The organism is Acinetobacter sp. AOR01_HL, from assembly GCF_027855455.1.
GTDB lineage: Bacteria > Pseudomonadota > Gammaproteobacteria > Pseudomonadales > Moraxellaceae > Acinetobacter > Acinetobacter baumannii.
In genome coordinates, this window is sequence record NZ_JAKTIM010000058.1 from 57,672 (window position 1) to 148,127 (window position 90,456).

The window sequence follows — 90,456 nt, forward strand, 5'->3', positions numbered from 1 at the left end:
TGGGACATCGATATGTCTGGCGCTCGTCATACATTAATCGCTGAAGAAGCTGCTTGGTCTACTGGTAAAGATTACGAGTCTGGTAACTCAGGTCACCGTCCACGTGTTAAAGGTGGTTACTTCCCAGTTCCTCCAGTTGACTCTGCACAAGATATGCGTGCAGAAATGTGTGCAAAAATTGAAGACATCATGGGCCCAGGTCGTGTAGAAGTACACCACCACGAAGTTGCTTCTTGCCAATTAGAAATTGGTGTGAGCTTCAATACGCTTGTACGTAAAGCTGACGAAGTTCAACAGTTCAAATATGCTGTTTGGAACGTTGCACATCAATATGCAAAAACAGCTACGTTTATGCCTAAACCAATGGTAGGTGATAATGGTTCTGGTATGCACGTTCACATGTCTATCTCTAAAGATGGCAAGAACTTGTTTGCTGGTGATGAATATGCAGGCCTTTCAGAAATGGCGTTGTACTTCATCGGTGGTATCATCAAGCACGCTCGTGCATTGAATGCAATCACAAATCCATCTACAAACTCATACAAGCGTTTGGTTCCTCACTTCGAAGCACCAATTATGCTTGCTTACTCAGCGCGTAACCGTTCTGCGTCTATCCGTATTCCTTACGTTTCTAACCCTAAAGGCAAGCGTATCGAAGCTCGTTTCCCAGACCCAATGATGAACCCGTACTTAGGTTTCGCTGCGTTGTTAATGGCTGGTATCGACGGTATCCAAAACAAGATCCATCCGGGCGAAGCTGCTGACAAGAACTTGTATGATCTTCCTCCAGAAGAAGAAGCAAAAATCCCAACAGTTGCTCATAGCCTAGATATGGCTCTTGAAGCACTTCAAGCAGATCACGAATTCTTGTTAAAAGGCGGCGTGTTCACTAAAGAAATGCTTGATGCATACATCGAACTTAAAACTGAAGATGTACGTCGTCTTAATACGACTACTCACCCAGTTGAATTCGATATGTACTACAGCCTGTAATACATACTTCATAAAAAAGCCTGCTTATGCAGGCTTTTTTATTGCTTGGAATGTTGATTGAATTCTCTACGTTTTTTATCAAAAAATTGGGGTAAACTAGGTGCGAGTTTTCATGTGAGCAGATTATGCGTAAACGACAACCAGTACTTAAGCAGGAAAAGACTTTAAATCCTGAATTGAAAACATGGTTGTATGCGTCTGGTTCTCTGACACAACAACTCACTGAGCTGGGTGGTGGGAAGTTCAGCGTAAAGCCTTTCAAAGAACATTTCCAGCGTTTAACTTTTGCCGACAGTCAATGGATGAACATGCCCCATACCCACACTTCTTGGGTAAGGGAAACCTATTTATACGGCAGTGATGTAGAGCCGTGGGTGAAAGCAAAAAGTATTTTTCCCATTCAAAGTTTACAAAAAAAAGCCCGTATATTTCAGCATATTGGTTCTAAGCCAATAGGTCTTTTTTTATTTCAAAGAACAACACCACTTTGTGATCGCCGGGTTATTCGTTTACCAGAAGGCTGGACGCGACAAAGTTGCTATACTTGGCATGGATGTAAATTTATTGTTCAAGAAACATTCTTACCGGCTTTTGAAGCTTTTTTATATCAGCAGCACGACAAGGAATTACTATGACGACTGCAACAGGTACAACATGGCGTCAGCGTTTAGAAGCTTATTATTATCTATGCCGATTTGATAAGCCAATTGGTACTGAACTGGTGTTTTGGCCAACCATGTGGGCACTTTGGGTTGCATCAAAAGGAATACCGAATTTAGGTATTTTATTCGTCATGATTTTAGGCGTCATTTTTATGCGCGCTGCTGGATGTGCCATTAATGACTTTGCTGATCGTAAAGTAGATGGTCATGTAGAGCGTACAAAAACACGTCCTTTAGCAACAGGGGTTATTCGAGCAAGAGAAGCAGTATATGTATTCTTGGGTCTTGTTTTAGCAAGTGCATGTTTGTTGTTCTTTTTACCCATAGAAACTTTCTACTGGTCATTTGGAGCATTATTTTTAGCTTTCATTTATCCATTTATGAAACGCTATACCAACTTACCGCAAGTTTTTTTAGGAGCAGCATTTTCATGGTCAATTCCAATGGCCTTTACTGCGGTAGGTAAAACTCCGGATCTGACTTGCTGGCTGCTGTATTTTGGTAATTTGGCTTGGACAGTGGCTTATGACACTCAATATGCAATTACAGATCGCGAATATGATTTAAAAATTGGTGTGAAATCTACAGCTATTCTTTTTGGTCGATATGACATCCAGATTATTGCGCTTTTACAAGCAATAAGTCTTGTTTTGATTGGTACTGCGCTATATTTAGAAAATATCTTATTTCCTTGGGCCATTATTGCTTTAGTTGTAGTGGCATTCGATTTTGTATATCAAACAATTAAAACCAAAGACCGCAACCCTCAGGTATGTTTTTGGGCATTCCGTCACAATCGTTGGGTTGGATTAATCATTTTTCTAGGAATATTTTTAAATTTCATATAGTAAAAATGACCGTGAGGTTGAAAAGTGTTCTATGCAGAGCACTTTTTTTATGTCTTAATATTTGTGCATGAAAAATATGCGGAATAAATAACACATAAAAAGGATATTCTATGAAACGGTCAAAAATTGCTTTAGCTATAACATTATCAATTTCAGCATTATTTCTTACAGCATGTAATGACGATGATGATGATTACATTGGAGTAAATCCTGATAAAACGTACATCTCTGAAAAAAACTATTCTCAAGATACTTTAAGTGGTGCTGCCTCTATCAAAGTGATGACCTATAACATGGAGAATGTACAAGGAAAAACAGCTCAAGCAACGGCACTGGTCATGTTTCCTAAAGTTACTCAACCTAAGGATGGTTATCGAGTAGTAGTGTGGGAACATGGAACTGTAGGTGTAGGGGACAGTTGTGCACCAAGTAATAATACAATTAATCCACGGTTTAAGATCTTAGCCGATACATTGTTGGCGGCTGGTTATGTCGTGATTGCCCCAGATTATGAAGGATTGGGCACCCGGGGAATGCATCCATATTTGAATCTATCAAGTGAGGCTAAATCAGCATTAGCTGCTGTTAAGGCAGCGAAAGATCATTATGGTAATCAGTTAAATGGTGCATGGATGTCGATTGGGCAGTCTCAAGGTGGACATGCTTCATTAGGCACAGCGGAATTTGCTAATAATGATGCTAATTACAAAGGGGCGGTTGCAGGAGCGCCAGCTTCAAGCCTCGGATATATTATTTCTACAGTTGCACCACAAGCGATTCAAGATATTCTTAAAAAAGAGCAGGCTGGTACTGTACCTGTTGGTACGGCTGTAGAAGTATATGCTGAGCTTCTTGCATATGCCGCATATACTACCGTAGGTATTACTGCGTATGAGCCTAAATTTAATTATCGTGAAATTTTCCAACAACGTTCTCAAAGTATAGCTGAGTTCGCAGAGGGGACTACAGGTGAAAATGGTGTATGTTTAACCGATTTGCATAATAAATTTGCGGATGATATTCGAGATTTCCTGGCTACTAATGCCGGTAAAACAGTTTTAGATTATCCCGGTTTAGCTGGTAATTTCCAAGAAAACCCGACTGTGAAAAAGTTCTTGGCAGATAATCAGCCAGCTACTAAAAAAATCAATTCACCAGTCATGATTGTACAGGGTACTGCGGATATGGCTGTACCATATCCTGTTACTAATACCTTACAAGAGGGACTTAAAAAAATGGGAACTGATGTGACATTTGTACCTGTTTTAGGGGCTGCTCATACTCAAGCGATTGTATGTAGAAATGCTGAAATTTATCAATTTGTTCAATCTAAGATGCCAGCTAAAACAAATATAGTGCTTGATCCATCAGTAATAGATGCTAGTAAGAATGTTGAATGTACTGGAATAGCACAATAATTTTTATATTTAAAATATTCAAATTAAAAGGGTCTTAAAGAAGGCCCTTTTTTTGTTATATTGTTACGCATTCTGAAATCGATATTATTTGAGTTTGAAGAACTTATGAGCCAGCAATCTGTTGAAAAAAAATCTGTTCCTTGGTTATTAATGGGATTAGGTTTACTTATTCCTTTTCTGATTATTGGAATACTTTTTTTGGCTGCAAAAAGTGATGCTCAGAATAAGAAACAATATGAACAGCAGCGTTTAGAAATGGAAAAAAGAATAGCTGAGAAAGAAGCTGCCAATTCTGACAAGAAATAACAGTAGTTTTTAATAAATATCTTTTTGTAGCTGGCGTACACTCGGGATGTTTGTATAGCGTCTTACGATATAACCTGCCTCTATGAGCATTTGATCACGAAGACGATCTTCTTCTACTTTCTCAAGGTGAGTAGGGTCATCTAGCTCAATAATGGCTATTACTTCCATGTTTTCATCAAGCAAAACAAAATCAGTGACTTTACGGTTGAACTGACTACGAACCTTATAATCATTACTGGTTATTAATGCGCTAAAAGCCACTTGTGCTAGAACATGATAACTTGGGAAACTCTGTTTTAAACGTATAAACATTTGAGTTTCAAAATTAGTAATAACAGGACGGGCAAAGAACTTTTGTTTTGGAAATAAATAAGGACGTAAACAAACAAGAAGAAAAATACAGGTGCTTAAGCAACCTAAAATAATAAAAAATAAGTGACTCGATTCAAACATGTGAAGACATCATACAAATAAAAACCCACTCATAAGGAGTGGGTTTTTAGAATCTTGGCTCTCCCACCTGGGCTCGAACCAGGGACCTGCGGATTAACAGTCCGTCGCTCTACCGACTGAGCTATGGGAGAATCTGGAAAGGGATTTTAGGCAGGAAAGGGGGCGAGGTCAAGGGTTAATAATGGAATTAGTGAGAATATCTAACTGATTGGTTTAAAAATATTCGAAACATTGATTTTATTCAAAATAATAGAAAAATATTAAATGATTAGAAAAGAAAAAGCCCACAATGAATGTGGGCTTTTAGAATCTTGGCTCTCCCACCTGGGCTCGAACCAGGGACCTGCGGATTAACAGTCCGTCGCTCTACCGACTGAGCTATGGGAGATTAGTAGATGGCTCTCCAACCTGGGCTCGAACCAGGGACCTGCGGATTAACAGTCCGTCGCTCTACCGACTGAGCTATTGGAGAATCTGATGCGCATTTTATGGATGAAATCTAAAAGCGTCAATAAGAATATTAAAGAAAATGAATCGTTTGCTTGATTAATATGCTTTTGTTGTACTAAAAATAAAAAAACCACCCAAAACAGGGTGGTTTTTTATAAAGAAATAAAATTATTTCTCTACACCAGCTGGTTGGCCTGCAAGTTTTGCATTTGCATAGTCCCAGTTCACAAGGTTTTCTAAGAAAGTTGCGATGTATTTAGGACGTAAGTTACGGAAATCGATGTAGTAAGCATGTTCCCATACGTCAATTGTTAATACAGCAATTTGACCATGTGCAAGTGGAGTGTCTGCATTAGAAGTTTTAGTAATAGAAAGTTTACCGTTTACTTCATCAGCAACTAACCAAGCCCAACCTGAACCGAATTGAGTTGTTGCAGCAGCAGTAAATTCTTCTGCAAATTTTTCGTAGCTACCAAAAGCTTCGTCAATTTTAGCAGCGATTGCGCCAGTAGGCTTACCACCACCGTTTGGCTTCATGCTGTTCCAGTAGAAAGTGTGGTTCCAAACTTGAGCAGCATTGTTGAAAATACCAGCTTTAGATGCATCACCAGCAGTTGCTTTAATGATTTCTTCTAAAGTTTTACCTTCAAGGTCAGTACCTTTGATTAAGTTGTTTAAGTTAACAACATAGGTATTGTGATGTTTGTCGTGATGGTATTCTAAAGTTTCTTTACTGATATGTGGCGCTAAATCATCATAGCCATATGGAAGTGCAGGTAAAGTAATGGTTGTCATGTTCCTATTCCTTGCATTTGCTGGGTTATACAATTAAGTGGCTCTATTGTAAATGATTCTGGATGCAATAGGGCAGCCTTTTAAAGAACTATACACAATAAAGATCTAATTAATACGCATAACACAGATTGAAAAAAAGACTTAATTAAATCGGATTATTCAATTCAAAATATTCACTTTCAATAGCAAACTGTTTTGAAATTGCTTGTGCTAAACGTTGAACCCCATAACGTTCGGTTGCATGGTGACCACAGGCAAAATAATGAACGCCTAATTCTTTTGCTTCATAAAAAGTTCGTTCACTGACTTCGCCTGAAATATAAGCATCGCAATTTTGTAAAGCAGCTTTAGCAATAAAATCTTGAGCACCGCCTGTACAGAAGCCCACTTTTTGAATACTTTGTTTTTCAGCCGGTAAATGGATCACTTTAAAATCAAAACTGTTTTGTAGTTTTGCTTTAAATTCCTCTACAGAAAGCGCTTGCTCTAAATAACCAATATTACCAATTGGATGTTTCTCGGTTAGATCAAGTGGCTCTAAATTCTTCAAGTTTAGTTTTTCTGCAATAGCGATATTATTGCCCAAACTCGGATGTGCATCTAAAGGCAGATGGTAAGCGACTAATGAGATATTATTTTGAATAAGTTTTTTTATACGGTTACCTCGCATACCAGTAATTGGATATGGTTCGCCTTTCCAAAAATAACCGTGGTGTACGAGTAATAGATCGGCATTCTGAGCAATTGCTGCATCAATCGCATCTTCAGAAGCAGTCACTGCACAAAGAATACGTTTTACTTCAGTTGAACCTTCAATTTGCAGGCCATTTGGTGCGTAATCTTTAAATTCTGCTGCTTTTAAGGTTTGGTCGCACCACTGAATAATTTCATGCAAATTTGCCATGATATTTCCTGAATTGAGTAGTAAAAGTTGCTAAAGCTATAGAAACATATTTTGTTGTGTAACTAAAGCTAGACAAATCTTTTTTGACTTTTTTATGTATATCGACATATTTAATTTAAAATGCTTAACTGAAAACTCTTTTTGTTCAATATATTAATTTAATTAAAAACTTCTTTGCGTAGAGGATATGAACGTGCGCCGCACCTTTACATGGTTACCTTGGGTGTTACTTATTATTGTAATTGCCAGTTTTATTGCATGGCAAAAATACCATCAGCCGAAACCAACTGTTGCAGTTGATGGGGTGCAAATGCCAGCTGAGAAAGTTGAGCCACTGGTTGATACTTCTCGAACGGGCGGGGTGGTGTCTTATAGTGCTGCGGTAAAAGTTGCAGCACCAGCAGTAGTTAATATTTTTACGACCCAGAAAGTTAAACAAAATCATCCTTTATTAAGTGATCCGGTATTCCGTGAATTTTTTGGAAATCAGGTTCCTGAGCAACAACAGCAAAATGAAAATAGTTTAGGTTCAGGGGTTATTGTTCGCGCCGATGGTTACATTCTCACCAATAATCATGTGATTGCTCAAGCTGACCAGATTGTGGTGGCATTACATGATGGACGTCGAGCAGAAGCTACAATTGTTGGTACCGACCCTGATACGGATTTGGCGGTTATTAAAATCGATTTAGATAAATTGCCAGTATTGCCTTTTAAGCTCAGTGGTAATGAAGTTGGTGATGTTGTTTTAGCGATTGGTAACCCATTTGGCGTAGGACAAACAGTCACTCAAGGGATTATTTCAGCAACGGGTCGCTCTGATTTAGGTATTAATACCTATGAAGACTTTATTCAAACTGATGCTGCAATTAACCCAGGAAACTCAGGTGGCGCATTAATCGATGTGGCTGGTAACTTGATTGGTGTGAATACGGCGATTTTCTCACAATCGGGTGGCTCTTTAGGAATTGGCTTCGCGATTCCGGCAAAGGTTTGTCAGCAAGTATTAAACTCGATTTTAAAAGATGGTCGTGTTGTTCGTGGTTGGTTGGGTATTAGTTTACTTCCACCTACACAAGACGATGTATTGGCACCTAAGCAGCAAGTAGGTGTAGTGGTTGCTGATGTCTTAAAAAATGGTCCGGCAGATGCTGCAGGAATTAAAGTTGGCGATAAAATTGTTCAGGTGAATAATGAGCCGATCACTTCAGCTTCTCATTTAATTAATTATGTCGCTTTGCAAGCACCAAATAGCGAAATTAATGTTCTGGTTGAAAGAGAAGGTAAACAACAAAACTATGTGGTGACGGTAGGTGAGCGAAAAGCACAGAATACACAATCTCAGTATATTCCGCTTCCAAGACGTTAAAACCTAAATAAAAAAAGCCTCATTTTGAGGCTTTTTTTATTGTTGTTTATTAGGAGTGACTAAGACTTTGATGCTGATTTTTAAATTCAGCTAAAGCTTCAATTCGATATTGAATAAGCATTTCACCAATTTCAGCACCCTTAATGTTCTCCGGTAAATCTTGAACTTTAATGGAACGAACAATTTGCATGGCTTCACGCATGTATTGAGCTTGAGGATATGGACGATCTTCTAATCCTAATCTGCCTTTTGCATCACACTCACAGGCTTGTACAAAAGCTTCTACTCTTTCTGGACGACGTAAAACATCTAAGCGTTGCAATAGACGCCATAAAGTACCAGGTTTCAACGACATAATCTGATGACATTTTAAATGTTCTTTACAAACAGATAAAGCTAATTGTTTGGTTTGTGTCGGAACTCTTAAACGTTCACATAATTGGGTAACTGGCTTAATCCCGCGTTCTTCATGCATGATATGACGAGGAAGTTCCTCGGCTGGAGTGAGGGCCTTACCAAGATCATGTACTAAAACAGCGAAGCGTACATCAAGTGAATAGTTCGACTTACAAGCTTGCTGTAATGACATTAAAGTATGAATGCCGCAATCCACTTCAGGATGATATTCAGGACGTTGAGGCACACCGAATAAAGCATCAATCTCAGGGAAAAGATGCTTTAAAGCCCCACAGTCACGCAAAGTTTGGAAATAGATATCGGCATGATTTTCCATTAAAGCGCGTGAAGTTTCTTTCCAGACGCGCTCTGGTGTTAGTGCATCAAGTTCACCTGAATCCGCCATGGTTTGCATAAGTTGCAATGTCTCTGGCGCAATTTGAAAACCATATGGGAAATATCGGGCGGCAAAACGCGCGACTCGCAATACCCGTAAAGGGTCTTCAGCAAAAGCTTCTGAAACGTGGCGTAGAATTTTATTTTCTAAGTCGTTTTGGCCACCATATGGATCATATATTTTACCGTCTTGATCCATTGCAATCGCATTAATGGTTAAGTCTCGACGAATTAAGTCATCTTCTAAACTTACGGTTGTATCAGTAAAGAATTGAAACCCGTGATATCCCTGCCCAGACTTTCGTTCGGTTCGTGCAAGTGCGTATTCTTCTTTGGTTTCGGGATGAAGAAACACAGGGAAATCTTTGCCTACAGGTTGAAAACCTTGGGCGAGCATGTGTTCCGGCGTTGCACCGACCACAACATAGTCTTTTTCTTGATAGGGATGCCCAAGTAAATAATCTCGAACAGCACCGCCTACTAAATACACTTGCATGAAAAAACCTCTATTCTTCAAGCAATCATGCTACAGAATAGAGGTTTTCTCAAGTCATTAGAAAGGCTTTTCGTAAAAAGCGGTTTCTAAATTACTTTTCTTGCTGTTGAATTTCAGCAACAGTTAAAGCAGTCATATTGATAAGACGGCGAGTCGTCGCTGTCGGAGTCAAAATATGAACTGGTTTAGCAGCACCTAGCAAAATTGGACCAATTGTTACGTTGTTACCAGAAGTTGCTTTTAACAAGTTGAACGAAATATTTGCTGCATCTAGGTTCGGCATAATCAACAAGTTCGCTGAACCTTTGAAACGAGAACCAGGGAATGCAAAATGACGAATATTTTCGTCTAATGCTGCATCACCATGCATTTCACCTTCAACTTCAAGCTCTGGAGCTTGCTCAGATAAAATACGATAAACTTCACGCATTTTTTGAGCGCTTGAGTCTGTCTGGTCACTACCGAAGCTTGAATGAGAAAGTAGCGCGACGCGTGGTGTAATACCAAAGCGACGTACTTCTTCAGCCGCTAAAATAGTCATTTCAGCAAGTTGTTCAGCAGTAGGATTAGTGTTTACATAAGTATCAGCAATAAACAAGTTGCGATCTTCAAGCATTAATGCATTAAGCGTGAAGAAGTTGTTCATGCCTTCTTTAAGACCAATTACATTACGTACGAAGTCAAGGTGGATGTTGTAGCTACTGTAAGTACCACATAACATACCATCTGCTTTGCCAAACTTAACTAGAAGCGCAGCAATGAGTGTTGAACGACGGCGAGCTTCACGTTGAGCATATTCAACAGTGATGCCTTTGCGTTGCATAGTTTGATAGTAGTCTTTCCAGAACTCTTCGTATAACGGATTTTGTTCTTGATCTACAATCTCGATATTTACGCCGTGTTGTAAACGTAAGCCTAATTTTTTGATGTTTGCTTCAATGACTGCTGTACGACCAACTAAGATTGGTTTAGCTAAATCTTCATCAACTGCAATTTGAACAGCACGTAATACGCGCTCATCTTCACCTTCAGCGTATGCAATACGCTTAGGATCTGTTTTTGCTTGAGCAAAAATCGGTTTCATCAAGAATGCTGAGTTATAAACAAACTCAGAAAGTTTTTGACGATATGCAGAGAAATCTTCGATAGGACGAGTTGCAACACCTGAATCCATTGCTGCTTTAGCAACAGCAGGCGCAATTTCCAAAATCAAACGTTGATCAAGTGGGCGTGGAATTAAGTAGTCACGGCCAAATGAAGCAGATTTTTCACCATAAGTAGCTGCGTCAGCTTCTACGTGAGCCATACGTGCAATTGCGTGTACACATGCAATTTTCATATCTTCGTTAATTGTTGTAGCACCTACATCAAGTGCACCACGGAAGATATAAGGGAAACATAAAGCATTGTTTACTTGGTTCGGGTAGTCCGAACGACCAGTTGCCATGATTACATCTGGACGTACTTCATGTGCATGTTCAGGCAGAATTTCTGGATCCGGGTTTGCTAATGCAAAGATAATCGGATTTTCAGCCATTTGTTTCACCATATCTTTGGTGAGAATACCAGCAGCTGAAAGACCTAAGAACATATCCGCGCCAGCCATTACTTCATGTAATTGAGTCGCTTTAATGTCTTGTACATAACGTTTTTTCGATTCATCCAAGCCTTCACGTGAAGTTGTAAGAAGACCACGAGAATCGGCAACAATGATGTTTTCTTTATTTACGCCTAAAGCACAAAGTAAATCTAAACAAGAAAGGGCAGCAGCACCTGCACCTGAAGCAACGATTTTGATTTCTTCAATTTTCTTATTAACGATTTGTAGAGCATTTAATAATGCTGAACCTACAATAATACTTGTTCCGTGTTGGTCATCATGGAACACAGGAATTTTCATGCGTTCACGAAGTTTCTTCTCGATATAGAAACATTCAGGTGCTTTGATATCTTCAAGGTTAATACCGCCGAAAGTTGGTTCTAATGAAGCAACAATATCAACGATTTTATCTGGATCGTTTTCAGCAATTTCAATATCAAATACATCGACACCAGCGAACTTTTTGAACAGAACGCCTTTACCTTCCATTACCGGTTTAGAAGCTAATGGACCAATATTACCTAAACCAAGAACCGCAGTACCGTTACTGACAACAGCAACCAAGTTACCACGCGCTGTATATTTTGCAGCAGCTGAAGGATCACGTTCAATCTCTAAACATGGAGCAGCAACCCCTGGTGAATAAGCTAGAGCCAAATCTCGTTGGTTGACAAGTTGCTTACTTGGCGTGACGCTGATTTTCCCTGGATTTGGATATTCGTGGTAATTTAAAGCGGCCTGTTTTAAAGATTGATCGTCCATCTGAGTCTCTATTGATACAAAAAAGCAAACTAGTCAAGTTGCTCACAAAGGTTGGTAATTTATCTGCTTACTATGTACAAAATTATATCAAGTAACATAATAGGTAGACGAATGGCCAATAGCCTCATGGTGAGCTAAATGCTAAAGAATATAACACTACTTCTCTATTTCTCACAGTCAAAAACGCTCATTTTTGGAAAAACCAGCGCATGTAAAATAGACTGTTAAAACAATTATCAAATATGCGTATTTGTTTGTAGATATTGAAGAATCTGATTTGGATGAAGTGGACGGCTAAAGAAAAAGCCTTGTAAAAAATCACATTGCTGCTTTTGTAGATAAATAACTTGTTCTTCGGTTTCCACACCTTCTGCAACTAGCTTTAATCCCATGCTTTTACCCATCGCAATCATCGCATTCACAATTGCTTCTTGTTTTTGATCACCGATTTTCGAAACAAAGGCCCGGTCAATTTTTAAAACATCGATTGGGTATTCTGTTAAATAAGCTAGCGATGAATATCCAGTGCCAAAATCATCTAGTGCAATTGAAATATTACGTTCTTTAATGGAGTGCAATAGTTTTTTTACATTGTCAGTATTATCTAATAAAGCAGATTCCGTGATTTCTAGTTCTAAATTTGAACCATCAAGATGATATGTGTCTAAAACTTCGTCTAAATCACTGAGTAAAAGACCTCGATGAATTTGTTGAGCAACAATATTTACAGAAACTCGGACATCGGCGTAGCCTGCTTTTTTCCATTCTTGTAGCTGTTTGCCAACTTTATCTAAAACGACTTTACCAATATCGGAAATAAGGCTACTACGTTCAGCAAAAGGAATGAACATATTCGGCATAACTAACCCTTTTTCAGGATGCTGCCAGCGAATGAGTGCTTCAAAACCTTTAATCGATTTGTCATTTAAATTAATTTTTGGTTGGTAATACACAACAAATTCATCATTTTGAATGGCTTTACGCAACTCTTGTTCTAAGTCTGCTGTTTTATATGGGTTTGTAGTTTTATTACAGTAATAGCTGATAGTATTGCCACCTAAACGTTTTGCTTCCGACAAGGCTTGTTCGGCATGATTGTTGAGGTGATCAATTTGCCGGCCATGCTCAGGGAAACAAGCAACCCCAATAGAAGCTGTAATGAAATATTCTTGTTCATCAATATAAAAAGGCGCATTTAAAGCTTGTAATATATTTTGGCAATATTGCTCAATGTTGGGATGAATAGGTGATATTTCATAAATAATTGCAAAATCATCGCCGTTTAAGTAAGCCACTAAAATTGCATTGATATTGGTCAGTCGTAGTCGCTGTGCAAATTGTTTAAGTAACTCATCCCCACTATCATTATTTAGAAATTCATTAAATGCTCTAAATCTATCGATATTAATACGTATTAAAGCCAGATTTTTAAAACTATAAGATGGATTAACAAGATATTGATGTAATTGATTATAATAGTAAAAGCGGTTAGGAAGGTGAGTCAAACTATCATAGTTTTTTAAATAAGATAAATGCTGCTCTTGTCGCTTTTGGTCGGTTAAATCACGTGCAAAACCAATATAATTAATAATCTGGTTGTACTCATCTTTAACTGCATTAATATGAAGCCATAAATAGACACTTTTACCCGATGTAAACTTTTCATCAAATTGGCCCATATATTCGCCAGTTTTTAGAAGTTGTTGAGTAATGGAGTCGTGAAATTGTTGTTGCTGTAGCTTCTGATTTATTGTGATATTAAATAGCTGCTGGCTTAATAATTCAGATTTTGAAAAGCCAGTTAATTTCTCATAATAGGGGTTAACTTCAATATAGTTGAGTTTTTCATCTAGAATAAAAATTCCTTCAGCTGCTTGCTCAAGCACAATCGCAGAAAGTCTCAAATGTTCTTGATCTTTTTTTTCCTGATGAATATCTCTGGTCATTCCAACCATACGTAAAGCTTTATTGGTTTTAGGATCACGGCTAATGACACGTCCTACGTCATGAATCCAACGCCAAGAACCATTACGACGTAAAATGCGGAAAGTAATATTGAAGTGATCAGACTTTCCTTCCAAGTGCTCTTTTAAACGTTCATCAAATAACTTTCGGTCATTGGGATGAATGCGCTCTAAAATTGACTTGAGGTGTAAAGGAGTATTTTGAGTTTGTTTTTGTTGATCAAAAAACGTTATTTCTAATTTTTGTTTCTCAATATCCCAATCCCACGGTCGGATACCTGCTGTTTCATGTGCAAATGCTAAATTATGATGATGGCTTTCAAGCCTCTCATTCATTTTAGTGAGGTCATATGTCCTTTCCCGAACCTTTTGTTCGAGCAAATGATTATTAAATTGAAGCTGTGCTTCAATATCTTTAGATTTATTTACTTCTTGTTGGAGCTGTACACATAACTCTTCAGCCCATTGAGTATGCTGTTCTGCTACTTGAACAAGTTGTTTATTTTTAAATAATAGTTGAGAAATTTTTTGATAGTTACGCTGAGTTGCATAAGCACAAAGCAAAGTTGCGACGAAAGCTAAATTATATGCAAAGTAAAAGGGGAGTTGGGTGATTTGAGAATGAGTAAACTGTCCAATAATGAGTGGAACTGTACTTGGAATAAAGAGTAAATAAAAATATCGAGGTTGTTGAGTTAAAAATGTAAGACCAATTATGTGAGCTGAGGTAATAAATAATGCTATGAGGATATGAACATCAGAAACAGATATTAAAGTATCAGGAAGGGAAAAATGCAGAACAATGATATTTATTCCCATTAAAATTCCAGACGCCAAACAAATGCCTTGTAGCACTAAATCTGTTTTCTTAATGAAATGAATATCACGATAATGTGTTAATAGCTTTGGGACAAATAATAGACAGGTAAGCGTTAAAATAGTAAAGCCAATTGACCAAATAAAGTTTGTAATGTAAGAAGTAAAGTAACAAAAGAAAATAATAGCTGAAATTAGGCACAGTAAAATTAGGCTAACAAGATACCAGCGGATATATTGAATTGAGAGGCGAAGCTGCTCAATTTTTGTTTGATGCTGTAAATATTCTTCCTGAAGGCCAGACATAAGATTTTTCTATCCTATTTTTTTACATTTATACAGAAAGAATCTGATTTATCAGTGGAAAAAAATTTAAATTAATATTCATACCGTAAAAGTAAGTTAACTTTAATTGTTGATTTAATCAATGTTCAATAAGTTTATATGGATAAAAACCGATAATTTAAAATAGATAATGCTACAACAGGTGCAGTTTCAGTACGTAATACACGGTCCCCAATACACCAGTTCATAAATCCAGCTTGATTGGCTTGCGTAATTTCATTGTCACTTAAACCACCCTCAGGACCAATTAAGAGGGCTAGTTCAGGTTGTATCCCTGCCAATACATCTTTTTGTTCTTTTTCAGGAGCTAAAACAAATTTAGATACAGGAAGGTCAGATGAGTTTAACCATTCATGAAGAGAAATAGGTGCTAAAACTTCTGGAACTAAATTGAGTCCACATTGCTCACATGCTGCAATTGCAACAGCTTGCCAATGATCTAATTTTTTTTGATCGCGGTCGTATTTCAAACGCATTTCGCAACGTTCACTGGTCAAGAGCTGAATCTTACTGACACCAAGTTCAGTTGCTTTCTGAATGGCATAATCCATTCGGTCACCTTTACTCATGACCTGACCAAGTATGGCGTAAAAAGGAGCATTACGGTTTACAGGATTAAAATTCTCAATAGTGACAAACGCATTTTTTTTATTAATTTCGGTCAATGTCGCGAGATACTCACCACCTTGGCCATTAAATAGTATGGCTTGTTCTTGTAATTGTGCGCGTAAAACACGTACCCAATGATGGAAGACTGATTCAGTTAGTTGAATTATTGAGCCAACTGTAAGTTCAGTTTCGATAAAAAAACGATTCATTGGGTACGCCTTACAAAATTAATTTAAACCAAGGTCAACAACAAGCTGACGAGTTGGTTCGACTTGGTTCATTGAGTAGAAGTGTAAGCTTGGTGCACCACCTGCAATGAGGCGTTCGCATAGCTTAACAACAACTTCATGACCAAAAGCTTTAATACTTTCACTGTCATCGCCATAGGCTTGTAATTGCTTACGAATCCAGCGAGGAATTTCAGCACCAGTACCATCTGCAAAGCGGATTAAATTGCTTGCATTGGTAATAGGCATGATACCAGGAGCGACCGGAATGTTAATTCCAGCTTTTTCCAAACGCTCTATAAAATAAAAGTATGAGTCTGGATTAAAGAAGAATTGAGTAATTCCCGCATTGGCACCAGCTTGTACTTTTTCAATAAAACGTTGGATATCTGAGTCAAGGCTTTCGGCTTGAGGATGCATTTCTGGATAAGCCGCAACTTCAATATGAAAGTGGTCGCCTGAGTGCTCACGAATAAAACGTACTAAATCTTGAGCATAAGGAAGTTCGCCAAGACCAACCTGTCCAGATGGTAAGTCACCACGTAAAGCGACAATACGGTCAATGCCTTGAGCTTTGTATAAATCGAGTAGTTCAGCAATACGCGTCTTATCATCACCAATACAAGAAAGGTGAGGGGCAACAGGAGTGCCTTTACCATTGAAATCTTCAATAGCAGCAAGTGTGCGTTCACGAGTAGAACCACCAGCACCATAAGTAATCGAGAAAAACTCTGGATTTAATTGCTGTAATTCTTGGTGAACAATACGAAGTTTTTCAGCACCGGCATCAGTTTTTGGCGGAAAAAACTCAAAAGAAATAGGTGTACGTTTAGTCATGTCAAATCCTTGTAAACAGCGAAACATTTTTAGAAAAAAGGGCAGTCGGTTCACCGTCTGCCCTTATGTTCTTAGTATTTGTAAGCGTCAGATTTGAATGGCCCCTCAACAGCAACGCCTAAATAATCAGCTTGCTCTTGAGTTAACTGAGTGAGTACACCACCGAAACCTGCAACCATTGCAGCAGCAACTTCTTCGTCAAGTTTCTTAGGAAGAACTTCTACGCGAATTTTTGCAGCTTTTTCACTTGTAGGTAGGTCGGCAAATTTCTCTTGGAATAAGTGAATTTGACCTAAAACTTGGTTAGCAAAAGAACCGTCCATAACACGTGATGGGTGACCAGTTGCATTACCTAAGTTTACAAGGCGGCCTTCAGAAAGAAGGATAAGATAGTTGTTTTCGTCTTCTGAACGATAAACTTGGTGAACTTGTGGCTTAACTTCAACCCACTTGTAACCACGTAAATAAGCCGTGTCGATTTCTGTATCGAAGTGACCGATGTTACATACAACTGCACCAGCTTTTAAGCTGTCTAACATCGCTGCATCACACACATGGTAGTTACCGGTTGTTGTTACAACAAGGTCAGTGTTGCCAAGAAGATCGTGGTTAATGTCTTCTTTTTTACCTGTTTGTACGCCGTTTTTGTATGGAGATACAACTTCATAACCATCCATACATGCTTGCATTGCACAAATTGGGTCAACTTCAGTTACACGAACGATCATGCCTTCTTGACGTAAAGATTGAGCAGAACCTTTACCTACGTCACCGTAACCGATCACAAGCGCACGACGGCCAGATAAAAGCATATCTGTTGCACGTTTGATTGCGTCATTTAATGAGTGACGGCAACCATATTTGTTGTCATTTTTAGATTTAGTAACAGAATCATTTACGTTGATTGCAGGTACTTTTAAAGTGCCGTCTTTCCACATTTCGATAAGACGTTGAACACCTGTTGTAGTTTCTTCGGTAATACCGTGAATGCGCTCTAAAAGAGCAGGATATTTTTCATGAACAAGAGCAGTTAAGTCACCGCCATCATCCAAGATCATGTTGGCATCCCAAGGTTGGCCATTTACATTGATTTGTTGTTCAAGGCACCATACATATTCTTCTTCAGTTTCACCTTTCCAAGCAAAAACTGGAATACCGCGAGCAGCAATTGCAGCAGCAGCGTGGTCTTGAGTCGAGAAGATATTACAAGATGTCCAGCGAACTTCAGCACCTAATTCAACAAGCGTTTCAATAAGAACCGCTGTTTGAATAGTCATGTGGATACAACCAAGAATTTTTGCACCAGCAAGTGGTTTAGACGCTGCATAACGTTTACGTAAGCCGATCAAAGCTGGCATTTCTGCTTCAGCAAGTTTGATTTCTTTACGACCGTAGTCAGCAAGTGAGATGTCAGCAACTTTGTAATCTGTAAATGAAGCATTAACCGCGTTCATCAGGATCTCCTAGGAAAAAATAGTATTGATCATTCTGTTCGCGGATGCCGTTGTTGGTTAAAACGAGTGTTTAACCGATCGTCGAGCCTGGCAAAATGATCTTTAGTGCCGATCATTTGTCGCAGCATCCCTCGACTAGCGAAACATTGTACTTGGAAAAGCTTTTAGTGCCAATCCAGTTTTGTTTATTATCTGCGTAATTACGACTTTAGATCTAAATTATGGCCTTAAATATTCCCGAATCTTTGGCAACCCTCGAAGCGAACTGTGGCCTTTTTGCAGTTTGGATGGTACTTCAACATCATGGAGTACAAATTGATGTTGCTGAGCTGATTAAAGTTTGCCGCTATGACGATGAAGGAACTTATACGATTGCTTTAGCCGTTGCTTTAAAAAAGTTGGGCTTTGAGGTGTCATTTCACTCAGATCATGATCCTAACATTAGCCCAAGCGAACGCATGAGCTATAAAGAAGCAAAGATATTAAAAATACCAACTGGGCCAGCGCTGAGCTATCAAGATATTCAAACAGAGACTCAAAATGGAAAAATGGTGATTGTGTACTACGACACTTTAGAAGGGGTAGGGAATCAGTCGCTCATTTATTCTATAGATCAAAATGAAATCTGCTTTTTTGATAGTTTTGAGCCGATGTCGGCAGCAGTTTTTGAGAATCAACGTAAAGCAGAAGGTATTTGCCGTCAGGCTGTCGTAATTGGTGACCGTAATTTAAATATTCATTCGACTAAATTGAATTAAACTTAAATGAGCCAGTAAAGTGCTGGCTCATACTGAAGTTATTATTGTTGATATTCTTGAATGACTTCTAACGCAGCCCGGAAAGCTTCCTGAGTAGCAGGGGCACCGCAATATGGCAGGCTATGCAATAAAGTTTCCTGAATTTCTTCAACTGTACAACCATTGTTGAGTGCACCACGAACATGACCCTTGAGTTCTGTTGGTGATTTGAGTGCAGTTAACATTGCCAAAGTAATTAATGAGCGATATTTACGTGGCAGCACACCTTCACGTTGCCAAGTCGATCCCCATGCATGTTCATTAATCCAGTCTTGTAAAGGCTGGGTAAAGGGCACGGTATTTTCTTGGGCACGTTTTACAAAAGCTTCTCCCATCACTTCTGTGCGTACTTTTAATCCATTTTCGTAATCTTGCTTAGACATTAATTTCTCCTAAAAATAAAAGCGTCGATTGACGCTTTTATGGCTGTTTATTAATTAATGCGAATCAAAAATGATTGCAATAGTGAATTAGTGGAGGCATCAGTCACACTATTTGATGAGGATTTGATAAAGGCAGGACTTTATTTAGCTTTTCATCAAAAACATCGGTAAGCATGCTATCGAATCGAATTGCGTTGTACTGCAATAATTGTTGAGCTTCGCTTTCAGAAATAAAGCCTTCTTTTATCGCTTGCGCAATATTCTCTTCAAAAGTAAGACCCGTAAACTTGCCTTTGGATTCAGCTTTCTTAAACTTATCCCAAAGCGGTTCAATGGTTCTTAACATTTGGAACGTGTGCTCTAGACGGCCAGTGACATCATTAGGTTCAGTTGAATAGTACACATGGCGTTTGAGTTGCTCTCTAAACGGATGTTCTTCCATCATGAGTTCAGCAACTTGTTGTTTTAACTCATCGTCAGGTTTTGAAATCACACGACCTAACGGGAAGCATATCCATTTGACAAATGCTGCTGGAAGCTTGGCTGGGAAGTTGCCAAATAGTCCCCAAAATGCTTCCTGAATATTCAAAAATGCTTTTTGCAGTGCTAGTTTGGCATGAAGTTGTTCAGCTTCAGTTTTTTGTCCAGCCTCATAATATTTTAAAATTGCAGTGGCAATAAACAAGTGCGCGTGAATATCTGCCAAGCGGCCTGATAGCATTTCTTTACGCTTTAGATCTCCTGCGAGTAATCCTAGTGCCATATCGGAAACAAGTGAAAAATTGGCGCTAAAACGATTGATGGTTTTATAGTAACTTGCAGTGAATTGATCTGCTGACTGAGGCGCATCACTCGAACCACCCGTCCAACCATAAGCAAATGATCTAGCACCGCGGTTAAAGGTATAGGCTAAATGTTTAAACAACAAATCATCGAATTTTTGTACGGCATTGGCTTTGTCATCAGACTGAAGTAATTGCAATTCTTCAAAAAGATAAGGGTGACAGCGCATTGAGCCTTGACCAAAAATCATCAATGAACGGGTTAAAATGTTTGCACCTTCTACCGTAATGGCAATTGGAATCGCTTGATAGGTGAGAGCAAGGAAATTGCGTGGTCCAAGTTGAATTGCACGTCCTCCAGCAATATCCATTCCGTGATTAACCACTTTACGCATGGTTTCGGTTGCATAGTATTTTGCCATGGCAGTCATTACAGCAGGGGTTCCACCTTGGTTCAGACCGCATGTCACTAAATAACGGAATGCTTCAAGCATATAAGCATCGCTGGCAATTTCACTGCTTGCTTCTTGTACACCTTCAAATTTGCCGACAGAAATATTAAATTGCTGGCGAATTCTTGCAAATGCACCGACAGTGAGATAGCTCATTTCACCTGCGGCCGTGGCTAATGCGGGCAGTGAAATACCTCGGCCAACACCTAAGCATTCCATCAGCATGCGCCAGCCTTTACCGGCATTTTCTTGTCCGCCAATAATCCAGTCAATTGGAATGAAGACATCTTCACCTTCTACTGTCCCATTCATGAATGGAGAGCCCGGATAATGTCGTGCACCTATTTTTACGCCTGCATGATTGGCTGGAATTAAAGCGCAGGTAATCCCGTACTCAGTTTTAGTTTTATCTCCAAGTAAACCTTCGGGGTCATAAAGTTTAAATGCTAGACCGACCACTGTGGCAATTGGAGCGAGCGTAATCCAACGTTTAGAGAAATTCATGCGGAGCCCAAGAACTTGAGCACCTTCATATTCGCCATAGCAGACTACACCCGAATCTGGAATTGCACCTGCATCTGAACCTGCTTCCGGACTGGTTAAACCAAAGCATGGAATTTCTTCACCTTTAGCAAGTCCCGGTAGATATTGCTGCTTTTGCGCATCTGTACCGTAATGCATGAGTAATTCACCGGGTCCTAATGAGTTAGGAACCATACAACTCACCGCAGCAGTTAATGAACGCGAGGCAATTTTGCTCATAATGCGACTTTGAGCAAATGAGCTGAACTCTTTACCGCCAAAGGATTTTGGAATAATAAGGCCTAAGAAGCCTTTATCTTTAATGAACTGCCAAACTTCAGGAGGAAGGTCTTTTAATTGATGGTGAATTTCCCATTCATCCAGCATGCTACATAGCACTTCAACTTCATTATCGATAAAACTTTGTTCTTCTGGTGAAAGTGTAGGATAGGGATATTTTTCAAATTGCGACCAATCTGGAGCCCCCATAAATAACTCTTTTTCCCACCAGCATGTTCCTGCTTCTAAGGCTTCTTGTTCAGTGGTACTGATGCTCGGCATTGAGTTGGCCAGAGTTTTATATGCAGGTTGGGTAATTAAGTTAAACCGTAAAGGTTTAAACAAAATAATAATGCTAAGTGCAATAAGGGGAATCCCTAAAAGTAATGCCCACGGCGTTAAAATGAAAGCAGTAAGTATGGCTACAGCAATCGTAATAACACTACCAGTGACTCTATTTAGGTTAAAAAAGAAAATTGCCCATATTGCAACAAGCTGAATGACAATACTTAAAACAAAGAGTAGGAAAATCATACTTGCTCCTTGCTAGATAAGCCCTCAAGTTAGAAATAATAAAAAAGCGAGGAGAGATTTAAGGCTTAACTAGCGAATTTTTTAATGCTGTTTAAATTTGATTTTTTATGTCGCAATTGATGTATATGCTAGAGCAGGGATATATCGTGCTTTTAGGTATAAAATATTTTTGAATGAAAGTGTAATGGCTTGTTTTATCGATTTGTCAAGAAATGTTATTGATTTTCTTGTATAAATAAAAAAGCCCTCATAATCTGAAGGCCTTTTTAATACTTATGAAGTGTTAAGCTTCGATTGCTTGTACCGCAATTTTTTTCGCAGGATCTACCTTGCGACGAACTTCAGGAACAGGTTCACCATAGTATTGGCGATCAGCAAAATAGCTTGAACGAACCATTGGTGCAGACCAAATATTTCTAAAGCCAAGTTTACGGCCATGCTCTGCATAACGTTCAAATTCTTCTGGTGTTACAAAACGGTCAATTGGTGCATGCTGTTTAGAAGGCTGCAAGTATTGACCAATAGTGACATAGTCGACATCGTGAGCACGTAAGTCATCAAGCAATGCAATGACTTCTTCTTCAGTTTCACCAATACCCACCATCAAACCACATTTTGTTGGGATATCTGGGCAGTATTCTTTAAACATTTTTAATAAGTTTAAAGAGTGTTGATAATCTGAACCTGGGCGCATCGCTTTATATAGACGTGGCACAGTTTCAATGTTGTGGTTAAATACGTCTGGCGGACATTCAGTCATAATGCGTAAAGCAATATCCATACGTCCACGGAAGTCTGGTACTAAAATTTCAAGTAATGTATTTGGGCTAAGTGCGCGAGCTTCTTTAATACAGTCCACAAAGTGTTGTGCACCGCCGTCAAGCAAGTCATCACGGTCAACCGAAGTGATTACTGCGTATTTGAGCTTAAGATTGGCAATTGTCTCTGCCATGTGGCGTGGTTCATCAGGGTCCAATGCATTTGGACGACCATGCGCTACGTCACAGAAAGGGCAACGACGTGTACAAATATCACCCATGATCATGAATGTTGCTGTACCACCGCCAAAGCATTCTGGAAGGTTCGGACAAGCTGCTTCTTCACAAACGGTATGGAGTTTTTGAGCACGTAAAGTCGTTTTAATACGCTGAACTTCTTCTGGTGCCGTCATCTTGACACGAATCCAGTCAGGTTTACGCGGCACTTCAACCGTAGGTACAACTTTTACAGGAATTCTTGCGACTTTTTCTGCGCCACGAAGTTTTACACCCTGTTCAGGTTTACGGTGTTCTGACATATTTAACTTTTCCACTCGTTTATAGAGACATTGACATTGTATTATAGCGGACTTCTACAAGTAATAGCGGAAAATAACTATTCATATAATAAATGTGGCTATTCAGAAATATAGGGTTGAGAAATACATAAATTCACCGCATATTAGCCATAATTTATTATAAAATATGGTCATTCAACAGAGGAAGGAGCTTTCAATGCCACGTAAAAAAGAGGTCGTTAGTGGGAATTTCGTTAAGTACGATGCGGTAGTTCTCGGTTCTGGACCTGCAGGTGAAGGCGCGGCAATGAAGCTTGCAAAAGCTGGTAAGCGTGTTGCAATTGTAGATGTACGTGATCAACTCGGTGGTAACTGTGCACACGTAGGAACCATTCCAAGTAAAGCATTACGTCAAACAGTTTCTAGCATTATTCGCTATCAGCGTGATCCAATGTTTCAAAAAGTAGGTGAATGGAAACAGTTCACTATGAAACAGGTCTTGCGTAATGCGCACAAAGTGATTCAACAACAGGTTGATACGCATACACGCTTTTATGACCGTAACAAAATTGGTGTCTTTCACGGTCGTGCATATATTCAAGACAAAAATACAGTTTTAGTTTTTAGCCACGAAGGCATTAAAGAAACAATTATCTGTAAGCAAATCGTGATCGCGACAGGTAGTCGTCCTTATCATCCGCAAGGTCTTGATTTTGACCACCCACGTGTATTTGATTCGGACAAAATTCTTGATCTTGATTACTCAATTCAAAAAATCATTATTTACGGCGCAGGTGTTATTGGCTGTGAATATGCCTCAATCTTTATTGGTTTAGACCATAAAGTTGACTTGATCAATACTCAACAAAAACTCTTAAGTTATCTAGATGATGAAATTGCCGATGCTTTGTCTTATCACTTACGTGAACAGGGCGTGTTGATTCGTCACAATGAACAAATGGATCATCTTGAAACATTTGATGACCACGTTGTTCTACATTTACAAAGTGGTAAAAAGATTAAAGCTGATGCGATTCTTTGGTGTAATGGCCGTTCAGGTAACACAGAAGGTTTAGGTCTTGAAAATGTTGGGTTGGTACCAAATAGTCGTGGTCAACTTTCTGTAAATGATCAATATCAAACTGAAGTTGAAAACATCTATGCTGCTGGTGACGTGATTGGTTGGCCTTCACTTGCTTCGGCTGCCTATGACCAAGGGCGCTGTGCTGGTGCAAACATGAGTGGTGAAGATGCGAAGCCAGTACGTGATATCCCTACAGGTATTTATACCATTCCGGAAATCTCATCTATTGGTAAGAATGAACAGGAATTAACGGAAGAGAAAATTCCGTATGAAGTCGGTCAGGCTTCTTTCCGTCATTTAGCGCGTGCACAAATTACCGGTGATACAGTAGGTGAGTTGAAGATTCTTTTCCATCGTGACACTTTGGAAATTTTAGGTATTCACTGTTTTGGTAATAATGCTGCTGAAATTATCCACATTGGACAAGCAGTTATGCACAGCCCAAACAATACTTTGAAATATTTTGTTGAAACGACATTTAACTATCCAACCATGGCTGAAGCATACCGTGTAGCTGCACTTAATGGTATGAATCGTTTATTTTGATTTTAAATAAGTTTTTCATGAAAAAGCCCGCAAACTTGCGGGCTTTTTTATTTTTATTAGACCATATGTTTTTTATATTTTTATGACAATGTACAGAGTGATTTCAGCGTCTCATCCCTCTAGTGTGCACAAAATGCTTGATTAAAATATTCAAACAAATCAGGTGTCTGTTTCCATAAAACAATAGATAAAACCAGAAGAGCTAAGATGAGGAAAGTCACAATTGTTTTCAAAAGTACGGCATTATGCGTCATGAATAACAGCCTCCTCATTTACAAAGAAATGTACGATTACCCCTAATATACTCAATGCGATAGAACAGAGCCAAATCGCATTGTAATTACCTGTTAAATCATGGTTAACACCACCAAGCCAACCACCAAAGAAAGACCCGACTTGATGGGTGAAAAATACAATACCACTTAACATTGAAAGGTATTTAACACCAAACATATTTGCCACGATACCATTGGTGAGAGGAACCGTAGAAAGCCATAGAAGCCCCATGATAATACCGAAAGCATATACTGTATAAGTGCTTAGAGGTAACAATAAGAAAGCAATGATTGCGATGCCGCGGCTACCATAAAGTGCCATTAATAACTTAGGTTTCGAGAAACGATCTCCTAACCAGCCTGCGCCATAAGTTCCTACGATATTAAATAATCCGACTAAAGCAAGAAACACCGTACCTGTAGCGGCATCAAAGCCGTGGTCGATTAAATAACCTGGTAGGTGAACACCCAAAAAGACAACTTGGAAGCCACATACTAAAAAGCCTAAAGCTAACCACCAAAAAGGTTTATGTTTTCTAGCAATATTCAGTACTTGTTTAAAGGTGAGCTGAGGTTGGGCAATTGCTTTTGGGGTTTGGTTGCTTGGCCCTTTTAACATCCATGCTAGAGGCATAATAAGAGCGATTAATAGCGCACTTACCATTAAAGCTGACGACCATCCCACTGTCTTAAGTAAGAGAAGGGTAGAAGGCAGCATAATAAATTGGCCAAAAGAACCAGCTGCACTAGCAATACCCATTGCCATACTTCTTTTTTCTGGCGGAGTAGCTCGGCCTACTGCGCTAAGCAAAACTGTAAAAGAGGTTGCTGATAAAGCTAAACCAATAATAAGACCTAAGCTTAAATTCAAAATGAGTACACTTGAACTAAAAGCCATTAAGAGTAAGCCAAGGGTATAAAGTAATCCGCCGACTGTTACCACAACTTTACTGCCATATTTATCTGCAATTGCCCCAGTAAAAGGCTGAACTGCACCCCAGATTAGATTTTGCATGGCAATTGCTAGACTAAAAACATGCTGTCCCCAACCGAACTCATGACTCATCGGGACTAAATAAAGCCCAAAGCCATGTCGTACACCTAGTGACAAAGCCAAAATAATGGCACTTCCAATGAGCATATAAATGAGTGATTGGGAAAACTGATGGCTTGTTTTAGTCATTGTGAGTAGAAAATTATAAGAATGTGATAAATCATTGTAGAAGATATATCGAATAATATCGATATATCTATAAAATTATTTTAAGAAAAATTAAAAAGTATCTTAGAGATTTCGGATTATTATGAAAAAGGTGAAGAAGCAAAAATCATTTGTGATTTCTGCTTCTTATCAGAATTAAGCTGCTGAATTGCGTTCAAGTAGAGCTTGTTCAAAAAGTATTTTTTCTTTTTCTTTGTGCTCGGTTGTGAAGCGAATCAAAATTACACTACAGCCTGCAACCATAACCAGTCCACCTAAAATAAATAGACAAGTTTGAATATCAAGTACGCCTTTTAGTAAGAAACCAGCTGCTACTGCGCCCACATTTCCACCTGCGCCAATAATGCCTGCGACGCCGCCTAATGCATTTCGGTCAATAAAAGGGACTAGTGCATATGTTGCTCCGCAAGCCATATGGGTAAACAATGCAAAAACTGTCATGGAAATAATTGCAAGAGCTACGACGTTCATTTGAGAGAAGAGTATTAAGAATAAACCTTCACCTAAAATCATCAGTACAAGTACTTTAGTACGTCCGTCTAAACCTTTTTTAAGTGCGACTTTATCGGAAATAATACCGCCTAATGCACGTGCAAATAAGGCAAGAAGGCCAAATATACCTGCGGTTAACCCTGCTGTTTTTAAATCCATTTTGAATTGGTCAACATAGTACATTGCGGCAACATTATGGATGAAAATTTCAATACCAAAGCAAGCACCATAAGCGAGGAATAAAATCCAGACACGGTAGTTACGAGCCGCTTGCATTAAGATTGCCATGCCACCTTTTTTACCGCTACCCACCTCAATACCTTGTGCACGAACTTCTTTAAAGTTTCCTTGAGGACAGTCTTGGGTAAGTTTCCAGTAAAGAACCCCAACAATTACCATCATTACGCCTGGTACGATTAATGCAACGCGCCAACCCATAGTTTGCTCGACACCGAACATTACAATTGCACCGAGTAATAAAGGCATTAGAGCTTGTGTTGCACCACCGCCAGCATTACCCCAACCCGCAGCAGCTGCATTTGCTGTGCCTACGACATTTGGTGCAAACATGATACTGGTATGATATTGCGTAATGACAAAGCTTGCGCCAATTGCACCGATGAGTAAACGGAAGAAAAGAAAAGATTCATAGCTGTTGGCAGCGGCAACACCAAATACAGGAATACTGCCCAGTAAGAGAAGGGTGGTGTAAGTAATACGCGGACCATATTTATCACAAAGTGGTCCGACAGCAAGCCGCACTAAAATTGTAATTGCAACGGCGGCAATATTAATATTGGCAATTTGATCTTTGGTTAAGCCGAACTCACCTTTAATAACGGGCATTAATGGAGCGCAAGCAAACCATGCGAAGAAGCAGACAAAGAACGCGAGCCAAGTCATGTGGAAAGCACGCATGGCTGGGGTTGAAAAACTGAATAATTTAATTTCAGTCGCTTTTTTTGCATCTAAATTAATATTTGAAGACATACGCCGTCCCCCTGAACTGAACGAAATTTTAATTTGCACGACAAAATGAATTGTCTATTTGCATACCGATCAGAGCGGACATCTTTGGCCGTCTTGGTTTATCCATTGAATCGCCATTGATTCATCATGTCATAAATAAAGCAAAGGTCGTGCCAAAAGATAATTTTTACTAAAAGGAAAATCTTAGTTTTTAATTTTATTAGGTTAGTTGTCTAACATAAAAATGATTAGAGAAAAGGAATTAAAAGAAGAGGTGTTAATCAAAAATAAAGAAGGTTGAACTTAGTAAATATGATCCTAAAAAATGCTCATTTTTTTGGCATTTTGGTTTAAAAAGAAGCAATTTTGGTGGGATAAAAAAGCTATAAAAGCTTAAGTAAAGCTTTTATAGCTTGTGTGCTTTTGAGATTTAGAATCGGTAACCAATACCGGCATAACCTAATATTGGATTAATTTCGATATCTGCTTTTGCATTAATTAACTCACCGTACTTGGCATCATTGACTGTAATTGTTGTATCCGTTTTTAAGTGAGCATAAGACACAGAACCAACAGCATACCATTTGTCATTAAAGTCATAGGTGAAACCTAAAGTTGCTACGGGTGCAATTGCGTCGGATGCCTCAAGATCTACTTTAGGATCACCAGAGCTAGTTTTTCTTTCTAAAGCAGCACCCGATTTACCATCTTTAATATTGACAATCATATGCCCAGCATTTACTAAGTCATTTTCAATTTCAGGATTTATTTCTAATTCATTGAAATATGCATACATCACACCTAGTCCAACATAAGGTCTGAATTTATTTACGCCAGTTTTGCCAAAGTGATATTGTAATTCAAATGCTGGTGTCCAAGCTCGAGCTGATGCCGCACTCCCATGTGCTTCAAGATCGGTAATAAAAATATTATTTTCAAGTTCCATAGAACCAAGAATTCCACCAGCAGGTTTTGCAGTAGCGGAAAAAGGTGCATAAATCTTACCTTTACCTTGTAGATCGACTTTAGGCGGAATCCCTGCTTTTACTTCTAATGAAATATTATCCGTAAAAAAGTAATTTGTCATAAGACCGAGAGTAGTTACATCATCTGCTTCTAAGCCCGTATTCTCAGCTTCCCATTGACTCAAACCGCGAATTTCAGCTGTTCCACTTAACCATGCGGGAATAGTATCAGTACCTAAACCAATAACATCAATAAGTTCTTCAAGAACGACATTACTATTACTATCGGAAATATTGTCTTGAATAGTTTTTACTTTAATATCTCCGACCTTAGATTGCTCATTTTCCTTAACAGAAGTGTTAATCCTAAAAGGCTGGGCTTTTCCTGTTGGTTTGACATATAAAGGACCAGCTGAGACTGAAAAACGTTTGAAACCATCACCATCTTTTAAACTAAAATATGGGGAAGCGGCGGAAGTGACTGTTGGCAGAGCAAATAAGGCAGCTGTCATACAAAATAATGACTTTTTCATCATAAAAGGACTCCATGTCCGAGCATTTGTTTACTGATTTTTATTGAGCCCACCATAACGCGTTTTATTGAAAAAATTGTGTATTAAAAATTAATAATTGTAATTTTTTTGAAATATTTGTTTATATTTGGAAATATTTATTAATAAAAAGTACAAAATAAAAAAGAAAAGGCTACATAAAGCAGCCTTTTATTAATTTTGATTAAATTATTGATTAAAGCGTGAAAGATCTTCTTCTGGGCGAGCTGTTAATACTTCAATCCCTGTTTTAGTGACTAAAATAGTATGTTCATATTGAGCTGAAAGTTTATGGTCTTTGGTTACAACTGTCCATTTGTCACCAAGCAATTTGGTTTGCCAAACACCCGCATTTACCATAGGTTCAATAGTGAAAGTCATACCAGCTTCTAAACGCATGCCGGTACCAGCTTGGCCATAGTGCAACACTTGAGGTTCATCATGGAAAACGGTACCAATGCCATGACCACAATATTCACGCACTACGCTAAAACGCTCTGATTCGACATATTTTTGGATGGCATGTCCAATATCGCCTAAATACGAACCATCTCTAACTGTTGCCATTCCGCGATACATCGCTTCTTGAGCTACTTTACATAAACGATTTGCCAGAATAGAAGTTTCACCACCCACGATATACATCATGTTGGTATCGCCATGATAACCATCTTTAATGACGGTCACGTCGATGTTAAGGATATCGCCGTTTTTTAAGATTTTATTTTCAGAAGGAATACCATGACATACAACATGGTTAACCGAAGTACAGATAGAGTGTTGAAAAGCAGGGCGTCCTGGCGCACCACCGTAACCTACACAGGCCGGAATAGCGTGCTGTACATTTTCAATATGATTACGACAAATCGTATCAAGCTCGAGTGTGCTTACACCAGCTTTAATATGCGGCTTGATCATATCTAGAACTTCAGCCGCCAGTCGTCCTGCAATGCGCATTTTTTCAATTTCATCTGGAGTTTTGATTAATCGACGTGGAGCTGTATAAGTACTGTTCATGATCTCTAAAAACTTTTGGTAATTTACAAGCGTCTATGGTATAAATAGCCGCCCATTTTATCAAATGCTTTTCGTGAATATCTTTTACGAAGAATTTTGATAGGTGGAGTAAAAATCCGCACATATATCGTCACATTACTCTGGGTGCCCGTAAAAAGGTGGAGAATGCGGATATATGGAGGCCTAACCCAACTTTTAAGGTAAAGAAAATGGCAGATTACAACGTAAGCATGCGCGACCTTCTTCAAGCAGGTGCGCACTTTGGTCACCAAACTCGTTTCTGGAACCCAAAAATGCGTCAATACATTTTTGGCGCGCGTAACAAAATTCACATCATCAACCTTGAGCACACTGTTCCTGCGTTAAATGATGCTTTGAACTTCGCTAACCAATTAGCAAGCAAAAAGAACAAAGTTTTGTTCGTTGGTACAAAACGTGCTGCTTCTAACATCATCCGTGAACAAGCTCAACGCGCTGGTCAACCATACGTAGATCACCGTTGGTTAGGTGGTATGTTGACGAACTGGAAAACACTTCGCCAATCTATCAACCGTTTAAAAGATCTTCAAACTCAATCTCAAGACGGTACTTTTGCTAAGCTTACTAAACGTGAAGCTTTAGAACGTACTCGTGAGATGGAAAAACTTGAGCGCTCTTTAGGCGGCGTTAAAAACATGGGTGGTTTACCTGACGCATTATTTGTAATCGACGTTGATCACGAAGCGATTGCAATCAAAGAAGCGAAAAACTTAGGTATTCCTGTTATCGGTATCGTTGATACAAACTCTAACCCAGACAACGTAGATTACGTTATTCCTGGTAACGACGATGCGATCCGTGCAGTAACTTTATATGCTTCAGCTATGGCTGATGCAATTCTTGCTGGTAAAGAATACGCTCAATCTCAAGCGAACGCTCAAGCAAAAGGCGATGACGCTGCGAAAGACGCTTCTGAGGCTTAATGCGTTTTGACGCAGGCTTGTCATTTTTGCGACATGTAATGGTGGCAAATTAAGCGTCGAGAGTGCAAACGGCCCAGAGTTTCTTTGGGCCGTTTTTGTTGAACAGATTTATTTTCTACCGATTTTAGGAGATCAACATGACTGCAATTACTGCAAGCATGGTAAAAGAATTACGTGACCGTACTGGTCTTGCAATGATGGAATGCAAAAAAGCATTAACAGAAGCGAACGGTGACATCGAACTTGCTATTGATAACCTTCGTAAATCTGGTCAAGCTAAAGCTGCTAAAAAAGCTGGCAACATTGCTGCTGACGGTGCAATCACTATCGTTCAAGACGGTAATAAAGCGATCTTAGTTGAAGTAAACTGTCAAACTGACTTCGTTGCTAAAGACGAAAACTTCTCTAACTTTGCACACACAGTTGCTGCTGCTGCATTAGCTGCTGGCGAAACTGATGCTGCTAAAATTGCTGAATTAAAATTAGCTGATGGCCAATCAGTTGAAGAAGCTCGTATCGCGCTTGTTCAAAAAATCGGTGAAAACATCCAAGTTCGTCGTGCGAAAATCGTTGAAGGCGAACAATTGGCTATCTATAAACACGGTTTAAAAATCGGTGTTGTAGTTTCTTATACTGGTGATGCTGACACTGGTAAAGGTATTGCAATGCACGTTGCTGCATTCAACCCAGTAGCAGTAAATGCTGAAGCTGTTCCAGCTGACCTTATCGCTAAAGAGAAAGAAATTGCTGAAGCGAAAGCGTTAGAATCTGGTAAACCAGCGAACATCGTTGAGAAAATGGTAACTGGTTCTGTTGAGAAATACTTAAACGAAGTTGCTCTTGACCGTCAAATGTACGTTATCGACAACGAGAAAAAAGTTGCTGACGTATTAAAAGCGACTGGTACAAATGTTGCTAACTTCGTACGTTTCGAAGTTGGTGAAGGTATCGAGAAAAAAGCTGAACTTAGCTTTGCTGAAGAAGTTGCTGCTGCTCAAGCTGCTGCGAAGTAATTCGTATCTTCAAAAAAAGCCCCCTATGGGGCTTTTTTTATCTCTGTTGAAAACGGAATATAAAGATGACAAATAAAAAGAATCTAGGTATTGGCGGCATAATTGTTTTATTGATTGCTGCATATTTGGGTCTGGACTTATCTGGGCATAAAAACAATTCGACACCATCATCAAGCATACCTGCGAATCAGCGTACTGAAACGACGTTTTCAAATGATGGAGTAGATACCATAAAGGCTGCTTATGAACGTAGACAAAGTAACGTTCAAGTGCAGGGTAGTGGTCGAGTAAAAGCAATCTTAAAAGAAGATAATGATGGGTCGAGACACCAGAAATTTATTCTGATATTAAAAAATGGACTTTCAATTTTAGTAGCACATAATATTGATTTAGCACCAAAAATTGAAGATTTAAGAAAGGGTGATATTGTCGAATTTAACGGGGAATATGAATATAACGAAAAAGGTGGAGTATTACATTGGACGCATCATGATCCACAGAACCGCCATGAAAATGGTTGGTTGAAACATAATGGTCGTATTTACCAATAGAAAATAGGGTATCCATTTCCGCATAACAGCAATTTTGTTCTATGCATCTTTTTAAAACATGCTATGTTTTTTTGTAGATAAATAGATGAGATGTATATATGCACCGGGAACAGGCTGACTACTTGCATTTGCGAGAGTTGGGCGGTTTAGAATTATTAAAAGCACATTATCACCAAACACAGTTTTCAAAGCATACTCATGAAGGATATTGTATTGGTGTCATTGAAGAGGGTGCACAGTCTTTTTTTAGGACGGGTCAGCTACATGTTGCCCCTAAAGGTGACATTATTTTGGTTAATGCAGATGAAATTCACACCGGCTCATCTGCTGTCGAATCGGGCTGGCGTTACCGTGCAATCTATCCTACACCCGAAATGCTTGCTGAAGTAAGCCAAGATTTTTTTGAGCAAGGCCATGGGGCACCTTGGTTTCCGCAAGCTGTAATTCAGGACTTGGGATTATCTCAACAACTCTGTTTATTATTTGATTTATTAGAACAAAAAGACAATTTTTTGCTTAAAGAAACCATGTATTTATCGACATTGGCATGCTTAATGGTGCGTCATGGTAAGTCAAGACACACCTTTTGCGAGTTACCAGAAGCTTATTCAAAAGTATTAAAAGTTAAAGATTTGTTAGCTGATATGCCTGAAAAGAATTTTTCTTTGCAGGAATTGGCTGATATGGTCGGGTTAAGTGCATGGCATTTTTTAAGACAATTTAAAAAACATGTGGGTTTACCGCCTCATGCATGGTTAGTACAGGCGCGTTTGCAAAAAGCGAGACAATTATTAAAACAAGGCGTTCAAATTGTAATGGTTGCACAGCAATGTGGTTTTTCTGATCAAAGCCATTTTAATCGTCATTTTAAGAAGGCGATGGGTGTTACACCAACCCAATATGTGGCGAGTCTTAATCTTTAAAATTTATTTGCAGTGCTAACCGCAATTTTGTTCAAGCGAAGCTGAGCTAAATACCAGAAAATCTATAAATAATAACTGTTATAGATGTCTAGGGATGAATACTCATTTAAATCAATCTATTAGATTTTCTAAAAGCCGACCACCGCATCTTTTTTTACGAGGGGTGATAGATATATTGCCACTATCTATTTCGGTTATACCATGGGCTATTTTAGCTGGATCAATGGCAGTTCATGCGGGTTTATCATTTTATAAAGCACTAGCGATGTCAGGAATTGTGTTTGCTGGCGCTGCGCAATTAGTAAGTTTAAGCATGGTGATGGAAGGTGCATCGTTATTAACCATCTATGTCACTATTTTCTTTCTTACTGCTCAACATTTTATTTATGCTTTAACTTTAAGAAATGACATTTCTATTTTGCCTCTCTCAAAAAGATTAACTTTTGGTTTTCTGCTTACCGACGAATTATTTGCAGTAAGTGTTCCTAATGAGAAAAAAAATCCTCAATACTTATTCGGAGCAGGTCTTTGCTTTTATTTATTTTGGGTGGTTTTTAGTTTAGTGGGTATTTTATTAGCAACGGCGCTACCTAACTTATTAAATTATCATTTGGATTTTTCCATTATTGCTATTTTTGTTGCCATGATTGTTCCTATGTGTAAAGGGAAGCCTGTAATGGCAGGCATTTTAATGACTTGTGTCAGTGGTTTTGTGCTTAAATTTTTTCATATAGAAGGTGCCATTCTAATTTCTGGTTTATTGGGGATGTTTATTGCGGTAATAGTCGAAAATAAAATGGGAGAAAAATAAAATGTCATGGCTTATGATTTTAGGACTGGCAGCTATCGTATTTTTTAATCGTTATTATTTTTTGGAACCAAACGTAAAAGTTAAATTACCAGTACTTATGAATAAAATGTTGAATTATTCAGCTCCTTGTTTATTAAGTGCTATTTGTATTCCAGTAATTTTTTTTGAAAATAATGAATTAAGAGGATTTTTAGATAATCCTTACTTATACGCAACGATATTTTGTACTGTCGTGGCTTTCTATTTTAAAAAAGTGTTACCGAGCGTTCTGCTGAGCCTAGCATTTTTTTATTTTATAAATTTTCTAATAAATCATTAAGTTAAAGCTGAATCTTTTTAGGATTCAGCTTCTTCAAAATTTATTGAGCAATCAGTTTCTTTTGACGGCTTTTCCAATGAGGTAATATCTTTGCAAGATAAGCATCCATACACCAGACCGGACCAATCAAGAGAAATTGCAAATCTTTAAAGAAAGAAGGTTTTTTTCCTTCAACTTTATGTCCATAAAATTGTCCAATCCAGGCAAACACAAAAAGAGCAATATAAAATCCTACACCTACTGGTAGAACATAAATAAGCCATGCCATCACAACAAGTAGAGCAGCCATTGCTACTGCAAGTACAAGATCAAGCCGAGCATAAAAAATGAGTGTCAGTACTACGAGTAAAGCGGTGAGTAGGGCACTAAAGTGAGCAATAATTCCAATAATCGAAAATAAAATAGCTGGAACACATACCCAGTGAATTTTCTTATTTATCGGGTTTTGATGACTTTCACTATATTCATCAAACCATTCACCGATAGATTTCATAGACCTTGTTCTCCTTGTCTAATTTTGAGTCATTCTTTTTCTGTTTATATTTTATCCTCTCGTTATCGGGAGAGACAAGACAAGTTGTATATCGACATGTTTGTTAAATCAAGTAAGCCTAAAATTTAAAGTTTATTCACTTCGGCACAAAAATGAAAAACAGCACTGAAGAAAGGGGAGGATGAGCTCAAAAATTTCAGGTTATTTATTTGTGATTTTGAGAGAGTCGAATCCTCAAAAAAAACTCATTTTCATGAAGAATGGGAAAATAATAGAAAAATACTCAACTCATCTTGTCTTAAAACGCGTTAAACAACTCTTTTTAGACTAAAGTGGTACTAGGGTAGCGGAATTATTTTAAAATGGCTGTAATCGAAAAATATGCGCAAAAATCGATAAAGAATAAATCAGTGTGTTTTTGGGTTAAAAAATAATCATTTTTGTAATGAAAAAACGAATCTAGACACAAAATTTTTATAGGGTTTTTTTGCTCTTTTTATATTAAAAAAGCCACAACTTAACTGGTGGCTTTTTCATGAACTCGAGGAGTAATCGCTTATGAAGTAGGACCGTCTACACGCTCAATACTTACTTTAGCAGTACCAGCATTGGTAATACCAAGGCGTTTAGCTGCACCGTATGATAAATCAAGCACACGATTACCATGGAAAGGACCACGATCGTTTACTTTTACCACTACGCTTTTGCCATTGTCTTTGTTGGTGACACGGATATAACAGTTAAGCGGTAAGCTACGGTGAGCAGCAGTAAGTGCATTCATATCGAATGTTTCACCACTTGCAGTTTTACGGCCATGAAATTGACGACCATACCACGATGCCATGCCAGTTTGGCTAAACTTACGAACAGTATTTGAAGCTACTGTGTTAAGTTTTTCAATCACTGAAGGCTCATCTTCAGGGATTTCAATTTTAGCTGCGATAGCTTGACGACGGATTTGATCGCCAGAACGTTCAGTGATTGAAAGACTGTTAATGTTAGAGAAACGAGAATTAAAGTTTTGAGTATCTTTACTCAACACACGAGCAGCTAAATTTGCATTTGGACCATCTACATCGCTATTTAATGATGATGATTGCATCATTTCAGCGTGCAGTGGGGCCATGCTTAAACTAGCCGTCAGTGCAAGAATGTATTTCAGCGATAACTGCATTTATATAAACTCCTGAGAACATGCACTTTTTCATTTAGCCAAAGAGCTAAAAATTGAAGTGAACATGCCTAATTATTCACTTTTGCAATTGCTTGATTGGGGTGGATAATATTCATCGCTTACGGAGAGTGTCTAGTCTTTAACGAGAAATAGTTACAAAAAGGGCAAAAACTTACAGTTTTAGGTTAAAAAATAACCAAATATGTAACAAGGTATTTAAAATGTATGTATTGTGATCGATTTAACAAAAATATTTATTGACTTTTACATAAACTCATCAAAAAGCTAGCCTATCGGCTAGCTACTTCTGTACCTAACAACCATACGGCAGTCGCATACATTCGGCTTTTGTTATAAGTCGTAATTACTTGAAAGTTCGGATAGGTTAAATAGTAAATTGGACCGTTATAGTCTTGTAATTGAATAACATTTACCATATCTAAGTCATCAATTTTGACTAACGGATTTAAAGGGGAAATCCCTTGATTTTTTAGTGCACCATACGGAGTGGGCTGGGTCAAATCTTTAGCAATGATACTTTCCGGATTTGAACCTGTGTAACGAGCCATAAAACCAATAGGTTGATCGCGTTGCCAGCCTTGTTTTGCTAAGTAATTTGCGATTGAACCAATCGCATCTTCTGCAGAGTTTCGTAGGTCGATATGACCATTACCATCAAAGTCGACCCCGTACTTACTAATGTTGCTTGGCATAAACTGCGGGAAGCCAATGGCACCAGCATAAGAACCTACAATACTATTGGTTGGATAACCTTCTTTGTAAGTCCATGCAATGAGAGCAGCTAACTCATCGCCAAAATATTCAGCACGGCGTGGGTAGCCAAAAGCTAACGTTGCAAGTGCATCACGAGTAATAAACGAGCCTTTATTGGCTCCATAACCTGTTTCAACACCTAAAATGCCTAGAATAACCGCTTGAGAGACACCAAATTGTTGTTCAGCACGATTGAGAGCATCGGCATATTGGTTTTTAAAGCGGACACCACGTTGAATAGTACCTTCGACTAAAAACATAGAGCGATAGTCGTACCAAGGCTTACTTTCACCAGGGCGAGTCATAATATTTATAATGTTTGGTAAATTTTTTGCACCATTCATAGCGGCGTCAACCTGTTCACCGCTTAAGCCATAAGTGCTCATGGCTTTTTGTTTAAAATTTAAATAGTTAGGATGAGTTACAAAATCATTGGCCTGAGCAAAATGACTTGTGCTAATAAGGCCAGTACACAAGGCAAGCACTTTTAAAGTTTTATTAACAAATTGAGACAACATATCTTTTTTAAATTCCAGATTATCGATGTGTATGAATAGACATGACTAAACCAAAAGTGGCCATTAAAGTAATAATAGCGGTACCGCCATAACTCATAAAAGGTAAGGGAACACCCACTACAGGTAAAATACCACTGACCATTCCTGCGTTTACAAATACATAAACAAAAAAAGACAAACCAAACGCGCCAGCCACTAATCGGCCATAATTATGAAAGCTTTGTAAACCGATTTGAAATGTTCTAAAAATAATGGCCGAATAAAGAATTACTAATATAAGTACACCAATTAAACCGAATTCTTCTGAGTAAGCAGCAATAATAAAGTCAGTATGGCCTTCTGGTAAGAAGTGTAAATGTGATTGAGTACCTTCGAGGAAACCTTTACCTGAGAACCCACCAGAACCGATTGCTGTTTTGGACTGAATAATGTTCCAGCCTGTTCCTAAAGCATCCGCTTCTGGGTCAAGCAACGTTAATACTCGTTGACGTTGATAGTCGTGTAAAAGGAATTCCCATGCAATTGGAATCACAATAGCTGCACAAGCTGCTGCTGCACCGATCATGCGCCAAGATAGCCCACTTAAGAACAGTACAAAAATCCCACTTGCTAATACTAATAGTGATGTTCCTAGGTCAGGCTGTTCTGCAATAAGTAAAAATGGAACACCAATTAACATTAAAGACAAAATAACCTGCGAGAAGCTAGGAGGAAGAGGTTTGCGAGCTAAAAACCATGCAACCATCATTGGCATGCCAATTTTCATAAATTCGCTGGGTTGAACACTCCCGAACCCCGGAATATCGATCCAGCGCTGCGCACCCATGCGAACTTCACCAAAAACCATAACGCCAATTAAGGAAAACAGGCCAAATAAATAAAAATAAGGTGAAAAAGCTTGATAAACCTTGGGTGGAATTTGCGCTAGGCTAATCATGACCAGAAAGCCGATACCAAAGCTCATGGCCTGTTTACTGACGAGTCCCACATCTTGTGCAGATGCACTATAAAGTACCGTTAAACCTAACAATGCATTTAGGAATAAAAATAGGCATAACCAAGGGTCAATATGAAGCTGCTGCCAGCGCGAAGGTTGCATGGCAGTACTAAGGCCATCTCGAGGAGCTTGGCGTAAAAATTTATATTGTGGACTAGGAGACATGCGGCTTTAACTAAAGGTCAATCAGTGCTTGGCGCATGCTAACATAAACCTGATTTATGACAATGTATATCAATATTTTGCAATAAAAAAACCTGGCTCTCACCAGGTTTCCGATAGACTATTTTTTATTAGTTAAAGAATAGTCCATCATGATATTCAGCCATCGCTTTTAGTTCAGTGCGATTTAAACTTGGAATGAGTTTGTCGATCGCAATATGAACTGCTTTAGTTACAGCAGCAGCGCCAATATCGGCTGCTTTACGCTTAATCATGCCTAAATCTAATGTTTTATTAAAGTCAGACATAAAATGTCTCACCATAGCATCACCGAACTGTTTATATAGTTCTGCTAATGCTGCTTTATTAATATCATTACCCGCTTGAAGCTCGGCAAAATTATGCTTCAAGTTGGTAACTAGGCCAGCATCTAAAGCTACGCCAACTTTATATTGGCCTTGCGGATCTTTAAATAAGCTTTTCTCTGAAAACTCAACTGACTGTTTAACCACATCGTTTGGCGCTTTGCTGAGTAATTGCTTTAAAAGCACGGCAACTGTTGATTTGACATAACCAGCTAGTTTTTCGGCGGTATCTCTTTTTTCACTCGCTGGGAAATGTTGTACTAACTGAGTAAGTACATTTTCAATAATTTCTTCATTGAGTTGTAAAGCGATTTTGTCTCGAAGTGGATATAACGGTTCACTAGAATTTTTATTCGCAATTCCAGTCTGTATATCATTCAATAAGCCTTCAGAAGGGGTAAAACCAAAAAACGGCATGGTGTATCCTCAAATTATTCGTTTTATTGTCGTGCCAATCGAATCGGTTTTGGCATCCATGTAAGATCCGATACTCGGCAAGGATTGATATCAAGTCCACCGCGGCGAGTATAAGTTGCATAAACCATCAGCTTTTCAGGTTGCAAATTTTGCCAAATATCGGCAAAGATTTGTTCGACACATTGTTCGTGGAAACCGTTATGCTGACGGTACGAAATAATATAGGCTAAAAGACTACGATAACAAGGTTTTTTGCCCTTAAAACGAATAAAAACTGTCCCCCAATCCGGCTGGCCCGTGACTGGGCAGTTACTTCTCAAAAGATGAGAATACAGTTCAACTTCGATTTCTTCACCTGACTCATCAAGTTTTAAGAGAGTAGCATCAGGATGTTGTTCTAAACGCTCTGGCATAAGATTATCAATACAGATCTCTTGAGGTTTAGAAATCTCTAAATCATCTACTTGAAATAGGGTTAATTCAACTTTTGCACCTGCCGCAGCAGATAGATCTTTTTCAACTGTTTCAATGAATGACTGTGTAGAGTCAAACTGAGTGAAGTTAAGACTATTGAAATAAAGTTTTAATGACTTTGATTCAATCAAATTCGGTGAAGAAGCTGGCAGTGTAATTCTGCCGATAGCAACCTGTGGAATACCATGAGCATTCAACCAAGAAATTTCGAAAACGTGCCACCAATCTTTACCTTGGGTTATACCTTCGATATGAGCATATTTTTCACGAGATTGAGCACGTGCAATTGGAAATAACACATCGGGTTGATAGCTAGTTGGATATTGGGTTTCTTTACCCAATAAAGACTGTTCGACACTCATTCACGCATTCCTGAACCACGAGCAAGTAAATAATAAGCAATTCCGTAAAGTACAGCACAGCATAATGTCACAATGATTAAAGAGAACGAAACGTTCACGTCACTATGACCTAAAATGCCGAAACGGAAAGCATTTACCATATAAACAATAGGATTAATTAAAGAAAGTTTTTGCCAAAAAGGACCAAGTGCACTAATGGCATAAAACACACCACCTAAATAGGTAAGTGGAGTAAGTACAAATGTTGGAATAATAGAAATATCATCAAATGATTTTGCATAGACTGCATTAATAAAACCGCCTAAAGAAAATAAAACGGATGTAATTAATACTGTATATATAGTTACGAACCAGTTATGGATAAAAAGATCAGTAAAAAACATACTCATCGCGGTAACGATTGCACCAACCAAGACACCTCGACAAATACCACCAATAACATAGCCCCACAAAATAATATGCAGAGGTACAGGGCTCATAATCAGCTCTTCAATGCTTTTTTGAAATTTCACACTAAAGAAACTCGATGATACATTGGCATAACTGTTGGTAATGACAGCCATCATGATGAGGCCAGGTACAATAAATTGCATGTAACTTACGCCACCCATGTCACCAATACGTGAGCCAACTAAATTACCGAAAATGACAAAGTACAAACTCATGGTAATTGCAGGTGGTAATAAGGTTTGTGGCCAAATGCGTAGAAATCGGCGTACTTCTTTACGAACTAGAGTCCAGAGGGCAATTTGCAGTTGGTTAAAGTTCATTTTGCCGCTCCTTCAAGATTTTTCTCGACCATTTTGACAAATAGCTCTTCAAGACGATTCGATTTATTTCGCATGCTGCGAACACGAATACCTTGTGACTCTAAAAGTTGGAATAAATCATTTAATGTATGTGCTTTATCCATTGTTACTTCTAAAGTACTACTATCAATTAAGTTGAACTTCACACCAATAATATTGAGCTGGAGTGGGGCAATAGGTTCAGCCAAATCAAAAATAAAAGACTCTTCACTCAGCTGGTTTAAGAAACTTTTCATGCTGGTATCTTCTTTAATGACACCACGGTCAATGATGGCAATTTGACGACACAACATTTCTGCTTCTTCGAGATAATGTGTCGTTAAAATAATAGAAGTACCGTTTTCGTTCATTTCGGTCAGAAAATCCCACATAGAACGGCGTAACTCAATATCTACACCCGCAGTAGGCTCATCTAAAATAAGAAGTTTAGGCTCATGCATCATGGCACGGGCAATCATAAGACGGCGTTTCATACCACCTGACAGCATACGTGCTTGTATATTACGTTTTTCCCATAGGCCCAGTTTTTCTAAATAATGTTCTGCGCGCTTTTCTGCAATCTTTCTATGGATACCGTAATAACCAGCTTGCGTTACTAAAATATCAAATGCTTTTTCAAACTGCCCAAAGTTAAATTCCTGAGGGACAACGCCAAGCTGCTGTTTTGCTAAGGATGGATGAGTGTCGAGATTATGTCCGAAAATCTCAACTGTTCCTGAGGTCTTTTTCGTGAGGGAGCTGATAATACCAATGGTTGTTGATTTGCCGGCGCCATTTGGACCTAACAACGCATAAAATTCACCTTCAGGCACAGTGAGGTTAATACCTTTTAACGCCTGAAAACCATTACGATATGTTTTGGACAAATCTCTTAAAACCAAAGCATCAGTCATGAAATTCTCACATTATGAAAGAGGGGTATATTTTGAGCGATAATGATTAATAAACCAAGTAAAATAGTCGGAATTTTATAAAATTGAGATAAATTTATGAAGTTATTATATATAAAATGGTGCGCTCGGCGGGGATCGAACCCACGACCCCAGGCTTCGGAAACCTGTACTCTATCCAACTGAGCTACGAGCGCATGTGTGGGGCACATCATAGGAAAAAAACACTTGCAGGTAAAGCACGAAATACGTACCAAGTGAATTTAATGCTTAATTAAACAGCAGCTTGTTATGTTTTAGTTCTTTTGCTGAATGAGCTGAATTGAATAATTAATAGAGTGAAGCGTATGCGCCAGCTCATGAGGGGGAATCCTTGACTCTTGCAAACTGGTAATCCATTGCATTTGGCACATTTTCAGTTCTTGAAGATTTTTAATTTGTTCTATTTTCTGAATAAGTGGTTTGGCCATAAGCCCACAGTATTGATTCAAGCTTTGCTTCATCAATTGTTGTATTTCTTCAAAAGTAAGTTGTTCAAATGGAACTACGGGTTGGATATTTTCAATATTTGAAGAATGGCATGATGGTTCTAGAGAAACTTTAATTTCTCCAGTCAAATCAGCACTTTCATTTACATCTATAGTGCTTTTTTGTTGCACTTTTACTTCTAAACTCGTGGTAGTTGATTCTGAGAGAGCTATTTGTTCAGTAAATTCTGAATCGTTTTCGCTAATAGGGGCAATAAGCTTTAAGTCAATAAGTTGTTGAATGAGTTCTGGTGGAGCAATGCGTTTTTTAAACTCGGTATTGAGAGTTTGAAAATCTTCATGATCAATTAATAGAAGTAAACGTCTTTGTTTGGCATTTAAAGCAATATTACGTTGTTGAAGCGCGACTCTTCCCAAATTGGTTCGATAAAAACCAGCCATCATTTTTCCCCAATATAAAAATGAAGTAGCCTGTTTGATTTTTTCTATCAAACAGTACTGTTCTTAATAAAATATAAATGGAGCTAACGATAAAACTCAAAAATGACAATATGATGAAGAATTTATGAATATCATCTATTTAGGTCTTTAAAATGCACTTTCTAATGCTTTACGTAGGTAAACGTCCAGCTCGTCTTGGCGCAATAGCCATTGAATATAGTCTTTAGGGAGTTCAGCAATAGCTGTACCTTTATGCTTGCCAAAGTTAATTGTTGTGGGAATACGTGCTTCTTCAGAAACTCGGTACAACTCTTCAATGTCTTGAATATTTAAATGATAGACAATATGCATCAAGATATTGGCAGTTAAAATAATATCCGCATCGGCACGGTGAGCACCTTTGAGTAATTCACGAGCTTTGCTGCTGCCTTGAGAAATCATATAGATCAGTGCTGAAATATTATGCGCTTCTGCATCAGGCCAGGTTTTACGTGCTAAAGCTAGCGTACAAATCGGTTTGATATGAGAAACATCTACACCGCAACGTGCAATCGCGGCAATATCATAATCAATATTGTGGCCAATAATATAAGTTGTAGTGTCTGGCAATTTAAAAGTTTTATAGTGGGGCTGATTTTCTAAATCTGATTCTAATATATGGTGTACTGCCATAGCCGCGTAAGAGATAGGGGTCCCAACTTGATAAAGTTGATCAAACAATTTGCTTTTATCTAAGGTGAGCTTGCCTGCATTAATTTCAATAGGGGCATATGCAATTTCAATAGGCAAACCATTTAGTGTATGTGTTTCTGTATCTAAAATAATGGCTTGCATATCCGGCCCTTTAAACAATTACGAGTAACCAAGAATGTTAACAGTTGGCCTCGCACTTTAAAACCTGAAGTGAGGCAGAAAGTGGTGAGAACGACAATTTATATTAAAAATAGAATTTTTCAGGGATTGATTTTGTCGAATAGAACTTGCGGAAAATTAAGATTAGGCGTAATTGTTTTTAAGACATTAGAGAATGTTGATTAAAAAACTAAAGCACAACAAAAATGGAATTTAAGGGAAGATATACCAATGAAAATGAAACTATTAATGACGAGCGTTCTTAGTACGAGTTTATTTTTAGTCGCTTGTGGAGGTGGAAGTAGTGATGATGGCCCAGCTACTACTAATCCATCCGGAACTCCAACCAATAATATTCAAAATCCAGTTGTTAAAGTTGAAGCCTATACAAGTACTAACTTAGGATCAGTTGCCGCAGAAAGTAGTATTTTAACTTATAAAATGTTAGGTCAAAGTGGACAAGAAGTGCAGGCAACAAGTCTAGTGTTTACACCAAACACTCCACCACCAGTCGGCGGTTGGCCCATTGTAGTCTGGGCGCATGGCACTACGGGTGTGGCAGATGTATGTGCACCAAGTAAAGCAGCTTTAGCAGACAGTACAAAAGATTTAATTAGTAAATTATTAGCAGCAGGTTATGTTGTTGTGGCACCTGATTATGAAGGTTTGGGTACCCCAGGTATACATCCTTTTTTAAATGTTAAAAGTGAGGCTTTTTCAATTACCGATGCAGTGGTTGCAGCGCGTAACTATTTATCGCAACGTAATTTATTAACTTCGAAAAAATGGGTCACTGTAGGTCATTCTCAAGGTGGGCATGCTGCATTAGGAGCTGCACAGTATGCGAGCCGTGCACAACTAGAATATAAAGGTACAGTAGCCGTAGCGCCTGCTTCTAATTTAGGTTTTATTTTAATAGCAGGCGAGCAGTCTGTTGCGAATGCAACTCTAGATAAAAAGATCTCAATGTATGCTCAACTTGACACTTATACAGCTTTAGTCACAGCTGGTATTCGCAACACACAACCCACTTTTGATTATCCACAAGTATTTACTCCACAAATTTCAAGTATTGCCCAACAAGCGGAAACAATTTGTTCTGGACCATTAGGACAGGCCTTTGGAGCGGGTATGACTCAGTATGTTACAGAACATAATGGAACACTTGACGGTTATACCCGCACACAGCCTAACTTTATGGCTGTACCGTTAGTTAAAACATTTTTAGATAAAGATTCGCAGCCGTTACAAGTAAAAGTTACGACACCAATCATTATCTATCAGGGTTTAGCAGATTCGACAGTACCTAAAGTAGCAACGGATATCTTGATATCTAATGCCACTGTCGTAGGTACTAAAATTAATAGTTATGTGACGGGTAACTGGGATCATGGTACGGCGATGAGTAGTAATGTAGATAATATTGTTGGAAATGTTCAGACTTTACTATCAGCTCAATAGAGTTATTGATATTTAAAGACTTTTTAATATTATTGTAAGCTAAAATTAACGATGGATAAATTTAAAATATAAGCTTTAAACGAGCTTTTTAATTGATTTATAAACAATGGCTCATTTTTTATAAAACTTGAGCCATTTTTATTTAAAACTGAGCTAACTTCATTCTGTTTAATTATAAAGTTCATGCTACAATATGCCGCAATCTTAGCACGGCTTAAAAGCCCTAATTTATAGGACCCCCGCTAATGTTTGCCAATATTTCCATTTCTGAATTTGATCCAGAATTAGCTCAAGCAATTGCTTCTGAAGATGAGCGTCAAGAAGCACATATCGAGTTAATTGCATCTGAAAACTATTGCTCTCCTGCGGTAATGGAAGCGCAAGGATCAAAACTTACGAACAAATACGCAGAAGGTTATCCTGGCAAACGCTATTATGGCGGTTGCGAATTTGTAGATGTTATTGAGCAAATGGCGATTGACCGTGCTAAAGAACTTTTTGGTGCAGATTACGCAAACGTTCAACCACACGCTGGCTCACAAGCTAACTCTGCTGTTTATTTAGCACTTCTTAACCCAGGCGATACAGTTTTAGGTATGAGCTTGGCTCACGGTGGTCACTTGACTCACGGTGCAAAAGTTAGCTTCTCTGGTAAAACGTATAACGCTGTTCAGTATGGTCTAAATGCTGAAACTGGTGAGATTGATTACGAAGAAGTTGAACGTTTAGCATTGGAACACAAGCCACGTATGATCGTTGCTGGTTTCTCTGCTTATAGCCGTGTTGTAGATTGGCAACGTTTCCGTGACATCGCGGACAAAGTTGGTGCTTACCTTTTTGTTGATATGGCTCACGTTGCAGGTCTTGTTGCTGCTGGTGTATATCCAAACCCAGTTCAAATTGCTGACGTAACAACAACGACGACTCACAAAACACTTCGTGGTCCACGTTCTGGTTTAATCCTTGCGAAAGCGAATGAAGAAATCGAGAAAAAACTTCAATCAGCTGTATTCCCTGGTAACCAAGGTGGTCCATTAATGCATGCGATTGCTGCTAAAGCAATCTGCTTCAAAGAAGCAATGTCTGACGACTTTAAAGCTTACCAACAACAAGTTGTGAAAAATGCTCAAGCAATGGCTGAAGTATTCATCGCACGTGGTTATGATGTTGTTTCTGGTGGTACAGATAACCACTTATTCTTGTTATCTTTAATCAAACAAGACGTAACTGGTAAAGATGCAGATGCTTGGTTAGGTGCTGCTCACATTACTGTGAACAAAAACTCAGTTCCAAATGACCCACGTTCTCCATTTGTGACTTCTGGTATCCGTATCGGTAGTCCGGCAGTAACAACTCGTGGTTTTGGTGAAACTGAAGTCCGTGAACTTGCTGGTTGGATCGCTGACGTGATTGATAGCAAAGGTGACGAAAAAGTTATTGCTGATGTAAAAGCAAAAGTTGAAGCTGTTTGTGCAAAATTCCCTGTATATGCAAAATAATTTGTGTATATAAAAAAAGCGCCGTAAGGCGCTTTTTTTATTAACTACTCCAACCGCCCCCTAAAGCACGGATTAAATTGATGCTTGCAATGATTTGGCTGCCTTTCAGCTGAGCTGCTAATTGTTCTTGTTGCAAAATAGTGCGGTCAGAATCAATGACATCAAGATAGCTAATAGCACCTTCTCGATAACGTAAATGAGAAAGTTGATTGGCATGATGAGAAGAGGAGAGTGCTTGGTTTTGAGCCTGAATTTGCTGATCGAGAATTCTTTGATCAGATAAACCATTTTCAACTTCGCGAAATGCGTTTAGTACAGTTTGTCTATAGTTGGCGACGCTTTCCTCATAAGCCGCTCTTGCTTGAGCAACGCCTGCTTTACGTTGTCCACCATCAAATAAAGGTAACGACAAAATAGTACCGGCGACAGGTCCTAGTAAAAAAGTCCGACTCGACCATTTACCCAACTCGCTTAAACTTGAAGATTCATAACCTAAAGCTCCTGTAAGACTGAGTTTTGGGAAAAATGCTGCACGAGCAATTCCAATACGCGCATTATCTGCTGCCATTGCACGCTCTGCAGCCGCAATATCGGGTCGTCTTTCAAGTAAAGTTGACGGCAAACCGGCAGGGAGACGGATACTATTTGCAGTTAAAGGTTGAACTGCCAAGTTAAAGTCTGCTGGTGGTTTTCCTAATAAGACTGCAAGCGCATGTTCTGCACTGGCTCTGTTACGAGCAATATTTAGGGCAGTGGTTTGTGCGGTAGCAAGTTCGGTTTGTGCACGATAAACATCTAATTCACTGACCAGTCCGTTTTTAAAACGAAGCTGCATTAAATCTCGTGTTTCACCTAATAATTTGATTGTACGGTTATAAATTGCCTGTTCGGTATCAAGTTGACGTATCAGAAAATAACCTTGAGCTACATCCGCTTGTAGAGCTAAAAGTGCCGACTGATATAGTGCCTCTTGTTGCTGTAGATCCGCTGTTGCTGCGTTGACACTACTTGCTACACGACCAAATAAATCGAGCTCATATGAAACATTGGCTTGAGCTCGCCATAAGGTTTGAGCCGAAGTATGTGCATTGTCATCTAAACCGAGTGAAGCTGGAGACGGCTTTTGGCGGGTTGGCCCAAATCCGGCATCAATACTTGGTAAGCGTTCAGCTTGAGCTGCCGAACGTAGTGCACGTGAAGCCTGAATATTTGCTGCCACCGCTTTTAGGTTCTGGTTGCCTGCGATAGCTTGCTGTTCAAGTTCATTCAGTTGAGCATCATTGTAAATGCGCCACCATTCACCACGAGTTTGCTGATCGGCAGGTTGGGCAATCTTCCAGTTATTATCTTCAAGTTTGGGGTCAGATTCTTTGAATTTGACTGGCACTATAACTTTTGCAGGTTGATATTCCGGAGCTAATGAGCAGCCTGCAAGGAGCAGGCTTCCCATGAGTGAGGACAACAACCAGTTTTGTTTTGATGTAATCACCAAATGTCCTCCTTAATGATCGTGTGGGCTAGCTAACGGCGCTTCATGAACTGCCGCAGAATGCAGTTTATGTTTGCTGTTGAGGGTACGAATCAGAACGTAAAAGGCAGGGGTGAGGAATAAACCAAAGAATGTTACACCGATCATGCCGAAGAATACGGCAACACCCATCGCATGTCGCATTTCAGAACCTGCACCAGTTGAAGTAACCAGTGGCACTACACCCATAATAAATGCAATAGAGGTCATTAAAATTGGGCGTAAACGTAGACGACTTGCTTCAACGGCTGCTTTAAAGGCAGTCGCACCTTGCATTTCAAGTTCCCGCGCAAATTCGACAATCAAAATGGCATTTTTACAGGCTAGCCCGACCAGTACCATTAGACCGATTTGAGTAAAGATGTTGTTATCTCCAGCAGTCAGCCAGACACCTGTCAGAGCCGCTAAGATTCCCATTGGTACAATTAAGATAACTGCTAATGGTAGGGTTAAGCTTTCATACTGAGCAGCTAAAACCAAGAACACGAGTAATACGCTAATAGGGAATACCCAAAGTCCAGCGTTACCAGCCAAGATTTTTTGGTAAGTTAAATCTGTCCATTCAAACTTGATACCACGCGGTAGAGTTTGTGCAGCAATACGTTCAACCGCAGCTTCTGCTTGGCTAGATGAATAACCCGGTGCAGGGCCGCCGTTAATATCTGCTGATGTGTAACCGTTATAACGAACGACCATTTCAGGACCATAGGTTTGAGTTACATTCACCAATGAAGATAATGGCACCATTTGTCCGGCACTATTACGGGTTTTAAGCTGCAAAATATCTTCAGGGTTAGCACGGAAAGGCGCATCGGCTTGTGCACGAACCTGATAAACACGTCCAAAGCGGTTAAAGTCGTTAACGTACTGAGAACCTAAATAAATCTGCATAGTGTTGAAAACATCTGTCACAGCAACGCCTTGCTGTTTAGCTTTTACACGGTCCAGATCTACATTCAGTTGAGGCACGTTAATTTGATAACTTGAGAACATTGGACCAAGTTCAGGGGCTGATTGTGCTGCTTTCATAAAGTTTTGAGCAGCATCGTTCAAGGCTGAATAGCCTAAGGCACCTCGGTCTTCGAGTTGCAGTTTAAAGCCGCCCATGGTGCCTAAGCCCATCACGGGTGGTGGTGGGAAAACCGCAATATAGGCATCTTGAATAGCTGAATATTTCTGGTTGAGAGCACCTGCAATAGCATTTGCAGATAAGTCTTTAGCCTTACGTTCATCGAATGGCTTTAAGGTCACAAAGACAATACCGGCACTCGAGCTATTGGTGAAACCGTTAATTGATAGGCCGGGAAAGGCAACCGCACTTTCTACACCAGGTTGTTTAAGCGCAGTGTCACTCATTTTACGAATCACCGCTTCGGTACGATCTAATGACGCGCCGTTTGGTAGCTGCGCAAAGCTAATTAAATATTGTTTGTCCTGCGCAGGAACGAAACCACCTGGAACAATATAGGAAATACCAACGGTTAAACCTAGAAGTGCTGCATAGACACCCATTGCCGAAGCTTTATGGGAAATGACACGGCTGACACCTTGACTATAACGATCTGAAGCACGTGAAAACACACGGTTAAACAGTGCAAAGAAACGACCGAATAAACGATTCATAATACGTGTTAAGGCATCCGGTTTAGCATCATGTCCTTTCAGTAACAGCGCTGCTAAAGCAGGAGATAGGGTAAGCGAGTTAAATGCCGAAATAACCGTTGAAATGGCAATAGTCATGGCAAATTGTTTATAGAATTGCCCTGTTAAGCCTGTCATAAAGGCAAGAGGTACGAATACTGCAACAAGTGTTAAAGCAATGGCAATAATCGGTCCACTGACTTCTCGCATGGCACGGTAAGTCGCCTCCCTTGGGTTTAAGCCTGCTTCAATATTCCTCTCGACATTTTCGACGACCACAATCGCGTCATCGACGACAATACCGATGGCAAGCACCATCCCGAACAGTGATAGCGCATTGATTGAGTAACCAAAAGCGAGCATGAGCGCGAATGTACCAATAATTGAAACCGGTACGGCAAGCAATGGAATGATTGAGGCGCGCCATGTTTGTAAAAATAAAATAACAACCACAACAACCAGTGCAATTGCTTCAAGTAGGGTATGAACGACCGCTTTAATACTGGCACGTACGAATTGAGTCGGGTCATAAACAATGTCGTATTTAATTGAAGATGGGAAATCTTTTGAAAGCTCCTTCATCGTGCTACGCACTTGATCGGAAACTTGTAAAGCATTCGCACCCGGAGCTTGGAAAATTGGAATTGCGACAGCTTGTTTATTATCGAGTAATGAACGTAAGCCATATTGTGAAGCTGCGAGCTCAACACGTGCAACATCACCCAATCGGGTGACTGCACCGTCGGGAGCAGTTTTTAAAATGATATCGGCAAATTCTTGCTCAGTGGTTAAACGACCTTGAGCATTGACCGAAAGCTGTAAAGGTGAATTACTTGGTGATGCACCGATTGTACCCGCTGCAACCTGAATGTTTTGTTCACGGATTGCATTCACAATTTCAGTGGCTGTAAGGTTACGCTGTGCTACTTTTTGCGGGTCAAGCCATACACGCATCGCGTAGTCACCAGAACCAAATAATCCGACTTCACCAACCCCTTGTAAACGCGCTAAACGGTCTTTCACGTTGAGCACCGCATAGTTACGTAAGTAGGTCATGTCATAGCGATTATCTGGGGAGGTCAGATGTACCACCATAGTTAGAGTAGGTGAGCTTTTTAGTGTGGTTACACCTAAGCGCTGTACATCTTCAGGTAAACGAGGCATGGCCTGAGACACACGGTTTTGAACCAATTGTTGGGCTTTATCTGGGTCGATACCGAGCTTAAAGTTCACCGTAATGGTTAGGTTACCGTCGCTGTTTGCTTGAGATTGCATATACAGCATGTCTTCGACGCCGTTGATTGACTCTTCGAGCGGAGAAGCAACCGTTTCAGCAATCACTTTTGGGTTTGCACCCGGATATTGGGCACGTACCACCACAGATGGTGGAACAACCTCCGGATATTCAGAAATCGGTAACTGAAATACCGAAAGGAGACCAGCGAGTAAAATCAAGACTGATAGCACACCAGCAAAGATCGGCCGATCAATAAAAAACTTAGAAATATTCATATGTGATTAACCTTTTGCCGGAGTTGATGTTTTATCTGTTGGCTGAGGTTGAGGAGTAGCGTTAGCAGTGATTTGTGAATCTGGCATAGGAACGAGATGCGGTGTAACAGGGTCACCCGGACGAATTCGCTGTAAACCATTCACTACAATACGATCACCCGCTTGTAATCCGCTATTTACGATTTGCAAGCCATCTTGTTGGGCACCGAGTTTTACTTCGCGATAAGCAGTTTGATTTTTCGCATCCACTACTACGACAAAACGTTTATCTTGATCGACACCAACCGCGGTTGGACTAATCAGAATCGCTGGGCGAGGTTGGCCTCCACCTAAACGAATTCGTGCATATAGGCCCGGTAATAAAACACCGTTTGGATTGTTAAAAGTTGCGCGAACACGAATCGTACCTGAGGTTGTATTCAGGTTGTTATCGATTGAGTTGATCGTACCTTCGCGAGTAAAGCCTGTTTCATTGGCAAGTCCCATATAGACAGGTACTTGTGCTGAATTACGCTGATTACTGATATATTTCAGGTAAGTTTGTTCATCAACATCGAAAGATGCGTATAGGCGTGATACAGACACTAAACTTGTTAAAACCTGTGCGCCGTTACCTGCAGAAACTACATTACCAACGGTGACTTCAGCTCGTGAAATCCGGCCGCTGACTGGTGCAGTAATACGGGTGTATTCCAGATTTAAACGTGCAGATTGGACAGCAGCTCTAGCGGCTTGCAGGTTAGCATTGGCTGAACGTGCATCATTTTCGGCTAAATCCAGTTCTTGGCGAGAAACAGCATTACTCTGAATGAGACGTTGAATACGCGAAAGATTGCTTGCGGTATATGTTACCTGTGCTTCAGCTGAAGCAAGCTGGGCTTTTGCACGGTTCAGTTCTGCTTCAAAAGGACGAGGGTCGATTGTGAAAAGTAAATCACCTTTTTTAACGAGGCTTCCATCTTTGAAATGTACGGCAATGAGTTTTCCTGAAACTTGAGGTCGAATATCAACTTGATCAATTGCTTCTAAACGACCGGAATATTCTTGCCAATCGGTAATGGTTTTGCTTACTACTGGGGCTACATCAACAGTAGCAGCTTGTTGGGCAGCGGTTGGTGCAGCTTTTGCATCGGCATTTTCATGTAACAACATAAAACTGCCACCGGTTGCTAAAATAGCGACAAAGATGGCAGACAGTGCAAACTGTTTGCGGGAAAATGACATGAGGTGCTCCTAGTTATTTGGATACCTGTTTTCAGACTTTTAGTTATGGTCCGTATGGGAGAAACAGGGTTTATGGAATGGACGGAGCATAAAAGTTTGTCAATCACGAATAAATATATTAAATTTGATAACACTATTCGTATTTTTATAACAATTGATGTGTTTGCACTAGAAAATGCATTAATAGGAGTGTGCGTGTGGATCTATTTCATGCCATGAGAGTATTCAACAAAGTTGTTGAAACAAATAGTTTCAGTTTAGCAGCTGATAGTTTGGGTTTACCGCGTGCTTCTGTGACTACAACCATTCAGGCTTTAGAGAAGCATTTACAAGTTCGATTGCTTAATCGGACAACACGAAAAATTAGTCTCACACCGGATGGCGCCGTATATTATGATCGGACAGCCCGTATTTTAGCGGATGTTGCCGATATTGAATCTTCTTTTCATGATGCAGAGCGGGGGCCAAGAGGTCAGCTTCGTATTGATGTGCCTGTATCGATTGGACGTTTAATTTTAATTCCAAGGCTCCGCGATTTTCATGCACGCTATCCTGATATTGATTTAGTGATTGGTCTGAACGACCGACCTGTAGACTTGGTTGGAGAAGCGGTTGATTGTGCAATTCGGGTGGGTGAATTAAAAGATTCAAGCTTAATTGCGCGTCGTATCGGAACTTTCCAGTGTGCAACAGCTGCTTCACCGATTTATTTAGAAAAATATGGCGAACCTACCTCAATTGAAGATTTGCAAAAAAATCATAAAGCGATTCACTTCTTTTCAAGCCGTACCGGACGCAACTTCGATTGGGACTTTGTGGTTGATGATTTAATTAAAAGTGTGTCAGTACGTGGACGTGTTTCGGTAAATGACGGTGATGCTTATATCGACTTGGCTTTGCAAGGTTTTGGTATAATTCAAGGCCCACGTTATATGCTCACCAATCATTTAGAATCAGGTTTGTTAAAAGAGGTATTGCCTCAGTGGACGCCAGCACCGATGCCGATTTCAGCAGTTTATCTTCAAAATCGTCATTTATCGCTTAAAGTAAAAGTGTTTGTAGATTGGGTCGCTGAACTTTTTGCAGGCTGTCCATTACTTGGCGGTACAGCTTTACCTTTCGATCAGAAATGTGAATTTGCCTGTGATAAAGAAACTGGTCATGAATATACAATTCGTACTTTGGTCGAGCAGCATAATATTGCTGAAGCTTATACGCTCAAAACTTAATCTTAAAATTTGATTGATTTTTCAACATTTAATCCGTTAATACAGATCATTGCTTAGACATCTTCATAAATCCTTAACTTATGGTATAGAAATTGCTGTTATTTCAGCAGATGAGTAAGTTCGAAATACTCAAGTTTTTATCACCTTATTTGTGTTCTAAGGAGAAGCTTCAAGATGGCAAGCTTTATGAAAAAAATATTCGTTTCAACAACCTTAGTTCTGGCTGCTGTTGCGACGAATGTCCAAGCAAAGGATTGGAAGGTGATTCGTTTTGGTACTGAGTCGTCTTATGCGCCGTTTGAATATAAAACACCAGATGGCAAGTTAACTGGTTTTGATGTTGATTTGGGTAATGCTATTTGTGCAAAACTCAAAGCTAAATGTGTTTGGGTTGAAAACTCTTTTGACGGGATGATTCCCGCACTTAAAGCGAAAAAATTTGATGGCATTCTTTCATCAATGACTGTTACTGATGAACGTGCAAAACAAATTTTATTTAGTAGCAAAATCTACAACACGCCAACGCGTATGGTTGCAAAAAAAGGTTCGCCGTTATTACCAACACCTACTTCATTAAAAGGTAAACGTGTCGGTGTACAGCAGGGCACAATTCAAGAAACTTACGCTAAAACTTATTGGGCTCCAAAAGGTGTGAGTGTTGTTCCTTATCCAACTCAAGATTTGATTTACCAAGACATGATGTCTGGTCGTTTGGATGCAACTTTACAAGATGCAATCATGGTTGATGGCGCTTTCTTGAAACAACCAAAAGGCAAAAACTTCGCTTTTGCTGGTGGCAATGTGGTTGATGTCAAAACATTGGGTGTAGGTGCGGCTATCGGTTTACGTAAAGAAGATGCAGACTTGAAAGCGAATATTGACAAGGCACTCGCTGCAATCATTGCGGATGGCACATACAAGAAACTCGAGAAAAAATACTTCTCTTTTAGCATTTACTAATGATGTGAAAAATGTCGGCTGAGTGCCGACATTTTTAAATCTATTCTCATCTCATCAATATTAGATATTGTTTTTAAGGAGAAGATGAGTCATGTCTTTTTCTGGCTATGGGCCACTCCTTCTTAGCGGAACATGGATGACCATACAGCTTGCGCTGTTATCACTCTTGCTTTCTGTCATTATTGGCTTAATTGGTGCGAGTTCAAAACTCTCTAATATTAAAGCCTTACGTTATATTGCAACCGCCTATACCACGCTCATCCGTAGTGTGCCTGACTTAGTGATTATGCTGTTGTTATTTTATAGCTTGCAGTTGGGCTTAAACCAAATTACTGAAGCACTGCAAATGGACCAAATTGATATCAACCCATTTGTAGCTGGTGTGATTACTTTAGCGTTCATTTATGGTGCATATTTTACCGAGACCTTTCGTGGTGCATTTCAATCAGTTCCAAGGGGACAAATTGAAGCAGCAATGGCCTATGGGATGACGCCGTGGCAGGTTTTTCACCGTGTATTATTCCCTCAAATGATGCGTTTTGCATTGCCCGGCATTGGTAACAACTGGCAAGTTTTGATTAAGGCGACCGCACTGGTTTCCATTATTGGCCTGACTGATATTGTAAAAATTACGCAAGATGCGGGTAGAAGTACCATGCAACTGTTCTTTTTTAGCATCGTCGCTGCTGCCATTTATTTGGCAATTACCACAGTGTCGAACCTGATCTTAATATGGCTTGAACGTCATTATTCTGCTGGTGTGAGGAAGGGTCAATTATGATTGAAATCCTTCGACAATATTGGCAGTCATACCTTTGGACCGATGGCCTACAAATGACTGGTGTGGCGATGACTGCTTGGTTATTGGTGCTTTCTATTGGTATTGAGTTTGTGCTTGCTGTGCCTTTGTCACTTGCGCGAGTATCAGAAAATATCTGGTTGCGTGGTCCAGTTTGGTTGTTTACTTATATTTTTCGTGGCACACCACTGTACATCCAACTACTGATTATTTACTCGGGTATTTATAGCTTTGATTATATCCACGAGCATCAGACACTCGATGCATTCTTTCGAGAGGGCATAAATTGCACCATTTTAGCATTCGCGCTCAATACTGGTGCATATACCACTGAAATCTTCGCTGGAGCGATTCGTTCTATTCCACATGGTGAGATTGAAGCTGCCCAAGCTTTTGGTATGTCAAAATGGAAACTCTACACACGTATTATCATTCCGTCGATGTTACGCCGTGCATTGCCGTTTTACGGCAATGAAGTCATTTTAATGTTGCATGCCACAACCATTGCATTTACAGCAACAGTTCCCGACATTTTAAAAATTGCGCGTGATGTAAATGCGGCAACCTATGACACTTTCAGTGCTTTTGGAATTGCTGCGGTGTTGTATGCGGTGTTGGCTTTTATTTTGATTTGGATATTTCGTAAGTTGGAAAAACGTTGGTTGGCATTTTTAAAGCCATCGAATCATTAGGAGACATAAATGGAACAGGTTGCAAAACTAGTGATTCGCGATTTACATAAAACATTCGGCGATCATGAGGTACTTAAAGGGATATCACTTGATGCAAATGCCGGTGATGTAATTAGTATTATTGGTTCATCTGGTTCAGGTAAAAGTACCTTGCTGCGTTGTATCAACTTTTTAGAACAACCGAGCAATGGCACGATTAAGCTCAATGGTGAAAAATTACGCACGGTCTTTGATAAAAAAGGCAACTTAAAAGTGGTTGAACCAAAGCAACTACAAAAAATGCGTACCCAGCTGATGATGGTATTTCAGCACTTTAATTTATGGTCTCACATGACAGTACTGGAAAATGTCATTGAAGGGCCAATCCATGTACTTGGAGTAAAGCGTTCTGAAGCGGAAGAACGTGCGCGCAAATATCTACGTAAAGTGGGATTACCTGAAAGTGTTGAAAGTAAATATCCAGCATTTTTATCTGGTGGTCAGCAACAACGTGTAGCGATTGCTCGTGCTTTGGCTATGGAACCGGAAGTGATGTTGTTTGACGAACCAACCAGTGCGCTTGACCCAGAGTTGGTAGGTGAAGTACTAAAAGTAATGCAGGGCTTGGCTGAAGAAGGACGTACCATGATTGTAGTGACACATGAAATGGGCTTCGCGCGTCATGTATCTAATCAGGTGATTTTTTTGCATCAAGGAAAAATTGAGGAACAGGGCCATCCTGATGAAGTACTCAATAACCCGAAAAGTGAACGTTTAAAGCAATTTTTGACGGGCAGTTTAAAATAAGCTGCTGACACCGAGTATGATGAAATTTTTTAAAAAGCTTCTCAGCATACTCGGTTGCTTTTTATTATATTTTATAGATGGGTGTTTTTAGAAAACACATTAATAATCACAATGCCTGCGATCATTAAAGCTAAACCAATGCAGGCAGCTAAGTCTAAATGTTGTTTGTAAAATATCCAGCCAATTGCAGAAATTAAAATAATACCTGCGCCTGACCAAATGGCATAGGCAATCCCGATCGGAATTGTTTTGAGCGTAAGAGATAATAAATAAAAAGCAACTGCATAACCCACAACCGTAATAATAGACGGAATTGGAACAGTAAAACCTTGAGATGCTTTTAATGCTGAAGTTGCAATAACTTCACAAGCAATCGCAATTGCTAAATAAAGATAAGACATGGGAAGCTGCGCCAGAAAGGGTTTTAATCAATCTACATGAGATGTTGATATAGTTTGACCAGTTTTAACGATTGTTCAATTTTTTTGGTACAAAAGTACCAGTAAATGGAACTAAACTGATAAATTGATTTTATCACTAGCAATATGCTCTAGACCATTTCTTCATTTATTTAATAGCTGGGCAGCATAGTCATAAAAAGAGGATCAGCGATTTTAACTTGATCCTCTAAATGGTTTTAAGAAGAGAATGAGCCGATTAAATTCAGGCCTTTAAATTTCTCTAATAATTGTTCTTTGTTTTCAATATGTGCAGGGTCTTGTTTAATGCAATCGATTGGGCAAACAGCCTTACATGTTGGCGCATCGTAAAAGCCTACGCACTCCGTACAACGAAGCGGATCGATTTCATAAACTTTGCTCCCTTCAAAAATAGCTGTATTGGGGCATTCCGGTAAGCACATATCACAATTGATGCAGTCACTCGTAATTAAAAGTGCCATATTTAACTCGCTGAATAAGCCAATGTAGATGCAGTAATACTTTCTTTTGCATGCGGCAAGTTGCGTATGAGTAGGGCATAACTGATATCAACCTCTTGTGAGAGTGGAATCTCAACAAAATGCCCCGAACCTTTAGCATCTGTAATTGGGTTACCTTTTAAATCGCGCATTTCGGTTAAGTTAAAGGTGATATTGCCTTGAGGCGTCATCAGCTCAAGTGAGTCGCCCACCACAAAACGGTTTTTAACTTCAATCCGAATATAATTACCGTGACGTTCTACAACCTCTCCACAAAATTGTTGGTAGTCGAAATGTGATGATCCATCAGCATAGTTTTGATATTCGCTATGTACATGCCGTCTTAAAAAGCCTTCGGTATAACCGCGATTTGCCAACCCTTCGAGTTGGGTCATTAAGCTTGGGTCAAAAGGTTTACCTGCTAATGCATCATCAATGGCTTTTCGATAAATTTGAGCAGTACGGGCACAATAAAAATAGGATTTAGTACGGCCTTCAATTTTCAGTGAGGCGATGCCCATTTTTGTTAAACGGTCTACATGTTGTACTGCACGTAAATCTTTGGAGTTCATAAAATAGGTGCCGTGTTCATCTTCTTCGGCAGCAAACATTTCTTCATCATTACGTTGTACGAGTAAAGTTTGAACCGAGGTTGTTTCTGATTGTCCTGATGAGCAGCAAGACTTTTCTGGTGTATTTAGCTGAGTGACTGGAATTACATCGCCGTTTAAATCTTCTTGGGCTTCATGCAGTTTATAGTCCCAACGGCAAGCATTGGTACAAGCACCTTGGTTGGCATCACGTTTGTTCATATAACCAGAAAGTAGGCAACGGCCTGAGTAGGCCATGCATAGTGCGCCATGTACAAAAACTTCGAGTTCAATATCTGGGACGTGTTGCTGGATTTCTTCGATTTCTTCTAATGATAACTCACGAGATAAAATGACACGGCTTAAACCGTAATCTTTCCAAAATTTAACAGTGGCCCAATTAATAGCGTTGGCTTGAACCGACAAATGAATTTGCATATCAGGAAAATGCTCACGCACCATCATAATTAAGCCTGGGTCAGACATAATAAGAGCGTCTGGTTGCATAGCTACAATCGGCTCAAGATCACGAATAAAGTTTTTTAATTTGCTGTTATGGGGCTGAATATTCACCACAACATAAAACTTTTTACCCAAAGCATGCGCTTCATCAATTCCGATTTTTAAATTGTCATGGTCAAAAGCATTATTACGTACACGTAAGCTATAACGTGGTTGTCCTGCATATACGGCATCTGCACCATAGGCAAATGCATAGCGCATGTTTTTAAGTGAACCTGCGGGAGAGAGAAGTTCGGTTTTCATAAAATAAAAGGCATAAAAAATATATGGTTTTATTTTATTAACTCTATATTTTCGATTCAACCTACTGAATTAGTAGGGATTTGATCTATAGCTTTTTGTACAGGTAGCATATTTTTTGCTAACTCTCCTAAACGCATCAAAGCATTTAACATTTTAGGATTTAACTCAAAACAAGCTGCAATACGTAAACAATGACTAAAACGTTTATCAGCCGAGCACAAAATTCCCGGCATACATAAGATTTTTTCATCCATGGCCTGATGAAACAGTTCTAGGGTATCAATTGATTCGGGTAGCTCTAACCATAAAATAAATCCCGCTTGTGGACGACTGACTCGAGTACCGACTGGAAAATAACGACAAATATAAGATTTGATGGTGTCAATTTGTTGTTGATAGCGTTTTTTGAGCTGACGTAATGTAGATCATATCCGCCATTTTCTAAAAAAAGTCCCAACGTTTCTGTGAGTAAAGCTGGCTCGGCAACAGTGGTTGTAAATTTAAGCTGCTGCACAATATTACGGAAGCGTCCAGCTTCTAGCCAACCAATTCGATAGTCGGGTGCCACAGTTTTGGTGTAGCTGCCACAGACCAAAACCCATCCATTTTGGTCAAATGCCTTAACGTTGGGCAAAAGAGGCTCGGTGAGTTGTAATTCGGCATACATCGCATCTTCAATAACAGGAATTTGGAATTGATTAGCGAGCTCTGCTAAACGATGTCGGTTGTTTTCAGGCATGCTAAAACCAAGAGGATTATGTCCTGTTGGAATAGTTAATATGGCTTGTACGCTTTGAGATTTTAACAGTTCTTCAAGTGCATCTAGGCACATCCCTGTATGCGGCGAAGTAGGCACTTCTACAATTTTTCGTCCTAAATTCTGCAGAAGTGGATATAAGTTATGAAAAGTAGGGATCTCAAGCGCTATGCTGTCATCTGCTTGGGTGGTTGCCATAATCGCGAGACTTAAAGCCTCCATCGTGCCATGAGTGAGCACAATATCATCTGCTGAAAGAAACATACCTAACTGTAAGCTTCGCCTAGCAATTTGAGTACGTAAACGTATCGAACCGGGCGGCAAGGTATAGCTTTTAAAAATATCTGACTGTGTCCGTAAAACTTGAGCAGTTAAGCGTTTTAAGCGTTCAATTGGATAAAAATTTTCCCCAGAAGGGCAAGCTAGGGCTAAATTGACATAGTCGGGGTCCATTTGCTTTTTAACAATTTGTGCGAGAAAACAGCTAATTCCTGAAAGAGATACTTTTTCTTCACTGACATAACGCTCTTCGAGTTCTAATAAGTTTGAAGGTGCATGACAAACATAGTAGCCAGACTGGGGGCGAACAGAAATTAAACCTTGGTCTTCAAGCTTCCGATAAGCTTCTTTTACGGTGTTAATACTAACTTGATAATGTTGGGCACAGTCTCGAATTGATGGCAACCGAGAACCGACAGGTTGCCTGCCATTCTGAATTTGAAGAGTAAGGTCATCACTCACTTTTTTATATTTGTACATGTCAATTTATTAAAAAGCAAAAGCAATGGATACACTTTATAGTGATCTCATATTTATCTCAAACATTGTGATTAATTTAGTTTAATGCTTTTAATGGAGGATTTAGTTTTAAGAACTGTGTCTATTATTTTTCATATTAACTGATACTGTGACCATTAAAAATAAAACAGTAAGATCAAAAAATGGTGAGGATTTAAAGCCATATTTTAAATTATAAAATCAGTAGGAGTGGTCTATGTCTGTTGTCGCATTTAAACAAGTTGATGTTTTTACTTCACAAGCATTTAAAGGTAATCCTGTTGCAGTCATTATGGACGCCAGTACTTTAACGTCTGAGCAGATGCAAGCCATTGCGAACTGGACCAATCTTTCTGAAACCACATTTGTATTGCCAGCCACTGATTCACAAGCTGACTATCAGGTTCGAATCTTTACTCCACAAAGCGAGTTGCCGTTTGCAGGACATCCTACCATTGGTACAGCCTATGCTTTGCTTGAGGCAGGTCTAATTAAAGCGAAAGAAGGTCAGCTGGTACAGCAGTGCGCTGCTGGTTTGATGACATTGACCGTGAATGACTCAAATCATATTTCCTTTGAGTTACCTACACCTAAAATTACACCATTAGATGCACTGCAAACCGAGAAGTTGGCCCAGATTTTAAAATGTAAAATCAATACTCAATGGAATGCCGCATTGGTAGATGTCGGAGCCCGCTGGGTTGTATTGCAAGCTGTTAATGCTGAGGCTGTTTTGGCAAGTCAGCCTAATCTAAACGCTTTAAAGCAATTTAGTTTAGATATGAAAGTAACAGGCTCTACAATTTATGGATTTTATGAAGAAAGTAATGAGCAAAAGCGCATAGAAGTTCGTTCATTTGCTCCGGCATATGGAGTTAACGAAGATCCTGTTTGTGGTAGCGGTAATGGTAGTGTGGCATCTTTCATTCGTTACCATGGTATTTTGCCTGCGCAAAATGATGTGGTGCTTTCTTCTCAGGGGCAAGCTTTAGGGCGTGAAGGACAGCTTCAACTTGAATTACATCAAGATAAAATTTTAGTGGGTGGAGCTGCTGTTACTTGTATTGACGGTACGATTAAGTTGTAAAAACAGAAATAAAAAACCGAGGACTTTGCCTCGGTTTTTTAATTAGAAAAATCTTATTTTTCTACGAACGCACGTTCAATGACATAGTCGCCCATTTCACCCATACGAGGTGATTCAACTAAACCGTGTTGGTCAAGTAACGCAGCAACATCTTTCAAGAATGCAGGGCTACCACAAAGCATTGCGCGGTCAGTTTCACGGTTGAAACGTGGTAAACCAATTTTCTCAAATAAAGCGCCAGTTTCAATTGCAGTTGTTACACGGCCTTGAGTATGGAAAGGTTCACGAGTAACGGTAGGGTAGTAAACTAGTTTGTCTTTAATACCTAATTCTTCAAAGAACTCATTGTTTGGTAATTCGTTCAAGATTAGGTCTTGATAAGCTAATTCAGAAATATAACGCGTACCGTGAACTACGATTACTTTTTCAAAGCGTTCGTAAGTTTCTGGGTCACGAATAATTGACAAGAATGGAGCAAGACCAGTACCAGAAGATAATAGATACAAGTTTTTACCAGGTAAAAGGTCATCATGAACCAATGTACCTGTTGGTTTTTTAGAAACTAAAATTTCGTCGCCAACTTGTACTTTTTGCAAAATCGAAGTTAAAGGACCGTCTTGTACTTTAATCGAGAAGAATTCTAACTCTTCTTCGTAGTTCGCACTTGCAATCGAATATGCACGCATTAACGGTTTGCCATTCACTTCAAGTCCGATCATCACGAACTGACCATTTTTAAAACGTAAGCTAGCGTCGCGTGTAGTTTTAAAACTGAAAAGGGTGTCATTCCAGTGGTGCACATGAGTAATGCGTTCAACGTTAAAAGCAGCCATTAAAGGTCTCGATCACGATTAAAAGAAAACAGGTTGCTATTCTAATCTAATTTCATTCCCGATAAACTGAATATATTTAATTGTGTTTATAAGAAAAAGTGATGATGAATTCTGTCACCCTCCCAATAGTCGGGCACATGTGCTCACCTTTTCGAGAAAAATTTGGTATTCCACGTCAGCCTAATTTGGTCAATATCGAGTCTTATATCGAAATGGTAGAACCTTATAATGACTTATTAGCTTTTGAGGGAATTGAACAATTTAGTCATATTTGGCTCATCTGGCAGTTTCATGACAATAAAAATCAGGAGACTGCAATTAAGTTTCGGCCTCAAGTTCGCCCACCACGTCTAGGGGGCAATGAAAAAATAGGTGTGTTTGCAACGCGTAGTATGTATCGTCCGGCGCCTATAGGCTTATCTGTAGTACGTTTAAACAAGGTTGAAAAAGTCGGTAAATCATTAAGAGTTTATGTTACTGGCAGTGATTTATTAAATGGCACGCCAATTTTAGATATTAAGCCTTATATTCAATATTCAGATGCAATCGTTGATGCTCAAAGTGGTTATGCGCAGGCCGAACCAGAACGAAAATCGGTCTTGTGGTCTGAAAATGCATTGTCTACCCAGCAGTCTCTTTTTAAAAATAAAGAAATTAATGCACAATATCTTGATGAATTAGAACAAGTATTGTCATTAGATCCTAGACCTGCCTATCAAGAAGACCCTGAACGAGTCTATAAAATGAAATTTTCGAATTTTGATATTCATTTTAAAGTTAATGGCAATGTCATTACAGTTGTTGATATGGTGAAAGGCACATCGCTCGTGTAATAAAGCTATTTAGAACCAATGTATGTTCATCCAGAGCAAGCCAATAAATATTGTCATATGCAAAATTTGGGCAGGTATGAAAGCAAGGGCATAATGCAGTCCACCAGAAATGGCAGAGTTAATGCTCTTGGCAATTGCATGAACAGCAAAGCCACCCATGAACGCGATTAATAAAGATGTCTGAGAGTTATTTGGCTCACCTTGTACAATCACTGCTGCAATAGCGGCATGTATTTCGAACAAAGAGGCAAGTAGTGTCCCTGCGATTAAGCCTGCATTACCTAAATATAGACTTAGACCATAAACCCCTGCCTGAATGAGCGTAAGTGTCCCGGCAATAATAATCGCTTCTTTTAAGCTGAACATTCTGGTATCGAGTTCAGATGAAGTCGTACTTGGTTCTGCCTTACGTAATAAGATGAAAGCCCATACCGCTAAAAAAGCCAATGCAATGAGTGTTGGAAATATAATGAGTTTGAACCATGCCAAACTTATACCGATGACAATAATTAAGGTTTGTACCAATGTGGAAACGCATGACATTAATGCTGCACCTGCATTTGTTTTTGCATTCGCGCGACCAGAGCGTACTTCTAAGCCTAGACTCGCGATAGTGGCAGTACTTGAAACAAAACCCGAGGCTAAAGAAGAAAGTAATAAGGCATTTTTAGAGGATAAAAGCCGCTTTGCAATATGTGCGAGGGCTTGTACAAATAAAATCAACGTCAGTAACTTTAAAATCACATGTGGGTTTAGAACGGGTCCCCAAAAAGGTTTATTGGGAACTAAAGGTAAAGCAATTAGAAGTAGAGCAAGTAAAAAAATCCCGTCGCGCAATTCCGATTCGGTAATCCATTGACTGGCAATGCCGTGCATTGATTGTTTTGCCAATAAGATAATCGTCATGATCACGGCGAGTCCTGCAGCTAACGAAATATTCCAGATACAAAGTGCCCCAATGAAGTAAGTCATAATAAAGGCAAGTTCTGTGGTGACACCGGGGTCATTTGGCTGATTTTTAAGAGATACGATACTGATCGCGCCTATAAGTAGAGCGCCTACAATCCCGATTGCGGGACCAAATAAAAAACAAATTGCTCCAAGTAGGGAACTAATTGCAAAAGAACGAAAACCTGCGAAAGTTTTATATTCGTGTTTTAACTTACTTCGTTCGCGCTCCAGACCTACCAATAAGCCGCAGCCTAATGCAGCCGCAATGGTGGTAATAAACTCTTCAAAAGATACGGTTTGTAATGACATTGTCATTGGAAGATTCATAATACTTCCTCTTTGGTTTATTGTTATATGTAGATATCAGCCATTTATAAATCATGTATTCCATTTCAGTTTATGCTTTTTCTTGTATTGAGCCTAGTCTCTTTTTTAATCAAACTATCACAATAAGCATCTTTATAAATATGATCTATGACACAAAAAAATACTAAGTTGAGAATTGGATTAATTATTTGAAGTTCAAAGATATTTAAAAGCTAAACTTGGTTTTTTTAGACAGGCTAAATCTAAAACTTCTCTGATATATTATAAAAATATATTGGGGAAAACACATGAATATACATGTAGAAATAGACACACATTGGTGTCTAGAACAACTATTACAAGAAGGCCGTATCACTGAACGAGATAAGTTACTTGTACAAACCACAAATAGACAAAAAGATCAGTTGAAATGGCATCCATTACAGTGGATTGCGCATTTTAATCTAAAAGACCAGCACCATGTACAAGCACATTTAAGTTTAAACCGTCTGTGCCAATGGTTTGCAGATCGGGCGCAATTACCTTTATTTGTGATTGATCCTTTAAAGGCAGATGTGAGTGCTTTAACTCAAGTCATGTCGCAAGAGTTTGCGATCCGTAATCATATTTTAGCGGTAGAAGTCCATGCGGACCGGATTGTGATAGGAACAGACCAGCCTTTTCAAACAGACTGGCTAAATAATTTAGAGAAGAGTTTAGCACCCAAAAAAATTGAACGGGTATTTCTCAACCCCGAGCAATTACAACGTTATTTAAGAGAATATTATCAAGTCAGCCGAGCAGTAAACTCAGCTCAAAAAGATGCGGCTCATGACCGTGATAACAAAGGTGTAGAGGCGCTTTTACAACTTGGTGATAGCCAAAACCCTGATGCCAATGATCAGCATATTGTGAAATTGGTCGACTGGATATTGCAATTTGCATTTGAACAGAGCGCCAGTGACATTCACATGGAACCGCGTAAAGACAATGGCAAAGTTCGGTTCCGTATCGATGGTGTTTTACATACCATTTATAACATGCCTTCAAATACCCTGACTGCCGTGATTTCTCGGATTAAAATTTTAGGGCGGCTAAATGTAGCAGAAAAGCGTAAACCGCAAGATGGTCGATTAAAAACACGTACGCCGAAAGGACAAGAAACCGAACTACGTCTATCTACCTTACCAACAGCGTTTGGTGAAAAACTGGTTATGCGTATTTTTGATCCAGATGTGTTAGTACGTTCCTTTCAGCAATTGGGTTTTGACCAGTCTTTATTACAGCAATGGCAGCGTATTACGCAAAATAGTCACGGCATTATTTTGGTTACGGGGCCAACAGGTTCTGGTAAAACTACAACGTTATATTCTTCTTTAAAACAGCTTGCAACCGAGCAGGTCAATGTCTGTACCATTGAAGATCCGGTTGAAATGCTAGAGCCTAGTTTTAACCAAATGCAGGTCAATCATGCAATTGAACTGGGCTTTGCAGATGGTGTGCGTGCGCTTATGCGACAAGACCCAGACATTATTATGATTGGGGAAATTCGTGACCAAGATACTGCGAATATGGCCATTCAGGCTGCACTCACGGGCCATTTAGTATTATCAACTTTACACACCAATGATGCGCCGTCTAGTTTGACCCGTTTACATGATTTAGGTGTACAACCATTTTTAACAGCCGCGACTATTTTAGGTGTATTAGCGCAGCGCTTAGTGCGTAAGCTTTGCCCGCACTGCAAACAACAAACTCATATTAATGAGGAGGAATGGCAGCACCTAACATTTGACTACATTATGGAAATGCCAGAAAAAGTTTATCGGGCAGTAGGTTGTGAAGAGTGCCGGCATACGGGTTATAAAGGTCGAATCGGCATTTATGAGTTTATGCCAGTTAGTCTTGAGCTTAAGCATCTTATTAGCAGTCATGCGACATTAAATGAATTAAGAAGCCAAACTAAAAAAGAAAGTGTAGAGCCTTTAAGAATTGCAGGAGCTCGCAAAGTTATTGAAGGTTTGACCACCTTGGAAGAGGTGCTGCGGGTTGTTCCATTAAATTAAATTTTTCTTAAGATTCACCTCATCTACCGATGGTGTAATTGTTTTATTCCAAGGGTAAACCAAATAACAGAGGGTAATTTTATGAAAATGCTTAAAGTAATTTTGATGACTGCGGGTATGGCAACTGCGGGTGTGGTTGTAGCAAATACACCTGTGAATCAGGCAGCTATTGCTCCAGCGACAGTTACTACAGTGAAACAAGCTTTAGCATCAAAAGATAATACACCTGTAAAATTACATGGTCAGGTCGTAAAATCTTTAGGCGATGAAAAATATCAATTCCGCGATAAGAGCGGTAGCATTACAATTGATGTAGATGATGAGCTTTGGCAAGGACGTCCTGTTTCAGCCAATACAAATGTGACTTTAATTGGTGAAGTAGACATAGATTATAAGCCTTTAAAACGTGTAGAAATTGATGTAGATCAGGTCCAGTTCTAATAAATTAATTTCTACATTTATTCCTTTTAGCCGCATTTAAATCATGCGGCTTTGCTTTTTTTATAAAGACTTGGCAACATCCAATCAGGATATAACAGGAAAAACAGATGAGAATTTTGCTTGCAGAAGATGATCGCTCTCAAGCTGAAAGTATTCAATCATGGTTAGAATTAGACGGTTATCAAGTAGACTGGGTAGAACGTGGTGATTATGCCCTTACAGCAATTGAGCAGCATGATTATGACTGTATTTTGCTTGATCGGGGCTTGCCCCAACTGACTGGTGAAAAAGTTTTAACAACCATCCGCCACAAACAAAAAAACGTTCCCGTGATTTTTATTACCGCACGCGACAGTATTCATGACCGCGTAGAAGGGCTTGATTTAGGTGCAAATGATTATTTGGTTAAACCATTTAGCCTAGAAGAATTATCGGCTCGCATCCGCGCTCAATTACGTAAACAAACTCTGAGTCAGCAATCGATTTTAACGTGGGGTGATTTGCAACTTGATACACAAGCGAAAGTTGTATTATCTGCTGGTAAGACTATCGATTTAACAGCAAAAGAATTTCAAATATTACGTAAACTTATGGTTCATCCTGAGCATATTATTACCCGTGATCAATTAGAAGAAGCACTTTATGCATGGGGCGAGGAAATCGAGAGTAACGCAATCGAAGTTTTTATTTATCAGCTTCGAAAGAAAATCGGAAGCAGCAGTATTAAAACCATACGGGGGCTCGGCTACCGTATGGGAGACTTAAAATGAGATCAAATCGTTCATCCTTGCAGTCACAACTGGTTAAAACCACCATGTGGAGCAGTATTGTGGTGGGGCTACTGGCATTAAGTTTACTCACCATATTTTCGATTTATCACAACATGTCAGTACAAGATGAAATCATGGATGAAATTTCAGATACCTTACTGGTTTCTGACCTTTCTAAACACTCGATGAAGCAGTTTGATGAGCTGAGTGATGAGTTTGATATTCAATATGAGTTATTAGATACAGGTCAGGTGCTTACCCATTCTCATACCTATCAGCATGAACTTTTTGAAAAAGGTAATTTATCAGAAGGTTTTTCATATTTTTGGTTTGATAGCCAATTATGGCGTAGTCTGGCTGCACAACAAGAAGATTCAGAGCTACAAGTTGAAGTTTTTCAGCCTATCAGTACACGCATTGAAGAGGTATTGAAAGCACTAGCTGGATATAGCGGCCTTATGGTGCTGTTCTGGTTACTACAGTGGGTTATTGTAAGTTGGCGTACCGAGCAACAATTGGCTGCGCTGAATTTACTCTCTAAACGTATTGCTCAAAAAACTGCCTCAAACTTAGAGCCAATTCAAGAACCAGATGTTATTACAGAAATTCAGCCTGTGATTGATGCTTTAAATCAGCTACTTGCAAGGCTACAAAGGGCACTGGTTGCTGAACAGCGTTTTACTGCAGATGCTTCACATGAACTACGTTCACCTTTATCAGCCATACAAATGCGTCTTCAGGTGTTGCAACGGAAATATCAGCATATTCCAGAGCTTGATCATGATTTTGAGCGTATTCAAGAAGACGTTTCAAGAAGTACGAAAATACTGGAAAATTTATTGTTACTCGCTCGCTTGGAACCTAATGAAACAGAGCAATTAGAACTCTCTAAGAGTGTCGTTGATTTAAATCATGTATTAGCCAGAGTGATAGATACAGTAAATATTGATGCACAAGCCAAACAAATGGTAATTGAGACAAATATTCAGTCAAATGAAACCAAAACATTTGCAAATGAAGAGCTCATGTTTATTGCTTTTAGAAATTTATTTGATAACGCTATTCGTTATAGTCCGGCTTTAGGTACTATTCATGTCGAGCTAAGCCAGTACCAGCAAAAATTGAAGATCTCTATAGAAGATACTGGGAATGGTGTGGATGATGAGGTCTTAAGGCGTTTAGGACAGCGTTTTTTTCGTGTATTAGGAACAAAGCAACAAGGCTCAGGATTAGGGTTATCAATTACTAAAAAAATTATTCAACTCCATGGTGGGGAATTACATTTTATGCATGCAAGCCAAGGTGGCTTAAAAGTTGAAGTAATACTGCCTTTTAACCGTGAAATACAAAAATAGCATGGTTGCCCATGCTATCCATTTTTTGTTTTCCCACGAATATTATTGAAACGCGAGGATCGTTCTTATTTAGTTAAAATGAGACGGTTATTGCGAGTAAGGCGTAAACGATATTCCTCGCCAGCATGCATAATTCGAATTTCACGACCTAAGGCGAATAGGTTGTTAGAATGCAGCATTGGTAAGGCATGAGCTGAATCTGTATTGCGTGTAAATAAGCTAAAAGGTGCGTTCATTTGTTGTGCTCCGTGGTATATTCTTGAACGATTTAAATGATAATCATTATCGAATAGATCTGTCAATGAGATTTTAAAGATTTTATAAATTGATAAAATTTGCTTACACTTGTGAAAAATTTTAGTGAGTAGAAAAATGCCCAAACCGATTGTCGATGTTGCAATAGCTATCTTAATTCATCGTGGAAAAATATTAGTGGGATGGCGTGGTGAACAGCAGCATCAAGGTGGAAAGCATGAGTTTCCTGGTGGAAAGGTAGAGCAGGGTGAAACGCCTGAAGAAGCCTGCCGTCGTGAAATTTATGAAGAAGTCGGTATTGGTTTAAAAGATTGGCATCAATTTGATTATATTCACCATGAATATGATGACATTATTGTCAACCTTCATTTGTTCCATAGTTATGTACCTGATGAGTTATTAAATCTTATCCATCAGCCTTGGACATGGTATACACGTGAACAGCTACTTCAATTAAATTTCCCGAAAGCCAATAAAGACATTATTAAAAGATTGTATTGGCCTCATTTTATTAAAATTAGCCATACACTTACATCTGTAGAGAATAGTGATGCTTTATTGTATTGGCGTATAGAAGATGAATTTGGCCCGCGAGAAGTAGAACAATTAACGGCCTTAGATGAAGGGCAACGATCAAATTTAATTATAAATGTAGATATTTGGCATCAATTGAACTCCGAATTAAAAAAACAGATCAAGACTGTTCATTTAAAACAATCTCAGCTCATGAGTTTACATAAAGGTGACTTAGAGGTAGGAATACGTTTTATTGCTGCTTGTCACGATGCAGTTTCTTTACAACATGCTCAGCAAATTGGCTGTGATGCTGTTTTTGTTAGTCCTGTAAAAGTGACGGCTACTCATCCGGACGTTAGTGCATTAGGATGGGATCGTTTTGCTGATTTAATCGAGAAGTGCCAAATTCCCGTATTTGCTTTGGGAGGCATGAGTCCTGATGATTTAGCCACAGCACAACAACATGGTGCATATGGCTTGGCGGGTATTCGTAATTTTTAATAAGAAATAAAGCATTAAAAGCTAGAAAGCTTTCAATGCTTGTTGTGCTTCTTGAACAGTTTTTGGGTTATTGCGCTGTTGTCCAGCTTTTAAAATGACCAACCAAAGTTGTTTTTTCATGGCTTGACTCTGCGCAAAGCTTAAACCACGTCTTGCAAGAGACTCAGCGTTAGAATATTGCTGTTTATGATTTGCAGTTAATGCCAGAAATAAATAGGTCTCGGCTGCCTGTGGCGCTAAACGCTGTGCTTGAAGAGCGTAGCGCTCAGCCTCGGACCATTGTTGGTTTTTGTAAGCCTGCTCGGTTTTTTGCATTAAAGTTTTAAAAGCGGGTAACTGGCTTCCATCATCATTAAAGCGTTGCGGCTTTTTCTGCTGAGGAACAATCACTTGTAAACTTTTACGTTGAATTTCCGGATGATCATAAGGTGTAATTTTTACACCAGATGAGGACTCGGACTTCTTCTTTTCAGAAACAGGAGGTGTTTTCTCTTTTGGAGCTGAATGATCTGGTAAAGTTGTACAGCCGACCATAAGTACAGCACCAATATAAAAAACACCTTTCTTTAACATATCCTGTTTCCTGTTAACGCTTAGTTGTTATAACTACCACTTGAAATGATTCGTGTGTTATTCGACAGATCTTGTTCCATCTGGTTTTCACTTTCACGAATATAACTGTCAGTATTATCATCCTGAGGCTCAGGAATTGTGTTATCACTTTGTGGCGTATATGTTGGATCAACTTGATAATACGGTGCTCCACATGGCGTAGCACGATGTGGGACTGTATGCGCTAGCATTGGAATATACATGGCACCATCACAAGCTTGTGCCGATAAGTCACCCGATGCACGGTCAATCCATTGCCACTGTACAGAGTCTGGTTGACGTAAGTTTACTGGTGTCTGGCGTAATTGTTTCATCACATTAATCCATACTGGTAATGCACCAGATGAACCTGTTAAACCAGTTACTTTATTGTCATCTAAACCTAACCATACTACTGCAACATGATTACCTGAATAGCCGGCAAACCATGAGTCACGTGTATCGTTAGTCGTGCCTGATTTACCCGCTAATTTTAAAGCTGGAGATAAGCTGTTATAGGCTGCACGTCCTGTACCTGATGACATGACCTGTTGTAAACCATAGTTCATGATATAACCGACAGATGGATCAATGGTTTGTTGTACGTTTAGACCATAACGATCAAGTAAACGTCCATTTGCATCTACAACAGAACGAATCGCACGAGTCGGATATTTGAAACCGCCTGTAGCAAAGTTTTCATAAATACCCAGTACTTCCATTGGTGACATATTAACTGCACCAAGGAAAATAGAAGGGTAGGCCGGGATTGTCGATTCAACACCAAATTTTCTTAAATTGTTGGTAAATGTAGATAACCCAAACTCTTGACCTAAGCGCACAGCAGAAAGGTTATAAGAATTTGCTAAGGCTTCACTTAAACTCACAATTCCATGACCACCGCCGCTATAGTTCTTCGGTGTCCAGCTTTTACCGCCGTCTACTGGAACGCTAATTGGAGCGTCTTCAATCTGGCTTGCCCAGTTATAACGTCCAGATTCAATTGCGCTCAAATAAATGACAGGTTTCAATAAAGAACCGACTTGGCGTTTTGCATCTAAGGCACGGTTAAAGCCGGTAAAGTCTTGTGTTGACCCGACAGCTGCAATTAATTCGCCATTTTCAGGATGGGCAATCAGTACAGCCCCTTGCAGGTTTTTCAAGCGAGCAGGGTTGCTATTAGCTAAGCGCTCTACAGAAGCTTTAAAGGCATTTTGAACTTGTGTTTGCGCAATTGGGTCCAAGGTCGTAAAAATACGTAATCCTTGATTGGTTAAATCACTTTCCTGATATTCGGTACGTAATTGACGACGCACAATATCTAAAAAGTCAGGGAATTTTGCTGGACCTAGGCTTGGCTTGCTTAGAACATTTAAAGGGCGCGCAATTTCAGTTTCATACTCTGCTTGAGTTAAATACCCCATGACACGCATGTTATTTAATACTGTATCGCGACGATTTTTTGCCCCTTCAGGGTTTTTCCAAGGGTTATATAAAGATGGACCTTGAACCAAACCGACTAAATAAGCTTGTTGTGCAACATTAAGCTCACGTAGTGGTAAACCGAAATAAAACTGAGAGGCCAATCCATAACCATTGATTGAATAGTTACCGTTTTGACCTAAATTCACTTCATTTAAATATGCTTCTAAAATTTCATCTTTGCTGTAATGCAACTCAATAAGTAAAGCCATTAATGCTTCATTAACTTTACGTTTAAGTGTGCGTTCAGGGGTTAGATAGAAGTTTTTGACTAACTGTTGGGTGAGGGTCGAACCACCTTGGCGACGTCCTCCAGTTACATTACTTACCAAAGCACGTGCTGTACCACGAATCGAAATACCGTGGTGATGATAAAAGTTACGGTCTTCTGTAGAAATTAAAGCTTCAATAAGTGGTTTAGGAACACTATTAAGCTTAATCAAAACGCGGTCTTCATTATGTTGAGGATAAATGCCCCCAATTAATAAAGGTTCTAAACGGGCAACTCCAGTTGATGAAGGTTTTGTACTGCGAACTTCTACAACTTGGTCGTTTGCAAAACTCAATTCTAAAACCTGTTCAGGCTCTACGCTGTCGCCATAGTCGAAACCACGTGTATGGACATACATGTTGCTGCCTTGAGCAACATAGGTTCCAGACTTGTCATAATTACTTGAAGTTTTGTAACCTAGTAATTTTAATTCTTGGGTGAAATTTGCTTGAGTAATTGGCGCATTATTATAAATTTCCAAAGGTCGAGCAAACACCTTGGCCGGAATGTCCCAGCGTTGTCCTTCAAATTTTTCACGTATAATATTATCTAAACGAATCAGATAGATACTAAGAGCAATAAAAGCACCAATCACCAAAATGGAAAAAATTAGCGCGAAGAAACCGATACCACGTTCAAACTTCATATAAATGAGATAAAACCCTAAACAATGCGTTAATGATGCGATAGCTTGTCATCAATTTGCAATGATAAAACTGTGAATAAATGGAAAACTTAGATTGAATTTTACAGTATCTTGTTGTTATGTTTTTTTAAATTAATCTGGTTAATGTTATGATAGCGTAGAATCGCAGCGGAGCTTACTCATTCGTGCAAATTTCACATAAGTCCTTCAGAAACGTCGGGTTAATTGGTCGACCAGATAAATCATCAGTTGTAGAAACACTATGTTTAATTCATGACCATTTGCTAAGTTTAGGCCTAAACCCCATTTTTGATCAGGAAACTGCCGAATTAGTGCCCTATGATCATGCGCAAGTCGTTAGTCGTCACTTATTAGGTGAAGTCGCTGATCTGGTGATTGTTGTAGGTGGTGACGGTTCATTGCTTCATGCAGCCAGAGCTTTAGTGCGCTACAATACGCCTGTGATCGGGATTAACCGTGGACGTTTAGGTTTTTTAACCGATATTAAGCCTTCGGAAGCTATTTTTAAGCTTGATCAGGTTTTACAAGGTCATTTCCAACTTGATCGCCGTTTCTTGCTTGAAATGGAAGTACGTACCAATGGGGAAGTCATTTATGATGCAATTGCTTTAAATGATGTCGTACTACACTCTGGTAAGTCGGTACATATGATCGATTTTGAACTCAATATCGATGGGCAATATGTTTATCGCCAGCATAGTGATGGTTTAATTGTTTCGACACCAACCGGTTCAACTGCTTATGCTTTATCAGGTGGTGGTCCAATTTTACATCCTAGTATGGATGCTATTGCATTAGTTCCTATGCATCCCCATACATTATCTTCACGCCCAATCGTAGTTGGTGGGCAAAGTGAAATTAAAATCGTCATTCGCGAAAATCGGGTATTACCGATGGTAAGTGCAGATGGACAACATAGTGTCTCTCTCAATGTCGGTGATAGTTTGCACATCCGCAAACACCCATTTAAATTAAGTTTATTACACCCACCTGGTTATGATTTCTATATGGCTTGTCGTACCAAATTGGGTTGGAACCAAGATTTTGAATCTTTTCAAAGAGATGAATCATGAATATTGAACAAATGCTATCTGTTTTAAACCCTGAGATTGTAGAGCGTTTAAAAACAGCAGTAGAAATTGGTAAATGGCCAAATGGTGTTGCTTTAACGAAAGAACAGCGTGAAACATGTATGCAAGCTGTTATTGCTTGGGAGTTAAAGAACTTACCAGAAGAACAGCGTAGTGGTTATATTGACCGTGGTACAAAAGAAGAGGGTGAGGTTTGTGAAGATGATCATCACAAGCATGAGCCTGAATTTAAACCGATTCGTTTTGTTTAAAACTTAATAAGATAGAAAAATTATTTTTGGTTATTCCATACAGCCTTATATAGCATGTTTTTCATAAGTTATAGCATATAGGCTTTTATTACTTTTGAAGGATCAAAAGTAACCAAAAATCCTCTGTATCACTGACGATACTTCCTGTATCGCAGTGATACGGTCGACATCCATGTCGACCTTCACGATAGCATTTGTTAACTACGAATTAAGATTGCTTAAATTTCGTGTTTCCCATAATACTTTTGCTTTTTGCATCGCTTCCTCGAAATTAGAAACCACACCCATGGTATATAACGCAATACCCATGGTTTCTGTTACGGCCATTTCCCCATATTCATGATGCTGTTGCCCAAGCCAGACAGCTTTAAAGGTTGCTAAGTCTAACTCTTCTTCAATTGGGCTACGTTCAGGCGTAAGCTTTGGCAACTCATGCTCATAGAGTTCGCCATTTTTAATACCACAAATGAGTGTTTTCGCGTCTGGGTTTCGCTCGAATTCGCCGCCTTCGCCCTTAATAACTGCGCTATTTTGATAGCCTAAGCGAAGTGCACTATGCTGATGTGAAGTTCTGTAAGCAGGATGGAATATGGCTTGTAAGGTGGCTTTAGCGTTAAAAGGATTAATTAAACGGGCTAAAGTATGAATAGGTGAACGCAATCCCATGACATTTCTTAGAGATATTAATTCGCTTAAAACTGGTGAAATCACATCTAGCGGTAAGTAAGCGAAATTTTGTTCTGCCAATTGGGTACGAACTTCTTGTTCAGAATGGCAAATTTTATAATCTAAATATTCCAAAACTTGTTCGGTATAAACTCGGTTAATGGTATGTCCGGAAGCGCCATGCATTACGATTTTATAACCGTGATGAGCAAGGGTAAGAGCCGCTAATAAAAACCAAGGATAATGTTTACGCTTACCGGCATAAGATGACCAATCTAAGTCAACTTCTAAAGGTGCAAAATGAAGCTGGTCTTTTGTGGCTTGTACAAAACCTGCAAGTTCATCAATAGATTCTTCTTTAACACGTAGCAGCATTAAAAAAGCACCCAACTGAACGTCAAGAACTTCGCCTTTTAAAATCATAGTAAAAGCCTGATAGGCTTCTTCATAACTCAGTGAGCGAGATCCAGTTTTCCCCTTACCTAAAATACGGACATATTGAGCAAAGGGATGTTCAGCATCTTTATATATATTACGTTTAGTATTCATGGCAATTCAAAACAGTAAAAGTAAGGGGAGTAGGCAGCTCAAAATGAAATGTCTACAAGGACTTATCAATATGACATAAAAAACTGATGAAAAAATATCAAAAGTGTTTCTCATACTAAAGTCTTAAGGCTGCATGAGTATTTTTTGTGCGTATTAGCCAAAATTTTAATCGAATCGTGATTTAATTCGAGTAAACTTCATGTGCTTTTTTGAGCACTCATATCATAATTTTCTGTGATTCTCCTATATCTTCAGCTTTTTATTGAAAAAGTAAGAGGTTATTTCTAGCTACTCAAAGTAGTTAGAAACTTCAGGTATTCTCCTGTTTTAGAAAACAGTTTTTTGTTTTCATTGAGGTAGTAGGAAGGTTTTTGTTTCTAAAAAACCGTTTCCCTTTTGCGGTGTTCATGTGAAAGGTTAGGGCTGTGTATTCGTAAAGAATAGACGTTTCATTTTGATATTTCCAACGGACTTGGAAATATAGATTGAAGTAAAGTTATGGCTAAAAAACCGATTTATAAATCACTTTATTTTCAAGTGATTATTGCGATTATTGCGGGTGTTTTGGTAGGGCATTTCTCACCAAGTACAACGCAAATTGTTAATGGTGTTGAACAACATATTCCAGGTTTAGGTGAGCAACTCAAGCCATTAGGTGATGCTTTTATTCGTTTGATTAAAATGATCATCGCACCTGTTATTTTCTGTACAGTAGTGAGTGGTATTGCTGGTATGGAAAGCATGAAGTCAGTTGGTAAAACTGGCGGTGTTGCGTTGTTATACTTCGAGATCGTTTCAACAATCGCGCTTCTGATTGGCCTTGTGGTGATTAACATTGCAAAGCCAGGCGTAGGAATGAATGTTGATCCTGCAACTCTGGACACTTCAGGTATCCAAAAATACGTTACTTCTGGTGAGTCACAATCTACCATTGATTTCTTGATGCATATCATCCCAGATACGGTGGTTGGTGCATTTGCAAATGGTGAAATCTTACAGGTCCTTCTTTTTGCAATACTATTTGGTTTTGCGCTTCATAAGTTAGGTGATGCAGGACGCCCAGTTTTAAAGTTAATTGATCAAATTGCACACGTGTTCTTTAACATTGTGAACATGATTATGAAGCTTGCGCCAATTGGTGCATTTGGGGCAATGGCGTTTACTATCGGTAAATATGGTGTAGGTTCACTGGTACAGTTAGGCCAGCTTATTATCTGCTTCTATATTACGTGTTTACTCTTTATTTTCTTAATTTTGGGTACAATCAGCCGCATTAGTGGATTCAGTATTCTGAAAATGATTCGCCTGATTCGTGAAGAACTATTAATTGTACTTGGTACATCTTCTTCTGAATCTGTTTTGCCTCGCATGTTACGTAAACTCGAAATTGCAGGTTGTGAAAAGTCGGTTGTTGGTTTAGTTATTCCAACAGGTTATTCATTTAACCTTGATGGTACATCAATCTATTTGACTATGGCTGCAATCTTTATTGCTCAGGCAACGAATACACAGCTTGATATTCAACATCAAATTACTTTGTTGTTGGTACTTCTAATCTCATCTAAAGGTGCAGCGGGTGTAACAGGCTCTGGCTTTATTGTTATGGCAGCAACTTTATCTGCAGTAGGACATATTCCGGTAGCTGGTTTGGCATTGATTTTAGGTATTGACCGCTTCATGTCAGAAGCACGTGCTTTAACCAATCTTGTTGGTAACTCTTTGGCAACGATTGTAGTTGCAAAATGGGTGGGTGCTTTAGATAAAGATAAGCTCAATGATGCTTTAAACAACCCAGATGAAGTTGACAGAAAAATGTTGGCTCCAAAAAATCCTCAGGTTGCAGAAGGTTTAGATTAATTCGGATCTACCTATATAAAAAAAGGAAGCTTTGGCTTCCTTTTTTATTGGCTGACTGAAAAGTACAGTTTAAATGAGCAGCTAAGCCATGACAGTTGTGTAAAAAATGATTAGCATGCACAGCAATGAGATTCGATAAAACAATAAAGCCGAAGGAAAATATTATGTTGGCATATGATGCAGATTTAGAATTATTCCGTGATAATTTTAAACGTTTTATGAATGAGCATATTGCTCCACATTATGACCAATGGGAACGTGAAGGAATTATGCCGCGTTCAGTTTGGTCTCAACTGGGCGAAAATGGCTTTTTATGTGTGGATGTTCCAGAAGAATATGGTGGTTATGGCGTCCCGACGTATTATTCATTAATGTTAGTTGAAGAATCGGCTCGTGCTGGTTTTTGTGCATTATCAACAGCGATTTCTTGTCACTCTGAGATTGCAGCGCCTTATATTTTACATATTGGGACCGAAGAACAAAAACAATACTGGTTACCGAAAATGGTAACAGGTGAAGTAGTCGGAGCAATTGGTATGACAGAACCGGGTGCCGGTTCGGACTTACAGTCAATGCGTACCAGTGCCATTTTGCAAGATGACCATTATTTGCTAAATGGTTCTAAAACGTTTATTTCAAATGGACAACATGCTGACCTTGTAGTGCTTGCAGTAAAAACCGATCCTCAAGCGCGTGCGAAAGGTGTATCTTTATTATTGGTGGATACTCACCTAGAAGGTTTCAAAAAAGGAACTAACCTCGACAAAATCGGATTGCATTCTCAAGACACATCTGAGCTATTTTTTGACAATGTTAAGGTTCCTAAAAACCAGTTACTCGGACAAGCTGGACAAGGTTTTGCTTATTTAATGCAAGAATTACCGCGCGAACGTACGGCTATCGCATCGACAGCGGTCGGCGCTATTCGTGGTGCAATTGATTTGGCAACCGCTTATGTAAAAGAACGTCATGCATTTGGTCAACCTATTTCACAGTTCCAAAATACTCGTTTTGTTTTAGCGCAAGCAAAAATTGATGAGCTTGCGACAACAGCTTTCTATGAGCGAAATGTTGCTTTATATCAAGAAGGTAAACTTGATGTTGAGACGGCTGCAGCACTGAAAAGTTTTAGTACAGATATGCAAATGAAGGTTGCGGATAACCTATTACAACTGTTTGGTGGTTATGGTTATATGACTGAATATCCAATTTCACGCTTCTTTGTAGATGCCCGTATTCAACGTATTTACGGCGGTACAAATGAAATTATGAAAGAAATCGTAGCACGTGGATTAATCGGCAAAGCTTAATAATAGTTTCAAAAACAGCCTACCTTTGAGTAGGCTTTTTTTTATTATTTAGCTGTTTTCTGCGATGGTTCATCGAATAAAGATTTACAGCATTCTAGATTTTGGCATGAAGCAAACATAAGCGCTTTAGGTAAGCTCGCATACAAATTGGTGATATGCTGTTCAGCAGGATTATTGAAATGCCAATAAGTAAATTGGTCTGAACGTTTATTTTCTAAGACTTTAAAGAAATCGTCTTTATTAATTCTTTGATTAAACTGGATATGTGGCCCACCTTGTTCATGTGTACCGACTGTCGTCATCAGCATTGGGAACACGGTTTGCTTTTGACTTTGCCATTGTTCTAATTCTCGAAATAACATGCCTTGATCAAACCAGAGAGAAGGGCTTGCAGCAAAGTAACGTTGGAAGGCAGTAGGCTTTTGAAAAAAATGATAAAGCACAAACAACCCTCCAAAAGAATGCCCATAGAGACTTTGCTGTTGGCTATTAATTGGAAATTGTTTAGCGATTTCAGGCTTGAGTTCGCTATTTAAAAAAGCAATAAACTGGTCAGCACCACCATATTTATATTTACCTTGCGCTTGAAACTCGGCAGAAGGTTTTGGGGTGTAATCATAAGCGCGTTTTTGCACATCAAAGGTTTTTTGCTGAGGATAGCCCACAGCTACAATAATGAGCGGATCTAAACCTAATTTTGCAGAGCCTGCTCCAATCGACTGGGCAATATTCATTGCGCTTGGAAATGTTGCATTACCATCTAATATGTAAAGTACCGGATAACCATGTTGGGGTGGGGCAACAGGTGGTTTATAAATTTGAATAAGGTATTCATGTCCAGTATTTTTAGATTTGATTTGGAACTGGGCCTGATTGTTGTGAAAATCGATTTTTGATTGATTTTTTACAGGGGCTTGAGCCAAAACGGAACTACTTATTAAAGAGCCTAGAAAGAAATTACAAGATAAAAAGAAAAAAGATTTAAGCATAATAAAGTTAAGAAAATGTTATAAGTCAAATAATAAATGAAAATCATTATCAAATAAAGTGATCTTATACAAAGGTTCGAGCCGGATTAATGAAAAAAGCCCATACACCCATATTGCCTAACAAATCAAAGCCGACTATTGTTATACTCTCGTTTAAAAGATGATTTTGCTGAGGCTGCCTTCCAATGATCAACGATGATCAAAACAAAACGACTTCTCTTAGTTTAGAACAAATTCGCGAAGATATTGATAGCGTAGATCAACAGATTCAAGAGTTATTAAATCGCCGCGCAAGCCTTGCTGAAGCTGTTGCGAAAGCTAAATTTGCTTCTGAAGAGAATCCTTTGTTTTATCGTCCTGAACGTGAAGCACAAGTTTTACGTAAAGTTATGGAGCGCAATCAAGGGCCTTTATCTGACGTAACTATGGCCCGTTTGTTCCGTGAAATTATGTCTGCTTGCCTTGCTTTAGAAGCTCCGCAAAGTATTGCATTTTTAGGCCCAGAAGGTACTTTTACTCAATCTGCCGTACTTAAACATTTTGGTAAAGATGCGGTTGTTCGTCCGCTACCCACTATTGATGAAGTATTCCGTGAAGTAGAAGCGGGTAGTGCGCATTATGGTGTAGTTCCGGTTGAAAACTCATCTGAAGGTATCGTAAATCATACTTTAGATTGTTTTAAAACTTCGAATTTAAATGTGATTGGTGAAGTTGAATTGCGTATTCATCATCAATTCCTTGTTTCTGAAAATACACGTAAAGACAGTATTAAGCAGATTTATGCGCATCAGCAAACTTTGGCTCAATGTCGTCAGTGGTTAGACGCACATTATCCGGGTGTTGAGCGTGTTGCCTTAAACTCAAATGCAGAAGCTGCACGCCGTATTCGCAATGAATGGCATTCAGCAGCGATTGCGTCCGATATTGCAGCAGGTATGTATAACCTTGAAATCTTGCATAGTAATATTGAAGATAATCCGGAAAATACTACTCGTTTCTTAGTGATTGGCCGTGAAAAAATTCCACAAAGTGGCAATGACAAAACTTCATTATTAATTTCAGCGCATGACCGTGCAGGTGCTTTATTAGAAATTTTAGCGCCGTTTGCAAAACATAATATTAGCTTAACGAGCATTGAGACCCGTCCAGCATTACCTGAAAAATGGGCATATGTATTCTTTATTGACTTAGAAGGTCATATCGATCAGGAAAATGTGGCTGCGGCAATTAATGAGATTCGTCCAATGGTAAAAGAACTTCGTATTTTAGGTTCTTATCCTGCTGCTGTTCTTTAATCACTCATGTTGGAATAATGACATGTATCAAGATGGACATGTCATTATGCTTAAAAAACAAATTGCTCAAAGCTTTAAATAACGTTGAGCAAAAGCAAAGTTGAAGTTATGTCACAACCCCTATTTAAAAAAGTTGCATTTATTGGTTTAGGACTCATTGGGTCGAGTTTGGCTCGCGTTATTGTTGCAGAAAAGTTGGCCACAACTATTGTGGCATCTACACGTTCGCAGAAAACTTTAGAAGATGCAAAATCACTTGGCTTAATACAAGAAGGGTTTTCCGATCCTGTAGAAGCTGTGAAAGGGGCGGATTTAGTTGTTTTAGCCTTGCCAGTGCGTGCCACTCAAAAAGTGCTTGAGCAAATTAAACCTTATTTGTCAGAAACCACAATTGTAACTGACGTGGGAAGTACAAAAGGTAATGTCGTAGATGCAGCAAAAGCTGTATTTGGTGAAGATTTACCAGCAGGGTTTGTTCCTGGGCATCCGATTGCGGGAAGTGAACACACGGGTGTCCACGCAGGTAAGGTCGATCTCTTTGCAAATCACAAAGTGATTTTGACGCCATTACCAACCAGTGCAGAATGGGCAGTTGAGAAACTGATTCAACTTTGGTCAGCTGCTAAAGCCGAAGTGATATGTATGGATGTTGCCAAACATGATGAAGTTTTGGCGCATACCAGTCATTTACCGCACTTAATGGCATTTAATCTGGTCGAGCAACTTGCAAATCGTGAAGATAACCTTGATATTTTCCGTTATGCAGCTGGTGGTTTCCGTGACTTTTCACGAATTGCTGCCAGCGATCCTCAAATGTGGCATGACATTTTCTTTGCCAATAAAACAGCTATATTAAATGCTGTAGATGGCTTCGAGAAACAACTTACCGTACTTAGAAAATTGATTGAAAACGAAGATTCTCATGCATTAATGGGTTTACTCGGCCATGCTCAGGCAGCACGTCAGCATTTCAATCATATGTTAGCCAAAAAACCTTTAATGGAGAAAAATAAGGTGACACAGCAATTCAGTATCTTACCGGGAAATAAGGCTTTTAAAGGTAAATTTACCGTACCGGGTGACAAATCTGTGTCACATCGCTCCATTATGTTTGGTGCTATTGCAGAAGGCACGACTCATGTCACTGGCTTCCTTGAAGGTGAAGATGCTTTAGCAACTTTACAAGCTTTCCGTGATATGGGTGTAAGCATTGAAGGCCCTAAAAATGGTGAAGTGACCATTCATGGCGTGGGTATGCATGGCTTAAAAGCACCAGCAAGTGCATTGTATATGGGTAACTCTGGAACAAGCATGCGTTTGCTTTCAGGTATGCTTTCTGCACAAAAGTTTGATTCTGTTATGACAGGTGATGCTTCGCTCTCTAAACGTCCAATGGAGCGTATTGCTAAGCCATTACGTTTAATGGGTGCGCAAATGCAAACGACAGGTGAGAAAGGTACACCACCTGTAAGCATTACTGGTGGCCAGCAATTAAAAGGTATTCAATATGATTTACCTATGGCATCTGCTCAGGTGAAGTCGGGTATTTTACTAGCTGGTTTATGGGCTGAAGGTGAAACTTCGGTAACTGAACCGGAACCAACACGTGATCATACAGAGCGTATGCTTCGTGCATTTGGCTATGATGTTAAAACTGAAGGCAATAAAATTTCCCTTGTGGGCGGCGGTAAGTTAGTGGGTACTAATATTCAAGTACCATCTGATATTTCATCTGCTGCTTTCTTCATGGTAGGTGCTGCAATCACTGAAGGCGCAGACGTTGTTCTGGAAGCTGTAGGTATTAATCCAACACGTACTGGCGTAATTGAAATTTTAAAACAGATGGGTGCTGACCTGACTGTTGAAAATGAGCGTATCGCTGGTGGAGAGCCTATTGCTGATATTCATATTAAAGGTTCACGTACCCTTAAAGGTATTCATATGCCTGAAGATCAAGTGCCTTTAGCAATTGATGAATTCCCAGCCTTATTTATTGCAGCGGCTTGTGCTGAAGGCCAAACAGTATTAACAGGTGCAGCAGAGCTTCGCGTGAAGGAATCTGACCGTATTCAAGTTATGGCAGATGGTTTAAAAATCATGGGCATTGATTGTACACCTACTGAAGATGGCATCATTATCGAAGGTAAAGGCAAATCTGGTGATTGGTCACCAATCTTTGCTGGTGGTGAAATTGAATCACACCATGACCACCGTATTGCCATGAGTTTTAGTATGGCAGGCCTTCGTACTTCTGGTCCGATTACAATTCACGGTACTGAAACTGTTGCTACAAGTTTCCCAACTTTTACTGAGTTGGCGAATCGTGCAGGCTTAACAATCGAAGTTAGCCAATAACTTTTGACCTAACACATTTTATAATTGCTAACACAATAGCAACGGCAGCAGCGAGCTAAAGGCTTGGCTGCTGTTTGTTTATTGCTTATGCTAAGTGCAGATAATGATAAAAGTGTTAGGACAAAGGATGAAAAAATTACAATTTATTGCCAGTTGCCCACAACATGGGGTGCTTGATCATCCACCAAATGAATGCCATATCACTCAAGAATATGTAGCGGCTTTACTGTTTAAACAATTGGGGAATTATGGTTTTGATGCACAGCATATTGTGCATGAACATGAAAAGGTGGAAGTAAGTATTGATAATCACCTTTTACCATTGTCTATTACTTGCCAGCAAACCGACCATGATGGGCATTTAATGTGTGAAATCTCTGCCAATCCTGATGAAGAACAAGACTGGTTTGAGAAAATCGAAACACAAAGTATTATTCGTCAGCTTGCACAGGCTGTTGAAAATAGCTTGAAAGCCGATCATAGCTTTTCAGCATTTGAGTGGAAAAGCTAAACATATTATTGTTAAGGCTTATTTGTGAAGTACGACTTCTTAGAAAAGTCGTACAATTTCTTTAAATTAAATATAAAAATACAAAATCTTTCCCGAAATCGCTACCTATCTTTAATGCTTTGTGTATATTGAAATTATTAAGATATTTACATAATTAGAGTGTAGTTTTCATGACACAAGTTGATATTGCAGCATTATCTCCTCAAGTCGTTTGGCAGCATTTTCAAACACTTTGTACTATTCCTCGTCCGTCAAAGCATGAACAGCAACTTCGTGAGTTTTTACAAAACTGGGCCGAAAGTCGGAATTTAGAAACTTATGTAGATCAAGTAGGAAATTTGATTATCCGAAAGGATGCAACTGCCGGTAAAGAACATGTGTCTGGAGTTATTCTTCAGGGCCATTTAGATATGGTTACACAAGCCAATACTGGTACGGTACATGACTTCTTTAAAGACCCGATTCGTCCAGTTCTTGAGGATGGCTGGCTAATTGCCAAAGACACTACTTTAGGTGCTGATAATGGCATTGGGGTGGCTTTGGCATTAGCTGTTTTAGATTCAAATGATATTGCTCATGGCCCAATAGAAGTTCTTTTAACAGTCGATGAAGAAGCAGGGATGAGTGGTGCGCGGCTTTTAGAGACAGGTGTGCTAAAAGGAAAATGGCTATTTAATATTGATACAGAAGAATGGGGTGAGTTGTATTTAGGGTGTGCTGGTAGTATTGATGTTGAGGTAGAGCAGCCGCTTAGTTATGAACCAATCCCTGAAAATTTGAATGTTGTGAATATTCAGGTGGCTGGTCTTAAAGGTGGTCACTCTGGCGTAGATATCCATTTAGGACGTGGCAATGCCAACGTTATTTTGGCTCGCTTTTTAAATCAATATTTAGCCTCTCTAGGTGGGCATCTTGTTGAGTTTACAGGTGGTACGGCCCGTAATGCTTTACCGCGAGAAGCTGTGGCAACTATTGCAATTTCGCCTAATCAGTTATCAAGCCTAGAAAAGTTACTTGCTGAATATCAAACGGTATGGAAAGAACAGCTAAAGGGTATTGATGACAACTTGCAATTAAGTATTCAATCCACTGGTGTTGAAGTGACCGAAGTGATTACTCAACAACAGCAAAATGAATGGTTGCAAGCTTTAGCAACAGGTCCTTATGGCGTTGCAAGTATGAGTCAGGTTCTACCAGATGTAGTTGAAACCTCAAATAACATTGGGGTGGTGAGACTAAATCGAGAAGGTGGAAAAGCTGTCTTAATGGTTCGTTCAATGGTGAACCAAGAAGCTCAAGATTTTGCCGAAAAAATTCAGGCCCATTTTAGCCAATTTAATATCGGCTCTACACTTACGCCGTTAGTGTCGGGTTGGACACCAAATCCAGATTCGGCTGCTCTAAAGTGCTTACAGCAGGCCTATCAAAATGCATTTAATATTGAGCCAAATCTAAAAGTAATTCATGCAGGCTTAGAATGTGGGATTATTGCCGAGCATTACCCACATTTACAGATGGTTTCTTTTGGACCGGATATTCAAGGTGCGCATGCACCGGGCGAACGAGTTAAAGTTGATACCGTAGAGAAATGCTGGAAGTTATTGGTGACAGCTTTGGCATCTGTAGAGTAGTTTTTTAAGAAATAAGAAGCTCAGTTATGAGCTTCTTAAACTTTTATATGGAAATGATATGTAGCTAATTCGATCTCACAACAAATATAATTTTTACTCGATTTTTAAAAGTTGTCCTGTTTCATTTAAAGTAAATTCATCAAAATCATTCGCTAAATAAAAATGACCTTTATAAAACTGGCGAACTTCTTCGATAATAGCTTGCTGCCCAGTCTTATCCTGATGTCTAGGGCTAAAGTGTGTCAGAATTAAATTGTCTAGAGATTGCTGCTCAGCAAATTCAGCCACCATTTTTGCTGAGCTGTGCATTGGTCCTTTACCTACTTTATCTAAGACTGTTTGCAAATAAGTTGCTTCATGAATAAGTAATTGAGCATCCTTACAAGCATCGGCTAATAATTCTGGCCGATCATTATCACCACCTATAATTGCATGAATCTGCTGATTTTGAATTTTGATAAAGTCTTGAGATTTTAAAATTCGCCCTTCAAACTCTACATCGTAGCCTCGTTTTAAATGCCCCCAAATATCGCCTTTAGGTATGCCAAGCTGAGTTAAAGCTTGAATATCTATCTTCTTCTGGGTGGATTTTATATAAATACTAAATGCAAAACTCGGAACACGATGACTTAGTGGATGTGCTTGAATAAAGAGCTCATCAGTGAGCTGCTGTGGCCGAGTTGCTTCATTAACATCAATAAATTTTATTGAATAAGGCAAATGTAAGTCTGTAAGTTGAGCAGTGATTTCAAACCATTGTTGAATTTCTTTGGGTGCAATCACGATTAATGGTTTGCTGCGTGCATTCATGCCTGCACTTGCCAGTAAACCAACTAGACCATAACAATGATCGCCGTGAACGTGTGTAATACAAATGGCAATTAAGTTTTGTAGTGAGAGTCTAGCTTGCTGAATACGATGCTGTGTACCCTCACCAGTATCAACTAAAATCCAGTCCTTATTTTTACTGTTACGAACAGCTAATCCTGAAACATTGCGTGAAAGCGTGGGTACACCTGATGATGTGCCTAAAAAGGTAAAATGAAGCATATTCTTGGAATTTTTTAGTCAAATGCGTAATTTTTATATTATAGACACTTATTAAAATTTTATAAAAATTATGGTGCATGGTAGTGACCGAGTAAAAAAATATTTTGCGCGTTTTGGTTTAAGTTGGAATAATTTTCAATCAGGACATGGCTTGAAAATGATGGGCATACTCTCAAGTTATGCCCATCAAATGCACTTTATTTCATGATAATAAAACGTGTAATGATTTGGCGAAGCTGTTTTAAATAACCTGTAAAGAAGTGGTTAGCGCCCGGCAAAATCGTAATTGGATGCTTTTGTGGTTTTGCCCACTCAATTGCATCTGAAAGTAAGGTGATGTCATCTTGCTCACCATGAATGAGTAGAATATCACCTTGAATTTCAGGTGTTTTATAGTGACGTAACCCCACAACAGTAGCTGTTGGTAAACCACATAAAATTAACTGTACTGGCTGTAATTCAGGGCTAAGCTGCGCATGACATTTTGCCAAAACATGTGAGCCAAAGCTAAAGCCACCTGCATAAAATGGCAAACCTGCATGAAGCTCACGAACATGCTCAATCACAGCTAAAATATCTTCAGTTTCTCCATGACCTTCATCATGAACACCTTCACTGCCGCCTAAACCACGGAAACTAGGACGGTAAACAATACAGCCATATTCATTAAAGATTTGGGTTAAAAGAGCAGGGACTTTATGTTGAGGGGTTCCACCTTGTAATGGGTGAGGGTGACAAACAACTGCAAAGCCTTTGATTTCACCTTCAGGGCGGTCAACGAAAAGTTCAATTTTACCTACTGGACCCTGGATGAAAATTTGCTCAGACATAGAAGAACCGCTAAATAACAATACGTAAGTGCTATTTTACCGATAGTCGTCATTGAAAACACGAGTTAGCATTAAAAAATATCTACTGTTATAGTTGGCATTAATAATAATTTTTTCAGGTTGTCTATGCTTGCTTTAATTTCTCCTGCAAAAACTTTAGATTATGAAACAGCGTTACCTACAGATGAGTTTACTCAGCCGCGCTTGTTAGAAAACTCAGCACAATTAATTGATGTTTGTCGCAAACTTTCTGCTTCGGAAATTGCGAGTCTAATGAGTGTCAGTGAAAAAATTGCCACACTTAATGCTGATCGTTTTAGAGACTGGAAGCCAGAATTTGATTTTTCAAATGCTCGTCAGGCAATTTATGCATTTAAAGGGGATGTTTATACTGGTTTAGATGCTTATCACTTAAAAGATAAAGATATTGATTTTGCTCAGCAGCATTTGCGTATGCTCTCTGGTTTATATGGTTTATTGCGTCCTTTAGATTTAATGATGCCTTATCGTTTAGAGATGGGCACTAAATTAAAAAATACGCGCGGTCATAATTTGTATGAATTTTGGGATGATATTATCACCAATCAGATTAATGAAGATCTAGCGGCAATTAAATCTGAATTGCTGGTAAATCTGGCTTCAGATGAATATTACAAGTCTGTTAATGAAAAGAAAATTAAGGCTGAAATTGTGAAGCCTATTTTCCTTGACCAGAAAAATGGCAAATATAAAGTCATTAGTTTCTATGCGAAAAAAGCACGTGGTTTAATGGCTCGTTTTATTATTGAAAACCAATTAAATAAAGCTGAAGACATCAAAGCGTTTAATACCGAGGGTTACTACTTTGATGCTGATAACTCATCGGCAAAAGAGTTGGTGTTTAAGCGTGATGAACAATAATCCTAAGCGTGGTTAATAGATGCTGATACAGCTTTACTTATTAAAACGGCTTTGTTGCATAAAGCCTTTGAAGGTAAAGTTTTCCTAAGTTGCTAAAATTTAGGTTACAACTTGGGTATGAGGTCTGCCTAATTCTGTAAATTTATTTAATACGGCTACACGTGCATGGATCTCATTCACTTGGCTGTCAAAATTCCTTGAGTAGAGTTTATCGCCTAATAATTTGATGCAATGCATCTTGGTTTCGACCAAACTTCGCCGATGATAACCAGACCACTTTTTCCAAAGGGCTCTTCCTAGACGCTTAACTGTTTTTAGTAATTCATTTCTCTCTTGCGAATGAACTTTTGTATCTTTCCACGGTTTCGCATTTTTTCTTGGCGGAATCACCGCATATGCTTGACGATCTGAGATCACTCGTCTGCAGCATTTAGTGTCATAGGCTCCATCGGTATAGACAGAATCTACTCGCTCATCAAGTGGTATTTGACCAAGTAAATCACCGAGCACCTGTGAATCACTGATATTGTTCGTTGTGAGCTGAACTGCACGTATTTGCAGCGTTTCAGCATCTATACCAATGTGAAGCTTACGCCATTGTCGACGATATTCAGGCTGATGTTTCTTCCGTTTCCATTCACCTTCGCCCAAAAACTTTAAACCAGTTGAATCTACGAGTAGATGTAGACCATTGCTACTTTTTTGGTAGCTAATCGCAATATCAATATGTTTTTGTCTTCTGCAAAGCGTCGTATAGTCTGGCGCTGTCCAATCTAATCCGCAAAGTTTAATCAGGCTTTGTACAAAGCCAGTGACCATGCGTAGAGAAAGACGAAATATGGATTTAATCATTAAGCAGCATTGGATGGCTGTATCGGAATAAGTTTGATTTCGACCATGTTGGCTTTTTGGTTGAGCATACCATTGTGTTTTGGGATCAAACCAAATGGCAATATTCCCACGATTAATGAGAGCTCGGTTGTATGTGGGCCAATTGGTTGTACGGTAGATTTTAGGTGTAGGCTTATTCATCTCAAAATTATATTGTGGAATAAGCCTTTAGAGA

80 protein-coding genes, 4 tRNA genes and 1 pseudogene (1 of these 85 cut by a window edge) are annotated in these 90,456 nt (G+C 39.1%); 37 read left to right on the top strand and 48 right to left on the bottom strand.

Annotated elements, in window-relative coordinates; translation table 11 throughout:
• The 5 genes from glnA to MKL62_RS19015 all read left to right on the top strand — a co-directional run.
• Positions 1-993 carry the 3' portion of a type I glutamate--ammonia ligase gene (gene glnA, locus MKL62_RS18995; protein ID WP_000061267.1) on the top strand. 423 nt of this gene lie to the left of the window's left edge, so 993 of the gene's 1,416 nt are visible here — the last part of the coding sequence; its start codon lies beyond the left edge, outside the window; its stop codon occupies positions 991-993.
• A 125-nt stretch (positions 994-1,118) separates the two neighbouring features.
• The gene (locus MKL62_RS19000; protein ID WP_001231791.1) at positions 1,119-1,628 is read left to right on the top strand and encodes a chorismate--pyruvate lyase family protein; all 510 of its coding nucleotides are present in this window, start codon (positions 1,119-1,121) and stop codon (positions 1,626-1,628) included.
• The gene (gene ubiA, locus MKL62_RS19005; protein WP_000205474.1) at positions 1,625-2,503 is read left to right on the top strand and encodes a 4-hydroxybenzoate octaprenyltransferase; all 879 of its coding nucleotides are present in this window, start codon (positions 1,625-1,627) and stop codon (positions 2,501-2,503) included. Before MKL62_RS19000 ends, ubiA begins: the two co-directional genes overlap by 4 nt.
• Positions 2,504-2,613: 110 nt before the next feature.
• Positions 2,614-3,921 (top strand): lipase family protein, encoded by a 1,308-nt coding sequence (locus tag MKL62_RS19010; protein ID WP_000830583.1) that lies wholly within the window; start codon positions 2,614-2,616, stop codon positions 3,919-3,921.
• 105 nt (positions 3,922-4,026) lie between these two features.
• Entirely contained in the window at positions 4,027-4,227 is a 201-nt protein-coding gene (locus MKL62_RS19015) for a hypothetical protein (RefSeq protein WP_000082790.1), read from the top strand.
• 9 nt (positions 4,228-4,236) lie between these two features.
• On the opposite strand, the gene MKL62_RS19020 is transcribed toward MKL62_RS19015, so the two are convergent.
• From MKL62_RS19020 to MKL62_RS19045, 6 genes are all read right to left on the bottom strand, one after another.
• Positions 4,237-4,680: a DUF2726 domain-containing protein gene (locus MKL62_RS19020; RefSeq protein ID WP_000464149.1), complete on the bottom strand. Its 444-nt coding sequence runs from the start codon at positions 4,678-4,680 to the stop codon at positions 4,237-4,239.
• Between the two features lie 55 nt (positions 4,681-4,735).
• Positions 4,736-4,811: transfer RNA gene (locus MKL62_RS19025), tRNA-Asn, on the bottom strand.
• 181 nt (positions 4,812-4,992) lie between these two features.
• Positions 4,993-5,068 (bottom strand) — tRNA-Asn (locus MKL62_RS19030).
• Between the two features lie 8 nt (positions 5,069-5,076).
• Positions 5,077-5,152: transfer RNA gene (locus MKL62_RS19035), tRNA-Asn, on the bottom strand.
• 146 nt (positions 5,153-5,298) lie between these two features.
• The gene (locus MKL62_RS19040) at positions 5,299-5,925 is read right to left on the bottom strand and encodes a superoxide dismutase SodB (RefSeq protein WP_000208082.1); all 627 of its coding nucleotides are present in this window, start codon (positions 5,923-5,925) and stop codon (positions 5,299-5,301) included.
• A gap of 145 nt (positions 5,926-6,070) precedes the next feature.
• Entirely contained in the window at positions 6,071-6,829 is a 759-nt protein-coding gene (locus MKL62_RS19045) for a Nif3-like dinuclear metal center hexameric protein (protein ID WP_001284922.1), read from the bottom strand.
• Between the two features lie 193 nt (positions 6,830-7,022).
• Between MKL62_RS19045 and MKL62_RS19050 the strand changes: the two genes are divergently transcribed.
• Complete coding sequence (locus MKL62_RS19050) at positions 7,023-8,198, top strand: S1C family serine protease (protein ID WP_001254962.1); 1,176 nt, start codon at positions 7,023-7,025, stop codon at positions 8,196-8,198.
• A gap of 49 nt (positions 8,199-8,247) precedes the next feature.
• On the opposite strand, the gene MKL62_RS19055 is transcribed toward MKL62_RS19050, so the two are convergent.
• The 6 genes from MKL62_RS19055 to ahcY form a co-directional block, all read right to left on the bottom strand.
• The gene (locus tag MKL62_RS19055; RefSeq protein WP_001198539.1) at positions 8,248-9,486 is read right to left on the bottom strand and encodes a multifunctional CCA addition/repair protein; all 1,239 of its coding nucleotides are present in this window, start codon (positions 9,484-9,486) and stop codon (positions 8,248-8,250) included.
• Between the two features lie 91 nt (positions 9,487-9,577).
• The gene (locus MKL62_RS19060; protein ID WP_000342684.1) at positions 9,578-11,848 is read right to left on the bottom strand and encodes an NADP-dependent malic enzyme; all 2,271 of its coding nucleotides are present in this window, start codon (positions 11,846-11,848) and stop codon (positions 9,578-9,580) included.
• Between the two features lie 236 nt (positions 11,849-12,084).
• On the bottom strand, positions 12,085-14,934 hold the full coding sequence (locus MKL62_RS19065) for a putative bifunctional diguanylate cyclase/phosphodiesterase (RefSeq protein ID WP_000016038.1): 2,850 nt from the start codon (positions 14,932-14,934) through the stop codon (positions 12,085-12,087).
• Between the two features lie 134 nt (positions 14,935-15,068).
• Complete coding sequence (locus MKL62_RS19070; RefSeq protein WP_005128239.1) at positions 15,069-15,791, bottom strand: 16S rRNA (uracil(1498)-N(3))-methyltransferase; 723 nt, start codon at positions 15,789-15,791, stop codon at positions 15,069-15,071.
• An 18-nt stretch (positions 15,792-15,809) separates the two neighbouring features.
• Complete coding sequence (gene metF, locus MKL62_RS19075; RefSeq protein ID WP_000167014.1) at positions 15,810-16,646, bottom strand: methylenetetrahydrofolate reductase [NAD(P)H]; 837 nt, start codon at positions 16,644-16,646, stop codon at positions 15,810-15,812.
• A gap of 71 nt (positions 16,647-16,717) precedes the next feature.
• Entirely contained in the window at positions 16,718-18,100 is a 1,383-nt protein-coding gene (gene ahcY, locus MKL62_RS19080) for an adenosylhomocysteinase (protein ID WP_005128240.1), read from the bottom strand.
• Between the two features lie 221 nt (positions 18,101-18,321).
• Between ahcY and MKL62_RS19085 the strand changes: the two genes are divergently transcribed.
• Positions 18,322-18,858, top strand: coding sequence for a cysteine peptidase family C39 domain-containing protein (locus MKL62_RS19085; RefSeq protein ID WP_001196997.1), 537 nt, complete (start codon positions 18,322-18,324; stop codon positions 18,856-18,858).
• 41 nt (positions 18,859-18,899) lie between these two features.
• Here the strand turns inward: MKL62_RS19085 and MKL62_RS19090 are convergent, their stop codons facing one another.
• The 3 genes from MKL62_RS19090 to lipA all read right to left on the bottom strand — a co-directional run bounded on the left by MKL62_RS19090 (position 18,900) and on the right by lipA (position 23,146).
• Entirely contained in the window at positions 18,900-19,280 is a 381-nt protein-coding gene (locus MKL62_RS19090; RefSeq protein ID WP_005128242.1) for a carboxymuconolactone decarboxylase family protein, read from the bottom strand.
• Between the two features lie 103 nt (positions 19,281-19,383).
• Positions 19,384-21,849: an acyl-CoA dehydrogenase gene (locus tag MKL62_RS19095; protein ID WP_005128244.1), complete on the bottom strand. Its 2,466-nt coding sequence runs from the start codon at positions 21,847-21,849 to the stop codon at positions 19,384-19,386.
• Positions 21,850-22,132: 283 nt separating this feature from the next.
• Positions 22,133-23,146 carry a lipoyl synthase gene (gene lipA, locus MKL62_RS19100; RefSeq protein ID WP_001289259.1) on the bottom strand — a complete coding sequence of 338 codons (1,014 nt, stop codon included), beginning with the start codon at positions 23,144-23,146 and terminating at the stop codon, positions 22,133-22,135.
• A gap of 196 nt (positions 23,147-23,342) precedes the next feature.
• Here lipA and sthA point away from each other — a divergent pair, with 196 nt between their 5' ends.
• Positions 23,343-24,755, top strand: coding sequence for a Si-specific NAD(P)(+) transhydrogenase (gene sthA, locus MKL62_RS19105; RefSeq protein WP_001137505.1), 1,413 nt, complete (start codon positions 23,343-23,345; stop codon positions 24,753-24,755).
• 243 nt (positions 24,756-24,998) lie between these two features.
• Here the strand turns inward: sthA and MKL62_RS19110 are convergent, their stop codons facing one another.
• The 4 genes from MKL62_RS19110 to map all read right to left on the bottom strand — a co-directional run bounded on the left by MKL62_RS19110 (position 24,999) and on the right by map (position 30,246).
• The gene (locus MKL62_RS19110; protein WP_005128245.1) at positions 24,999-26,213 is read right to left on the bottom strand and encodes an MFS transporter; all 1,215 of its coding nucleotides are present in this window, start codon (positions 26,211-26,213) and stop codon (positions 24,999-25,001) included.
• Between the two features lie 174 nt (positions 26,214-26,387).
• Positions 26,388-27,734 (bottom strand): MFS transporter, encoded by a 1,347-nt coding sequence (locus MKL62_RS19115; protein ID WP_000097620.1) that lies wholly within the window; start codon positions 27,732-27,734, stop codon positions 26,388-26,390.
• Positions 27,735-28,143: 409 nt separating this feature from the next.
• Positions 28,144-29,214, bottom strand: coding sequence for an OmpW/AlkL family protein (locus MKL62_RS19120; protein WP_000976520.1), 1,071 nt, complete (start codon positions 29,212-29,214; stop codon positions 28,144-28,146).
• Between the two features lie 204 nt (positions 29,215-29,418).
• Positions 29,419-30,246, bottom strand: coding sequence for a type I methionyl aminopeptidase (gene map, locus MKL62_RS19125; RefSeq protein WP_001089491.1), 828 nt, complete (start codon positions 30,244-30,246; stop codon positions 29,419-29,421).
• A gap of 209 nt (positions 30,247-30,455) precedes the next feature.
• On the opposite strand from map, the gene rpsB reads away from it, so the two are divergent.
• The 6 genes from rpsB (at position 30,456) to MKL62_RS19155 (ending at position 34,825) form a co-directional block, all read left to right on the top strand.
• On the top strand, positions 30,456-31,208 hold the full coding sequence (gene rpsB / locus MKL62_RS19130) for a 30S ribosomal protein S2 (RefSeq protein WP_001982118.1): 753 nt from the start codon (positions 30,456-30,458) through the stop codon (positions 31,206-31,208).
• Between the two features lie 137 nt (positions 31,209-31,345).
• Positions 31,346-32,221: a translation elongation factor Ts gene (gene tsf, locus MKL62_RS19135; RefSeq protein ID WP_000125378.1), complete on the top strand. Its 876-nt coding sequence runs from the start codon at positions 31,346-31,348 to the stop codon at positions 32,219-32,221.
• Between the two features lie 65 nt (positions 32,222-32,286).
• Positions 32,287-32,772 carry a DUF3465 domain-containing protein gene (locus tag MKL62_RS19140; protein ID WP_000182522.1) on the top strand — a complete coding sequence of 162 codons (486 nt, stop codon included), beginning with the start codon at positions 32,287-32,289 and terminating at the stop codon, positions 32,770-32,772.
• Positions 32,773-32,870: 98 nt separating this feature from the next.
• Entirely contained in the window at positions 32,871-33,695 is an 825-nt protein-coding gene (locus tag MKL62_RS19145) for a helix-turn-helix transcriptional regulator (RefSeq protein ID WP_000554500.1), read from the top strand.
• A 94-nt stretch (positions 33,696-33,789) separates the two neighbouring features.
• The gene (locus MKL62_RS19150; RefSeq protein WP_005128246.1) at positions 33,790-34,506 is read left to right on the top strand and encodes an AzlC family ABC transporter permease; all 717 of its coding nucleotides are present in this window, start codon (positions 33,790-33,792) and stop codon (positions 34,504-34,506) included.
• 1 nt (position 34,507) lies between these two features.
• Complete coding sequence (locus MKL62_RS19155) at positions 34,508-34,825, top strand: AzlD domain-containing protein (protein ID WP_000118659.1); 318 nt, start codon at positions 34,508-34,510, stop codon at positions 34,823-34,825.
• Positions 34,826-34,865: 40 nt separating this feature from the next.
• Here MKL62_RS19155 and MKL62_RS19160 read toward each other — a convergent pair whose 3' ends face one another.
• From MKL62_RS19160 to MKL62_RS19210, 11 genes are all read right to left on the bottom strand, one after another.
• Positions 34,866-35,318 carry an Mpo1 family 2-hydroxy fatty acid dioxygenase gene (locus MKL62_RS19160; protein WP_000835608.1) on the bottom strand — a complete coding sequence of 151 codons (453 nt, stop codon included), beginning with the start codon at positions 35,316-35,318 and terminating at the stop codon, positions 34,866-34,868.
• Positions 35,319-35,874: 556 nt separating this feature from the next.
• Positions 35,875-36,492 carry a septal ring lytic transglycosylase RlpA family protein gene (locus MKL62_RS19165; protein ID WP_001177236.1) on the bottom strand — a complete coding sequence of 206 codons (618 nt, stop codon included), beginning with the start codon at positions 36,490-36,492 and terminating at the stop codon, positions 35,875-35,877.
• A 290-nt stretch (positions 36,493-36,782) separates the two neighbouring features.
• A complete protein-coding gene (gene mltB, locus MKL62_RS19170) occupies positions 36,783-37,784 on the bottom strand; it encodes a lytic murein transglycosylase B (protein ID WP_000951088.1) in 1,002 nt (333 codons plus the stop codon).
• A gap of 19 nt (positions 37,785-37,803) precedes the next feature.
• A complete protein-coding gene (gene rodA, locus MKL62_RS19175; protein WP_000075224.1) occupies positions 37,804-38,946 on the bottom strand; it encodes a rod shape-determining protein RodA in 1,143 nt (380 codons plus the stop codon).
• Between the two features lie 128 nt (positions 38,947-39,074).
• Positions 39,075-39,725, bottom strand: a complete 651-nt coding sequence (locus tag MKL62_RS19180; protein ID WP_001115740.1) for a hypothetical protein — start codon at positions 39,723-39,725, stop codon at positions 39,075-39,077.
• A gap of 23 nt (positions 39,726-39,748) precedes the next feature.
• The gene (queF, locus tag MKL62_RS19185; RefSeq protein ID WP_270899802.1) at positions 39,749-40,561 is read right to left on the bottom strand and encodes an NADPH-dependent 7-cyano-7-deazaguanine reductase QueF; all 813 of its coding nucleotides are present in this window, start codon (positions 40,559-40,561) and stop codon (positions 39,749-39,751) included.
• A complete protein-coding gene (locus MKL62_RS19190) occupies positions 40,558-41,331 on the bottom strand; it encodes an ABC transporter permease (protein ID WP_005128250.1) in 774 nt (257 codons plus the stop codon). Before MKL62_RS19190 ends, queF begins: the two co-directional genes overlap by 4 nt.
• Positions 41,328-42,263, bottom strand: coding sequence for an ABC transporter ATP-binding protein (locus tag MKL62_RS19195; RefSeq protein ID WP_000128669.1), 936 nt, complete (start codon positions 42,261-42,263; stop codon positions 41,328-41,330). Before MKL62_RS19195 ends, MKL62_RS19190 begins: the two co-directional genes overlap by 4 nt.
• Before the next feature lie 117 nt (positions 42,264-42,380).
• A tRNA-Arg gene (locus MKL62_RS19200) sits at positions 42,381-42,457 on the bottom strand.
• A 99-nt stretch (positions 42,458-42,556) separates the two neighbouring features.
• Complete coding sequence (locus MKL62_RS19205; protein ID WP_161778784.1) at positions 42,557-43,192, bottom strand: hypothetical protein; 636 nt, start codon at positions 43,190-43,192, stop codon at positions 42,557-42,559.
• A gap of 144 nt (positions 43,193-43,336) precedes the next feature.
• Positions 43,337-44,023 carry a putative quorum-sensing-regulated virulence factor gene (locus MKL62_RS19210; RefSeq protein ID WP_001147935.1) on the bottom strand — a complete coding sequence of 229 codons (687 nt, stop codon included), beginning with the start codon at positions 44,021-44,023 and terminating at the stop codon, positions 43,337-43,339.
• Positions 44,024-44,272: 249 nt separating this feature from the next.
• Between MKL62_RS19210 and MKL62_RS19215 the strand changes: the two genes are divergently transcribed.
• Positions 44,273-45,502, top strand: a complete 1,230-nt coding sequence (locus MKL62_RS19215) for an alpha/beta hydrolase (protein ID WP_030423598.1) — start codon at positions 44,273-44,275, stop codon at positions 45,500-45,502.
• Positions 45,503-45,531: 29 nt separating this feature from the next.
• On the opposite strand, the gene MKL62_RS19220 is transcribed toward MKL62_RS19215, so the two are convergent.
• Positions 45,532-45,687 carry a hypothetical protein gene (locus MKL62_RS19220; protein ID WP_002010476.1) on the bottom strand — a complete coding sequence of 52 codons (156 nt, stop codon included), beginning with the start codon at positions 45,685-45,687 and terminating at the stop codon, positions 45,532-45,534.
• Between the two features lie 60 nt (positions 45,688-45,747).
• Between MKL62_RS19220 and glyA the strand changes: the two genes are divergently transcribed.
• Positions 45,748-47,001: a serine hydroxymethyltransferase gene (gene glyA, locus MKL62_RS19225; RefSeq protein WP_270899803.1), complete on the top strand. Its 1,254-nt coding sequence runs from the start codon at positions 45,748-45,750 to the stop codon at positions 46,999-47,001.
• Positions 47,002-47,041: 40 nt separating this feature from the next.
• Here the strand turns inward: glyA and adeH are convergent, their stop codons facing one another.
• From adeH to adeF, 3 genes are read right to left on the bottom strand one after another with little or no spacing between them, the layout of a single operon-like run.
• Positions 47,042-48,490, bottom strand: coding sequence for a multidrug efflux RND transporter outer membrane subunit AdeH (gene adeH / locus MKL62_RS19230; RefSeq protein WP_030423597.1), 1,449 nt, complete (start codon positions 48,488-48,490; stop codon positions 47,042-47,044).
• 12 nt (positions 48,491-48,502) lie between these two features.
• Positions 48,503-51,682: a multidrug efflux RND transporter permease subunit AdeG gene (gene adeG / locus MKL62_RS19235; protein ID WP_001027056.1), complete on the bottom strand. Its 3,180-nt coding sequence runs from the start codon at positions 51,680-51,682 to the stop codon at positions 48,503-48,505.
• A gap of 6 nt (positions 51,683-51,688) precedes the next feature.
• Entirely contained in the window at positions 51,689-52,906 is a 1,218-nt protein-coding gene (adeF, locus tag MKL62_RS19240; RefSeq protein WP_005128253.1) for a multidrug efflux RND transporter periplasmic adaptor subunit AdeF, read from the bottom strand.
• Positions 52,907-53,103: 197 nt separating this feature from the next.
• On the opposite strand from adeF, the gene adeL reads away from it, so the two are divergent.
• The 5 genes from adeL to MKL62_RS19265 all read left to right on the top strand — a co-directional run bounded on the left by adeL (position 53,104) and on the right by MKL62_RS19265 (position 57,372).
• On the top strand, positions 53,104-54,135 hold the full coding sequence (gene adeL / locus MKL62_RS19245) for a multidrug efflux transcriptional repressor AdeL (protein WP_002000718.1): 1,032 nt from the start codon (positions 53,104-53,106) through the stop codon (positions 54,133-54,135).
• Positions 54,136-54,309: 174 nt separating this feature from the next.
• The gene (locus tag MKL62_RS19250) at positions 54,310-55,095 is read left to right on the top strand and encodes an ABC transporter substrate-binding protein (protein ID WP_000135838.1); all 786 of its coding nucleotides are present in this window, start codon (positions 54,310-54,312) and stop codon (positions 55,093-55,095) included.
• 91 nt (positions 55,096-55,186) lie between these two features.
• A complete protein-coding gene (locus MKL62_RS19255) occupies positions 55,187-55,876 on the top strand; it encodes an ABC transporter permease (protein ID WP_000010368.1) in 690 nt (229 codons plus the stop codon).
• Positions 55,873-56,586 carry an ABC transporter permease gene (locus MKL62_RS19260; protein ID WP_033523483.1) on the top strand — a complete coding sequence of 238 codons (714 nt, stop codon included), beginning with the start codon at positions 55,873-55,875 and terminating at the stop codon, positions 56,584-56,586. Before MKL62_RS19255 ends, MKL62_RS19260 begins: the two co-directional genes overlap by 4 nt.
• Positions 56,587-56,595: 9 nt before the next feature.
• Positions 56,596-57,372 (top strand): ABC transporter ATP-binding protein, encoded by a 777-nt coding sequence (locus tag MKL62_RS19265; protein WP_000438618.1) that lies wholly within the window; start codon positions 56,596-56,598, stop codon positions 57,370-57,372.
• Positions 57,373-57,443: 71 nt separating this feature from the next.
• Here MKL62_RS19265 and abeS read toward each other — a convergent pair whose 3' ends face one another.
• From abeS to MKL62_RS19285, 4 genes and pseudogenes are all read right to left on the bottom strand, one after another.
• Positions 57,444-57,773: a multidrug efflux SMR transporter AbeS gene (gene abeS, locus MKL62_RS19270; RefSeq protein WP_000121131.1), complete on the bottom strand. Its 330-nt coding sequence runs from the start codon at positions 57,771-57,773 to the stop codon at positions 57,444-57,446.
• Between the two features lie 236 nt (positions 57,774-58,009).
• Positions 58,010-58,273, bottom strand: a complete 264-nt coding sequence (locus MKL62_RS19275) for a YfhL family 4Fe-4S dicluster ferredoxin (RefSeq protein ID WP_005128257.1) — start codon at positions 58,271-58,273, stop codon at positions 58,010-58,012.
• A gap of 2 nt (positions 58,274-58,275) precedes the next feature.
• The gene (gene trhP / locus MKL62_RS19280) at positions 58,276-59,646 is read right to left on the bottom strand and encodes a prephenate-dependent tRNA uridine(34) hydroxylase TrhP (protein WP_000845854.1); all 1,371 of its coding nucleotides are present in this window, start codon (positions 59,644-59,646) and stop codon (positions 58,276-58,278) included.
• A gap of 56 nt (positions 59,647-59,702) precedes the next feature.
• Positions 59,703-61,168 (bottom strand): annotated as a pseudogene (locus MKL62_RS19285) (aminotransferase-like domain-containing protein).
• Positions 61,169-61,397: 229 nt separating this feature from the next.
• Between MKL62_RS19285 and MKL62_RS19290 the strand changes: the two are divergent.
• Entirely contained in the window at positions 61,398-62,267 is an 870-nt protein-coding gene (locus MKL62_RS19290; protein WP_005128260.1) for a PhzF family phenazine biosynthesis protein, read from the top strand.
• 53 nt (positions 62,268-62,320) lie between these two features.
• Here the strand turns inward: MKL62_RS19290 and MKL62_RS19295 are convergent, their stop codons facing one another.
• A complete protein-coding gene (locus MKL62_RS19295) occupies positions 62,321-63,100 on the bottom strand; it encodes a ferredoxin--NADP reductase (protein ID WP_000718711.1) in 780 nt (259 codons plus the stop codon).
• Positions 63,101-63,204: 104 nt separating this feature from the next.
• Here MKL62_RS19295 and tsaA point away from each other — a divergent pair, with 104 nt between their 5' ends.
• Entirely contained in the window at positions 63,205-63,933 is a 729-nt protein-coding gene (tsaA, locus tag MKL62_RS19300) for a tRNA (N6-threonylcarbamoyladenosine(37)-N6)-methyltransferase TrmO (protein ID WP_005128261.1), read from the top strand.
• 9 nt (positions 63,934-63,942) lie between these two features.
• On the opposite strand, the gene MKL62_RS19305 is transcribed toward tsaA, so the two are convergent.
• Positions 63,943-65,211, bottom strand: a complete 1,269-nt coding sequence (locus tag MKL62_RS19305) for an MgtC/SapB family protein (protein ID WP_005128262.1) — start codon at positions 65,209-65,211, stop codon at positions 63,943-63,945.
• 287 nt (positions 65,212-65,498) lie between these two features.
• Here MKL62_RS19305 and MKL62_RS19310 point away from each other — a divergent pair, with 287 nt between their 5' ends.
• The 4 genes from MKL62_RS19310 (at position 65,499) to MKL62_RS19325 (ending at position 69,822) form a co-directional block, all read left to right on the top strand.
• Positions 65,499-67,256: a type IV pilus assembly ATPase TfpB gene (locus MKL62_RS19310; RefSeq protein WP_005128264.1), complete on the top strand. Its 1,758-nt coding sequence runs from the start codon at positions 65,499-65,501 to the stop codon at positions 67,254-67,256.
• Positions 67,257-67,337: 81 nt separating this feature from the next.
• The gene (locus MKL62_RS19315) at positions 67,338-67,697 is read left to right on the top strand and encodes a NirD/YgiW/YdeI family stress tolerance protein (RefSeq protein WP_000783090.1); all 360 of its coding nucleotides are present in this window, start codon (positions 67,338-67,340) and stop codon (positions 67,695-67,697) included.
• A gap of 107 nt (positions 67,698-67,804) precedes the next feature.
• On the top strand, positions 67,805-68,467 hold the full coding sequence (locus MKL62_RS19320; RefSeq protein ID WP_001221456.1) for a response regulator transcription factor: 663 nt from the start codon (positions 67,805-67,807) through the stop codon (positions 68,465-68,467).
• Entirely contained in the window at positions 68,464-69,822 is a 1,359-nt protein-coding gene (locus MKL62_RS19325) for a sensor histidine kinase (protein WP_005128266.1), read from the top strand. Before MKL62_RS19320 ends, MKL62_RS19325 begins: the two co-directional genes overlap by 4 nt.
• Before the next feature lie 65 nt (positions 69,823-69,887).
• Here the strand turns inward: MKL62_RS19325 and hemP are convergent, their stop codons facing one another.
• Entirely contained in the window at positions 69,888-70,058 is a 171-nt protein-coding gene (gene hemP, locus MKL62_RS19330) for a hemin uptake protein HemP (protein ID WP_000993415.1), read from the bottom strand.
• A gap of 136 nt (positions 70,059-70,194) precedes the next feature.
• On the opposite strand from hemP, the gene MKL62_RS19335 reads away from it, so the two are divergent.
• Positions 70,195-71,094, top strand: a complete 900-nt coding sequence (locus MKL62_RS19335) for an NUDIX domain-containing protein (protein ID WP_002045805.1) — start codon at positions 70,195-70,197, stop codon at positions 71,092-71,094.
• Positions 71,095-71,115: 21 nt separating this feature from the next.
• On the opposite strand, the gene MKL62_RS19340 is transcribed toward MKL62_RS19335, so the two are convergent.
• Together MKL62_RS19340 and mrcB are read right to left on the bottom strand one after the other, a co-directional pair.
• A complete protein-coding gene (locus tag MKL62_RS19340; protein WP_000913439.1) occupies positions 71,116-71,667 on the bottom strand; it encodes a tetratricopeptide repeat protein in 552 nt (183 codons plus the stop codon).
• A 20-nt stretch (positions 71,668-71,687) separates the two neighbouring features.
• Complete coding sequence (gene mrcB, locus MKL62_RS19345; protein ID WP_000667412.1) at positions 71,688-74,084, bottom strand: penicillin-binding protein 1B; 2,397 nt, start codon at positions 74,082-74,084, stop codon at positions 71,688-71,690.
• A gap of 185 nt (positions 74,085-74,269) precedes the next feature.
• Between mrcB and MKL62_RS19350 the strand changes: the two genes are divergently transcribed.
• Positions 74,270-75,178 (top strand): NAD(+) kinase, encoded by a 909-nt coding sequence (locus MKL62_RS19350; protein WP_001167242.1) that lies wholly within the window; start codon positions 74,270-74,272, stop codon positions 75,176-75,178.
• Positions 75,175-75,447, top strand: coding sequence for a YeaC family protein (locus tag MKL62_RS19355; protein ID WP_001019667.1), 273 nt, complete (start codon positions 75,175-75,177; stop codon positions 75,445-75,447). Before MKL62_RS19350 ends, MKL62_RS19355 begins: the two co-directional genes overlap by 4 nt.
• A gap of 201 nt (positions 75,448-75,648) precedes the next feature.
• Here MKL62_RS19355 and MKL62_RS19360 read toward each other — a convergent pair whose 3' ends face one another.
• Entirely contained in the window at positions 75,649-76,662 is a 1,014-nt protein-coding gene (locus tag MKL62_RS19360) for a glycosyl transferase family protein (RefSeq protein WP_001093413.1), read from the bottom strand.
• A gap of 498 nt (positions 76,663-77,160) precedes the next feature.
• Between MKL62_RS19360 and MKL62_RS19365 the strand changes: the two genes are divergently transcribed.
• Both MKL62_RS19365 and MKL62_RS19370 read left to right on the top strand, forming a co-directional pair.
• Positions 77,161-78,519: a dicarboxylate/amino acid:cation symporter gene (locus MKL62_RS19365; protein WP_001085436.1), complete on the top strand. Its 1,359-nt coding sequence runs from the start codon at positions 77,161-77,163 to the stop codon at positions 78,517-78,519.
• Between the two features lie 164 nt (positions 78,520-78,683).
• Positions 78,684-79,829, top strand: coding sequence for an acyl-CoA dehydrogenase family protein (locus MKL62_RS19370; RefSeq protein WP_000881868.1), 1,146 nt, complete (start codon positions 78,684-78,686; stop codon positions 79,827-79,829).
• Between the two features lie 44 nt (positions 79,830-79,873).
• Here the strand turns inward: MKL62_RS19370 and MKL62_RS19375 are convergent, their stop codons facing one another.
• Positions 79,874-80,818, bottom strand: coding sequence for an alpha/beta hydrolase (locus tag MKL62_RS19375; protein WP_005128267.1), 945 nt, complete (start codon positions 80,816-80,818; stop codon positions 79,874-79,876).
• 185 nt (positions 80,819-81,003) lie between these two features.
• Between MKL62_RS19375 and pheA the strand changes: the two genes are divergently transcribed.
• From pheA to MKL62_RS19395, 4 genes are all read left to right on the top strand, one after another.
• A complete protein-coding gene (pheA, locus tag MKL62_RS19380; RefSeq protein WP_000606364.1) occupies positions 81,004-82,113 on the top strand; it encodes a prephenate dehydratase in 1,110 nt (369 codons plus the stop codon).
• 108 nt (positions 82,114-82,221) lie between these two features.
• On the top strand, positions 82,222-84,468 hold the full coding sequence (locus MKL62_RS19385) for a bifunctional prephenate dehydrogenase/3-phosphoshikimate 1-carboxyvinyltransferase (RefSeq protein WP_000082055.1): 2,247 nt from the start codon (positions 82,222-82,224) through the stop codon (positions 84,466-84,468).
• A gap of 127 nt (positions 84,469-84,595) precedes the next feature.
• On the top strand, positions 84,596-84,979 hold the full coding sequence (locus MKL62_RS19390) for a hypothetical protein (protein ID WP_000735997.1): 384 nt from the start codon (positions 84,596-84,598) through the stop codon (positions 84,977-84,979).
• 170 nt (positions 84,980-85,149) lie between these two features.
• Positions 85,150-86,610 (top strand): aminoacyl-histidine dipeptidase, encoded by a 1,461-nt coding sequence (locus tag MKL62_RS19395; RefSeq protein ID WP_000195392.1) that lies wholly within the window; start codon positions 85,150-85,152, stop codon positions 86,608-86,610.
• Positions 86,611-86,703: 93 nt separating this feature from the next.
• Here the strand turns inward: MKL62_RS19395 and MKL62_RS19400 are convergent, their stop codons facing one another.
• The gene (locus tag MKL62_RS19400) at positions 86,704-87,660 is read right to left on the bottom strand and encodes a ribonuclease Z (RefSeq protein ID WP_000902242.1); all 957 of its coding nucleotides are present in this window, start codon (positions 87,658-87,660) and stop codon (positions 86,704-86,706) included.
• A 197-nt stretch (positions 87,661-87,857) separates the two neighbouring features.
• The gene (locus MKL62_RS19405) at positions 87,858-88,490 is read right to left on the bottom strand and encodes an alpha/beta hydrolase (protein WP_000003113.1); all 633 of its coding nucleotides are present in this window, start codon (positions 88,488-88,490) and stop codon (positions 87,858-87,860) included.
• Between the two features lie 126 nt (positions 88,491-88,616).
• On the opposite strand from MKL62_RS19405, the gene yaaA reads away from it, so the two are divergent.
• Entirely contained in the window at positions 88,617-89,390 is a 774-nt protein-coding gene (gene yaaA, locus MKL62_RS19410) for a peroxide stress protein YaaA (RefSeq protein WP_000880410.1), read from the top strand.
• Between the two features lie 99 nt (positions 89,391-89,489).
• On the opposite strand, the gene MKL62_RS19415 is transcribed toward yaaA, so the two are convergent.
• A complete protein-coding gene (locus MKL62_RS19415; RefSeq protein WP_001040033.1) occupies positions 89,490-90,422 on the bottom strand; it encodes an IS5 family transposase in 933 nt (310 codons plus the stop codon).
• Between the last annotated feature and the right edge of the window lie 34 nt (positions 90,423-90,456).

Excerpts from the sequence above, each read along its gene's own strand:
- MKL62_RS19055 (WP_001198539.1), bottom strand. The coding sequence starts at position 9,486 with ATGCAAGTGTATTTAGTAGGCGGTGCTGTTCGAGATTATTTACTTGGG.
- MKL62_RS19275 (WP_005128257.1), bottom strand. The coding sequence starts at position 58,273 with ATGGCACTTTTAATTACGAGTGACTGCATCAATTGTGATATGTGCTTA.
- MKL62_RS19165 (WP_001177236.1), bottom strand. The coding sequence starts at position 36,492 with ATGCAGTTATCGCTGAAATACATTCTTGCACTGACGGCTAGTTTAAGC.
- MKL62_RS19370 (WP_000881868.1), top strand. The coding sequence starts at position 78,684 with ATGTTGGCATATGATGCAGATTTAGAATTATTCCGTGATAATTTTAAA.
- lipA (WP_001289259.1), bottom strand. The coding sequence starts at position 23,146 with ATGTCAGAACACCGTAAACCTGAACAGGGTGTAAAACTTCGTGGCGCA.
- MKL62_RS19120 (WP_000976520.1), bottom strand. The coding sequence starts at position 29,214 with ATGATGAAAAAGTCATTATTTTGTATGACAGCTGCCTTATTTGCTCTG.
- MKL62_RS19260 (WP_033523483.1), top strand. The coding sequence starts at position 55,873 with ATGATTGAAATCCTTCGACAATATTGGCAGTCATACCTTTGGACCGAT.
- MKL62_RS19405 (WP_000003113.1), bottom strand. The coding sequence starts at position 88,490 with ATGTCTGAGCAAATTTTCATCCAGGGTCCAGTAGGTAAAATTGAACTT.
- MKL62_RS19160 (WP_000835608.1), bottom strand. The coding sequence starts at position 35,318 with ATGAAATCTATCGGTGAATGGTTTGATGAATATAGTGAAAGTCATCAA.
- MKL62_RS19210 (WP_001147935.1), bottom strand. The coding sequence starts at position 44,023 with ATGCAAGCCATTATTTTAGATACAGAAACACATACACTAAATGGTTTG.
- MKL62_RS19365 (WP_001085436.1), top strand. The coding sequence starts at position 77,161 with ATGGCTAAAAAACCGATTTATAAATCACTTTATTTTCAAGTGATTATT.
- MKL62_RS19085 (WP_001196997.1), top strand. The coding sequence starts at position 18,322 with ATGGCCTTAAATATTCCCGAATCTTTGGCAACCCTCGAAGCGAACTGT.
- MKL62_RS19265 (WP_000438618.1), top strand. The coding sequence starts at position 56,596 with ATGGAACAGGTTGCAAAACTAGTGATTCGCGATTTACATAAAACATTC.
- MKL62_RS19320 (WP_001221456.1), top strand. The coding sequence starts at position 67,805 with ATGAGAATTTTGCTTGCAGAAGATGATCGCTCTCAAGCTGAAAGTATT.
- MKL62_RS19045 (WP_001284922.1), bottom strand. The coding sequence starts at position 6,829 with ATGGCAAATTTGCATGAAATTATTCAGTGGTGCGACCAAACCTTAAAA.
- MKL62_RS19255 (WP_000010368.1), top strand. The coding sequence starts at position 55,187 with ATGTCTTTTTCTGGCTATGGGCCACTCCTTCTTAGCGGAACATGGATG.
- MKL62_RS19140 (WP_000182522.1), top strand. The coding sequence starts at position 32,287 with ATGACAAATAAAAAGAATCTAGGTATTGGCGGCATAATTGTTTTATTG.
- ahcY (WP_005128240.1), bottom strand. The coding sequence starts at position 18,100 with ATGAACGCGGTTAATGCTTCATTTACAGATTACAAAGTTGCTGACATC.
- MKL62_RS19065 (WP_000016038.1), bottom strand. The coding sequence starts at position 14,934 with ATGTCTGGCCTTCAGGAAGAATATTTACAGCATCAAACAAAAATTGAG.
- MKL62_RS19195 (WP_000128669.1), bottom strand. The coding sequence starts at position 42,263 with ATGACTGATGCTTTGGTTTTAAGAGATTTGTCCAAAACATATCGTAAT.
- MKL62_RS19205 (WP_161778784.1), bottom strand. The coding sequence starts at position 43,192 with ATGATGGCTGGTTTTTATCGAACCAATTTGGGAAGAGTCGCGCTTCAA.
- rpsB (WP_001982118.1), top strand. The coding sequence starts at position 30,456 with ATGGCAGATTACAACGTAAGCATGCGCGACCTTCTTCAAGCAGGTGCG.
- MKL62_RS19040 (WP_000208082.1), bottom strand. The coding sequence starts at position 5,925 with ATGACAACCATTACTTTACCTGCACTTCCATATGGCTATGATGATTTA.
- MKL62_RS19395 (WP_000195392.1), top strand. The coding sequence starts at position 85,150 with ATGACACAAGTTGATATTGCAGCATTATCTCCTCAAGTCGTTTGGCAG.
- MKL62_RS19220 (WP_002010476.1), bottom strand. The coding sequence starts at position 45,687 with ATGAACTTTATAATTAAACAGAATGAAGTTAGCTCAGTTTTAAATAAA.
- MKL62_RS19015 (WP_000082790.1), top strand. The coding sequence starts at position 4,027 with ATGAGCCAGCAATCTGTTGAAAAAAAATCTGTTCCTTGGTTATTAATG.
- MKL62_RS19155 (WP_000118659.1), top strand. The coding sequence starts at position 34,508 with ATGTCATGGCTTATGATTTTAGGACTGGCAGCTATCGTATTTTTTAAT.
- MKL62_RS19020 (WP_000464149.1), bottom strand. The coding sequence starts at position 4,680 with ATGTTTGAATCGAGTCACTTATTTTTTATTATTTTAGGTTGCTTAAGC.
- tsf (WP_000125378.1), top strand. The coding sequence starts at position 31,346 with ATGACTGCAATTACTGCAAGCATGGTAAAAGAATTACGTGACCGTACT.
- glyA (WP_270899803.1), top strand. The coding sequence starts at position 45,748 with ATGTTTGCCAATATTTCCATTTCTGAATTTGATCCAGAATTAGCTCAA.
- MKL62_RS19385 (WP_000082055.1), top strand. The coding sequence starts at position 82,222 with ATGTCACAACCCCTATTTAAAAAAGTTGCATTTATTGGTTTAGGACTC.
- MKL62_RS19150 (WP_005128246.1), top strand. The coding sequence starts at position 33,790 with ATGAATACTCATTTAAATCAATCTATTAGATTTTCTAAAAGCCGACCA.
- MKL62_RS19070 (WP_005128239.1), bottom strand. The coding sequence starts at position 15,791 with ATGAATCGTTTTTTTATCGAAACTGAACTTACAGTTGGCTCAATAATT.
- MKL62_RS19180 (WP_001115740.1), bottom strand. The coding sequence starts at position 39,725 with ATGCCGTTTTTTGGTTTTACCCCTTCTGAAGGCTTATTGAATGATATA.
- pheA (WP_000606364.1), top strand. The coding sequence starts at position 81,004 with ATGATCAACGATGATCAAAACAAAACGACTTCTCTTAGTTTAGAACAA.
- MKL62_RS19250 (WP_000135838.1), top strand. The coding sequence starts at position 54,310 with ATGGCAAGCTTTATGAAAAAAATATTCGTTTCAACAACCTTAGTTCTG.
- MKL62_RS19115 (WP_000097620.1), bottom strand. The coding sequence starts at position 27,734 with ATGTCTTCAAATATTAATTTAGATGCAAAAAAAGCGACTGAAATTAAA.
- MKL62_RS19315 (WP_000783090.1), top strand. The coding sequence starts at position 67,338 with ATGAAAATGCTTAAAGTAATTTTGATGACTGCGGGTATGGCAACTGCG.
- tsaA (WP_005128261.1), top strand. The coding sequence starts at position 63,205 with ATGAATTCTGTCACCCTCCCAATAGTCGGGCACATGTGCTCACCTTTT.
- MKL62_RS19110 (WP_005128245.1), bottom strand. The coding sequence starts at position 26,213 with ATGACTAAAACAAGCCATCAGTTTTCCCAATCACTCATTTATATGCTC.
- MKL62_RS19310 (WP_005128264.1), top strand. The coding sequence starts at position 65,499 with ATGAATATACATGTAGAAATAGACACACATTGGTGTCTAGAACAACTA.
- MKL62_RS19295 (WP_000718711.1), bottom strand. The coding sequence starts at position 63,100 with ATGGCTGCTTTTAACGTTGAACGCATTACTCATGTGCACCACTGGAAT.
- rodA (WP_000075224.1), bottom strand. The coding sequence starts at position 38,946 with ATGTCTCCTAGTCCACAATATAAATTTTTACGCCAAGCTCCTCGAGAT.
- MKL62_RS19390 (WP_000735997.1), top strand. The coding sequence starts at position 84,596 with ATGAAAAAATTACAATTTATTGCCAGTTGCCCACAACATGGGGTGCTT.
- MKL62_RS19190 (WP_005128250.1), bottom strand. The coding sequence starts at position 41,331 with ATGAACTTTAACCAACTGCAAATTGCCCTCTGGACTCTAGTTCGTAAA.
- hemP (WP_000993415.1), bottom strand. The coding sequence starts at position 70,058 with ATGAACGCACCTTTTAGCTTATTTACACGCAATACAGATTCAGCTCAT.
- MKL62_RS19090 (WP_005128242.1), bottom strand. The coding sequence starts at position 19,280 with ATGTCTAAGCAAGATTACGAAAATGGATTAAAAGTACGCACAGAAGTG.
- MKL62_RS19290 (WP_005128260.1), top strand. The coding sequence starts at position 61,398 with ATGTCTGTTGTCGCATTTAAACAAGTTGATGTTTTTACTTCACAAGCA.
- MKL62_RS19335 (WP_002045805.1), top strand. The coding sequence starts at position 70,195 with ATGCCCAAACCGATTGTCGATGTTGCAATAGCTATCTTAATTCATCGT.
- mltB (WP_000951088.1), bottom strand. The coding sequence starts at position 37,784 with ATGTTGTCTCAATTTGTTAATAAAACTTTAAAAGTGCTTGCCTTGTGT.
- map (WP_001089491.1), bottom strand. The coding sequence starts at position 30,246 with ATGAACAGTACTTATACAGCTCCACGTCGATTAATCAAAACTCCAGAT.
- MKL62_RS19000 (WP_001231791.1), top strand. The coding sequence starts at position 1,119 with ATGCGTAAACGACAACCAGTACTTAAGCAGGAAAAGACTTTAAATCCT.
- MKL62_RS19360 (WP_001093413.1), bottom strand. The coding sequence starts at position 76,662 with ATGAATACTAAACGTAATATATATAAAGATGCTGAACATCCCTTTGCT.
- adeF (WP_005128253.1), bottom strand. The coding sequence starts at position 52,906 with ATGTCATTTTCCCGCAAACAGTTTGCACTGTCTGCCATCTTTGTCGCT.
- metF (WP_000167014.1), bottom strand. The coding sequence starts at position 16,646 with ATGACTAAACGTACACCTATTTCTTTTGAGTTTTTTCCGCCAAAAACT.
- MKL62_RS19355 (WP_001019667.1), top strand. The coding sequence starts at position 75,175 with ATGAATATTGAACAAATGCTATCTGTTTTAAACCCTGAGATTGTAGAG.
- MKL62_RS19400 (WP_000902242.1), bottom strand. The coding sequence starts at position 87,660 with ATGCTTCATTTTACCTTTTTAGGCACATCATCAGGTGTACCCACGCTT.
- yaaA (WP_000880410.1), top strand. The coding sequence starts at position 88,617 with ATGCTTGCTTTAATTTCTCCTGCAAAAACTTTAGATTATGAAACAGCG.
- queF (WP_270899802.1), bottom strand. The coding sequence starts at position 40,561 with ATGAGTGTCGAACAGTCTTTATTGGGTAAAGAAACCCAATATCCAACT.
- MKL62_RS19145 (WP_000554500.1), top strand. The coding sequence starts at position 32,871 with ATGCACCGGGAACAGGCTGACTACTTGCATTTGCGAGAGTTGGGCGGT.
- adeG (WP_001027056.1), bottom strand. The coding sequence starts at position 51,682 with ATGAATATTTCTAAGTTTTTTATTGATCGGCCGATCTTTGCTGGTGTG.
- MKL62_RS19340 (WP_000913439.1), bottom strand. The coding sequence starts at position 71,667 with ATGTTAAAGAAAGGTGTTTTTTATATTGGTGCTGTACTTATGGTCGGC.
- MKL62_RS19215 (WP_030423598.1), top strand. The coding sequence starts at position 44,273 with ATGAAAATGAAACTATTAATGACGAGCGTTCTTAGTACGAGTTTATTT.
- MKL62_RS19325 (WP_005128266.1), top strand. The coding sequence starts at position 68,464 with ATGAGATCAAATCGTTCATCCTTGCAGTCACAACTGGTTAAAACCACC.
- ubiA (WP_000205474.1), top strand. The coding sequence starts at position 1,625 with ATGACGACTGCAACAGGTACAACATGGCGTCAGCGTTTAGAAGCTTAT.
- mrcB (WP_000667412.1), bottom strand. The coding sequence starts at position 74,084 with ATGAAGTTTGAACGTGGTATCGGTTTCTTCGCGCTAATTTTTTCCATT.
- MKL62_RS19305 (WP_005128262.1), bottom strand. The coding sequence starts at position 65,211 with ATGAATCTTCCAATGACAATGTCATTACAAACCGTATCTTTTGAAGAG.
- MKL62_RS19415 (WP_001040033.1), bottom strand. The coding sequence starts at position 90,422 with ATGAATAAGCCTACACCTAAAATCTACCGTACAACCAATTGGCCCACA.
- MKL62_RS19375 (WP_005128267.1), bottom strand. The coding sequence starts at position 80,818 with ATGCTTAAATCTTTTTTCTTTTTATCTTGTAATTTCTTTCTAGGCTCT.
- sthA (WP_001137505.1), top strand. The coding sequence starts at position 23,343 with ATGCCACGTAAAAAAGAGGTCGTTAGTGGGAATTTCGTTAAGTACGAT.
- MKL62_RS19060 (WP_000342684.1), bottom strand. The coding sequence starts at position 11,848 with ATGGACGATCAATCTTTAAAACAGGCCGCTTTAAATTACCACGAATAT.
- MKL62_RS19010 (WP_000830583.1), top strand. The coding sequence starts at position 2,614 with ATGAAACGGTCAAAAATTGCTTTAGCTATAACATTATCAATTTCAGCA.
- MKL62_RS19095 (WP_005128244.1), bottom strand. The coding sequence starts at position 21,849 with ATGATTTTCCTACTCTTTGTTTTAAGTATTGTCATTCAGCTTGTTGCA.
- abeS (WP_000121131.1), bottom strand. The coding sequence starts at position 57,773 with ATGTCTTATCTTTATTTAGCAATTGCGATTGCTTGTGAAGTTATTGCA.
- trhP (WP_000845854.1), bottom strand. The coding sequence starts at position 59,646 with ATGAAAACCGAACTTCTCTCTCCCGCAGGTTCACTTAAAAACATGCGC.